Source organism: Azospirillum sp. 11R-A, assembly GCF_049472615.1.
Taxonomy (GTDB): domain Bacteria; phylum Pseudomonadota; class Alphaproteobacteria; order Azospirillales; family Azospirillaceae; genus Azospirillum; species Azospirillum palustre.
In genome coordinates this window covers 1-92,575 of sequence record NZ_JBCEBL010000029.1, presented here as the reverse complement: position 1 = coordinate 92,575, position 92,575 = coordinate 1, and the positions used below count along the sequence as shown (strand labels likewise).

General features: G+C 67.4%; 79 protein-coding genes, 2 pseudogenes and 1 riboswitch. Of the genes and pseudogenes, 40 read left to right on the top strand and 41 right to left on the bottom strand.

Translation table 11 applies throughout. The features are described from left to right. A pseudogene (locus tag VH569_RS28825) lies at positions 1-149 on the top strand (IS5/IS1182 family transposase); the annotation flags it as partial. 5 nt (positions 150-154) lie between these two features. Here VH569_RS28825 and VH569_RS28820 read toward each other — a convergent pair. The 4 genes from VH569_RS28820 to VH569_RS28805 all read right to left on the bottom strand — a co-directional run bounded on the left by VH569_RS28820 (position 155) and on the right by VH569_RS28805 (position 9,106). Beyond that, on the bottom strand, positions 155-1,726 hold the full coding sequence (locus tag VH569_RS28820) for an ATP-binding protein (RefSeq protein WP_423319945.1): 1,572 nt from the start codon (positions 1,724-1,726) through the stop codon (positions 155-157). Between the two features lie 363 nt (positions 1,727-2,089). Next, positions 2,090-3,781: a methyl-accepting chemotaxis protein gene (locus VH569_RS28815; RefSeq protein WP_423319943.1), complete on the bottom strand. Its 1,692-nt coding sequence runs from the start codon at positions 3,779-3,781 to the stop codon at positions 2,090-2,092. 470 nt (positions 3,782-4,251) lie between these two features. Then, positions 4,252-7,767, bottom strand: a complete 3,516-nt coding sequence (locus tag VH569_RS28810) for an indolepyruvate ferredoxin oxidoreductase family protein (protein WP_423319941.1) — start codon at positions 7,765-7,767, stop codon at positions 4,252-4,254. Between the two features lie 259 nt (positions 7,768-8,026). Further along, positions 8,027-9,106: a response regulator gene (locus VH569_RS28805; RefSeq protein WP_423319939.1), complete on the bottom strand. Its 1,080-nt coding sequence runs from the start codon at positions 9,104-9,106 to the stop codon at positions 8,027-8,029. Between the two features lie 375 nt (positions 9,107-9,481). Here VH569_RS28805 and VH569_RS28800 point away from each other — a divergent pair, with 375 nt between their 5' ends. Next, on the top strand, positions 9,482-10,048 hold the full coding sequence (locus VH569_RS28800; RefSeq protein ID WP_423319937.1) for a hypothetical protein: 567 nt from the start codon (positions 9,482-9,484) through the stop codon (positions 10,046-10,048). A 27-nt stretch (positions 10,049-10,075) separates the two neighbouring features. Here the strand turns inward: VH569_RS28800 and VH569_RS28795 are convergent, their stop codons facing one another. Further along, on the bottom strand, positions 10,076-11,350 hold the full coding sequence (locus tag VH569_RS28795; protein WP_423319935.1) for a lytic murein transglycosylase: 1,275 nt from the start codon (positions 11,348-11,350) through the stop codon (positions 10,076-10,078). A 359-nt stretch (positions 11,351-11,709) separates the two neighbouring features. On the opposite strand from VH569_RS28795, the gene VH569_RS28790 reads away from it, so the two are divergent. Both VH569_RS28790 and VH569_RS28785 read left to right on the top strand, forming a co-directional pair. Then, positions 11,710-12,792: a glycosyltransferase family protein gene (locus VH569_RS28790; protein ID WP_423319933.1), complete on the top strand. Its 1,083-nt coding sequence runs from the start codon at positions 11,710-11,712 to the stop codon at positions 12,790-12,792. Between the two features lie 214 nt (positions 12,793-13,006). Next, entirely contained in the window at positions 13,007-13,504 is a 498-nt protein-coding gene (locus tag VH569_RS28785) for a GNAT family N-acetyltransferase (protein ID WP_098739626.1), read from the top strand. A gap of 10 nt (positions 13,505-13,514) precedes the next feature. Here the strand turns inward: VH569_RS28785 and VH569_RS28780 are convergent, their stop codons facing one another. Both VH569_RS28780 and VH569_RS28775 read right to left on the bottom strand, forming a co-directional pair. Further along, positions 13,515-13,730 carry a hypothetical protein gene (locus tag VH569_RS28780; RefSeq protein ID WP_423319931.1) on the bottom strand — a complete coding sequence of 72 codons (216 nt, stop codon included), beginning with the start codon at positions 13,728-13,730 and terminating at the stop codon, positions 13,515-13,517. A 365-nt stretch (positions 13,731-14,095) separates the two neighbouring features. Then, positions 14,096-14,344: a hypothetical protein gene (locus tag VH569_RS28775; RefSeq protein WP_423319929.1), complete on the bottom strand. Its 249-nt coding sequence runs from the start codon at positions 14,342-14,344 to the stop codon at positions 14,096-14,098. 283 nt (positions 14,345-14,627) lie between these two features. Between VH569_RS28775 and fumC the strand changes: the two genes are divergently transcribed. From fumC to VH569_RS28755, 4 genes are all read left to right on the top strand, one after another. Beyond that, positions 14,628-16,019 (top strand): class II fumarate hydratase, encoded by a 1,392-nt coding sequence (gene fumC / locus VH569_RS28770; protein WP_423319927.1) that lies wholly within the window; start codon positions 14,628-14,630, stop codon positions 16,017-16,019. 88 nt (positions 16,020-16,107) lie between these two features. Beyond that, positions 16,108-16,314 carry a ribbon-helix-helix domain-containing protein gene (locus VH569_RS28765; RefSeq protein ID WP_098739630.1) on the top strand — a complete coding sequence of 69 codons (207 nt, stop codon included), beginning with the start codon at positions 16,108-16,110 and terminating at the stop codon, positions 16,312-16,314. A gap of 91 nt (positions 16,315-16,405) precedes the next feature. After that, a complete protein-coding gene (locus VH569_RS28760) occupies positions 16,406-17,128 on the top strand; it encodes a DUF599 domain-containing protein (RefSeq protein ID WP_098739631.1) in 723 nt (240 codons plus the stop codon). Between the two features lie 137 nt (positions 17,129-17,265). After that, a complete protein-coding gene (locus VH569_RS28755; RefSeq protein WP_423319925.1) occupies positions 17,266-17,481 on the top strand; it encodes a hypothetical protein in 216 nt (71 codons plus the stop codon). 32 nt (positions 17,482-17,513) lie between these two features. On the opposite strand, the gene VH569_RS28750 is transcribed toward VH569_RS28755, so the two are convergent. From VH569_RS28750 to purE, 4 genes are all read right to left on the bottom strand, one after another. Then, entirely contained in the window at positions 17,514-19,265 is a 1,752-nt protein-coding gene (locus VH569_RS28750) for an EAL domain-containing protein (RefSeq protein WP_423319923.1), read from the bottom strand. Positions 19,266-19,599: 334 nt separating this feature from the next. After that, complete coding sequence (locus VH569_RS28745) at positions 19,600-20,775, bottom strand: acyltransferase family protein (protein WP_423319922.1); 1,176 nt, start codon at positions 20,773-20,775, stop codon at positions 19,600-19,602. A gap of 555 nt (positions 20,776-21,330) precedes the next feature. Continuing rightward, entirely contained in the window at positions 21,331-22,455 is a 1,125-nt protein-coding gene (locus tag VH569_RS28740) for a 5-(carboxyamino)imidazole ribonucleotide synthase (RefSeq protein ID WP_423319921.1), read from the bottom strand. 46 nt (positions 22,456-22,501) lie between these two features. Then, positions 22,502-23,038 carry a 5-(carboxyamino)imidazole ribonucleotide mutase gene (purE, locus tag VH569_RS28735; RefSeq protein ID WP_423319920.1) on the bottom strand — a complete coding sequence of 179 codons (537 nt, stop codon included), beginning with the start codon at positions 23,036-23,038 and terminating at the stop codon, positions 22,502-22,504. A 215-nt stretch (positions 23,039-23,253) separates the two neighbouring features. Between purE and VH569_RS28730 the strand changes: the two genes are divergently transcribed. Beyond that, on the top strand, positions 23,254-23,718 hold the full coding sequence (locus tag VH569_RS28730) for a group III truncated hemoglobin (protein ID WP_423319918.1): 465 nt from the start codon (positions 23,254-23,256) through the stop codon (positions 23,716-23,718). 37 nt (positions 23,719-23,755) lie between these two features. On the opposite strand, the gene VH569_RS28725 is transcribed toward VH569_RS28730, so the two are convergent. After that, complete coding sequence (locus VH569_RS28725) at positions 23,756-23,956, bottom strand: YdcH family protein (RefSeq protein ID WP_085089646.1); 201 nt, start codon at positions 23,954-23,956, stop codon at positions 23,756-23,758. 273 nt (positions 23,957-24,229) lie between these two features. Between VH569_RS28725 and VH569_RS28720 the strand changes: the two genes are divergently transcribed. Beyond that, on the top strand, positions 24,230-25,324 hold the full coding sequence (locus VH569_RS28720) for an ATP-dependent 6-phosphofructokinase (RefSeq protein WP_109048382.1): 1,095 nt from the start codon (positions 24,230-24,232) through the stop codon (positions 25,322-25,324). Positions 25,325-25,344: 20 nt separating this feature from the next. Further along, positions 25,345-25,803 (top strand): TIGR02444 family protein, encoded by a 459-nt coding sequence (locus tag VH569_RS28715; RefSeq protein ID WP_423319916.1) that lies wholly within the window; start codon positions 25,345-25,347, stop codon positions 25,801-25,803. A 1-nt stretch (position 25,804) separates the two neighbouring features. Here the strand turns inward: VH569_RS28715 and VH569_RS28710 are convergent, their stop codons facing one another. After that, positions 25,805-26,236, bottom strand: coding sequence for a hypothetical protein (locus VH569_RS28710; protein ID WP_423319915.1), 432 nt, complete (start codon positions 26,234-26,236; stop codon positions 25,805-25,807). Between the two features lie 195 nt (positions 26,237-26,431). On the opposite strand from VH569_RS28710, the gene VH569_RS28705 reads away from it, so the two are divergent. Further along, on the top strand, positions 26,432-28,219 hold the full coding sequence (locus VH569_RS28705) for a tetratricopeptide repeat protein (protein WP_423319913.1): 1,788 nt from the start codon (positions 26,432-26,434) through the stop codon (positions 28,217-28,219). Here VH569_RS28705 and VH569_RS28700 read toward each other — a convergent pair. From VH569_RS28700 to VH569_RS28680, 5 genes are all read right to left on the bottom strand, one after another. Beyond that, on the bottom strand, positions 28,195-28,455 hold the full coding sequence (locus VH569_RS28700; RefSeq protein WP_423319912.1) for a hypothetical protein: 261 nt from the start codon (positions 28,453-28,455) through the stop codon (positions 28,195-28,197). The genes VH569_RS28705 and VH569_RS28700 overlap by 25 nt on opposite strands. A 131-nt stretch (positions 28,456-28,586) precedes the next feature. Next, positions 28,587-29,267 (bottom strand): carbonic anhydrase, encoded by a 681-nt coding sequence (locus tag VH569_RS28695; RefSeq protein ID WP_109452532.1) that lies wholly within the window; start codon positions 29,265-29,267, stop codon positions 28,587-28,589. 122 nt (positions 29,268-29,389) lie between these two features. Beyond that, entirely contained in the window at positions 29,390-29,983 is a 594-nt protein-coding gene (locus VH569_RS28690; protein ID WP_423319911.1) for a UbiX family flavin prenyltransferase, read from the bottom strand. A gap of 65 nt (positions 29,984-30,048) precedes the next feature. Continuing rightward, positions 30,049-30,663: a DUF1013 domain-containing protein gene (locus VH569_RS28685; protein WP_109442700.1), complete on the bottom strand. Its 615-nt coding sequence runs from the start codon at positions 30,661-30,663 to the stop codon at positions 30,049-30,051. A 285-nt stretch (positions 30,664-30,948) separates the two neighbouring features. Then, positions 30,949-31,965, bottom strand: a complete 1,017-nt coding sequence (locus VH569_RS28680; protein WP_423319910.1) for an NAD(P)H-quinone oxidoreductase — start codon at positions 31,963-31,965, stop codon at positions 30,949-30,951. A gap of 120 nt (positions 31,966-32,085) precedes the next feature. Here VH569_RS28680 and VH569_RS28675 point away from each other — a divergent pair, with 120 nt between their 5' ends. Continuing rightward, the gene (locus VH569_RS28675; protein ID WP_174471935.1) at positions 32,086-32,283 is read left to right on the top strand and encodes a DUF1192 family protein; all 198 of its coding nucleotides are present in this window, start codon (positions 32,086-32,088) and stop codon (positions 32,281-32,283) included. Between the two features lie 63 nt (positions 32,284-32,346). Here VH569_RS28675 and VH569_RS28670 read toward each other — a convergent pair whose 3' ends face one another. Together VH569_RS28670 and VH569_RS28665 are read right to left on the bottom strand one after the other, a co-directional pair. Beyond that, entirely contained in the window at positions 32,347-33,159 is an 813-nt protein-coding gene (locus tag VH569_RS28670) for a DUF2189 domain-containing protein (protein WP_423319909.1), read from the bottom strand. Between the two features lie 177 nt (positions 33,160-33,336). Next, entirely contained in the window at positions 33,337-33,519 is a 183-nt protein-coding gene (locus VH569_RS28665) for a DUF4169 family protein (RefSeq protein WP_109048374.1), read from the bottom strand. Positions 33,520-33,795: 276 nt separating this feature from the next. Here VH569_RS28665 and VH569_RS28660 point away from each other — a divergent pair, with 276 nt between their 5' ends. The 11 genes from VH569_RS28660 to VH569_RS28610 all read left to right on the top strand — a co-directional run bounded on the left by VH569_RS28660 (position 33,796) and on the right by VH569_RS28610 (position 45,617). After that, the gene (locus VH569_RS28660) at positions 33,796-37,062 is read left to right on the top strand and encodes an AsmA family protein (RefSeq protein WP_423319908.1); all 3,267 of its coding nucleotides are present in this window, start codon (positions 33,796-33,798) and stop codon (positions 37,060-37,062) included. A gap of 115 nt (positions 37,063-37,177) precedes the next feature. Next, on the top strand, positions 37,178-37,552 hold the full coding sequence (locus VH569_RS28655; RefSeq protein ID WP_423319907.1) for an accessory factor UbiK family protein: 375 nt from the start codon (positions 37,178-37,180) through the stop codon (positions 37,550-37,552). Positions 37,553-37,775: 223 nt separating this feature from the next. Then, positions 37,776-38,279, top strand: coding sequence for a YbjN domain-containing protein (locus tag VH569_RS28650; protein WP_109048371.1), 504 nt, complete (start codon positions 37,776-37,778; stop codon positions 38,277-38,279). Positions 38,280-38,334: 55 nt separating this feature from the next. Then, on the top strand, positions 38,335-39,159 hold the full coding sequence (gene proC, locus VH569_RS28645) for a pyrroline-5-carboxylate reductase (RefSeq protein ID WP_423319906.1): 825 nt from the start codon (positions 38,335-38,337) through the stop codon (positions 39,157-39,159). Positions 39,160-39,332: 173 nt separating this feature from the next. Beyond that, entirely contained in the window at positions 39,333-40,193 is an 861-nt protein-coding gene (locus tag VH569_RS28640; RefSeq protein WP_423319905.1) for a hypothetical protein, read from the top strand. 103 nt (positions 40,194-40,296) lie between these two features. Further along, positions 40,297-40,986, top strand: coding sequence for a calcium-binding protein (locus VH569_RS28635; protein ID WP_423319903.1), 690 nt, complete (start codon positions 40,297-40,299; stop codon positions 40,984-40,986). 33 nt (positions 40,987-41,019) lie between these two features. Next, entirely contained in the window at positions 41,020-41,502 is a 483-nt protein-coding gene (locus VH569_RS28630; protein ID WP_423319902.1) for a YbaK/EbsC family protein, read from the top strand. Positions 41,503-41,580: 78 nt separating this feature from the next. Next, complete coding sequence (locus VH569_RS28625; protein ID WP_423319901.1) at positions 41,581-42,279, top strand: TetR/AcrR family transcriptional regulator; 699 nt, start codon at positions 41,581-41,583, stop codon at positions 42,277-42,279. 173 nt (positions 42,280-42,452) lie between these two features. Beyond that, the gene (locus tag VH569_RS28620; protein ID WP_098739651.1) at positions 42,453-42,887 is read left to right on the top strand and encodes a phasin family protein; all 435 of its coding nucleotides are present in this window, start codon (positions 42,453-42,455) and stop codon (positions 42,885-42,887) included. Positions 42,888-43,071: 184 nt separating this feature from the next. Then, on the top strand, positions 43,072-43,407 hold the full coding sequence (locus tag VH569_RS28615; protein ID WP_423319900.1) for a tRNA-binding protein: 336 nt from the start codon (positions 43,072-43,074) through the stop codon (positions 43,405-43,407). Between the two features lie 209 nt (positions 43,408-43,616). After that, positions 43,617-45,617 (top strand): methyl-accepting chemotaxis protein, encoded by a 2,001-nt coding sequence (locus VH569_RS28610; protein WP_423319899.1) that lies wholly within the window; start codon positions 43,617-43,619, stop codon positions 45,615-45,617. Positions 45,618-45,714: 97 nt separating this feature from the next. On the opposite strand, the gene VH569_RS28605 is transcribed toward VH569_RS28610, so the two are convergent. Next, positions 45,715-46,452, bottom strand: coding sequence for a response regulator transcription factor (locus VH569_RS28605; RefSeq protein ID WP_244592786.1), 738 nt, complete (start codon positions 46,450-46,452; stop codon positions 45,715-45,717). A gap of 951 nt (positions 46,453-47,403) precedes the next feature. Between VH569_RS28605 and VH569_RS28600 the strand changes: the two genes are divergently transcribed. From VH569_RS28600 to VH569_RS28575, 6 genes are all read left to right on the top strand, one after another. Then, entirely contained in the window at positions 47,404-48,045 is a 642-nt protein-coding gene (locus VH569_RS28600) for a response regulator transcription factor (RefSeq protein ID WP_098739653.1), read from the top strand. Between the two features lie 308 nt (positions 48,046-48,353). Beyond that, the gene (locus VH569_RS28595; RefSeq protein WP_423319897.1) at positions 48,354-48,998 is read left to right on the top strand and encodes a tetratricopeptide repeat protein; all 645 of its coding nucleotides are present in this window, start codon (positions 48,354-48,356) and stop codon (positions 48,996-48,998) included. Between the two features lie 8 nt (positions 48,999-49,006). Further along, positions 49,007-50,374 carry a PQQ-binding-like beta-propeller repeat protein gene (locus tag VH569_RS28590; protein WP_423319896.1) on the top strand — a complete coding sequence of 456 codons (1,368 nt, stop codon included), beginning with the start codon at positions 49,007-49,009 and terminating at the stop codon, positions 50,372-50,374. A 41-nt stretch (positions 50,375-50,415) separates the two neighbouring features. Beyond that, entirely contained in the window at positions 50,416-51,810 is a 1,395-nt protein-coding gene (gene der / locus VH569_RS28585; protein WP_423319895.1) for a ribosome biogenesis GTPase Der, read from the top strand. 472 nt (positions 51,811-52,282) lie between these two features. Then, a complete protein-coding gene (locus tag VH569_RS28580; RefSeq protein ID WP_423319893.1) occupies positions 52,283-53,305 on the top strand; it encodes a Fe(3+) ABC transporter substrate-binding protein in 1,023 nt (340 codons plus the stop codon). A gap of 1 nt (position 53,306) precedes the next feature. Next, complete coding sequence (locus tag VH569_RS28575) at positions 53,307-54,389, top strand: ABC transporter ATP-binding protein (protein WP_423319891.1); 1,083 nt, start codon at positions 53,307-53,309, stop codon at positions 54,387-54,389. 17 nt (positions 54,390-54,406) lie between these two features. Here the strand turns inward: VH569_RS28575 and VH569_RS28570 are convergent, their stop codons facing one another. Then, a complete protein-coding gene (locus VH569_RS28570) occupies positions 54,407-56,194 on the bottom strand; it encodes an ABC transporter ATP-binding protein (protein ID WP_423319890.1) in 1,788 nt (595 codons plus the stop codon). 177 nt (positions 56,195-56,371) lie between these two features. Here VH569_RS28570 and VH569_RS28565 point away from each other — a divergent pair, with 177 nt between their 5' ends. Continuing rightward, entirely contained in the window at positions 56,372-57,403 is a 1,032-nt protein-coding gene (locus tag VH569_RS28565) for a patatin-like phospholipase family protein (RefSeq protein WP_423319888.1), read from the top strand. Positions 57,404-57,422: 19 nt separating this feature from the next. Here the strand turns inward: VH569_RS28565 and VH569_RS28560 are convergent, their stop codons facing one another. Beyond that, complete coding sequence (locus VH569_RS28560; RefSeq protein ID WP_085089555.1) at positions 57,423-57,605, bottom strand: hypothetical protein; 183 nt, start codon at positions 57,603-57,605, stop codon at positions 57,423-57,425. A gap of 170 nt (positions 57,606-57,775) precedes the next feature. Here VH569_RS28560 and VH569_RS28555 point away from each other — a divergent pair, with 170 nt between their 5' ends. Both VH569_RS28555 and VH569_RS28550 read left to right on the top strand, forming a co-directional pair. Beyond that, positions 57,776-58,273 (top strand): RT0821/Lpp0805 family surface protein, encoded by a 498-nt coding sequence (locus VH569_RS28555; RefSeq protein ID WP_423319887.1) that lies wholly within the window; start codon positions 57,776-57,778, stop codon positions 58,271-58,273. A 108-nt stretch (positions 58,274-58,381) separates the two neighbouring features. After that, complete coding sequence (locus VH569_RS28550) at positions 58,382-60,283, top strand: potassium/proton antiporter (RefSeq protein ID WP_423319885.1); 1,902 nt, start codon at positions 58,382-58,384, stop codon at positions 60,281-60,283. Positions 60,284-60,286: 3 nt separating this feature from the next. Here VH569_RS28550 and VH569_RS28545 read toward each other — a convergent pair whose 3' ends face one another. Together VH569_RS28545 and typA are read right to left on the bottom strand one after the other, a co-directional pair. Continuing rightward, complete coding sequence (locus VH569_RS28545) at positions 60,287-61,960, bottom strand: ABC transporter permease (RefSeq protein WP_423319883.1); 1,674 nt, start codon at positions 61,958-61,960, stop codon at positions 60,287-60,289. A 96-nt stretch (positions 61,961-62,056) separates the two neighbouring features. Further along, positions 62,057-63,883 carry a translational GTPase TypA gene (gene typA, locus VH569_RS28540; protein ID WP_423319881.1) on the bottom strand — a complete coding sequence of 609 codons (1,827 nt, stop codon included), beginning with the start codon at positions 63,881-63,883 and terminating at the stop codon, positions 62,057-62,059. Positions 63,884-64,076: 193 nt separating this feature from the next. On the opposite strand from typA, the gene VH569_RS28535 reads away from it, so the two are divergent. Both VH569_RS28535 and VH569_RS28530 read left to right on the top strand, forming a co-directional pair. Further along, positions 64,077-66,128, top strand: coding sequence for an autotransporter assembly complex protein TamA (locus VH569_RS28535; protein WP_423319879.1), 2,052 nt, complete (start codon positions 64,077-64,079; stop codon positions 66,126-66,128). 59 nt (positions 66,129-66,187) lie between these two features. After that, on the top strand, positions 66,188-70,552 hold the full coding sequence (locus VH569_RS28530) for a translocation/assembly module TamB domain-containing protein (RefSeq protein ID WP_423319878.1): 4,365 nt from the start codon (positions 66,188-66,190) through the stop codon (positions 70,550-70,552). A 15-nt stretch (positions 70,553-70,567) separates the two neighbouring features. Here the strand turns inward: VH569_RS28530 and VH569_RS28525 are convergent, their stop codons facing one another. The 4 genes from VH569_RS28525 to VH569_RS28510 all read right to left on the bottom strand — a co-directional run bounded on the left by VH569_RS28525 (position 70,568) and on the right by VH569_RS28510 (position 73,365). Beyond that, positions 70,568-71,464: a class I SAM-dependent methyltransferase gene (locus VH569_RS28525; RefSeq protein ID WP_423319875.1), complete on the bottom strand. Its 897-nt coding sequence runs from the start codon at positions 71,462-71,464 to the stop codon at positions 70,568-70,570. Continuing rightward, positions 71,461-71,772, bottom strand: a complete 312-nt coding sequence (locus VH569_RS28520; RefSeq protein WP_423319873.1) for a hypothetical protein — start codon at positions 71,770-71,772, stop codon at positions 71,461-71,463. Before VH569_RS28520 ends, VH569_RS28525 begins: the two co-directional genes overlap by 4 nt. A gap of 129 nt (positions 71,773-71,901) precedes the next feature. Then, positions 71,902-72,237 (bottom strand): hypothetical protein, encoded by a 336-nt coding sequence (locus tag VH569_RS28515; RefSeq protein WP_423319871.1) that lies wholly within the window; start codon positions 72,235-72,237, stop codon positions 71,902-71,904. A gap of 201 nt (positions 72,238-72,438) precedes the next feature. Next, the gene (locus VH569_RS28510) at positions 72,439-73,365 is read right to left on the bottom strand and encodes a lytic transglycosylase domain-containing protein (RefSeq protein ID WP_246307235.1); all 927 of its coding nucleotides are present in this window, start codon (positions 73,363-73,365) and stop codon (positions 72,439-72,441) included. Positions 73,366-74,031: 666 nt separating this feature from the next. Here VH569_RS28510 and VH569_RS28505 point away from each other — a divergent pair. Beyond that, positions 74,032-74,847 carry an RNA polymerase sigma factor gene (locus VH569_RS28505; protein WP_423319869.1) on the top strand — a complete coding sequence of 272 codons (816 nt, stop codon included), beginning with the start codon at positions 74,032-74,034 and terminating at the stop codon, positions 74,845-74,847. A gap of 331 nt (positions 74,848-75,178) precedes the next feature. Here VH569_RS28505 and VH569_RS28500 read toward each other — a convergent pair whose 3' ends face one another. Beyond that, positions 75,179-75,343: a DUF1328 domain-containing protein gene (locus VH569_RS28500; RefSeq protein WP_042689062.1), complete on the bottom strand. Its 165-nt coding sequence runs from the start codon at positions 75,341-75,343 to the stop codon at positions 75,179-75,181. A 344-nt stretch (positions 75,344-75,687) separates the two neighbouring features. Here VH569_RS28500 and VH569_RS28495 point away from each other — a divergent pair, with 344 nt between their 5' ends. Beyond that, positions 75,688-76,119, top strand: a complete 432-nt coding sequence (locus VH569_RS28495; RefSeq protein WP_423319868.1) for a hypothetical protein — start codon at positions 75,688-75,690, stop codon at positions 76,117-76,119. 1 nt (position 76,120) lies between these two features. Here VH569_RS28495 and VH569_RS28490 read toward each other — a convergent pair whose 3' ends face one another. The 3 genes from VH569_RS28490 to VH569_RS28480 form a co-directional block, all read right to left on the bottom strand. Then, the gene (locus VH569_RS28490) at positions 76,121-77,164 is read right to left on the bottom strand and encodes a YjbH domain-containing protein (protein WP_423319949.1); all 1,044 of its coding nucleotides are present in this window, start codon (positions 77,162-77,164) and stop codon (positions 76,121-76,123) included. Continuing rightward, a complete protein-coding gene (locus VH569_RS28485) occupies positions 77,083-78,069 on the bottom strand; it encodes a YjbH domain-containing protein (protein WP_423319947.1) in 987 nt (328 codons plus the stop codon). Before VH569_RS28485 ends, VH569_RS28490 begins: the two co-directional genes overlap by 82 nt. Positions 78,070-78,279: 210 nt before the next feature. Further along, positions 78,280-78,699, bottom strand: a complete 420-nt coding sequence (locus VH569_RS28480; protein WP_098741061.1) for an OsmC family protein — start codon at positions 78,697-78,699, stop codon at positions 78,280-78,282. Between the two features lie 153 nt (positions 78,700-78,852). Between VH569_RS28480 and VH569_RS28475 the strand changes: the two genes are divergently transcribed. Next, positions 78,853-79,863, top strand: a complete 1,011-nt coding sequence (locus tag VH569_RS28475; RefSeq protein ID WP_423319866.1) for a cation diffusion facilitator family transporter — start codon at positions 78,853-78,855, stop codon at positions 79,861-79,863. Between the two features lie 4 nt (positions 79,864-79,867). Here VH569_RS28475 and VH569_RS28470 read toward each other — a convergent pair whose 3' ends face one another. Together VH569_RS28470 and metZ are read right to left on the bottom strand one after the other, a co-directional pair. After that, positions 79,868-80,383, bottom strand: coding sequence for a phasin family protein (locus VH569_RS28470; protein WP_423319864.1), 516 nt, complete (start codon positions 80,381-80,383; stop codon positions 79,868-79,870). A gap of 85 nt (positions 80,384-80,468) precedes the next feature. Continuing rightward, a complete protein-coding gene (metZ, locus tag VH569_RS28465) occupies positions 80,469-81,677 on the bottom strand; it encodes an O-succinylhomoserine sulfhydrylase (protein WP_423319862.1) in 1,209 nt (402 codons plus the stop codon). An 80-nt stretch (positions 81,678-81,757) separates the two neighbouring features. Then, a riboswitch (SAM riboswitch) is annotated at positions 81,758-81,837 on the bottom strand. A 173-nt stretch (positions 81,838-82,010) separates the two neighbouring features. On the opposite strand from metZ, the gene VH569_RS28460 reads away from it, so the two are divergent. Then, a complete protein-coding gene (locus VH569_RS28460) occupies positions 82,011-82,868 on the top strand; it encodes an AraC family transcriptional regulator (protein ID WP_423319860.1) in 858 nt (285 codons plus the stop codon). A 62-nt stretch (positions 82,869-82,930) separates the two neighbouring features. On the opposite strand, the gene murJ is transcribed toward VH569_RS28460, so the two are convergent. Beyond that, positions 82,931-84,505: a murein biosynthesis integral membrane protein MurJ gene (murJ, locus tag VH569_RS28455; protein ID WP_423319858.1), complete on the bottom strand. Its 1,575-nt coding sequence runs from the start codon at positions 84,503-84,505 to the stop codon at positions 82,931-82,933. A gap of 299 nt (positions 84,506-84,804) precedes the next feature. On the opposite strand from murJ, the gene VH569_RS28450 reads away from it, so the two are divergent. Further along, positions 84,805-87,294 carry an ATP-binding protein gene (locus tag VH569_RS28450; protein WP_423319856.1) on the top strand — a complete coding sequence of 830 codons (2,490 nt, stop codon included), beginning with the start codon at positions 84,805-84,807 and terminating at the stop codon, positions 87,292-87,294. Positions 87,295-87,317: 23 nt separating this feature from the next. On the opposite strand, the gene VH569_RS28445 is transcribed toward VH569_RS28450, so the two are convergent. From VH569_RS28445 to VH569_RS28425, 5 genes and pseudogenes are all read right to left on the bottom strand, one after another. Continuing rightward, on the bottom strand, positions 87,318-89,273 hold the full coding sequence (locus VH569_RS28445; protein ID WP_423319854.1) for a PAS domain-containing sensor histidine kinase: 1,956 nt from the start codon (positions 89,271-89,273) through the stop codon (positions 87,318-87,320). Between the two features lie 107 nt (positions 89,274-89,380). Continuing rightward, positions 89,381-90,271 carry a VOC family protein gene (locus VH569_RS28440; RefSeq protein WP_423319852.1) on the bottom strand — a complete coding sequence of 297 codons (891 nt, stop codon included), beginning with the start codon at positions 90,269-90,271 and terminating at the stop codon, positions 89,381-89,383. 108 nt (positions 90,272-90,379) lie between these two features. Beyond that, positions 90,380-91,315 carry an electron transfer flavoprotein subunit alpha/FixB family protein gene (locus VH569_RS28435; RefSeq protein ID WP_423319850.1) on the bottom strand — a complete coding sequence of 312 codons (936 nt, stop codon included), beginning with the start codon at positions 91,313-91,315 and terminating at the stop codon, positions 90,380-90,382. A 16-nt stretch (positions 91,316-91,331) separates the two neighbouring features. Next, a pseudogene (locus VH569_RS28430) lies at positions 91,332-92,081 on the bottom strand (electron transfer flavoprotein subunit beta/FixA family protein). A 65-nt stretch (positions 92,082-92,146) separates the two neighbouring features. Continuing rightward, the coding region (locus tag VH569_RS28425; RefSeq protein ID WP_423319849.1) for a branched-chain amino acid ABC transporter permease at positions 92,147-92,575 on the bottom strand (429 nt) is incomplete at its 5' end.

Below are 92,575 nucleotides of genomic sequence, written 5' to 3'. Positions count from 1 at the left end.
GATGGGTAGTCGAGCGGACGCTCGCTTGGTTCGCGCGCTTCCGTCGCATCGCCGTCCGATACGAACGGCGCGCTGACATCTTCACCGCATTCCACCAAATAGCCGCCAGCCTCATCTGCTGGCGTTTCGTCCAAAGATGGTTCTGTTAGGCGCTCTAAATCTTCACATGCCCGCCCGACTGCTTGGCGAAGCCATAGATCATCGACAGACCCAGCCCGGTCCCCTGGCCGATGGGCTTGGTGGTGAAGAAGGGGTCGAAGGCCTTCTCGATCACATCCGGCGTCATGCCGGTGCCGTTGTCCGACACGCAGAGCGAGACATACTGGCCGGGCTGCATGTCCTGCTGCCGCGCTCCTTCATGGTCGATCCAGCGGTTGCCGGTCTCGATGGTGATCCGGCCGCCCTTCGGCATGGCGTCGCGCGCGTTGATGCAGAGGTTCAGCAGCGAGTTTTCCAGCTGCGAGGGATCGACACTCGTCGCCCACAGCCCGGACATGCCGACCATCTCCACCTGGATGCCCGGTCCCACCGTGCGCTGGACCAGCTCCAGCATGCCGCCGACCAGCCGGTTCATGTTGACCGCCTTCGGTGCCAGAGTCTGCTGGCGGGAGAAGGCGAGCAGCCGGTGGGTCAACGCCGCCGCACGCCGCACCGCGCCCTGGGCGGCGATGATGAACTTGTCCAGCTCGTTGACGCGGCCCTGATCGATGCGGGCGGCGATGCGTTCCAGGGCGCCCGAGATGCCGGCCAGCAGGTTGTTAAAGTCGTGTGCCAGCCCGCCGGTCAGCTGCCCGACCGCTTCCATCTTCTGCGACTGGCGCAGCTGCTCCTCGGCGCGCATCAGCTCGGCTGTGCGCTCGGCGACGCGCTGTTCCAGCGTTTCGTTCAGCGCGCGCAATGCCGCCGCCGCCCGGTCGCGCTCGGCCTCCACCGCGCGGCGTTCCTGGACATCCATCAGCACGCCGGGGAAGCTCAGCGCCTTGCCATCCGGCCCAAGCTCGACCCGTCCGTTGGCCTCGATCCAATAGTAATTCCCGTCCGCCCGCTTCACCCGGTACTGGTGGGCATAAGCACCGCCGCGGGCGAGGGCGTCCTCCATCGCGATGACCAGGCCCGGCTTGTCGTCGGGATGGACGTTGACGATCACCTGCTCCAGGGTCAGCCCGTCGCGGCCCAGCGACGGATCGAGGCCGAAGGCTTCGGCGAAGGGCTTGTCGACGGTGAAGCGGTTGCCGGGGATTTCCCAAATCCAGGTACCGATGATGGCGCCGGCCGCCAGGGCCAGCTGGACGCGCTGCACATTTTCCCGAGCCAGCGCCTCGCTGACGCGCAGGGCTTCCTCCGCGCGGCGCCGCGGGGTGATGTCGCGGAACAGGACCGAGACCTGGCGCAGGCTGGCCGGTTCCAGCCTTGCCGCCGATACCTCGATGTAACGCTCCACCAGCGCGAAATGGCGCTCGAATCGGATCGGCTCGCCGGTGCGCAGGACATTGCCGTACAGCTCGATCCAGCCATCCGCCTCGGCCGGCGCCAGATCGCGCACCGCCATGCCGACGATGTTGCGGATGCCGGTCTGGCGCTCGTACCCGTCGTTGGCCTCGATGTGGATGTAATCGGTAAGGGTGCCGTCGGCATCCTCGCTGAACTCGATGATGCAGAAGCCGTCGTCGAGAGCGTTAAACAGAGCGCGATACCGGTCTTCGCTCCGGTCCGACTCATCGGACATCAACCGCTGTTCCGCCACCCAACTCTCCCTCGTCCGGCCGGTCCCGCAAGCTCCGGCGCCCTGTTCTATCGGCCGGCAGGCGCTCGAGAGCAACTCGACGTAATAAATATGCGAAAAGGATAATCCCCCGGCAGAGTATGTGTTGGGACAGACGTCCCATGCAATGGCGCAGTCCTGGGGAAAAGCTGCGCAGGGATCTACAACCGCAGAGGTACAGGGCGGCCGCTCCGACTGTTCCACTTATCGAAGCGGAAGGGCAGCCGGAGCTGCCCTTTTTTCAAGGCAGGGGGTTAGCGTTTTTACTCAACCCTACCCATCGGCGGTGGAGGAAGCGGGCCAATTCTCCTGTCCGCTGCACTGTCCTCACGCCGCGCGGATGCCGGCCAGGAAGCGTTCGACCTCAATCTTCATCTGTTCGGACTGCCGCGACAGTTCGCCTGCGGCTCCCAGCACCTGGGTCGCCGCGCTGCCGGTCTGGGTGGCGCCCTGGCTGACTTCGGCGATGTTCGCCGTCACCACTTCGGTTCCCCGCGCCGCCTCCTGGACGTTGCGGGCGATCTCGCCGGTGGCGGCTCCCTGTTCCTCGATAGCCGACGCGATGGAGGTGGCGATCTCGTTGATCGCGGTGATGGTGCCGCCGATCCCGGTGATGGCGTTCGCGGCTTCGCCGGTCGCCTGCTGCATCGCCTGGATCTGGCCGGCGATCTCCTCTGTCGCCTTGGCGGTCTGGGTGGCGAGGTTCTTCACCTCGCTCGCCACCACGGCGAAGCCCTTGCCGGCCTCACCCGCACGGGCCGCTTCGATGGTGGCGTTCAGCGCCAGAAGGTTGGTCTGGCTGGCGATGTCGGTGATCAGCTTCACCACGTCGCCGATGCGCTGGGCGGCTTCGACCAGCCCCTGGACCTGCCGGTTGGTCGCCTGCGCCTCGCCGACCGCCTGGGCGGCGATGGTGGTGGAGCGCGAGACCTGGGCGCTGATTTCCGAGATCGACGCGGTCAACTCGTCGGTCGCCGACGCCACCGTCTGCACGTTGACCGAGGCCTGCTCTGCGGCAGCGGCTGTGCTAGCGGCCTGGCTGTTGGTCTGTTCGGCGGTGTGCGACATGCTCTGCGCGGTGGCGTCGAGTTCGGTGGCGGCGGCACTGACGGTGCGCAGGATGCCCGACATGCTGCTGTCGAAGCCGGCGACCAGCCTTTCCACCGCGGCGGTGCGCCGCTCCTTGTCCAGCCGCTCCGCCTCCTCGGCCGCCGCCATCCGGGCACGGTCCAGCGCGTTCTGGCGGAAGACCTCGACCGCGCGGGCCATGCCGCCGATCTCGTCGCCGCGGTCCTTGCCCGCGACCTCGACCGACAGGTCGCCATCCGCGAGGCGGGACATCGTTCCGGTGATGCCGGTGATCGGTTTCACGATGCCGGAGCGCGATACGGCGACGCTGATCACGACCGCCATGCCGATGCCGCCGATGCCGACCACCAGCATCAGGGTGATCATGTGGGTGCTGAAGGCGTCGAGTTCGTCGTTCGCCTGCTGGATGCTGTCCATGTTCCGCTGTGCCGCCGCCTCCAGGGACTTGCCCAGCGCGGTGCGGCTGGTCCGGCTTTCCGGTGTGTCGCCGTGTTTCTGCGCCGCTTCCGGAGAGGCCTCGACGCCGAGCCGGGCGACTTCGTTGCGGATGACGATGAATTCGTTGGCGGTGGCTATCATCTTCTGGAAGTCGGCCTTGCGGTCGGGCGTCAGCAGGCGTTCCCACTCCGCCATCCGCTTGCCGATCGCCGCCGTCGACTCCCTGATCCCCTTGCTGAACAGCTGTGCGTCGTCCTTCGACTTGGCGGCATAGAGTCCACGGCTGTCCATCACCGTCTTGTAGATCAGGCTGCTGACCTGTTCGGCGAGCAGCGCCCGCTGCGAGCGGACCTGGATGTCGTCGACCCTGCCGCCGAAGGTCTGGATCGCGGCGAAGCCGATGATGCCGATCACCGACGCGATCAACGCCATCAGGATGACGATGGCGGAGATTTTGCTGCTGATGCTGATGCGGGTTAGCAGGGTGCCCATGGGCCGGCTCATCTTTGGCAGGGGGGATATTCCCATCATCATACGACCGTACGCGTATGACCCCGTCAAGCCAAGTTGCAGCGAATTCAGTCTGCATTCGCCTTGCGGCACCGAATTCCGTCCAGAAATTTGGAGACTATTTAACGATTGCGCCACAATTCGTCACTTGTTTGCGGTGTTCGTGACGTTTCTGAAATTGGATTGCGGCGCCGCTCGCGGAGTTAACGTGAACAAAATCCGTCGTCTTCGCTATGAGACTTTGGTGCCTGTTCATGGGGCAATGAAAAAGCCACTGCTCGGATAAGCCGATGCGGTCGGTTTCTCTGAGTGTGTCTTGCTTCCAAGCCGACCGATGGCATGCGATCCATCAGCCCCACCGGCTCCCATGGCCTTGGACAGAGGCGGTGGGCCCTTCCCGCGCTTGGGAAGGGCGCCGTTATCGATGAGTTCGACCGGTCACTCGGCCAGCCTCACTCCGCCGCCAGCGGCTGCGGGGTGGCGACCGGGGCGCGGAAGTCGGCCAGCAGCCTGGCCTCCTTCGCCTTGGCCGCCGTGACGTTGCGGACCTTCACCGGGCCGTAGCCGCGCATCTCCATCGGCAGCTTGGCGATTTCCACCGCCAGATCGAGCTTCTCGCGGGTCAGCCCGTTCAGCAGTTCGCCCACCACCGCCTCATAGTCGGCGATCAGCTGGCGCTCCTGGCGGCGTTCGGCGGTGCGGCCGAACGGGTCGAGCCGGGTGCCGCGCAGGCGCTTGCCCTTGGCCAGCAGGCGCAGGACCGGCAGCATCCACGGGCCGAAGCTCTTCTTCTTTGGCTCAGCCCCATCCTCGGCGGTCTCGCCCATCACCGGCGGGGCCATGTGGAAGGTCAGCTTCCAGTCGCCTTCGAACATGCGCTGGACATTCTCGACGAAGCCGCTGTCGGTGTAGAGCCGCGCCACCTCATACTCGTCCTTGTAGGCCATCAGCTTGAAGTGGGCGCGGGCGACCGCCTCGGTCAGCACGGTGGAGCCGGGCACCTTCTGCTGCTCCGTCCGGCGGGTCCAGTCGATCAGCGCGTGGTAACGGGCGGCATAGGCGGCGTCCTGATAATCGACCAGGAAGCGGTGGCGGCGTTCGATCACCTCGTCCAGGCTGCCGGATTGGCGGCGCTGGTCGAGCAGCAGCGACTGCGCGGTCTGCGCCACCTCCTGCGGCCCAGAGGATTTCGTGACGGCGGCCTCGACGGCGGCCAGATCGACGGCTGCGCGGCGGCCCCACTGGAAGGCGTCGAGGTTCAGCTTCACCGACACGCCGTTCAGCTCGATCGCCTTTACGATCGACTCCTCGCTCAGCGGGATCAGCCCCTTCTGCCACGCATAGCCCATCAGGAACGGGTTGGCGTAGATGCTGTCACCCAGCAGCGCGGTGGCCAGCTTCGTTGCATCGAAGGCGTCGATATTGGTCTCGCCGCCACAGGCCTTGCGGATGTCGCCGACCAGATCGCGGACCGGGATCACCATGTCCGGCTTCTTGATGAAGTCGGCGGTGATGCTGTCATGGGTGTTGATGACGGCCCGCGTGCGGCCGGCGGTCATCTTCGACAGGCCGTCGCCCGCCGCCGCAACGATCAGGTCGCAACCCAGCACCGCGTCGGCCCCGCCGGCGGCGATACGGACGGAGTGGATGTCCTCCGGCGTGTTGGCGATGCGGATGTGGCTGGTGACGGCGCCGCCCTTCTGCGCCAGCCCGGTCATGTCGAGCACGCCGACGCCCTTGCCCTCGATGTGGGCGGCCATGCCCAGCAGCGCGCCGATGGTGACGACGCCGGTGCCGCCGACGCCGGTGACATACAGGCTCCAGGTCTTGTCAATGGTGGGGAGAGCGGGGGCGGGCAGGGCGGTGGCGTCGGCCGACTTCGCCGCCGCCGGCTTCGGTTTGCGCAAGGACCCGCCTTCCACTGTCACGAAGCTGGGGCAGAAGCCCTTGGTGCAGGAATAGTCCTTGTTGCAGCTCGACTGGTCGATCTGACGCTTGCGGCCGAACTCGGTCTCCTGCGGGATCACCGAGACGCAGGACGATTTGGCCGAACAATCGCCGCAGCCTTCGCAGACCAGCTCGTTGATCACCACGCGCTTGGCCGGGTCGACCATCTTGCCGCGCTTGCGGCGACGGCGCTTCTCGGTGGCGCAGGTCTGGTCATAGATCAGGACGCTGACGCCGGGAACCTCGCGCATCTCCTTCTGCACGCGGTCGAGGTCGTCGCGATGCTCGACGGTGGTGAATTGCGGCAGGCCGTTGCCGATGCCGTATTTCTCCGGCTCGTCGCTGACGACGGTGATGCGCTGCACGCCTTCCGCCCGCAGGACATGGGCGATGGACTGCACGGTCAGCGAGCCGTCGAAGGGCTGGCCGCCGGTCATGGCGACCGCGTCGTTGAACAGGATCTTGTAGGTGATGTTCACCTTGGCGGCGATGGCCTGCCGGATCGCCAGCACGCCGGAATGGAAATAGGTGCCGTCGCCCAGGTTGGCGAAGATGTGCTTCTCGTCGGTGAAGGCGGCCTGACCGACCCACGGCACGCCTTCGCCGCCCATCTGGGTGAAGGTGTCGGTCGAGCGGTCGAGCCACGTCGCCATGTAATGGCAGCCGATGCCGCCCAGCGCCCGGCTGCCCTCCGGCACGACGGTGGAGGTGTTGTGCGGGCAGCCCGAGCAGAAGGTCGGCTTGCGCACCACGCGCGCCACATGGGCCTTCTGCTTCTCCTGTGCATCGAGGAAGGCGATGCGGCGGGCGAGGTTCTCGTTCTCGATGAAGCGCTGCAGGCGGCGGCCGATCACCACGGCGATCTGGGCCGGCGTTAGCTCGCCTGCGCTCGGCAGGATCCACTCGCCCTGCTCGTCGAACTTGCCGACCACCTTCGGGCGGACGTCGGGGTTCCAGTTGTACAGCTGTTCCTTCAGCTGGTTCTCGATGACCGCGCGTTTCTCCTCGACCACGACGATCTCTTCCAGACCCTCGGCGAAGTGGCGGACGCCGTCACGCTCCAGCGGCCAGGGCATGCCGACCTTGTAGACGGTGATGCCCCAGTCGGCGGCCATCTCCTCGGTGATGCCAAGCTCGTCGAAGGCCTGACGGACGTCGAGATAGCTCTTGCCGGTGGTGACGATGCCGAAGCGCGGACGCGGGCTCTCCATCACCACCTTGTCCAGCTTGTTGGCACGCGCGAACGCCAGGGCGGCGTACAGCTTGTGCTTCATCAGCCGATATTCCTGCTCCAGCGGCGGATCGGGCCAGCGGATGTTCAGGCCGCCCGGCGGCAGCGCGAAGTCGGCGGGGACGATGGGGGAGACGCGGTGCGGGTCGATGTAGACCGATGCCGAGGTGTCCACCGTCTCGGCGATGGTCTTCATCGCGATCCAGCAGCCGGAAAAGCGGCTCATCTGCCAGCCGATCAGGCCGTAATCCAGGATTTCCTGCACCCCCGACGGGTTCAGCACCGGGATCATCGAGTGCATGTAGGCGTGTTCGGACTGGTGCGGGAAGGTGGAGGACTTGCAGTTGTGGTCGTCGCCGGTCAGCACCAGCACGCCGCCATTCTTGGAGGTGCCGGCGGCGTTGGCATGCTTGAACACGTCGCCCGACCGGTCGACGCCGGGGCCCTTGCCGTACCACATGGCGAAGACGCCGTCATATTTGGCGCCCTTGAACATGCCGACCTGCTGGCTGCCCCAGACCGCGGTGGCGCCCAGTTCCTCGTTCACACCGGGCTGGAACTGGATGTGGTTCTTTTCAAGGAACTTGCGGGCATTCCACAGATTCTGGTCGAAGCCGCCCAGCGGCGAGCCGCGATAGCCGGAAATGAAGCAGCCGGTGTTCAGCCCGGCGGCGAGGTCGCGCTGGCGCTGCATCATCGGCAGGCGGACCAGCGCCTGGGTACCGGTCAGGTAAACACGGCCCTGTTCGAGCGCGTACTTGTCTTCGAGCGAGACAGTTGCGAGCGCCATTCTTCATTCCCTCCCATCGGTCGGCAGCCTGGCAAACTCCTGGACGGAGTGCTGGGGAACCGATTTGTTCGCTGGGCAAAAAGGTAATGAAGGCTGTCTTATATCGCAACGGCTGCGGCCCGCCGTCCTGCAAAAAGCAAGGAACGGCGCGGCAACTGCCGGTCTTCCGTAACGGAGCGTATGGAATGCCCTGATTTGCGGAAATTCCCTCTCCGTCCCTCTCTCGCCCAGATCGTCTCCAGACGATATGGGGAGGGACTCAGCGCCCCGTCAGGGGGGACTTGCCCGGAGGGGTCGGGCTGCCGCCGTCCGGCCAATTGCCGAAATCGCTTTGGCCGCGGGCGGCCAGCGTGCGGACGCTGGCCCGCAGGGTGCGGATCAGGCAAAGCGCCACCGCCATCGACTGGGCGCCGCCGTCCGATCCCGCCAGCCAGCGCAGGGCCGCGGTATGGGCCTGGAGCGCATCGACATAACCTTCGACGTCCGGCTCCACCCAGGTGACGCAGGTGGACAGCGACGCGACGACCGAGGATGCGGCGGAATCGCCGGCGGTGGCGATCTGCACATCCGACAGGGCATGGCGCAGCCGGCTGCCGATCGGGTCGGGCCGCTCGATTGCCGCCTCCAGCTTGTCGAGCGCCAGCAGCATCCGCATCCGCTTGGGATCGTCGCTGCGCATGGCGGCGGCACCGCGGTCGGGCGGCATGGCGGAGGCCGGAAGCGCGGTCGGCGGCACCGGGGTCGGCGGCACCGGGGTCGTCGATGTCGTGGGTGGCGTTGCGGGAGGGGGCAGATGTGCCATGCCGCTCACGGCCGGGCGCGGCGTGGCCGGCCGGGGAGAGGGCAAGCTGGCGGTCGACGGGCTGCGCTGATCGGTCGGGCTGGCGGCCGGGCGGGCGGTGTCGCGTCCCGGCTCGGCAGTTCCCGTCCGGGGGGAACCGTCGCGACGGTTCAGCACCGCGTCGATGCGGCGGGCCAGGGTGGCGGCCGGCACCGGCTTGGCGAGGACGGAATCGGCGCCGGCATCCCAGGCGCTGCGTACGGTGGCGAGGTCGGCGTTGGCAGTCAGAACGATGATCGGCATGCTGGGCCGCAGGCTGCCCGGAGACTGGCGGATCCACTGGACCAGCTGCGCGCCGCCGACCGGTTCCATCACCCAGTCCGTCACCATCAGGTCGTAGACCTCGCGCCGCAGCGCGTCCTTGGCCTCCTGCCCGTTGCCGACGGCAGTGATCTGGCCGACGCCCCACAGCCCCAGCATGTCCTTCAACGCGCGCTGCAACAGCGGATTGTCGTCGACGATGAGGATCTTGATGGGGGAGGCGGGACGCTTCGTCATGGAGTGGTTCCGATGATGCGGCTGTGTCTGTCCCGATATCCGCCTCGACGGCCCGCTTTTCATGGAGGGGGACGGGTAAGCGCCCAATGAGACAGCCCATGTACCGTTGGGTGGGGCGGGTTATCCCCGCCGCCGTTCGAATGGGTAGCCCGCGCGGCCGGGCACCTCTTTCGATACCGGACGGGTGAGATCGATGCATATCAGAAAATTCTGATGGTGATGGACGCACGCGTCCGCTGCCCCTATGATTTCCCTGTCAGGTTTCGAATGGGGCGTGCGATGAGCGGTGGATGCGGTGGCGGATCCTGTGGCGGCGGTTCACGTGGCGGTGGATCATCCCGTCTTTCCGGCGGATCGGGTGATCTGAAGCACACCATGCGGATGGCGATGGTGGTGAACGGGCTGCTCGGCGCCCTGTTGCTCGCCAGCGCCAACGCGACCCAGGCGGTCACCCTGTGGGCTGCGGCCCTGCTGATGCTGAACCACGCCGCCGGCCATGCGGTGACGCTGGTCGGGCTCGGCCGCCGGGCGGACTGGCACGCGCGCCTGTCGATGATTCAGGGGGCGGCGCTGGTTGTTGCGGCGGTGGCGCTGGTGGTGACGGCCGGGCGCAGCATCGCCGGCATGGCGATCCCCGACGTGCCGCTCGCCAGTCTGGCCCTGCTGCTGGCCATCGGCGTGACGGTGGCGGCAGCGACCCTGCTGTTCGCCGGCCGGCGCGGCACGCTGAGCCTGCGGGCGATCTGGCTGTGTTCGCGCAAGGATGTTGTGCCGCTTGGCGCCGGCCTCGTCGGGCTGGCGGCAAGCTGGCTGCTGCTGGACGGAGCGCCCGACGCGCTGGTCGGCGCCGGGATCGCAGCGTTCCTGCTGCCGGCCGCCTGGGGCCTGCTGCGCGGCGGCATGGGGGGCGGCATGGGAGGCGAGGGGGTAGCTGGACGATAGCCTCAGCCACCCGTCAGAGCCTTATCCTCACGACCGCTGGCGCAGCCGCTCCAGCAGGGCCTTGGTGGCGAAGCCGTCCGGGATCTCCCCGACCGACGCCTGGAAGCGGCGTACCGCGTTGCGGGTGTTCGCCCCGACGATGCCGTCGGCGGCGCCCGGCTCCAGCCCCAGCGACGCCAGACGCTGTTGCAGGTCGATGCGCTCGTCGCGGCTCAGCGCCTGTTCCTCGCGCGGCCAGGGGCCACGGACGCCGGGCTTGCCGGTCATGCGGTCGGCGAGCATGGCGACGGCCAGCGAATAGCTGGTCGACGGGTTGTAGCGCATGATTGCGCGGAAATTGTCCCGCACCAGGAAGGCAGGGCCGCGATGCCCGGCCAGGACCAGGATCGCCGCCGATCCCTCGCCGCCCAGATCGCTGCCGTCCACCGGACGGACGCCCAGCCGGCGCCAGTCCGACAGCGGCTTGGTGATGCTCAGCTCCGCCTGATCGTAGGGGAAGCCGTCGGGCAGTTGCACCTCCTGTCCCCAGGACTCTCCCTGCCGCCAGCCATTCGCCAGCACGAACTTGGCGGTGGAGGCCAGCACGTCGGGCATGCTGCCCCAGATGTCGCGATGGCCGTCGCCGTCCTCGTCCACCGCGTTGCGCAGGAAGACGGTCGGCATGAACTGGGTCTGGCCCATGGCGCCGGCCCAGGAGCCGGTCATCCGCTCCGGCGCGATGTCGCCGGAATCGAGGATGCGCAGGGCTGCCAGCAGCTCCGACCGGAAATAGGCGGCGCGGCGGCCTTCGAAGGCCAGCGTCGTCAGCGCGTCGATGACCGAGAAGTTGCCGGTCGACTTGCCGAAGTCCGATTCCACCCCCCAGAAGGCGACCAGGATCTCTCCCGGAACGCCTGTGCGGCGGGTGATGCGGGAAAGCAACGCCGCATGCTCCTGCAACTTCTGACGGCCGTCCTGGACGCGCTTTTCATTCACGGCGCTGTCCAAATACTGCCACACTTGCCGGGTGAACTCGGGCTGGGCGCCGTCCAGTTCGACGACGCGGTCGGACAGCTTCACCCGCTGGAAAGCGCGGTCGAAGGTCTGCGGACGGATGCCCTGGCCCAGCGCCTCGGCACGCAGCGCCGCCAGCCATTCCGGGAAGGAGGCGGGCTGCTGCGCCACGGGCTGGACGGCCGCCGTCGCAGTGCCGGGTGCCGAGGCAGCGGTTGCGACCGGAGCGGTGGCTCCGGTGCTCTGGCAGCCGGCCATCAGCAGGGTGGCGAGAAGGAGGCGGGCGGGATGACGGAACGGAAGTCGCATGCGCTCGACCGTGATCGGAGGGGAAACCGGGCCGTGACCCTAAGGCCCCCGGCCGCAAGGCTCAACCGTCAAATGGGCAGCCCTGTCGGGGAAACGCCTATTGCGAGGGGTATACGCTTGCAGGGCCGCCGGACCGGTCCATATCAAATTTCGATGCAACGCTTTCGCAAATCCCGTCCGGCAAAGCCCTGTCTCCAGGGGCCGAACCCGGCCGGATTTGTCCAGGTTGACTTCGTCTTCGGCAGGGCTGCCGGGACGGGACGGGAAGCCGGAACACCACCTTCTCCAATCGCGTCGATCTGGGAGCGCTTCCATCGGGAAGCGGCTTCCCGCCGCGGAACGCCAAGGGTGCCGACGCCATGAAAATCGTGATCCTCGGCTTGACCAACGGGGGCTTGACCAACGGGTACCGCCAGGATGGCGGGCACAGCATGCGCTGGCGCGCGCTGATCCATGGGTTGGCGATCCGCGGCCATCGCGTCGTCGCGGTCGAGCGGGCCGGCCCCGGCTCATCTGTCCCCTGGACCATTCCCGGCGGCGAGGTGCTGTCCTACGGCGCCTGGGACGAGGTGGCGGTGGCGGCCGCGGCACAGGCGGACGATGCCGGCGTGGCGCTGGTGGTGGCACAGGGGACGGACGCCCGCCTTGCCGCCGACCTCGTCCGCCAGTCCAAGGCACCGCGCCGCGTGCTCTACGATCCCGAGGCCGCGGTCAGCCTGACGGCGCTGGAGGCGGGAGAGGCGGTGGACCATCTGCCGGCCGACGGGCTGTCCGGCTTCGACATGGTGCTCGCCTCCTGCGGCGGGCCGGCGCTGGACCGCTACCGTGCCAAGGCGGGGGCGGAGTCGGTGGCCCCGCTCTATCCCTGGATCGTGCCGGAGGCCGACAAGCCCGGCGACTTCAAGCGGGAGTATCTGGCCGATCTCTGCTGCATCGTCGGCGGACCGGACGGCATCCGCGAGGGGCTGAACAGCTTCTTCATCGACCCGGCCCAGCGGCTGACCCGCCGGCGCTTCGCGCTGGTCGGCGCCGATCTGCCGGACGGCGTGCCGCGCGCCTCCAACATCCTGACCTTCCCCGATCTCGACCCGGCGCGTCATGCCGACGTGCTGGCCTCGGCCAGCCTCGCGCTGACGCTGGCCCGCGACGACGAGCGCCGAATCGGCTGGTGCCCGTCGTCCCGGCTGTTCCTGGCTGCCGCCTGCGGGGCCGCCATTGTCGCCGATCAGTGGGAGGGGCTGGACAGCTTCTTCGAGCCTGGCCGCGAGATCCTGGTGGCCGCCCAGACCGACGACGTGACCACGGCGATGATGCTGCCGCGCAACCACCTGACCGACCTCGGCCGCCGGGCGCGCAAGCGGGTGCTGGCTGAGCACAGCGCCGAGCGCCGCGTGCAGGAGCTGCGCAGCATCCTGGACCTGAAGGGCGGCGGCGACGACTGACGACAATCCGCTTTAGAGTGTGATCGGTTCAAGCGGAATCGCTTGAAGCGTGAATCACACGGAAAACCGAACAATTAGAGTCTGTCTGGTGCTTCAATATGCACCAGACAGACTCTAACGGGGATGCGAAAGTGCGGGGAGCGGGCTATGGTCCGCTCCCCGTTTCGTTTTGCGCCCAATGCCATTTGGCAAATCATCAGGGAGCCCGCCGCCCATGCCGACCGTCACCATCCGCCCCGCCGTCGAGGAGGATTGCACGACCATCCTGCGCTTCGTCCGCGAACTGGCGGAGTTCGAGCGCGAGGCCGATGCGGTCAAGGCGACCGAGGAGGATTTCCGCCGCGACGGCTGGGGGCCGCAGCCGGTGTTCGAGGCGCTGATCGCCGAACTGGACGGCGCGCCGGTCGGCTTCGCGCTGACCTTCCGCAACTTCTCCACCTGGGAGGGACGGCCCGGCCTTTATGTCGAGGATCTCTACGTCACGCCCGACGCCCGACGCTACGGCGTCGGCCGCAAGCTCCTGGCCGCGGTGGCCAAGCGCGCGGTGGAACGCGGTTACCGCCGGGTGGATCTGAGCGTTCTGGATTGGAACCCGGCGCGTGACTTCTACGACCGGGTCGGCTTCCGCCAGATGAAGGAATGGCTTCCCTATCGCCTGACCGGGGAGGCCCTTTCCGACCTTGCTGCGGAAGTCGGTACCGGGGAAGAGTAAAAGGCGGAGATCAGACGGCGCGGTTCAGAGCAGACGCGCCGATGATCTCGGCGTAGTCGGCACGCTCGCTGCGCAGGTTCGACAGAAGATCGACCAGGCTGTCGCGGACGAAGGCATCGTCCTGTTCGACGATGGTGTCTTGCGTCAATCGAATGAATTGGTCGAGGAGCGCGATATGGGCCGCGGAGGAGGCGTTGATCTTCTTCGAGTTGATGGCGCCGATCATGTAAATCTCCCTAGGCCTGAGCGTTCCCGATGGCCTTATCAAGCCATCGGGCGAGTTAAAGACTTCCTAACGGGACTATGCGGCAGGTGGTATCTTCGGGGGTACTTCCGATCTATGGTCGCGTTATATAGGATCGCCCCGAAGAGTTACCTCAAAACGTCTATGAGGACCTTTGAAGTTCTGCTGCAATCGATCCCCGTCGGATGCCCCGGCGGGTAGCATGCATGATGACAACACGCACCGCTATGTCCGGTTGCTCAGACCGCCCCAGGGAATTGGAGGGAGGGACCACCGAAGGGTGCAGTCCTGCCCACCCGGTTGGACAGTCACAACCCCCTGAAAATGCTGACTCCCGAAAAAGTCGATCAGGCAGCGCGGCGGGCGGCGGTGCGGTCGCGGGCATCGGCGCGCTCAAGGGCGCGTGCGATCAGATCGTCGAAAACTCCGCCGATGGGCTCCTCCAGAACTGCGGCCCGGCCGGCAAGCATCGGGCCTTCCATCAGCAGGGAGCCTTCCTCGCCGGGGCCGAGAACCCGCCAGCCGCGGCTCTTCATTTCCGCAACGCGCGTCCGGGCAATGAAGGCGCGGACATGGTCGTAAGCCAGATCGTCCATCCTGTTCCCCCAATCGCTGTCCCAATCACGGTCGATAGCCGCCGGCCTTGCGGCGGATCGTTGAGGAAAGCGTACGGAAGAATAGCGAACGCAACAAGAACAAATTCGAGTGAATAGCGAGGATTTCCGCCGAGTCGCTCAAGCTCCCGCTTGGAGCGTGGCCCTGGCCTGCGCATTCCCGGCCCTTGCCGTTCCGGGCTTCACCGCAAAGATCAGGCGGGGCGGGAGAATTTGCAACCCGTCCCACCCGTGACCAAAAGCGGCGATCAGGAAAGGTCCGACCATGAGCGGTGTCCGCACCGAAACCGACAGCTTCGGCCCCATAGACGTTCCGGCCGACCGTTACTGGGGCGCGCAGACCCAGCGCTCGCTTCAGAATTTCCGCATCGGCGGGGAGCGCATGCCGGTGCCGCTGGTGCGTGCGCTGGGCATCCAGAAGCGCGCCGCCGCCGCCGCCAACATGACGCTGGGCGTGCTCGATCCGAAACTCGGCGCCGCCATCATGGAGGCAGCGGACGAGGTGATCGACGGCCGGCTGGCCGATCACTTCCCGCTGGTGGTCTGGCAGACCGGCTCCGGCACCCAGACCAACATGAACGCCAACGAGGTGATCGCCAACCGCGCCATCGAGCGGCTGGGCGGCACCATGGGGTCTAAGACGCCGATCCACCCCAACGACCATGTGAACATGGGGCAGTCATCGAACGACAGCTTCCCCACCGCCATGCACATCGCGGCGGCTGACGAGATCATGCACAGCCTGATCCCGGCGCTGGAGCATCTGCGCACGGCGCTCGACGCCAAGGCCGACGCCTTCCAGGACATCGTCAAGATCGGCCGCACCCATCTCCAGGATGCCACGCCGCTGACGCTGGGGCAGGAGTTCTCCGGCTATGCCGCCCAGGTCTCCTATGGGATCGGCCGGGTGAAGGGCGCGCTGCCGCAGCTCTACCGGCTGGCCCAGGGCGGCACCGCGGTCGGCACCGGCCTGAATGCCAAGCCGGGCTTCGCCGAAGCCTTCGCCGAGGAGGTGGCAGCCTTCACCGGTCTTCCCTTCGTCACCGCGGAGAACAAGTTCGAGGCGCTGGCAACCCACGATTCGCTGGTCGACGTGCACGGCCATCTGAACACGCTGGCGGTGTCGCTGATGAAGATCGCCAACGACATCCGCCTGCTCGGCTCCGGTCCGCGCTCGGGCATCGGCGAGCTGTCGCTGCCGGAGAACGAGCCGGGATCCTCCATCATGCCGGGCAAGGTCAACCCGACCCAATCGGAGGCGATGACGATGGTCTGCGCCCAGGTGATGGGCAATCACACCACCGTGACCGTCGCCGGCGCCACCGGCCATTTCGAACTGAACGTGTTCAAGCCGGTGATTGTTTTCAACGTCCTGCAATCGATCCGCCTGCTGGCCGACGCCGCGAACAGCTTCACCGACAATTGCGTGGTGGGAATCGAGGCCAACCGCGAGCGCATCGCCAAGCTGGTGTCGGACAGCCTGATGCTGGTGACGGCGCTGAACCCCCACATCGGCTATGACAATGCGGCGAAGATCGCCAAGAAAGCCCACAAGGAAGGGACAAGTCTAAAGGAGGCCGGGCGGGAACTCGGACTCCTGACGGATGAGCAATTCGATCAATGGGTTCGCCCCGAACGGATGGTTGGTCCAGGCTAAGCTTGGGGTTAGGGTGGGGGTGAGTTATCCCGGCCGCACCGGCCTTCCTCTGACCACCCCCATCTCCCACTGCGATGCGTGCGTGACCATGAAGAAGCGTTCGGTCCTGATCGCCGGCCATCCCACCAGCGTCTCCCTCGAGGAAGAGTTCTGGGACGCCCTGAAATCGGTGGCGCAATCCCGTGGCCTGTCGGTCAATGCCCTGATCGAGGAGATCGACCAGACCCGGACCGGCAACCTGTCCAGTGCCATCCGCGTCCACGTGCTGAAGGCGGTGCAGGGGCGCGGGGAGTAGGGGGGCTCTCGGATACCCGCAGGTGGACACCCGCCCATTGCCGGCGTACACGGGTGCCTGCCCCCCTCATCACCGTGCCAAGACCGCCGCCATGCCGCCAGACGTCACCACGCTCGACATCATCGCCTTCGTCTGGTTCATCGGTTCCTGGGTCGGCTTTACCGTCACCCAGGACCATCTGATGGCCGGGCGCAATGTGGTGAACCGGCATCTGCGGATCGTGCGCCGCCACTGGATCGAGCGGATGCTGGAGCGCGACAACCGCATCATGGACGCGCAGCTGTTCGGCCACACCATGCATAGCTGCACCTTCTTCGCCTCCACCAACATGCTGGTGCTGGCCGGGCTGATCGGGTCCTTCGGTGCGGCGGAGCGGGCGCAGCAGCTGATATCGGATCTGTCCTTCGCCGTCCCGACCTCGCACCAGATGTTCGAGATCAAGATGCTGCTGATGGTGGTGATCTTCACCTTCGGCTTCTTCAAGTTCACCTGGGCGCTGCGTCAGTACAATTACTGCTGCGCCCTGATCGGCTCTGCGCCGATGCCGCCGGTGCCGCCGCAGGACCGCCGGGAGATCGCCCAGACCATCAGCGAGGCGCTGACCCTGGCCATCGTCGCGCTGAACGGGGGCATCCGCGCCTATTACTTCGCACTGGCGGCCCTGGTCTGGATCATCGGCCCCATTCCGCTGATCGCGGCGTCCAGCGGCGTCGTTTTCGTTCTCACCCGCCGTCAGGCATTTTCCGCCACTGAGAAGGTCATCCGCGTGCAGACCCAGTGGTTGGAGAGAAACGATTCAAGCAAAGCGAAATAACAAATAAAACCCTACACGTTTTCTTGCGCATGCGACCAAATACCCTCTACCTGATGGCGAGTTGCGGCGGCTAAGGTCCGTTCATCAAGGATCGCACGACAGTTTGTCGGCGCGGCTCAGAGAACAAGAGGGCGAAAATGAACGCCGACACTGCACTAACCATCATGGAAGCCCTCGATCAGGCAGAGGCTCTGCTGAACCGCGTTCACCTGCGCGACGGCTATGCCGGACGTGACACGCTGGCCCGCAACCGGGAACTTCTGAACGCGGCCCGCAATCGGCTCGATCAGGTCCACAGCATCGAGGAAATGAGCGTGTTCGAGGGCTTCGGCCGGTCCCCGGCCCTGGCCTGAGACGGCACCGGCACTCCGGCGATCACAGCGCGTCAACCCTTCAGCAGCACCTTGCCGCCGCTGCGCACCTTCGACCAGTCCTTGGCGAAATAAGCGAAGTCGCTCGACGGCCGGCTGAACAGGAAGCCCTGGGCAAACGACACGCCCAAGCCGTTCAGCAGCTCGGCGTGCACCGTCTCCTCCACCTGCTCCCCAATCAGTTCCAGCCCCAGCTGACGGCAGACATCGACCATGCTGCGCAGCATCGCCATGTCGCGCGGGCTGTTCACGGCGCCGCGGACGAACTTGCCGTCGATCTTGGCATAGTCGGCCTGGATGCCGTACAGCGACTGGAAGCTGGTGGATCCGGCGCCGACATCGTCCAGGCAGATGCGGAAGCCGCTTTCGCGCAGCTTCTGCAACACCTCGTTCAGCTTGGCGATGTCGGTGACGATGACGGTTTCCGTCACTTCGATGAGCAGCTTCGAGGCCAGATCGCCGTAGGGGGCGACGACCGACTGGAACTGCTTGAAGAAGATCGGGCTCATCAGCGTCTTGGCCGACAGGTTGATCGCCACGTCGGGCAGCTTCGGTTCCTTGCGGAACTGCTGCAGCGTGTCCAGCACCGTGCGGGTCAGCAGCAGGTCGAAGTCGTAGATCAGTCCGACATCCTCGGCGAAGGTGATGAAGTCGGCCGGCGAACTCATCCCCTCGACCCGGGTCAGCGCCTCCAGATGGTGGACGGCGCCGGTGCCGATGTCGACGATCGGCTGGTAAACGACGATGAAGTCGTGGTTGTCGATGGTGGCGCGCAATTGCCCGATCCGCTCCACCGCCCCGGCCATCAGGCGGTTGGCACCATCCTCCAGGCTGGAGATGGTGAACTCGCCGCCTTGCGCGGAGGCGAAAGCCTGCACGGTGTAGACCAGCGCGCGGGCGGCATCCGCGGCGTCCAGCCGGTCGTCGGCCATGTCCAGCGTCCAGGATCGGATGCCGCCGGGCAGGGCGCCGCCCGCCGCCTCGATGATCTGGGCGATGTGGCCCTGCACCTCGCGCCCGTCGATGTCGGCGGCATGCACGATGCCATAGCGGTCGCCGGTCAGCTGCCCGGCGCTGTCGCCGTCGGCGGAGATGCCGCGCAGATAGGCGTCGATGCCCTCGCGCACCTCCGCCGCCGCTCCCTCCGGCATCGAGTCAACCATCGCCTGCAACCCCTCGACCAGCAGCAGGGTCAGCCCCTGCTCCAGTCCCCGTTCGCGCGCGGCGTGGATGCGCTCCTCCAGGATGCCGGCGAAGCCGCACTGGTCGAGCAGTTCACCCTGGGCCGCTGTGATCGCCCCACTGACGCCGTTGCCACGGGCCGGAGCGGTCAGCAGCACGGTGAGGAACAGGGAACCGGGACAGGAGTCGAGCCGGCAGCCGCCGAGCAGTGCCGGGAACTGCTGGCCGTCGAAGGCCTGGAACATTACGCGCGACGGCTTGATACGCGCCTTTTCCCGGATGCGGTCGAACAGGACATGGACGTATTTGCGGTCGCCGGGGGCCACCACCTCCATCAGGTTGCTGCCGACCAGCCCGCCGACCTCGCCCTTGGTCAGCCGGCAGCGCGCGCCGGCGGAAAACAGGATGTTGCCCTGGGGATCCGATTCGATCAGCAGATCGGCGGCGGCGAAGGCAAAGCCGACGAAGCGGTCGCGGTCGCGGCTGGACTGTGGACGGCGATGACCGGCCGCGCCGGAGGCCGGGGTGACGGCCGGTCCGATCGGGGGAGGGGAGCGACCTGCGCTTTCCTGCGACAAGGGCATCGTCATCCGGCTACAAATTACATCAAAGTTTAGAGAGTTTCTTCCTGAATGCAACAGAGAGTAACCAATATCGATACGAGATAAAAGCCGCATCGATGGGAAATGACCTTCGTCCGACTTGAACGCAACAATTTGAGACATCTATCTCGCAAATGCGAACTGCCGGACGTGACTTTGCCGGGTGCTCATGGTTGCGATAAATAACGTTACCAGGAGATTGACGAAATCGTTCCGATGTCGGAATGACCGTTGTCGATGGTGTCCGGCATGAGCAGGCGGCCCTATCGGGTCTTTTACGCCGGGGGCGCCTCGTCATGCATCATGGTTAAGAAGGTCAGGTGACCTCCATCGCCGTCGGCCGGACCGCGAGCTTCCGCCGCTTCAGCAGCAGTGCGTTGAAACTGGATTGTCCTGGTATCTCCACGAAGCGATAGGTCAGGCTGGCGACCGCGACCACCGTCCCCAGATAGGCGAGCGCCAGAAGATCCATCATCCAGGTGGCACCGAAGGAGATCAGCCGGTCTTCGGTGCCGTCGGCCGCTTGCTCGACGAACATCGGCTGGCCCGACAGCCTTTGCATCGCAACCGCCGCCTTCTCGTACAGCGCGATGACCAGCGCATGCACCATGTAGACGGAGTAAGAGCGGGCACCCAGCCATTGGAAAGGCCGCATCGCCAGCCGCCGCGAAAACACCCCGCCTTCGAAGGCGAACACCCAGACGATCAAGCCGAACAGCAGCGGTGAGGCATAGGACAGAGCATTCCCGCGGGCTGTGGCGACGAAGACGACCACCGTGGCAAGGCTGAGACCTTCGAGTAAACTGGCTATTGGCAACCGCATCGGCAGCCTGGGCAGTCCGGCACCGCGGGCCGCCTGGAACAGCCGATACGTCACATGGCCGGTGAAGAAGCCATAGAGGCAGCGGAAATATCCAAAGTCGAAACTGGTGTCTATGTATTGGTCAGACCATCCCATGACCACGAAGGCGCCGGCAGCCGACAGCGCCACCGCCGATGCCGTTACCAGCCATGTGCGGCGGGCCAGCAGGCAAAGCGCTGCGAAGGTGACGTAAGCAAGGAACTCGGCGCTGATCGACCAGCTCGGAATGTTCCAGGTCAACCCGTCCTCGATGCCCAGGGAATGCACAAGGAACAGGTTGCTGAGAATGGAGGACGGCGCGAAGCGGGCGGTGAAGGCCGCCGTCTCGCCGCTGACCGCCAATGCCTTCACGATCTCCAGCGGAATGAAGGCGATCAGGGTGGCGGCATGCAGCGGCCAGACCCGGCCAAGGCGTCTGACCAAAAAACTCCTGCCGTCCGCGGTCGAGTTCAGGCGGTGGATATAGGCGTGGGTGATGACGAAGCCGCTGAGAACAAAAAAGAAATCCACAAACAAATAGCTGCCGCGAACGAACGGAACGAGGTAGAAATGCCCTGAAGCGTTGAAGTGAAATAATGCGACGAACAAAGCGCATAAGCCGCGCCAGCCGTCGAGAACTGGAAAGCGCATTTCGGATCTCCAGATTGGCTTGTTGTCTCAGCCATCTCACGCCGGCTGTCGATATTTTTGCTGTAAAAGGTGATATTTGCTCGGCAATGAGGGCTATGCGCCCGATTACCGTTGGCTGAACGTAAATGTCGGAACCGCAACCAAAAAGCGGAAATCAGGCTTATTCCGAACGCCGGCCGGTGATTACCTCCGAAAGGTTGTGGCGATGGAATGCCCGCTTCCTGAGGATCGCGGATTTGCCCGACTGTGGGGTGTCATACCCGTTGTGAGCGGCGCCATATCTGGCTGGAGCCCGAAACACCGTTTGGTTGTCTTCGAAGCGGTACGCTGCTTGCGCCTTCAGGTTGCGCTCTTTCGGCCTTGAGCCGGGCAGACTCAACCGCCATTCTCAAGCCGTCCCGTCGCGGCCGAGAAACCGGTGATGTCCATCCACCGGCGCAGCGCGTGCAGTGGCTGCACGTCGGTGGCGACGGGACCGACCCCCCATCCAAATGGAAAAGGCCCCGCCGACCGTACCGGTCGCGGGGCCTTTCGGCTTTTGCCGTGGTGCCGGCGTCAGCGCCGCGGGAACAGCCGGTTGACGTGGCCCATCTTGCGGCCGGGCCGGGCTTCCGCCTTGCCGTACAGGTGCAGGCGGGCGCCGGGTTCGGCCAACAGCTCCGGCCAGCTCAGCACGTCGTCGCCGATCAGGTTGGTCATCTCGGCATCGGCCACCCGCTCCACTGAGCCCAGCGGCAGGCCGCAGACCGCGCGGACCAGCTGTTCGAACTGGCAGGTGGCGCAGGCGTCCATCGTCCAGTGGCCGGAATTATGCGGGCGCGGCGCCATCTCGTTGACCAGCACGGCGCCGTCGGCGGTGACGAACATCTCCACCGCCAGCACGCCGACCAGATCCAGGGCCTCGGCGATGCGCCGAGCGATGTGGTCGGCCTCCGCCGCGGTTGCCGCCGACACCTTGTCCGGCGCGGCGGGTGCGACGGTGACGTCGAGGATGCCGTCCTTGTGCCGGTTCTCCACCGCCGGATAGGCGACCATCGCGCCGTCGGCGCCGCGGGCGACGATCACCGACACTTCGCAGGCGAAGGTGACGAAGCCTTCGACGATGCCCTCCACGCCGGGCTTGCCGCCGCCGATGCCGGCCCAGGCTGCCGCCGGATCGCTGCCGCTGTCCAGCCGGGCCTGGCCCTTGCCGTCATAGCCGAGCCGTGTCGATTTCAGGACGCAGCGCGGACCGACCTCGGCCACCGCGCGGGCGACCTCCTCGGCGCTGCTGGCGGCGCGCCAGGGGGCGGTGGCGATGCCCAGCGCGTTGACGAAGCTCTTTTCGGCGATGCGGTCCTGCGCCACCGACAGCACGTTCGGGCCGGGGTTCAGGTTGGTGAAGCGGCGCAGATGCTCGGCCGTGGCGACCGGCACATTCTCCCACTCCAGCGTCACCGCATCGACCGAGCGGGCGAAGCGCTCCAGCGCCTCCAGATCGTCCCAACCGGCGACGGTCGCCGCGGCGCTGACCTGCGCCGCCGGGCTGTCGGCGGCGTCCGGGGCGTAGACATGGGTCTTGTAGCCCAGACGTGCCGCGGCCAGCGCCGTCATCCGGCCGAGCTGTCCGGCACCCAGCATGCCGATGGTTGAACCGGGGGCGAGGCGGGGCAGGGGAGTGCCGGATGGGGTGCCGGTCATGACGGTGAGGCTTTCAAGTTGTCCGGGCCAGTTATCGGGCCAGTTGTCAGACAGGATCGTCGACGGGGGCTTCGGCCACCGCGGCGGTCTGGCGGGCGCGCCAGCCGTCCAGCGCGTCGGCCACCGCCGGGTCCATCAGGGCGATGACCGAGCCGGCCAGCAAGGCGGCGTTGATGGCGCCGGCCTTGCCGATGGCGAGCGTGCCGACTGGCACGCCGCCCGGCATCTGCACGATGGACAGCAGGCTGTCCATGCCCTTCAGCGCGTGGCTTTCGACCGGCACGCCGAAGACCGGCAGCGGCGTCATCGACGCGGCCATGCCCGGCAGATGGGCGGCACCGCCGGCCCCGGCGATCACCACCTTCAGCCCGCGCGCCTTGGCGGTGGTGGCGTACTCCACCAGCCGGTGCGGGGTGCGATGGGCGGAAACGATGCGGACCTCGTGCGGGACGCCCAGCGCCGCCAGGGTGTCGGCAGCGTGTTTCATCGTCGTCCAGTCGGACTGGCTGCCCATGATGATGCCGACCAGCGGCTGGGTGCCGGTAGCCGAAGCGGTGCTGTTGGGGGAGTGGTCGGCGGTCACGGCCTGGCGCTTTCCTCAAGGTCCGGAAAGCGGGGCATTATAGGAAGAGTCAGGCTTCTGTCCAGAGGCGGCGCCGTTCCTTGGCGTCGGCGTTCCGCGAATCCCACCCTGCGGCTGCGACATTCCGGCCCTTCCGACGGAACATGGTTCCACTTATGGTGCCGCCTTATATGGACTGGATAGACCTTGCTCAATTCACTCGGCGGACCCATCGCATGACCGACTCCGTTTCCGGCGAAGACCTCGGCGACACCCAGCGCAAGGAACACCGCGACATCCGCGCCGCCATGGCGGAGGAACGGATGGCCGCCGTCGGCATCGACGAGGCGTCCATCGAGACGCTGGTGCGGACCTTCTACGGCAAGATCATGAAGGACGAGGAGCTTGGCCCGATCTTCGGCCGGGCCATCACGGATTGGGAACCGCATCTGCGCAAGATGATCGATTTCTGGTCGTCCATCGCCCTGCTGACCCAGCGCTACGACGGGCGTCCGATGCCGGTCCACATCTCGCTGGGGCTGGAGCCGCCGCATTTCGAACGCTGGCTCGGCCTGTTCCGCCAGACCGCCCACGAAGTCCTGCCGGCCGAAGGCGCCAACTTCCTGATCGGCAAGGCCGAGAACATCGCCCGCAGCTTCCAGATGGGCATCCAGTTCTTCACGGTGCCGAAGAAGGGATGACGAGCTTTTCCCTCTCCCGTCCCGGGAGAGAGAATGATCAAGCGATGATGTCTGGCAGCAGCCGGCTCTCCAGGACCATGATCTGGTCCTTCAGCATCAGCTTGCGCTTCTTCAGCCGCTGCATCTGCAACTGGTCATAAGGCGCGCGTTCGACCAGCCGGGCGATCACGTCGTCCAGGTCGCGGTGCTCGCTGCGCAAGCTCGCCAGCTTTTCCTTCAAAATCTCTTGCTCGTTCATCGCGCCCGTTAGGAATGGCCGTTGCCCCGGGTGGGACGGGGGTGCTCTTGCGGGTGACCCTTGGCTGGGCGGACCGGACTATACCAGATTTCCGGCGATACGGCACCGCCAAACCGCCGGCTCGGCCCTTTGGCATGCCCGGCGTCGCGCCGGAGGGAATGCGGCCGGCGCAATGCCCCCTTTGCGGATGCGGGCAACGATTGCGGGAAAGTTCTGTTCCGGTAACATGGTGGTCCATTTCAACGAACAGGCGAACGGGACGGGAAACCCTCAATGACTGCCCCTAATAAAGCCGGCAAGCGCATCGGCATCCTGACCAGCGGCGGCGATTGCGCCGGGCTGAACGCGGTCATCCGTGCGGTGGTCCACCGCGCCACCGGCTATGGCTGGCAGGTGCTGGGCATCAAGGAAGGCACCCAGGGCCTTCTCCAGCGCCCGGTGCAGTACCAGACGCTCGATCTCGGCTCCGTCGACGGCCACATGATGCGCCAGGGCGGCACCATCCTGGGCACGACCAACCGCGGCGACCCCTTCGCCTATCCGATGCCCGACGGCACGCTGAAGGACCGCTCCGACGAGATCGTCGGCGGCTACCGCGAACTCGGGCTGGACGCGCTGATCGGCATCGGCGGCGACGGCAGTTTCGCCATTCTGCACAAGCTGGCGCAGAAGGGCGGCTTCCCGATGGTGGGCGTGCCCAAGACCATCGACAACGATCTGGGCAAGACCGAGGTTTCGGTCGGCTACGACACTGCCGTCGCCGTGGCGGTGGAGGCGCTGGACCGCCTGCAACCGACCGCCGCCAGCCACCACCGCGTGATGGTGCTGGAGGTGATGGGCCGCGACGCCGGCCACATCGCGCTGGCGGCCGGCATCGCCGGCGGGGCCGACGTGATCCTGATCCCGGAGATCCCCTATTCCATCGAAAGCATCGCCGCCAAAATCCAAAGCGTCCGCGACTCCGGCCGCAACTTCGCCCTGGTCGTGGTGTCGGAGGCGGTGAAGACGCTGGAAGGAACCGGGGTCAAGAAGATCCTCCAGGGCGGCGAGAAGCGCTATGGCGGCATCGGCGACTATATCGGCGAGAAGATCGCCGACGCCACCGGGGCCGAAACCCGCGTCACCGTGCTGGGCCATGTCCAGCGCGGCAGCATGCCCAGCCCGCGTGACCGCCTGATCGCCTCGGCCTTCGGCGTCCATGCCGTCGACCTGATCGCGGAGGGCAAGTTCAACCGCATGGTCGCCTGGTCGAACCGCGGCGTCATCGACGTGCCGATCACCGAGGCGATCGAGCATTACTCCTGCGTCGAGCTGGACGGTGCGCTGGTGAAGACGGCCCGCGGCCTGAACATCAGCTTCGGCGACTGACGCCGGCAGAGATGGGCAGCATGTCGGCGAATCCGTTCTGGGATTTCTCCCTGGCCGTCTATGGGCGGCCGGGTGTGCCGGCCTGCTGCTTGTCCCTTCAGGACCGGCGCGGGGTCGACGTGAATGTGCTGCTGTTCGCCGCCTGGGCCGGCCTGGAATGCGGCATCCGCCTGTCGGCCGAGGAACTGGCCCGTATCGACGGGGCGGTCGCCGGCTGGCGGGAGGAGGTTGTGCGTCCACTGCGCGCCCTGCGCCGCCGTGCCAAGGCGGAGGACGACGCCTTCTATCGCCGCATGAAGGCCGCGGAACTGGAGGCCGAGCGGGTCCAGCAGGACCGCCTGTTCGCCGCGGCGGGCTTCACCCCGCAGCCGGGCGGCGGCGTGGAGCTTGCCGCCGCCAACATGGCGCTGCTGGTGCCCGGCGGCGACCCGGCTTTGGAGGAGTTGGTAAGGGTGCTGCCGGGCGTGCTGGGGAACTGACCTAGCGGTTCAGGATCAGCTCGTTCGGATCGCGCACGGTGTTGGACACCAGCACCGGCTTGCCGGCATAGAAGGCGCTGCACCGCTTGCCGCTGACCAGACGGGTCAGCGCCGCCTCCCACTCGCGCCCCTTCGGGCCGATGATGCGCAGCTTCAACTGGTCGATCAGCGGGAACACCTTGAACTGCTCGATCTCCAGCGGTTCGGAGCTGGTGGTGGTGAAGGCGTCCTGTTTCAGGGTCAGCGTCTTGCCGTTGATCTCCAGCGTCACGTCCTGGGCCCATGGGCAGCCGTTCGGCTTGGCACCCTCATTGGCCTGCACAGCGGCGATCCCGAAACCAACTGTTCCGAACCAGGCGGTCAGGGCGGCGGCGAGAGTAAACCGGCGGAGGCCGGAGTGGCAGAAGAGTGCCCGGATTGGGCGGGTGGTCATGATCCGCTCCTCGAAGAACGGCGCGGACAATAACGATGGGTCAGCGTCATGACAATCCAGGGAAAATCCCAATTCTGTGACCGTTTGCGACGATTTCAGGCATAGGCCCGGCTGGACCGGGCGGGTTCCGAAGAGGCATGATCCCGTTCCCGGCAGCAAGCCCGTTACTCCCTCCATCACTTCGCATGTGTGCCGATGGTTACTTTGTCGCAGGCCCTGCTGATCGCGCTGGACCACCATCAGGCGGGTCGTGTGGCGGAGGCGGAGGACATCTACCGCCGAATCCTCGGCGCCGACCCCGAATATGCCGACGCCATGCAGCTTCTGGGGGTGCTCGCCGCCCAGACCGGCCGGCAGGCGGCGGCGCAGCGCTGCCTGCGCCTTGCCGTGGCGTTGCGTCCCGACGGGGCCGGCGGGCTGTCGAACCTTGCCGGCGTCGAGCAGTCCGCCGGCGCCCTCGACGACGCCGTGCAGCACTATGGCCGGGCGCTGCGCCTGATGCCGGACCTCGCCGATGCCCATGCCAGCCGCGCCGGTGCGTTGCGCCGGCTGGGGCAGGTGCCGGCCGCGCTGACGGCCGCCGGCCATGCGCTGGCCCTGGCGCCCGACCATGCCGACGCGCTGGCGAACCGCGCCGCCGCTCTGCTGTCCTGCGGCGATGCAAGGGCGGCCGAACGCTGTGCCCGCCGCTCGCTGAACCTGAACGCCCGGTCTGCCGTCACCCGTTCGGTTGCCCTTGCGACGCTTGCCGCCGCCCTGGCGGCCCAGCGCCGCTGGGCGGAGGCTGAGTCCGCCGCCCGTGAGTCTCTGGCTCTCGACCGCAATGCTGCCGAGCCGTGGGAGGTGCTGGGCGCCGTCCTGGCCAAGCTCGCCCGCTTCCCGGACTCGCTGGACGCCTTCGCCATGGCGGAGCGCCTGCGACCCGACCCGTCGGTCCATGCGGCACGCGGCATCGCCCTGGTCGCCATGGCTCGCCCGGCGGAGGCTGCCGTCGCGTTCGAACACGCACTGGCCGACCGGCCGCAGGATGTCGGCCTGCACTGGAATCTCGGCTTCGCCCGGTTGATGGCCGGCGATTATCGGCGCGGCTGGCCCGAGTTCGACTGGCGCCGCCGTGACGCCCATGCTGATCCGCCCTGGCGGCCATTCCATCAGCCATCGTGGCAGGGCGAGCCGCTGAACGGCCGCACCATCCTGCTTTATGCCGAGCAGGGGCTGGGCGACACGTTGCAGTTCCTGCGTTATGTCCCGTTGGTGGCGGCCCGCGGTGGCCGGGTGGTACTGGAGGTGCAGCGGCCCTTGCTGCCCCTGACGACCGGGCTTGAGGGGGCGGCGCAGGTCATCGCCCGTGGCGATCCGTTGCCGCCCTTCGATCTCGAATGTCCGCTGATGAGCCTGCCGCACGCCTTTGCCACCGGCCTCGACGGCGTGCCCGCCGATATCCCCTATCTGCGCCCCGACCCGGCGCGCGTCGCCCGCTGGCGGGAGCGGCTGGGGCCGCGGGACGCGCTGCGTGTCGGTGTCGTCTGGGCCGGCAACCCGCGCTTCCCCGGCGACGAGGAGCGCTCGCCCAGGCTCGCCGGTCTGCGTGGCCTGTTCGATGTGCCGGGCTGCCAATTTTATGGATTGCAGATGGGGCCGGGACGTGCCGGCCTCGCCGAGAGCGTCATGCCGGAGAGCTTCACCGATCTGGGGAGCGCCATATCGGATTTTGCCGACACCGCGGCGATCATGGCGAACCTGGATCTGGTTGTGTCGTCCTGCACCGGTCCGGCCCATCTCGCCGGCGCGCTGGGCGTGCCGCTGTGGGTGGTGCTGCCCTTCTCGGCGGACTGGCGCTGGCTGACCGGCCGTGACGACAGCCCCTGGTATCCGACCGCCTGCCTGTTCCGGCAGCAGGCGCCCGGCGACTGGCCTGCGGTCGCCGGGCGCATGGCCGCGGAACTGGCGGCGCTGGCTCAGCGCTTCAGGCCGTTGCCGTAGCGGGAGCAGTCGTAATCGTCGGTCCCGGACTCGGCATGGCCGCCGTTGGAGGTGTTGTAGCGCGGATCGTCGCAGCGGCCGTTGCGGACATAGGAATCGGAATTTCCCGACCCGAACAGCCCACCCCCGCCGCTGTTGCCGAACAGCCCGCCACCGCTGTTGCTGCTGGTCTGGTTGCAGGCGGCGAGCGCCAACGGCACGGCGGCGACGATCACGAAGCGGAGCGCGGTCTTCATGGCAGTCCCTTTCCCTTATGAGGATTGCGAAGGAGAGTTCTTCCTTCGCCCTCAACAGGGCAGGGGGCCGGCAAATCCCGTGCCGGCACTCGGGTTAACGCTTCCTGGTCTGAAACGGCTCGCCGAGCCGCTCACTCGACCGGCTGGAACAGTCGGGTGACGGGATGGATCGCCCACATCTCGCCCGACTCGATGTCGAACCACCAGCCATGGATGTTCAGCGTGCCGGCCTCCACCCCTTCGCGGACGAAGGGGAAGGTCATCAGGTTCTCGACCGACGCGCGGACCGCGGCGCGTTCGATCACCGCCGGCGTGTTCTGCAGCTTCTCCGCATCGGCGCGCGCCTGTTCGGAGCCTTCCGGCCCGACATAGGGGTCGAGCGCCGAACCGGCGATGGACACCCAGGGGGAAACGAAATCGTCCTCCGCCTTCTGCCCGGCGCGCAGCCGGATCAGGCCCTGGATGCCGCCGCACTTGGCATGGCCCAGCACGATGATCTCCGACACCTTCAGCGCCTTGACCGCATATTCGATGGCGGCCGAGGTGCCGTGATAGGCGCCGTCGGGCTGGTAGGGCGGGACGAGGTTGGCGACATTGCGCACGACGAACATCTCGCCGGGTTCCGCCATCGTCAGCAGCGCCGGGTCGACGCGGCTGTCGGAGCAGCCGATCAGAAGGACTTCCGGGTGCTGCCCTTCGGTCGCCAGCTGCCGCATGCTGTCGGGGCGCCGCTCGTAATAGCGGGCGCGGAATGCCTTGATGCCGGCCAGAAGCTGGCGGATGGGCTCGGACGGTTTGCTGCTGAAGGGCATGATGGGCTTTTCCCCTTTGGCGCCGGCCGGCGGCGATGCCGGTTCCGCGTCGTGGTGCATCGACAGCGGTATAATGGCATTGCGCCCGCGCTCCAAGCCACCTGTTAGGCGACCGTCGCGGGTCAGGTGTCTCCCTGACGTTCGCCCCAGCGCCGCAGGTTTCCGGCGTCCAGCCCGAACAGGTCCAGCACCCGGCCGACGGAATGGTCGACCAGATCGTCGATGCCCTGCGGTTTGGCGTAGAAGGCCGGGACCGGCGGCGCGATCACCGCCCCCATTTCGGCCAGCGCGGTCATGGTGCGCAGGTGGCCCAGATGCAGCGGGGTCTCCCGCACCATCAGCACCAGCCGGCGCCGTTCCTTCAGCGCCACGTCGGCCGCCCGCGTCAGCAGGGTGGAGGTGACGCCGCTGGCGATCTCGCTCATCGTCCGGACGGAGCAGGGGGCGACCACCATGCCGAGCGTGCGGAAGCTGCCGCTGGACACGGCCGCACCGATGTCGGCGGCGGCATAGCTGACATCGGCCAGCGCCCGCAGCTCGGCCACCTTCATGGCGGTTTCATGCGCCAGCGTGACCTCGGCCGACCGGCTGACCACCAGATGCGATTCGACACCGAGCCGCCGCAGCGTCTGCAGCATGCGGATGCCGTAGATCACTCCCGACGCGCCGCTGATGCCGACGACGAGCCGGGGCGGAGGGGTGGTGGGATCGGTCATGGCCGGATTCTAAGCTCTCTTCAAGCGGTATTCCCTCCCCCCGCTCGGGGAGAGGGACACCCCCCTCAGTGCGCGTCTTCCTGTTCGGAATAGCGGTCGTCCTCGCGGCCTTCCCCGTAGAAGTCCTCGGCGGCATCCTCCGGGGCACGCGGCACGCCGCCGCGGCGGATCGCCAGCGCCAGCGCCTCTTCCAGCTCGCGCTGGGAACAGAGGCCCAGCATCACCGGGCTGCGCGGCTTGATGTTGGCGACGTTCCAGTGGGTGCGGTCGCGCACCGCGGCGATGGTCGGCTTGGTGGTGCCGATCAGGCGGCAGACTTGGGCGTCCGACAGCTCCGGATGGTGCTTCAGCAGCCAGGCGATGGCGTCGGGCTTGTCGCCGCGCTTGGTGATCGGGGTGTAGCGCGGACCCTTGGAGCGGGAGGCGACCTGCGGCAGGTCGGCGACCAGAAGCTTCAGGCGCAGGTCCTGATTCTTCTCGCAGCGCTCGATCTCCTGCTTGGTCAGCTGGCCGTTGGCGATGGGGTCCAGCCCCACCATGCCGACCGCGACCTCGCCGTCGGCGATGGCCTGGACTTCCAGCGAATGCATGCCGCAGAAGGCGGCGATCTGCTCGAAGGACAAGGACGTGTTCTCGACCAGCCAGACGGCTGTCGCTTTCGGCATCAAGGGCAGAGCCATCATCCCTCCTGACAAACTTCTTTACCGGCCGCACCCGCTGGCGGGTGGTGCGGCCGGCCGTTCAAACTGGTTATGCGGCGCGGGGACGGCTTCGCGACCCGGCTTCGCGACTCCGGGGGCAGCCGCCCCATTCTCGTCACCACGATATAGGGCGAATACCGGTCCGCGTAAGCATGCTTGCGCAGGCGCACCGGGAAATCCCGGCCGCCCGCTCGCCTCTGCTAACCTGTCTTGGCAGCGGATGGCAAGCCCGACGGCGCCGCAGCGGCGAAGAAAAGCGCAAAATCAGGCTGCGTCCGGCCCCACCGTCAGCACGATCTTGCCGATATGCGCGCTGCTTTCCATCAGCCGGTGCGCCTCGTCCGCCTGTTCCAGCGGGAAGGTGGCGTGGATCTGCGGCTTGATGCCGCCGGTCTCCAGCAGCGGCCAGACATGCTCGCGCAAGGCCGTGGCGATGCGGCCCTTCTCCGCCACCGGGCGGGCGCGCAGCGTCGATCCGGTCAGCGTCAGCCGCTTGGTCATCACCGGAGCCATGTTCAGCGACACCTTCGCCCCTTGCAGGAAGGCGATGGAGACGTGACGGCCGTCCACCGCCATGATGTCGATGTCGCGGGCGATGTAGTCGCCACCGACCATGTCCAGCACCACATCGACGCCGCGACCGCCGGTCGCCTCGCGGATGACCGCGACGAAATCCTCGGTCCTATAGTTGATGGCGCGGTCGGCACCCAGCTCCTCGCAGGCCCGGCACTTGTCGTCGCTGCCGGCGGTGGTGAACACCGTCGCGCCGAAGGCCTTGGCCAACTGGATGGCGGTGGTGCCGATACCGCTCGATCCGCCATGGATCAGCAGGGTCTCGCCGCGCTTCAGGGCGCCGCGCTCGAACACGTTGGTCCAGACGGTGAAGAAGGTTTCCGGCACCGCCGCCGCCTCGACCATCGACAGCGGGCCCGGCACCGGCAGGGCCTGCACCGCCGGCACCACGCAATATTCGGCATAGCCGCCGCCGGCCACCAGGGCGCAGACCCTGTCGCCGCTGGCCCAGTTCTCCACACCTTCGCCGATGGCGATCACCGTGCCGGACAGCTCAAGCCCCGGCAGGTCGGATGCGCCCGGCGGCGGGTCGTAGCGGCCCTGGCGTTGCAGCGTGTCGGGACGGTTCACGCCGGCGGCGACGACTTCCACCAGGATTTCGCCGGGGCCGGGCACCGGGGCAGGGCGGCGGGCGGGGCGCAGCACCTCCGGCCCGCCGGGCTGGGTGATCTCGACGCAGCGCATGCTGTCGGGCAAGCTTAGACCCATGGCGGTCATCCCTTCCGTTTTTGTCTGTTTGGCAATGTCCGGCCCGAAAGGTAGATTTGCCCAACCGGTCTGACAAGCCGGACAACGGGTTGAAAACACGGCAGGGGGAGGGACCCGATCATGGCCATCGACGAGCGTTTCGAGGATCTGGAGCCGCGCAAGGCCAAGCCGGCGCCCAAGGATCTGACCGTGATGGGCGTGGCCGAGATCGAGGCCTACATCGCCACGCTGGAAGCGGAAATCACCCGCGCCCGCGCCGCCATTGCCGCCAAGCAGGCGCAGAAATCGGCGGCCGAGGCCTTCTTCAAGAAGGGATGAAAAAAGCCCCTCTCCCGCCGGGGGAGAGGGGCTTCGTCTGCTTGCGGAGTGTGTTGCCCTACGTCATCGCCCGATGCCGACCAGATCGCGGTAGCAATGCCAGGAGGCATGCCCGACGACCGGCAGGGCGATGGCCAGCCCGAGGAAGCCGGTGACCATCCCGGCGCTCATGAACAGGGCGATCAGGAAGCCCCAGGCGACCATCGGTTTGACGTTGGCGCGCACCACTGCGATGCTGGTCGCCATGGCGGTGAAGACGTCGGTCTCACGGTCCAGCAGCATCGGCACCGACACCACGGCGATGGAGAACACCGCCGTCGCGATGATCCCGCCGAACACCGTCCCGATCAGCAGGAAGGGAATGGTCTCCGCCGAGAAGAAGATGCGGTCGACCAGCTGGTCCAGCGCCGGCGGTTCGCCGGAGAAGAACAGGGCGAAGATCAGGAAGGCGACGCGGATCCAGGCCAGCAGCGCCAGCATCAGCACCATGCCGATCCCGGCGATCTGCACCCCGTTGCGGCGATAGGCGGCAACCACCTTGGCCAGCGTCGGCCGTTCGCCCAGCTCCAGCAGGCGGCTGGTCTCATAGAGCCCGACGGCGAACAGCGGCCCGACCAGCATGAAGCCGGCCGCCATCGGCAGCAGCAGATATTCCATGTCCAGCGTCGCCAGCCCGACCACCAGCACCAGGCTGGAGATCACCGCCAGCGCGCCGTAGGCAAAGCTGATGCCGGGGGCAGCCATCATGTCCTGCCAGGCCGACGCCAGCCAGACCCATGGCCGGTCCATCTCGACCGAGCGGATTGCCGGCAGCCAGCTGGGGGTTTGCGTCTGAGGCGTCTGCACCGAACCGCGAAAAGACGTCATGTCGACCATGAAGACGGCCCTCCCCATCAGCCTAGGAAAGCGCCCGCCGGCGCCCATGACCGGCACTGTCACACAACCGCCCCGATAGTCGCAATAGGGAACTATTGGCATACCCAATAGTAACAAAAAAGCAGAGGTTATTCCCACCTCACAGCTTGGTCTTTGCCGTGCTTTCGGTTTATGCGGTCAGTCCTCCCCATCCAGCTTATGCCCATCCAAAGTCTGAGTGCGCCGCTCGGCGTCCTTGCGGTCGCGCTCCTTCTCTGCCTTGGTGCGGCCGAATCGGGCCCGATTCGCCTCCGCCTCCCGGGTGCGCTCCGCCTTGTCGCGGGTCTTGCGGAAACGGTTGAGGTTGACCACGTCGCCCATGGCACGGTCTCCGGTGGCTGTTTTCAGGGGGTTCGGCGCCGCGCGGCCGATTCCGGCGGGCGGCGGGACGGAAAAACTTTGCGAAAAATCCGGGCAGATCCCGACTTGGCCGTGGGATTGCCCAAATTGCTTGTTTCTTCTGCGGGCGCTAGCTTACCGAAGGATGGCGCGCACCGGAAGCGGACGGTGCGGTGGGTGGGGGAACTGGTCTTTGTATAGACGTGGCAAAGGGGCGCGGCCGACGACAGGGCCGGTCGCAGGGAAGGCGGAAACCCGGTGAAGAAGATCCTGATCGCTGCACTGGCCGGACTGGCGGTTTCGGCCGGTCTGCTGCTGGCGGCGCCGAGCCTCATCGACTGGAACGCCTACAAGGGCATCATCGCCGAGCGGGTGTCGCAGGCGACCGGCCGGCAGGTGGAGTTGCGGGGCGATGTCGGCTTCACCCTGCTGCCGTCGCCGGCGCTGACGGTGCGCGACGCCCGGCTCGCCAACGCCGCCGGCGCCGCCGAACCCGACATGGTGCGCTTGAAGAAGCTCGACGCCCGGGTGGCGCTCGGCCCGCTGCTGGGCGGCCGCATCCAGGTCGAAAGCATTGCGCTGGTTGAACCCACCTTCGTGGTCGAGGTGCTGAAGGACGGCCGCATCAACTGGGACCTGTCCACTGCCGGTACCCGCGGCGGCGACGGGCTGGGGGCGGCCGAGGGGCTGGTTTCCGCCGTCAGCTTCGATCAGGTGCTGATCGACAACGGCACGATTATCTACCGCGACGACCGCAACGGCCGGACCGAGACGGTGGCGGGCCTCAGCGCCCGCATCGCCGCCGGCAGCCTGAACGGCCCCTTCCAGATCCAGGGCGACTTCCGCCTGCGCGGCCTGTCCCTGCATGGCGAGGCGACCGCCGGCCGCTTCACCGAAGGGGCGGCGGTGCCGGTGCGCGCCACCCTGTCGATGCCGCACACCGACGCCACCCTGCGCTTCGCCGGCATCCTGACCGGCGGCGGCAACAGCGGGAACGGCTCGAAGGTCCAGGGCGATCTGCGCGCCGAGGGCAGCGACTTCGCCAAGCTGATCGACTCTCCCAAATCCTCCTGGGCCCCGGCGGCGCTGGCCCAGCCCTTCAGCCTGCGCTCGACGGTCGAGGCGGGGACCAGCCTCGCCACCTTCTCCGGACTGGAAGCGCAACTGGGCGACACGCGCGCCACCGGCAACGCCACGCTCCGCGCCGGCGATCCCGCCAAGCGCGAGGAACCGCGCACCGAACTGACCCTCGCCGTCAACCGTCTCGACCTCGATGCCTGGCTGGCGCAGGGCGCGCGCAGCGCCGGCAACACCGCGTCCGCCCCATCCGCCGCGTCCGGCACCGTGGACGCTTCCGGCGGCGGCAAGGCGCAGTCCCTGTCCGTCGTGCTGCCGGCCGGGGTGGAGGCCAAGCTGGATGTCGCCGTCGACGCCATCGCCTATAACCGCGGCGTGGTGCGGCAGGGCCGGATCGAAGCCAGCCTCTCCGGCGGCCGGCTGAACATCGACCGGATCAGCGCGCTTCTGCCCGGCGGCTCCGACTTCGTCGCGGCGGGGGAGGTGACGACGCCGGGCGGCCAGCCGACGCTGGATGTGCGGATGGAGGCGAACGCCGACAACCTGCGCGCCCTGCTGGACTGGGCGAAGCTCGACCTGCACGGCGTCCCGGCCGACCGGCTGCGCCGCGCCTCGCTGTCGGGCCGTCTCCAGGGCCATGCCGACCGCTTCGAGCTGTCGGGCCTCGATTTTCGCTTCGACAGCAGCCGCCTCAGCGGCGCCATCGCCTATGTCGACCGCGGCCGTCCCGCCTTCGGCGCCCGGCTGGAGCTCGACCGCCTCAATCTGGACGGCTACCTGCCGGCCGACCCCACGACCGCCCAGGCGCCCTCCCAGGGGTCCTCCCAGACCGCTGCGCAGCCGGCCAACCGCGCCGTCGGCCCGCGCAATGGGACCGCCAACGGCTCCACCGGTTCCGCCCAGACACCGCAGCGCATGATCGGCATTGCCGACGCCAACCTCGATCTGCGGGTCGGGCAGCTGACGGTGGGCGGGCTGCCGGTGCAGGGGCTGCGCCTCGACGCCACGGTCGCCTCCGGCGCGCTGACGGTGCGCGAGGCCAAGGTGGACGACATCGCCGGCCTCCAGGCCCGCATCGACGGTCAGGTCGCCAGCCTGATCCCGCTGCGCGGCGTGAATCTCGCCCTGACGGCCGATGCCAAGTCGCTGGGTGGCCTGCCCAGTGCGGTGTCCTGGCCGCGCGGCCTGCCGGTGCCGGAGCGGCTGGGTGCCGTCAGCGCCAAGGCGCGGCTGGCCGGCGACGGCGAGCGGCTGGCGGTGGAGGCCTCGGCCGGCATGCTCGGCGGCACGCTGGAGGCCGGCGGCGTTCTACTTGGGCTGGACCGCACGCCCAGCGCCGACCTCAAGCTTCGTCTCACCCATCCGGAGATGGGGCGGATCGCCGCCCTGTTCACCGACACCGGCCTGGCCCGCGCCTATGGCCCGCTCGATCTCTATGGCGAGATGTCGGGTTCGGCGGCGTCTCCTGCCCTGAACAACCTCCAGGGGCTGGTCGCCGGCGTGCCCCTGCGCGGCAAGCTGGTGCTGGACCGCAAGGCTGAACGCCCCGCCTTCCAGGCCGACATCCAGACCGGCGACCTCGATCTCGACCGGCTGCGCAACGCCCCGCTGGTCGGCGACGGCGCCGGTCGCCCTGCCTCCGCCGCTGGCGATCCCGCCGCAACACCGGCCGACCCGCTGTCCGACCTCGCCTGGATGCAGTCGCTGGACGGTCGCCTCGGCCTGACCTCCACCTCCCTGACAGTGGGCGGGCAGCGCATCGCCCAGCCGGCGCTGCGGGCGACCCTGTCCAAGGGCGTCGCAACCCTGGAGCAGCTGGACGGTGAGTGGCAGGGCGGCCAGATCGGCCTCAGCGGCCGTCTCGCCACCGCGGCCGGGCAGGCGCCGAAGCTCGACGCCGATCTCACCGTCATCAAGGCCGACACGGGCAATGCGCTGTCCGGCCTCACCGGGCTCAGCCTCAGCGGCGGCACAGTCGATCTCGACGTGACCCTGTCGGGCAGCGGCCATGGCGACGCGCTGCTCCGCAGCCTGACCGGCCGCGGCCGGGCGGTGGCGTCGGGCGGCGTGCTGCGCGGCGTCGACCTCGCGGCATTGCGCAGCCGCCTTGCCGGGGTGGAGCGCACACAGGAGGTGCTGACCGCGGTCGCCGGCGCGCTCCGGGGCGGAGAGACGAAGCTCGACCGGCTCGACGCCCGCTTCGCCATCGACAACGGGGTGATCCGCACCGAGGATGCCCGCCTGACCACCGCGCCGGCCGACGGCACGCTGGCCGGCACCGTCTCGCTGGCCGAGGAGGAGGTGGATTTGGGTTTGACCCTGAAGGTGAAGACGGACGGCGACCTGCCGCCGCTGACCCTGCGCATGACCGGTCCCTGGGCCGGCCCGACCCAGACCCTGGACCTGAAGGCGCTGCGCGACCGCTTCAACGCGGCGCCCGCGAAATGACGGCCGGCCCAAATAATGCCCCGGCGAAATTGACGGCCTGCCCACACGGCCAAGGGCGTTGAAGTCGCCGCGCGCGGCGTCCATAATGAACGAACGGTAACCGGAAGTCAGAGCGATGCAGGTGGACAACAGGATTTTGGACGATCTCGCCCGTGTGGCGGGTGGCGCTCTCGGCGCCTTCTCGTCCTTGCGCGAAGAGGCCGAAGGCCAGCTTCGTGCCCAGCTCGAACGTGTTCTGTCGCGGATGGACGTGGTCAGCCGCGAGGAATACGAGGCTGTCCGCGCCATGGCCGCCAAGGCCCGCGAGGAGCAGGAGGCGATGGCCGAGCGGCTGGCCGCCCTTGAGGCGACCGTCGCATCGCTGAGCGCCGCGAAGGCGCCGCTGCCGGTCCCGGTCGAGGCCGCCGGTGTCCCCGCCGTGGTCGAGGCCGATCCGGCGGGCGCCAAGCCGGAAGAGGGCAAGCCCGGCAAGGCCACCCCGGCCGCCTGAGCGTCGGCGCCGCCGCCCACACACCCGACGCCCCCTCCCGTCGTCCCTGTCCGCGCCGCTTCCCGCGGCCGGATGGGTGTGCGCCGGCGCCAGTCTCGCCCTCGATTCAGCCCGTTTTTTCATCATCTTGGGGTATTGGCCCGGACCGCGCGCTGTCGCCGGCGCGTCTCTTCGGTCCTGGTGAACGGTACCGCCCATAGCGCCTTCACAGGAGGACGCGGACATGTCGGCAGTCGCCGTCGAAACCACCACTTCCGCCCACAATCCGCTCGACGTGGTCGAGGAGATCGTCACCGCCAACGAATGGCCCTTCGACCGCGCCACCGAGGACGAACTGGTCGTCGAGATCGGCGGGCGCTGGTGCGATTACCGGCTCTATTTCGTCTGGCAGCCGGACGTTGCCGCGATGCAGTTCTCCTGCCAGTTCGACATGAAGGTCCAGGCCGCCCGCCGCACCGCCGTCGCCGAGCTGCTGGCCGAGGTCAACGGCCGCATGTGGCTGGGCCATTTCGACGTCTGCTCGGAAGAGCATACGCCGATGTTCCGCCAGACCATGCTGCTGCGTGGGGCGCGTGGCGCCGCGGTGGAGCAGCTTGAGGATCTGGTGGAGATCGCCTTGTCGGAATGCGAGCGCTTCTATCCCGCCTTCCAGTTCGTGATCTGGGGCGGGAAGTCGGCGTCCGAGGCGGTGTCCGCTGCTATTCTCGACACCATGGGCGAAGCGTAACAAGACAAGATGCCTGGGCGTGAAAGCCCCGGTGAACCGGAGAGGGGCAGGGGTCATGACGGCGGAATCGGGTGCGTCGCTGCTGTTGGTCGGCTGCGGGAAGATGGGCGGGGCGATGCTGGACGGCTGGCTTGCAGCGGGGACGGCGTCGCGCGTCGTGGTGGTCGACCGCGCCGGCCTGCCGCAATCGGTGGCGGGCGACGCCCGTGTCACCCTGGCATCCGGCGCCGACGCCCTGCCGGACGGCTTAGTTCCCGACGTGGTCGTCCTGGCGGTGAAGCCGCAGGTGATGGAGGAGGCGCTGCCGTCCTACCGTGCCCTGGTCGGCCCCGACACCGTCTTCCTGTCGATCGCCGCCGGCAAGACCATCGCCTATTTCGAACGGCTGCTGGGAGAGGGGACGGTCGTGGTCCGCTCCATGCCCAACACGCCGGCCGCCATCGGCCGGGGCATGACCGTCGCCGTCGCCAATTCCCGTGTCAGCGCTGACCAGCGCGACCTGTCCGACCGCCTGCTGCGCGCCGTCGGCGATGTCGCCTGGGTGGAGGACGAAGGGCTGCTGGATCCCGTCACCGCCGTGTCGGGCAGCGGCCCGGCCTATGTCTTCTTCCTGGTCGAGGCGATGGCGAAGGCCGGCGAGGCCGCCGGACTGCCGGCCGATCTGGCGATGCGGCTGGCCCGCGCCACCGTGTCGGGGGCCGGTGCGCTGCTCGACGCCTCGCCTCAGCAGGAGGCCGCCGATCTGCGCAAGGCGGTGACCAGCCCGAACGGCACAACCCAGGCCGCGCTCGAGGTGCTGATGGCGCCGGAGGGCGTGCAGCCGGTGATGACCACCGCCATCGCCGCCGCCACCCGGCGGTCGCGCGAATTGGCCGGTTGAATGGATAGATCGAAGCCGCGAAAGAATTTGCATCTTTGAAGAGAGTTTCTGATTGCCGGAAGTGACGAAACGATGCATCCTGAACACGCTTTAGGGGCATTTAGGGCTGGGGACTGACGTGCCAGGTTGCGGGGGGGCCGGACCGGGCGGCTCACCCCGCGAAGGAGCGCGTCATGAAGGTGACATCAGATCCGGCGATGGCCGGAAACATCCGGCTGTCAAGCACAGTTCAGGCAAATCCTCAAAAACCCGCTGTGGCGCCGGCGAATGCCGGGCCTGCGGGGGGAGCCTCAGGGGTGGTCGTCGATCTCAGATCCGCCATCCAGAATCTCAAGCCGGGAATGTCCTATTCCATCGGCGAGGGGTACACCCCATCGGATATCTCCATGCCCGGCAACGACAAGATAAGGAATGTCGGCGTTGCGAACTTCATGAACGCATTTTCCGACTGGTCCAATAAGTTGTCGGACTATTGGGGAAAGGTTTCGGACTTCACCAAGAACGCCCTCAACACGTCGGACCACGAGGTGGCCGTTCTTGGGGGGGCTGCCAACGACATCATTCGTAAATCGCTGGCTGCGGCCGGGGTGGTGCGTCCCGATATGTCAGCGATTATGAAAGAGGGCGGCGCTGAAGATCCCTACGATCCGTCGTCACTGGCCAATGCGAGACTTGGCGAGGTCTCCGTGAGCCGGCAGGATGTTGGAAGCGGCTCTTCCACCTTGTTGTCATCCGTCAGTTTCGATCGCACGGCCGATATTCCGGATGACCAGATGAGCATTGTTGATCTTGATTCCGGCGATGCGACGGCCAACGGCTTGCTTGCATCCATTTTGTCGGGATCCTTGAGTTCGGCGTTGTCGTCGCCCGACCAGTCCGGGAAGTCGGGGATGCACCGGTATGCCGTTACCAATGGCAAATCCGGAGCCGACGCGGTTGTTGGCGCAGTTCTTTTCACGCGCGGCAACGATGACGCCGATGTTCAAAAGGCCGCGGGCCTCTACACGGCACTCAAATCCCTTCAGCGCGACTAGATCTAAACTCGGTTGAGGGATGCGGATCGCATCGCTCGCAACATGCGAGTCGATGATTGCTATCCCATGGTCAAATTTCCAATAAAATCCATAAGATGAGGACATGATGCCGACCTATAATGGAAATCAGAACTCGGAAACCTTTGGGCCATTCAATGTCGCCGTTACTGTCAATGCGGGTGGTGGAGACGATATTGTTTTCGGATCGCCGTACAATGACGTTCTCAATGGCGATGACGGTAACGACAGTATGAAGGGAGGGCAGGGGAACGACTCGCTTGCTGGAGGGGCAGGCAACGACCTTCTTTTCGGTGAAGACCAGGACGACCTCATCATCGGACATGATGGAAGCGATACGCTCATCGGCGGAAACAACAATGATACGCTTTATGGCGGTACCGGAAACGATCTTCTCATAGGGGATCAGCCCACCGAATCGGGCATAGATTGGTTGATCGGAAATCAGGGCGACGACACCTTGATTGGGGGCAACTACAGCGACAATTACGTATATGATTTTAGTCAGAACGATGGGTTCGACACCATTTTCGATTTCTCAGGATCTGACGATACTCTTTATCTCAATGGAATAAACATTTCGGATGTCAGGTTTTCACACGGTTCCGGTACCTATTCGAACGACCTGATCATTTATTCCTCGAGCGACTATCAGGCGGACGGTATCCTTAGCGGAGCAGTTACCGTTGCCAACTTCTACGGAGCGGCAAATGGAGATCCCCAGGGAGTTGTCGAATATCTCGGCGTCGGCGGCAGCCTGTACCGCATCGGTTGATCCTTCGCGCCAGGGCGGCAAGGGGTGGTACCGGTGACGGCGCTCAGCCCTTCCGCCGCCCGCGTCCAGGCCCTGCTCGACGGCATCGGCCTCGGCCATCGCGTGGTCGAGCATGAAGGCAGCACCCGCACCTCTGAGGATGCCGCCAATGCCGTCGGCTGCGAGGTGGCTCAGATCGCCAAATCGCTGATTTTCCGTACGAAGGAGACTGGCCGCCCGGTTCTGGTCGTCGCCAGCGGCGCCAACCGGGTGGACGAGAAGGCGGTCGGCCGGCTGATCGGCGAGAAGATCGAACGGGCCGATCCGGAGTTCGTCCGCGAGTCGACCGGCTTCGCCATCGGCGGCGTTCCGCCCATCGGCCATGCCGTGCCGCCGCTGGTGATGATCGATGACGACTTGCTTCGGCTGGAAACCATCTGGGCAGCGGCCGGTACGCCCAATGCCGTTTTCCGCCTGACCCCCGCCGATCTGGTCAGTATGACCGGCGGCCGGGTGGAAGCTGTCCGCAAGGCATGATTGAACGGTTGGACGGGTGACGTTCGCCCGTCCACGCACCACCTTATAAGGCAATCCCTGTCGCCTGGAGGTGGTGCCATGTCCGACATGTCGTCCGACAAGCCTGAAGACAACAGCTTCCGCTCCGATCCAACAGTCGATCTGGCGGACTCCGATGCGCTCGACCGCTCTGTTGCGGCGGCGGCAATGGGGCTGGCGGCCGAGAAGGGCTGGCGGCGCGTCGGCCTGCTGGAGATCGCGCATACCGCCGGCATCCCGCTGTCTCGCTTCCATCATCGCTATCGCGGGCGCGCCGACGTGCTGGCGGCGGTATCGCGCGTCGCCGACGCCACCGTTCTGGCCGGTGATGCTCCCGTCGATCCGACCGAATCGGTACGCGACCGCCTGTTCGACGTGATGATGCGCCGCTTCGACGCGCTGCGTCCCTACCGTGAGGGCTTGCGGTCGGTCGTGCGCGACCTGCCGGCCGATCCGGCGGCGGCGCTTGCCTTCACCTGCACCTTCGGCCGTTCCATGGCCTGGATGCTGCGCGCGGCGGGGATCGATCCTGACCGGCGCGGCGGGGCGGCACTCGTGGCCGGCCTCGGCACCGTCCATGCCCGTGTCATGCGGGTGTTCCTCGATGACGACACCGCCGACCTGTCGCGCACCATGGCGGCGCTGGACAACGCCCTGCGCGGGGCGGAACGCTGGGGCGCGACCTTCTGCCGCTGGACCCGGCCGCGCGGGCCGCTTGGCAAGCAATCGGGAACAGAGTCCATGGCATCAGGCATTTAGCAACGGCGCGGCGTGCCGGGGTGGGGAGTTTTTCCCGCCAAGGTTATGCTGCGGCGCAAAAAAGCGGATTGACTAACTTTTCGGCAATCTGCATAGTCGGCCTCTGTAATGTTGCGACGCAACATGCCCGTATTCAGATGCGGGCAGCAAACACCGATGCTGGGATGAGAAACATGGCCAAGATCAGCGGTAACCCCTTCCTCGAATTCGATCCGTCCAAGCTGATGGGTGACCTGAAGGTTCCGGGTGTGGACGTCGAGTCCATCATCGCCAGCCAGCGTCGCAACATCGAGGCGGTTACCGCCGCCAACCAGCTTGCCTTCGAAGGCTTCCAGGCCATCGTCCGCCGTCAGGCCGAAGTGCTGCGCACCGTCGCCGAAGACGTGAACCGCGCCGTCGGCGAGCTGACGGCTGCAGGTACCCCGGAAGAGAAGGCCGCCAAGCAGGCCGATCTGGTCAAGACCGCCTTCGAGAAGTCACTGTCGAACATCCGCGAGTTGAGCGAGATGATCGCCAAGTCGAACACCGAAGCCGCCGAGATCCTGACCAAGCGCGTCTCGGACAGCCTGGACGAGGTCAAGGCCGCCATCGCCAAGGCGAAGGCTTGATCCTTTCCGGTCAGCCGGATTTCCACGAAGAGGGGTCGCCATCGGCGGCCCCTTTTTCGCTTGCGGCGTCTGTCTCGTTCGGCCCCCACTCTGGTTCGATGGAGGTGGCGTGCGCTTGCCCATTCCGATGCCGACCCTGGCGCGCTACCCTGGCGCGGATCGCCAGAACCGCATCGGATCCGTCATGACCATCAGCTACGACGATTTTGCCAAGGTCGATATCCGCGTCGGCACCGTCCGTGCCGTCGAGGCCTTTCCCGAGGCGCGCAAGCCGGCCTACAAGCTGACCATCGATTTCGGGGGCGAGATCGGCACCAAGCGCAGTTCGGCCCAGATCACCAACCACTACCGAGCCGATGCCCTGGTCGGCCGGCAGGTGCTGGCGGTGGTGAATTTCCCGCCCAAGCGCATCGGCCCCTTCACCAGCGAGGTCCTGTGCCTTGGCCTGCCCGATGCCGAGGGTGCCGTGGTGCTGGTCGGTCCGGATCACTCGGTGCCGGACGGTTCCCAGCTGTTCTGAGGTCGTTCCGACAAGTCGTCGTGAAAGATTCAAACATGCTTCATGTTCTGAAATATCGCCTCAGGGTTGAAATGATGCAGACGCCATAAGGCGACAAGTTGCCGCAGGGGTAATGTGTATTTTAAATGAATGCAGTTTAAACAGGATGGCATAGTACGGAGCGACTACGACTTCGCATCTGCAATATGTTTTTCTGGTGGATGGCACCCATGGACGCCCTGCGCTCCTTCGTCGGCCGGCTTTCGATTTCCACGAAAGTCACCGTGTTGAATCTTGTCGGCATGCTGGTCCTCAGCACTGCGATCCTGTTCGCCATCGGACAGGTGATCGTCCGCGATCTGGAACGGCAGGCGATCGAGATGCAGCGTCTCAGCATGGACATCGCCTGGTCGTCGTTGCAGGAGCGCGGCGGTCGATTCTCCGTCGCCGACGGGAAGCTGCTGCTGGACGGTGTCGTGATGAACGACAACAATCTGGTGGTCGACAAGATCAAGCGCATCACCGGCGGTACCGCCACCCTGTTCCTGGGCGACCGCCGGATCGCCACCAACGTCACCGCCGCCGACGGCAGCCGTGCCGTCGSCACGACGCTGGCGCAGGGGCCGGCCTATGATTCGGTGCTGCGCCGGGGGGCGCCCTTCCGCGGCATGGTCGAGATCCTGGGCGAGCCCTACTATGCCGCCTATGACCCGATCAAGGATGCATCCGGCAACCCGGTCGGCATCCTCTATGTCGGCATCAAGAAGGCGGAGGTGTTCAAGACCTTCGACGACAGCATGCGCTTCGCCACCATGCTGGTGGTGCTGTGCGCCGTCGTGCTGGCGGTTCCGGGCTATCTGGTGTCGCGCCGGCTGCTGCGCCCGCTGGGCCAGCTCAGCCATGTGATGACCGCTCTGTCGTCGGGCGACCTGACCGCCAGGGTGGCGGGCGCCGAGCGTCTGGACGAGATCGGTGCCATGTCGCGCTCCGTCCTGGTCTTCCGTGACGGCATGGCCGAGGCCGAACGCCTGCGTGCCGAACAGGAGCGCCAGCGCATCGAAGGGGAGGCGCAGAAGCGCAGGGCCCTGCAATCGATGGCCGACACGGTGGAGTTGGAAAGCCGCCATGCGGTCGAGCGGGTCGCCGCCCGGACGCAGGAGATGGACCACAATGCCGGCGCCATGGCGAAGTCGGCCGGGCTGGTCGGCGCCAACGCCCAGAACGTCGCGGCGGCGGCGGCCCAGGCGCTGAGCAACGCCCAGGCGGTGTCGTCGGCCGCCGAGCAGCTTTCCGCTTCCATCGAGGAGATCGGCACCCAGGTCGGCCATGCGGCCGGCGTCACCCGCGCCGCCGTCGCCGCCAGCAACCGGACCGAGACCACCATCGAATCGCTGTCCTCGGCCGTCGGCCGCATCGGCGACGTGGCGGAACTGATCCAGGGCATCGCGGCCCAGACCAATCTGCTGGCGCTGAACGCCACCATCGAGGCGGCGCGGGCAGGGGAGGCGGGCAAGGGCTTCGCCGTCGTGGCGGGAGAGGTGAAGAACCTTGCCAACCAGACCTCGCGGTCGACCGAGGAGATTTCGCGCCTGATCGCCGAGATCCAGTCGGTCACCGCCCGCAGCGTGGAGGAGGTGCGCGACATCAGCCGCACCATCGGCGAGATCGACGCCATTTCCGGTACGGTCGCCGCCGCGGTGGAGCAGCAGGCGTCGGCGACCCAGGAGATTTCGCGCAACGTCGCCCAGACCGCCGGTGCCGCAACCGATGTGTCGACCCGTATCGACGAGGTATCGCGCGAGGCCAAGGTGACGGAGGAGCGGGCCGACGTGCTGCGCGCCGGCGCGTCGGAGGTGACCCACAGCATCGACGAACTGATGCATGTGCTGGTCCGCGCCGTGCGCACGGCGACCGACGATGTCGACCGCCGCAGCCTGCCGCGTTACCGCGTCGAGGCGCCCTGCACCGTGGAGGGGCCGGAGGGCCGTTCGACCGTCCGGCTTCTGGACATCTCCCGCCACGGCGCGGCGCTTGCCGAGGCCGACGCGGTCGGCGCCCGCGGCACCCTGCTGTTCGACAACCTGGGCGTGGCCATGCCCTTCGAGGCTTTAAACCGGGAGGAGGGGGTGGTGCGCATCCGCTTCCGGCTGTCGGAGATCGACCGGCAGGCCTTCGACGCTCGCTTCGACCGATTCGAAGAGGCGATGGCCGGACGCCGCCTGACGGCCTGATCCCTGCTGTCCGGATGGGTCCCGGCCGGGGAGGGGTGACGGACCGCGCGGATTCCTGACGGTTCCGGCGCGGTTCCGATCTCAGTTTCGGGGTTCGTCAGACCCCGGCCCGGCGAACGGCGGCGTGGACGTGCGGCGGGGTCATCCCGGTCCGCGCCTGTTCCAGGGCGCCTTGCTGGCGGGCGGCGAAGACGCCCGCTTCCGTGCGGTTGCGGAAATGCAGCTTGGACAGCACGCTGCGCACCATCGACTTGATGACCGCTTCCGACAGGTCCAGCGCGTTGGCGATGGTCCGGTTGTTCATGCCCTCGCCCAGCAGGCGCAGCGTCTCGAACTCCGGATCGGACAGGCGCGGCAGCAGCGTCAGCCTGATCTCGTCCACGCCCAGGCGCGACAGGAACTGCTTGGGCATCAGGCAATGGCCTTCCAGCCCGAGGTCGAGCAGCTCGTTGATGCGGTCGACGTTCAGATCTTCGAACACCCAGGCGTCGGCGAAGGCCAGGATATGGGCGGCGTCCAGCAACTCGCGGGAAGACAGCACGACGACGATCCGCGAGCGACGCGACAGCCGCAGATAGACCATCGGTTCGTTTTCGCGCAATGCGGTGAACTGCTGCAACCCGATCAGGATCGCATCCGGCGTCAGTGCGCTTTGGGTCAGCTCCCCGATGTCGTGCAGGACCGTGACGCGATGGCGGCCGCCCCGGTCGAGCTGCTGGACCACGTTCTCGGTCAGCGCGTTGTTGTCGAGGATCAGGCAGACATGCATGGGAGTCACCGCGTTGCGGGTCTGGTGAGATGCTTTCTCATGGGCGTACTCATGGTGTGTGTGCATGGGTCAGCTCTGTCTGGAGGAGGCATCCACGGCCGGCCCGGCTCAGGGCATTGCCGCCTGCATCTAAGGGTTGAGGAGGAACCGGCCGGTTGGCCCAGGCACGTCATGGATTGGGTCACGTCGTCGGGGAGTATTGCGGAGATGAAAGTATTTCCGTGCGGACCGCAGACTCCCTCCTTGTCGGGGTTCGGGAAGTCCTGTTCGCACCGCGTGATTTAGAAATGATTGGTGCTCTTCGTAAATCAGGCGATGGATGATCAGCCAAGATCGCTTCCCGTCTCCTTGTTGGTCGCCTCAGGTTTCGAAACGGTAACACCTATGGAATGATGTGTGCTGGCCGGGTCACACGGGAATGCGCGTTGGTACAGGCATCCTTCAGGGCTATCCTTTCGGTTTTGCAACGGCTTTTCCCTCCTCTATTGCGTGCTCGAATCGGGATTAGCCGCATCCCTGCCACACGAACGCCGCAAAGATGGCAAGGTTCCAGAAAAATTCCCGTCGATAATGGAGACAGCAGGTCTCTGTTTGAATGAACCCGTCCGGATCGAATGAATCCAATGGATGTGCGCGATAACTCTATTCGCGGACGCAATAGACTCTATGACCTTAGGCAGAGCCGTTTCTTGCCGGTCGCATGACGAACGGTGCCTCGAAGGAGGGTGGCGGCTTCGAATGACCTATGGCCCTTGTCGGGATACAGAGCCCCTTCCGATCGTGGTATCAGATACTCAACACAGAGAAGAACAGCCCCACAACGGCAGACAGCCTTCCGGCCGATGCCCGAACGGGGTCGCAGCAAAAATCGGCCACCAAGCCGTGCAAGCGGCATGAAATCGGTGACCCGGGTGCCGCGGGGGCGCACCGGGCAAGATCGACAACAAGCCCTGACGGGCGGTCGTCCGCAAAGCGGGCGGCACCGGCAAGGGCCGGCGAGCGAGGATGACGGGGACCATGAAGATTCTGATCGGGGACGACCATCTGCTGTTCCGCGAAGGCCTGCGGCGTCTGCTGGAACAATTGCAGGGCGATGCCAGCTTCGTGGAGGCCGGCACTTTCGACGAGGTTCTGGAGCAATGCCGCACCAGCGGCACCTTCGACATCATCCTGATGGATCTGCATATGCCGAACTGGCCGGGCTTCGACGGCCTGCGCGAGATCCAGGCTCTGCAGCCGGGTGTGCCGGTGGTTGTGATCTCCGCGTCGGAAGCGCTGGGCGACATCCGCGGCGCGCTCGACCATGGCGCGACCGGCTACATCCCGAAGTCGAGCAGCGTGAAGGTGATGATGGGTGCCCTGAACCTCGTGTTCTCGGGCGGCATCTACCTGCCGCCGGGCGCCCTGACCGCCAGCATGGACGCCGCCCCGCGCCGCCGGACCGTCGACATGTCCGACCGCAACGCCGGCTACGGCCTGACCCAGCGCCAGCGCGAAGTGCTGGAATGCCTGCGTCTCGGCAAGTCGAACAAGCAGATCGCCTATGAGCTGGGCCTGTCGGAAGGCACGGTGAAGATCCACGTCACCGCCATCTTCAAGTCGCTGGGCGTCAAGAACCGCACCCAGGCCGTCATCGCCGCCGCCGCCATGTCGGCGTAAGCCGCCAAGATTGCGTCGGGGTGAGCCGCGAAGGTTCTCGACTGGAATCGACCGATTCGGGGCACGTCCGGGTCGTGGACTGGGCTGCGGGGCATCGCCTCCGCGGCCCATTTTCTTTTGCCTGCGACCACATCCCCTCACCGCGAAACAGCCTGCCTCTTGACCGGGTGGGTTGCCCGATGCTATCCGCCCCTCTTGATCTTGTGGAATCATCCGTCCGGATTGCCGGCCGGCTGGGTTCCGCCTGACCCGCGCCGCCATCCGGGCCGTGCGCGAAGCCGCCACCGCAAGGACGCCACCGCAGCGCCATGAGCGATATTTTCCGCGAAGTCGACGAGGATCTGCGCCGGGACCGCGCGGAGCACCTGTTCAAGAAGTATGGCGGCGCCATGATCGCCGCGGCCGTCCTGGTCGTCGCCGGCACCGGCGGCTACAGCTTCTGGCGCCATTGGCAGGCACAGAAGAAGCAGGAGCAGACCGCCGCCCTCGTCACCGCCATCTCGCAGAGCGGTCAGGGGCCGGAGAAGGGTGTCGACGCGCTTGCCGCGTTCGCCGGCTCTGCCGATCCCAGCCTCGCCGCCATCGCCCAGTTCAACGCCGCGGCGCTGATGATCCGCCAGGGCAAGGGCAGCGACGCCGCGACCGTCTATGACGGCATCGCCGGCAACGCCTCCGTGCCTGCGCAGTACCGCGACCTCGCCACCCTGATGGGGGTGATGCAGCGTGCCGACAGTGGCGACCCGGCGCAGCTGACCGCGAAGCTGCAGCCGCTGACCGCCGACACCAGCCCCTGGCGCTTCTCGGCGCGCGAGCTGACGGCGATGCTGGCCGCCCGTGCCGGCGACACCGAGAAGGCGCGCACGCTCTACAAGCAACTGGCGGATGACCAGCAGGCCCCGTCGGGCGTGCGCGGCCGCGCCGCCGATCTCGCTTCCCTCTACGGCAAGGGCTGAGCCGGGCCATGAAGACCAAGACCGAGAAGACCGCAATGGTCGGTTCGATCCGCCGCGCCGCGCTGCTGTCGGCATCGCTGCTGACCGTCCTGCTCGCCGGCTGCGACACCATCGACAGCTGGATGGGGAAGACGCCCGATCCGCCCCTGCCGGGCAAGCGGGTCGCAGTGCTACAGCGCGAGCGCAAGGTGGAGCCGGACGCCCAGCTCGCCGCCACCGCCGTCACCGTGCCGCCGCCGGTCGCCAACGCGGCCTGGGCGCAGCCGGGCGGCACGCCGGACCATGTGCTGGGCAACCTCGCCTTGTCGGCAAGCCCGTCCGACGCCTGGCGCGCCGACATCGGCGCCGGGTCCAGCAGCTCGCGCGCGCTGCTCGGCACGCCGGTGATCGCCGATGGCCGCATCTTCGCGATGGATGCCGATTCGCACGTCACCGCGCTGAACGAGCGCAGCGGCCAGTCGCTGTGGCGGTTCGATACCCGTCCGGAGAACGAGCGCGGCGGCGCCACCGGCGGCGGCGTCGCCTATGCCGACGGCCGCGTCTACGCCGCCACCGGCTTCGCCGAGGTGCTGGCGTTCGACGCCGGCAGCGGCAAGGTGCTGTGGCGCAAGCGCATCGCCGGTCCGGTCCGCGGCGCGCCGACGGTTGCCGGCGGCCGTGTGCTGGTCATCACGCTGGACAACCAGACCATCGCGCTGTCCACCGACGACGGTGCGGTGCAGTGGTCGCAGCAGGGCATCCTGGAGACCGCCGGCCTGCTCGGCGCCGCCAGCCCGGCCGCGACCGGCACGCTGGTCGTCTCCCCCTATTCCTCGGGCGAGCTGTTCGGCCTGCGTCCGGAAAACGGCCGTGTGGCCTGGCAGGACAGCCTCGCCAACATCCGCCGCAGCGGTGCGCTGAGCAATCTGGCCGACATCCGCGGCCTGCCGGTGGTCGACCGCGGCGCCGTCTATGCCATCGGCCATTCCGGCCGCATGGTCGCCATCGACGAGCGCATCGGCGCCCGTATCTGGGAAACGGAGATCGGCGGCGTCCAGACCCCCTGGCTGGCCGGCGATTACCTGTTCACCGTCACCAACGACCAGGAAGTGGTCGCGGTGGCCCGCCAGAACGGCAAGGTCCGTTGGGTGGCACCGCTCGCCCGCTTCACGGATCCGGAGGACCGGTCCGGCCCGATCGTCTGGTCCGGCCCGGTGATGGCGGGCAGCCGCCTGTGGGTCGCCGGCTCCAACGGCCAGCTGCTCGGCCTGTCGCCGTCCGACGGCAAGGTCGAGGTGACCCGTTCGCTGCCAACCGGTTCCTACTTGTCTCCGGTCGTTGCCAACAACACTCTCTATGTGCTGTGCGACAACGGAACGCTCGTCGCGTTCCGCTGATCGCGGATTTCCTCCGTCTGTTGTGAAAGGCCTTTGGCCCCATGTCGTTCACCGTGGTCCTCGTCGGTCGGCCGAATGTCGGCAAATCGACCCTCTTCAACCGTCTGGCCGGCAAGAAGCTGGCCCTGGTGGACGATACGCCGGGCGTCACCCGTGACTGGCGCTCGGCCCCGGCCCATGTCGGCGGTCTGTCCTTCACGGTGGTCGATACCGCCGGTCTGGAGGATGTGACCGACGACAGCCTGGAGGCGCGCATGCGCCGCCAGACCGAGCAGGCCCTGACCCGTGCCGACGTCGCGCTGTTCATCATCGACGCCCGTGCCGGCATCACGCCGCTGGACCGTCATTTCGCCAAGCTGCTGCGCCGGAGTAAGACCCCGGTGCTGCTGGTCGCCAACAAGACCGAGGGCAAGGCCAGCCAGCCCGGCATGTTCGAATCCTACGAACTCGGCCTGGGCGATCCGATCCCGCTGTCCGCCGAGCATGGCGAGGGCATGGCCGATCTGGTCGAGGCCCTGCTGCCCTACGCTCCGCCCGAGGAGTCCGACAAGGCCGAGGACGCCGACGACGGCTTCGATCCCTCCATCCCCATCGGCGACCAGCCGGAGCCGGAAGAGGATCGCACCAAGCCGATCCAGATCGCCATCGTCGGCCGTCCGAACGTCGGCAAGTCGACGCTGCTGAACAGCCTGCTCGGCGAGGAGCGCGTGCTGACCGGGCCTGAGGCCGGCATGACCCGCGACGCCATCGCCGTCGACTGGGAGTGGCGCGACCGCCGCTTCAAGCTGGTCGACACCGCCGGCATGCGCCGCCGCGCCCGCGTCGACGAGAAGGTTGAAAAGCTGGCGGTCGCCGACAGCCTGCGCGTCATCCGCATGGCGAATGTCGTGGTGCTGGTGGTCGATGCCGCCGCCATCCTCGACAAGCAGGATCTGACCATCGCCCGGCTGGTGATTTCCGAGGGTCGCGCCCTGGTGATCGCCGTCAACAAGTGGGATGCGGTCGAGGACCGCGCCATGGCGCTGCGTCAGGTCGAGGACAAGCTTGAGGCCGCGCTCGGCTACATCAAGGGCGTGAAGGTCGTCACCATCTCGGCGCTGAAGGGCCACAAGCTCGACACGCTGCTGGACGGCGTGCTGGAGACCTACACGGTCTGGAACCGCCGCATCCCGACCGCTCAGCTGAATCGCTGGATCGAAGGCGTTCTGGACCACCATCCGCCGCCCCTGGTGGAGGGCCGCCGGGTGAAGATCCGCTACGTTACCCAGGTGAAGACCCGTCCGCCGACCTTCGCGCTCTTCGTCAACAAGCCGCTGGATCTGCCGGAAAGCTACCAGCGTTACCTGACGACGCATCTGCGCGAGAGCTTCGACATGCCCGGCGTGCCGGTGCGCCTGCTTCTGCGCAAGGGCAAGAATCCGTACGCGGACGATTGATCCCGATGTCCCTCTTCCCGATGGGAAGGGGGCCACGACGAGCACCGGTAATGTTGTGGAGCGCGATCTGAAACGATCACGCTCCACATAATACTTTGCGCCGACCTGCGTCCACCTGTCGGGCGGCTTACCATGTTGTCGATGGGAAGTGTCGCCCGCTGATTGGGCAGGCGCTGTTATCCGCCCAGTCCCGGCTTCCCAAGGGCAATTGTCCGTCGGTCCGCTCCTGAAATTTGGACGCCACCGCCTCAGTTGCCCGATCCAGACCCTTCCTTGAGGTCCCTGGGATTGTCCAGTGCCTTACCACAGATCATCGGAGCGACCGATTTGAACGCGGCCCTCTGTGGCGGGCAGGCTTGCACCGCGCCGTGCGATTGACTCTCCCCAGGATAAATCCCGTCTCGACAGCGAAGCCTGCAACTGATATCCATTCTCATGAAATTGAGAGCCATTCGCAGTCCGGGAGTGATGGATGTTCATCGATAAGATCGCTGGGGTCGCTTTTGCAGTCGGTGCCTTGACCGCCTTTTCCGTCCAGGCGCAGGAAGTCAATGTCTACAATTCCCGGCATTACAATACTGACCGCGCGATCTATGAAACCTTCACCAAGTCGACCGGGATCAAGGTCAACATTATTGAAGGCAACCATGATGAGCTGATCCAGCGCATGAAGTCGGAAGGCGCCAGCAGCCCGGCCGATCTGTTCATCACCGTCGATGCCGGCCGTCTGGCCGCTGCCGCCCAGGAAGGGCTGCTCGCCTCCGTCACCTCGCCGCAGCTCGATGCGGTCAAGGTCCCGGCCAACCTGCGCGACCCGAACGGCGCCTGGTGGGGCCTGTCCAGCCGCGCCCGCATCGTCGTCTATGCCCGTGACCGGGTGAAGCCGGAGCAGATCAAGGATTACGAGGACCTCGCCAAGCCGGAGTGGAAGCATCGCGTGCTGACCCGCAGCGGCACCCATCCTTACAGCCTCGCCCTGACCGCCTCGATGATCGAAGCGCTGGGCGAGGAGAAGACGGAGGAGTGGGTCAAGGGCCTCGTCGCCAACCTCGCCCGCCCGCCGCAGGGCGGCGACATCGATCAGATCAAGGCGGTCGCAGTCGGCGAAGGCGATCTGGCCATTGCCAACACCTATTATGTCGGCAAGATGATCACCTCGGCCAAGCAGGAGGACCGTGAGGTCGCGTCCAGGATCGGCGTGATCTTCCCCAACCAGGGCAACCGCGGCACCCATGTGAACCTGAGCGGCGCCGGCGTGGTGAAGACCTCCAAGAACCAGGATAACGCCCGCAAGCTGCTGGAATATCTGCTGAGCCCGGAGGCGCAGCGCCAGTTCGCCGACGGCAACATGGAATATCCGGTCAACCCGGCGGTCCAGCCGCATCCGGAACTGGTGAAGCTCGGCAGCTTCAAGGCGGCCGAGGTGAACGCCGCCTCCTTCGCCGCCCACACGCCGCAGGCGCTGCGCATCATGGACCGTGCCGGCTGGAAGTAAGATGACAGAAGCCCTTTCCCCGTCCGCCCTTTCCCCGTCGGTCGTCCTCTCCGGCATCACCCACCGCTACGGTCGCGCCGACAGCGGCGTGACGGCGGTCGACGGCGTCTCGCTGTCGGTTGCCCCGCGCGAGGTGGTGTGCATCGTCGGCCCGTCCGGTTGCGGCAAGTCGACCTTGCTGCGCCTGATCAGCGGACTTGAGGCGGTTCAGAAGGGCGAGATCGCGGTGGACGGGCAGGTGCTCGCCACCGCGGGCCGGTCGCTGCCACCGGAAAAGCGGCCGGTCGGCATGATGTTCCAGGACTTCGCGCTGTTCCCGCACCTGACGGTGGCGGGCAACATCGCCTTCGGCCAGATCGACCGTCCGCGCGCCGAACGCCGGCGCCGGGTGGACGAGTTGCTGGAGACCATGGCGTTGACCCGCTATGCTGACGCCTATCCGCATACCCTGTCGGGCGGCCAGCAGCAGCGGGTGGCGCTGGCCCGCGCCATGGCGCGCGACCCCAAGGTCCTGCTGCTGGACGAGCCGTTCTCCGCACTGGACGAGCAGCTTCGCCGTTCGGTGCGGGAGGAGGTGGTGCGGATCATCCGCGCCAGCGGCATCGCCACCGTCGTCGTCACCCACGACCCGGAAGAGGCGATGGAGATGGGCAACCGCGTTGTGGTGATGGAGGCCGGGCGCATCGTCCAGGCCGACACGCCGGTGACCCTCTACCGGCGCCCGGCCAACAGCTTCGTCGCCCGCCTGTTCGGCGAGGTGAACCGGTTCGAAGCGACGGTACGCGACGGGCAGATCGTCACGCCGCTCGGCCGGATCATGGCCCCCGGCCTGCCCGGCGGAACGAAGGTCGAAGTCGCCTGCCGGGTCGAGGATCTCGAACTGCTTCCGCCGGGCACCCGGCCCGATGCAGTCCCCGTGCGGGTGCGCCACTCCAGCTTCCTTGGGCCGGCAACGCGGGTGTGCCTGGATTTGGCCGGCTCGGAGGTCCATGCGCGCCTGCCCGGCCATGTGGACGTTCGTGCCGGCGAAGAGCTGTTCGCCGCGATGGCGGCCGAACGCGCGATGGTGTTCCCGGCAGAGTGAGCGGTGGGCGGGAGGCCTCAGGCCCCCGCCCGCACCTCGTCCTCGCCGAATTGCAGCCGGCAGAGCCGGGCATAGGCCCCGTCGGCCGCCAGAAGCGCCTCGTGCGGGCCCTGTTCGATGATACGCCCTCCTTCCATCACCACGATCCGGTCGGCATTGCGCACCGTCGCCAGACGATGGGCGATCACCAGCGTGGTGCGACCCTCCGTCAGCCGTTCCAGGGCAGCCTGCACCAGACGTTCCGATTCGCTGTCCAGCGCGCTGGTCGCCTCGTCCAGCAGCAGGATCGGCGCATCCTTCAGAAAGGCACGGGCCAGCGCCAGACGCTGGCGCTCGCCGCCCGACAGCTTCACGCCGCGGTCGCCGATCACTGTGTCGTAGCCCTCGGGCAGCTTCGACACGAAATCGTGCGCGGCGGCTGCCTTGGCGGCGGCGATCACGTCGTCCATCCCGGCATCGAGACGGCCGAAGCAGATGTTCGCCCGCACGGTGTCGTTGAACAGCACGGTGTCCTGGCTGACGATGGACACGGCACCGCGCAGGCTGCGCAGGGTGGCGCCGCGGACATCCTGGCCGTCGATCAGCACCTCGCCCCCCGTCACGTCGTAGAGGCGGGGGATCAGGTTGAAGACCGTCGATTTGCCGGCGCCGCTGCGCCCGACCAGCGCCACCGTGCTGCCGGCCGGCACGTCGAGGTCGATGCCCTTCAGCGTGTCGGCCCCGGCCTCGTAGGAGAAGCGGACGCCGCGCAGCGCGACGGCACCCGTCGAGACGGAGAGCGGCTTGGCGCCCGGCTGCTCTACGATGGTCGGCTGCTGGTCCAGCAGTTCGAAGATGCGCTGGGCGGCGGCAAGCCCTTCCTGCAGGGCGGCGTTCAGCGTGCCGATGGCGCGCACCGGCTGGGCCGCCATCAGCAGCGCGCCGACGAAGCCGGAGAAGGCGCCGACCGAGCCTTCGCCCATCGTCATGCGATAGCCGGCGAAGGCGATCACGCCGGCAACCGCGACGCCGCCCAGCACTTCCATCATCGGGTCGATGCGCGAGCGGGCGCGCACCGCCTTCATCGTCAGCAGGTAGTTCTCGTGAAAGGCGCGGCCGGCGCGGGCGCGCTCATAGTCTTCGAGGTTGTAGGTCTTGACCATGCGCGCGCCCGACAGGCTTTCGGTCAGCAGCGAGGTCATGTCGCCCATCTGCGCCTGGGTGTCGCGGGAGACGCGGCGCAGGCGCTTGCCGATCCGCACGATGGGAACGGCGGCGATGGGATAGATGATGAAGACGATCAGCGACAGCAGCCAGTCGAGATAGAACATCGACCCGACCAGCGCGATCACCGTCAGGATGTCGCGCACCAGTCCGGTCAGCGTCCGGGTCAGCGCGTTGCGGATCAGATCGACGTCGTTGATGAAGCGCGAGGTCAGCGACCCGGTGGGCGTCGCATGCAACTGCGCCATGTCGGCGGTTTGCAGGTGCGTGAACATCGCCAGCCGGACGTCGGCGATGATGCGCTGGACGATGTCGCTGGTCACCACCGTCTGGGAATAGAGCGACACGCCCTTGATGATCGTCACCGCGACGATGGCGAGCGGGATCGCCAGCAGCATGCCGCGGTCCTGGGCGGAGAACATGGCATAGGACCGGTCGATCAGCAGCGGATAGGCGCCGGTGGTCGCCGCCACCACCGCCATCAGCACGAAGGACATTAGCAGCTTGCCGCGATAGGGACGCACCCATTCGCGCCACATCCGGGCCGCCAGCCGTTCGGTCGCCGCATCCAGGCGCAGGGGCTTGCCGCTCTTGTTCGTCACGGTCGCATCCGATCATCTTGTCCGATGGGGATGGCTTAGCCCATGGGCTTCGGCTTTGTCCACCGGTCGACGCGGCGACGCCGGTGCTGGTTACAGGCTTCCTTTACCGATTCCGTACGAGGATGCTGACGATCGGGGCGGCGAACATTGGTGCCGCCGGGGACGGGGGGAAGGCCAATGCCGAACGGAACCAGCCTGAATGGCGGAAATGGCGGCACCGCTGCTGCCAGCAATGGCAGGAGCGCGCGGCGCCCGCGCATCGGTCTTGCGCTGGGCGGCGGCGTTGCGCGCGGCTGGGCGCATATCGGGGTGCTGCGGGCGCTGAAGCGCTATGGCATCGAGGCCGACATCGTTTGCGGCTCTTCGGTCGGAGCGCTCGTGGGCGGCGTCCATCTCGCGGGAAAGCTCGACACGCTGGAAGAATGGGTGCGCACGCTGACCCGGATGAAGATCGTCGGCTATCTGGATCTGCGGCTGCGCCAGGGCGGCGGACTGATCAGCGGCGACCGGCTGCTGGCTGAACTGCGCCTGCATCTGGGAGACGTGCGGATCGAGGAACTGCCGTGCCCCTATGCCGCCGTCACCACCGATCTGGTGACCGGCCACGAGGTGTGGCTGCAACGCGGCGAACTGGTCGACGCCATGCGGGCGTCCTTTTCGCTGCCGGGGGTGTTCCCACCGGCGTCCATCGACGGGCGCTGGATGATCGACGGCGCGCTGGTCAACCCGGTGCCGGTGTCGGCCTGCCGGGCGCTGGGCGCGCAGATGGTGATCGCCGTCAATCTGGCCGGCGATATCCTGGGGAAGGCGCGCAAGCCCGGGTCGAGCGTGCCGACCGCCGCAGGATTCGACCTGTTGCGGCTGGTCGAGGACGAGACGCCGGGCCATCGCGCGCCGAGCGGCATCGGCGCCCTGACGCGTCGGATCTTCCGCCGCGACTATGAGGGGCCGAGCCTGTTCGGCGTGATGGTCTCGTCGCTCAGCATCGTCACCGACCGCATCACCCGGTCACGGCTTGCCGGCGATCCGCCGGACGTGCACATCGTGCCGCGGCTGGGTCACATCGGGCTGACCGAGTTCGACCGGGCCGACGATTGCATCCGCGAGGGAGAGCTGGCGGTGGAGCGCGTCCTGCCGGAACTGCACGACGCGCTCGCCGTCTTCGCCACCGGTCCGCGCGAATCGACGCGCGCACCGGTGCGGGACTGAGGCCTTCGGGCGGCCGGTCTTAATGATCGATGGCGGTGCCCAGCGCCGCACCGCCCAGACCGCCGATCACGGCGCCGCGGGTACCGTCCACGGCGTATCCGCCGGCCGCACCGGCCGCACCGCCGACCACGCCGCCAGTCGAGCAGGCGGTGACGGAAAGGAGCGCGAACACCGCACCGATCAGACGCAAACGGGACATCATACTACCCTCCACGTGTTGACTGTTCGGTCTCTAAACACGCGAAAACGCATTTTGCTTCCGTCGCCCCCTGATCTTTTGGTCCTGCTTCTTTGGGGGAACTTCTTCTCTCCATAAGCGTTGACCGGACTTTAACCGTGAAACGTTGATACGGGGGAACCACCATGCGGACCATGACCAACAGGTTGCGCGTCACGGCCATCGCCGCGGTCGCGGCTCTGTCGCTCGGCGCCTGCCAGACCGGAAACAGCAGCAGCGGCGGCATCGGCGGGATGAACACGTCGGAGACCGTCGGCACGTTGGGCGGCGCCGTCGCCGGCGGCCTGCTCGGCTCGCGCTTCGGTGGAGGCGCGGGCAAGCTGGCGACGACGGCCATCGGCACGCTGGTCGGCGCCTATGCCGGCCAGCAGCTGGCCCGGCACTTCAGTCCCGCCGACCAAAACCGCGCGTCGGACGCGGAGGAGCGCGCGGTCGCCAACAACCAGACCATCACCTGGAACAACCCGCAGTCCGGCAACAGCGGCACCATCCAGCCGGTGAGGACCTATCAGGGCACCGACGGCCAGACCTGCCGCGACTACAACCACACGGTCGTGATCGACGGCAGGACCGAGGTGGCGCGCGGCACCGCCTGCCGTCAGGCTGACGGAAGCTGGAAGCTGGTATCGTAAGCGTACAGCCTATCCGAATGACCGCCTCCGGGTCCTACTCCTTGCGGATGTGGGGAGTTGCCGTCAAAATCAAGGAGTTCCGCCGGATGGCGGCCCGATAAGAACGGCGTGCGGGGCTTAATGGAGGCGGTCAGCTACATCATCCTCATCGGATCGACCCTGCTGATCGTCAGCGTGCTGACCAGCTACCTCGCTTTGCGGGTCGGTGCGCCGCTGCTGCTGATCTTCCTCGGCATCGGCCTGCTGGCCGGCGAGGACGGGATCGGCCACATCTCCTTCAACGATGCCGGCTCCGCCTTCCTGATCGGATCGATGGCGCTGGCGGTGATCCTGTTCGAAAGCGGGTTCGACACCAAGCTCGCCAGCTACAAGGCCGCAGCCTGGCCGGCGATGACGCTGGCGACGGTCGGGGTGGCGGTCACCACCGGCGTGGTGGGAATCGCCGCCCATTACCTGATGGGGCTGGCCTGGGGGGAGGCGCTACTGGTCGGGGCGGCGTGCAGTTCCACCGACGCGGCGGCGGTCTTCTTCCTGCTGCGCGTCGGCGGCATCACGCTCCGCGACCGCGTCCGCTCCACCCTGGAAATCGAATCGGGCAGCAACGACCCGGTCGCCATCATGGTGACCATCCTGCTGGTGGAGACGGCGACCCATGGTCTGGCGTCCCCCATCGCCATCGTCGGCGAGCTGGTGCTGGCTTTTTCGCTGGGCGGGGTGATGGGGCTGGCCGGCGGCTGGCTGCTGGTGACCTTCATCAACAAGGCGAATTTCGAAGCCGGCTTGAACCCGGTGGTGACGCTGACCTTCGCCCTGTTTATCTTCGCCGTCACCAACGTCATGGGCGGCAGCGGCTATCTCGCCGTCTATGCCGCCGGGCTCTATGCCGGCAACGTCAAGCTGCGCGGGGCGCTGGAACTGCGGCGCTTCCATGCCGGGCTGACCTGGCTCAGCCAGATCGTCATGTTTGTGATGCTGGGGCTGCTCGCCACGCCGCGGGAATTCGCCGGGATGATCCTGCCGGCGCTGGGTGTGGCCTTCGTCCTGATCGTCGTTGCCCGCCCCGCCGCGGTGTGGATGTGCCTGCTGCCCTTCCGCTTCTCAGTGCGGGAGACCAGCTTCATCGCCTGGGTGGGCTTGCGCGGGGCGGTGTCGCTTCTGCTGGCGCTGGTGCCGGTGCTGGGCGGGCTGGAGAACGGACAGCTGATCTTCAACACCGCCTTCATCGTCGTGGTGGTGTCGCTTCTGGTGCAGGGCTCGACCATCGGCACGATGGCGCGGGCGCTGGAACTGATCGTGCCGCCGCGCCGCGGCCCGGTGGAGCGCGTGGAGCTGGAGCTTCCCGGCAACGCCGACCAGGAGCTGGTCGCCTACACCGTCCACGCCAAGAGCCCGGCGGCCAGGGGGCAGCGCATGCCGCGCTGGGCCAAGCCGTCGCTGGTCATCCGCTCGGGCGCGGTGGTGCCGCTGCACAAGGCGAAGCCGTTGCAGCCCGGCGACCATGTCTATCTGTTCACGCCGCAGCACCGGCTGACCCTGATCGACAGGCTCTATGGCGGCAGCCGGGCGCTCGACCAGAACGACCGGGAGTTCTACGGCGATCTGGTGCTGAGCCCCGACGCGACGGTGGAGCAGATCGCCGAGATGTACGGGCTGCCGCTGTCGATGTCGAACGCCCGGCTGACGCTGAGCGACCTGCTGCGCAACGAGTTCGGCGGCTCCTGCGAGCTGGGCGACCGGGTGCGCATGGGCGGTGTCGAGCTGATCGTGCGCGATATGGAGGACAGCATCATCACTTCCGTTGGACTGGCGCTGGAGCCGGCCCGCGTGACCAGCCGGCGCCGGCCGCTCTATCAGCGCCTCATCGATATCGGCGGGCGGCTGGGCGGCTGGTGGAACGAGCAGTCCTTCCGCCGCTGGAAGGAACGCGAAAAGCAGCGGGCGTGCCGGGCGGGCATGCCGGCGGCGGAGCCCCGGCACGACGAGCGGGTGGAAAGCCGCACCGAAGTCTGACGGTCAGTCGCGGTGCCCCGGCCGCGACGCCGCGATGGTGCGGCTGAGATAGATGACCGGGGCGAGGCCGACCAGAACGATCACCAGGGCGGGCAGGGCGGCGTCGTCCAGCCGCTCGGTGGAGGCCATGCGGAAGGCCTCGATCGCCAGCGTGTCGAAGTTGAAGGGCCGCAGGATCATCGTCGCCGGCAGCTCCTTCGTGATGTCGACGAAGACCAGCATGGCGGCGCTGAGCAGGCTGGGGCGCAGCAGCGGCAGATGGACCCGGCGCAGCACCTGCAACGGCGTGTGGCCGAGGGAGCGTGCCGCTCCTTCCAGATTAGGGCCGATCTTGGCGAAGCCCGACTCCAGCGGCCCATAGGCAACGACGAAGAAGCGGATCAAATAGCCGTAGAGGATGCCGGCGATGGTGGTGCCGAGGATCGCGCCCATCGGCCAGCCGGTCCAGTCGCGCGTCAGCCCGACGGTAATGAGGATGCCGACGGCGATCACCGTCCCCGGCGTGGCATAGCCGAGCGAGGCGAGCCGTGCTGCCCCGGTGGCGAAGCCGCTGCGGTCATGGCGCACGCCGTGGATCACCATCAGCGCCACCGCGACGACCAGAACCGCGCCGCTGGCGCCCAGGATGAAGGTGTTCACCGTCAGGTCGGTGAATCGGGCGAGCGTCAGCTCGGTGCCGCCGCGCAGGATCATGCGGATCAGCACGGCACCCGGCAGCAGGAAGCCGAACAGCACCGGCGTCAGGCAGACGATCCAGGCAATCACGGTGCCGCGGGCCGACAGGCGCGGGGCGGGCAGGGCGCGGTAGCGGCCGGTGGTCTGGTGGAAGCGCATCTTTCCGCGCGACAGCCGCTCCAGCCCGACCAGCGCCAGCACCACCAGCAGCAACACGGCGGCAAGCTGTGCCGCCGCCGCCGGATCGCCCAACGCGAACCATGTCCGGTAGATGCCGACGGTGAAGGTGTCGATGCCGAAATAGCGGACCGCGCCGAAGTCGGCCAGCGTCTCCATCAGCGCATAGCCGACGCCGGCCACCAGCGCCGGCCGGGCGAGCGGCAGTGCCACGCGGCGGAAGGCGCCGAAGGCGGAGCATCCCAGCGTCCGGCTGGCCTCCAGCACGCAGACCGACTGTTCGAGGAAGGCGGCGCGGGTCAGCACATAGACATAGGGGTACAGCACCGACGACAGCACCAGCCCGGCGCCCCAGGCGGTGTGGATGTCCGGGAACCAATAGTCGCCGCGCCGCCAGCCGAAGGTGGTGCGCAGGAAGGATTGCAGGGGGCCGGCGAATTGCAGGAAGTCGGTGTAGGTGTAGGCCAGCACATAGGCCGGCATGGCCAGTGGCAGCAGCAGCAGCCATTGCAGGACGCCGCGACCGCGGAAGTCGTGCATGGTGACGGTCCAGGCGCAGGCGACGCCGGTCACCAGCGTGACGACGCCGACGATGCCGAGCAGGATCACCGTGTTGAGGATATAGCCGGGAAGCACCGTCCGTGCCATGTGCCCCCACAGATCGGTGGAGACCCCGGCGGACTGGACGAAGACGGCAAGGATCGGCAGGGCGATCAGCAGCGCGAGGATCAGGGCGAACAGCCCGGTCGGGCCGATTCGTGCCCACAGCTGGCGGGGAGAGAAGGACGGGGAGCCGGGGGACTTCGCGTCGGTCGCCATCGCCATGCGGAAACATCCTAGCAGTATGCAAAAAGAAGGCGGCGCCTGCTCCCTGTCAGGGGGCAAGCGCCGCCGGTACTCTACCCTATATGCGAACGGTTATCAGCTGGCTTCGGCGGCCCGCGAGTGACGCTTGCGCTCGTTCGGATCGAGGTAGCGCTTGCGCAGGCGGATCGACTTCGGCGTCACTTCCACCAGCTCGTCGTCGGAGATGTAGGACAGCGCCTTTTCCAGGGTCATCTGGATCGGCGGGGTCAGGCGGACAGCCTCGTCCTTGCTGGTGGTGCGGATGTTCGTCAGCTGCTTGCCCTTGATGACATTGACCTCAAGGTCGTTGCCGCGGGTGTGCTCGCCGATGATCATGCCCTGATAGACCAGCACGCCCGGATCGATCAGCATCGGACCGCGATCTTCCAGGTTCCACAGGGCGTAAGCCACCGCGGTGCCGTCGCTGTTGGAGATCAGGACGCCCGTGCGGCGGGCGGCAATGGCGCCCTTGAACGGGGCGTAGCCGTGGAACAGGCGGTTCATGATGCCGGTGCCGCGGGTGTCGGTCAGGAACTCGCCCTGATAGCCGATCAGGCCGCGCGACGGCGCATGGAAGACGATGCGGGTCTTGTTGCCGCCGGACGGACGCATCTCGATCAGGTCGGCCTTGCGCTCCGACATCTTCTGAACGACGGTGCCCGAGAACTCCTCGTCGACGTCGACGACGACTTCCTCGATCGGCTCCAGGCGCTGGCCGTTCAGCGGATCGGTCTTGAACAGCACGCGCGGACGGCTGATCGCCAGCTCGTAGCCCTCGCGGCGCATCGTCTCGATCAGGATGCCCAGTTGCAATTCGCCGCGGCCGGCCACCTCGAAGGCATCGCCGCCCTCGGTGTCGGAGATGCGCAGCGCCACGTTGCCTTCGGCTTCGCGGAACAGGCGGTCGCGGATCATGCGGCTGGTGACCTTGTCACCCTCGCGGCCGGCCAGCGGGCTGTCGTTGACCGAGAAGGTCATCGCCAGGGTCGGCGGGTCGATCGGCTGGGCGTGGATCGCTTCGGCCACTTCGGGCGCGCAGATGGTGTCGGCAACCGTGGTGTTGGTCAGGCCGGCCAGAGCGATGATGTCGCCGGCATGCGCCTCGTCCACCGGAACGCGCTCCAGGCCGCGGAAGGCCAGCACCTTGCTGATGCGGGCGTTCTCGATCAGCTTGCCGTCGCGGCTCATCGACTTGACGGCCATGTTGACCTTGACCGAACCGGTCAGGATGCGGCCGGTCAGGATGCGGCCCAGATACGGGTTCGCTTCCAGCGTGGTCGCCAGCATGCTGAAGGGCAGGTCTTCCTCGACCTTGGGGGCCGGGACATGGTCGCGGATCAGTTCGAACAGCGGGGTCAGCGTCTCGCGGGCGCCATTCTCCAGGTCCGTGGTCGCCCAGCCGTTGCGGCCCGAGGCGAACAGGGTCGGGAAGTCCAGCTGCTCGTTCGAGGCGTCGAGCGAGGCGAACAGGTCGAACACCTCGTCATGCACCTCGTGCGGACGGCCGTCGGGGCGGTCCACCTTGTTGATGACGACGATGGGGCGCAGGCCAAGCTTCAGGGCCTTGCCCAGCACGAACTTGGTCTGCGGCAGCGGGCCTTCGGCCGCGTCGCAGAGCAGGACGACGCCGTCGACCATGGAGAGGATGCGCTCCACCTCGCCGCCGAAATCGGCGTGGCCCGGGGTGTCGACGATGTTGATGCGCAGGTCGTTCCACAGAACGGACGTGCACTTGGCCAGAATGGTGATGCCGCGCTCGCGCTCCAGGTCGTTGGAGTCCATGGCGCGTTCGGCGACCTGCTGGTTCTCGCGGAACGAGCCGGCCTGCTTGAGGAGCTGGTCGACCAGCGTGGTCTTGCCGTGGTCGACGTGGGCGATGATAGCGACGTTACGGAGATTCATGGAGCCTTCGGTCTCGCAAGGGCACCCCCGACACGCAGCAGCGTCATGCCACAAACAACAAAAAGGCCCGCCGAAAGAAATCGGTGGGCGATGTCGGGGAAACTGTTGCGGCGCAATATATGGATCCCGGGCAAAAACGCAAGCGCCGTGCCCTTTGGGCTAGAGCGAATTTCCGGGATGGAGCCATGCGTCAATGGGCCCTACATTGGGGACGATGATCCGCTTCGCTTCCGCTTCCCGCCGCCGCGCCGCCGTTGCAACGAGGATTGCAGCCGCTCCGCTCAAGGCTCCGATCGCCGTACCGATGGTCGCCGCCCTGCTGATGCTGGGGCCGGCCGACGCTGGCTATGCCCAGGATTCGCCGCCCGACAGCATCCCCGGCGCCGTGCCCGCGGCGCCGTCGGAGGGTGCCCCGCCGGACGCCGCACCACCGGACGAGGAGGTCAGGCCGGCCGGCATCTCCTATGAGGTGGAGATCACCGGCGTCGAGGATGAGGGGCTGCGCGGCACGCTGCGCGACGCCTCGACCCTGGTGGAGCTGAAGGACGACCATCCACCCTCGCTGATCGGGCTGGAACGGCGGGCCGACAGCGACCGCGACCGTTTGCAGACGGCGCTGCGCTCCGCCGGCTATTACGACGCGAAGCTGGACATCCGCATCGACGATCCGGCGGCGGCAGGCACCCTTCCTGCGGGCGGGCAGGCTCCCCCGGTCAAGGTGACGGTCGCGGTGACGCCGGGGCCGCTCTATCACATAAAGACGGTGACGGTGCGCGGTGTTTCCAGTTCCGCTAGCAGCTCTATCCTGCCGAAGGAGGTCGCCACCGACGATCTCGGCCTCGTCGCCGGTGCCCCCGCAATCGCCCAGAAGGTGCTGGACGCCGAATCGGAACTGGTCGGCCGGCTGAGCAAGCGCGGCTACGCCTTCGCCAAGGTGCCCGGCCGCGAGGTGGTGGTCGATCATTCCGACCGCACGATGGATGTCACCTACACTGTCGATCCCGGCCCGCTCACCCGCTATGGCGCCACCCGCATCGAAGGGCTGGAGCAGGTCGACGAGAATCTGGTGCGCGGGCGTCTCGCCTGGAAGGAGGGGCAGGTCTACGACCCGGGCGCCACCGACCGGGCGCGCCAGGACATCGCCGCCCTTCAGGTCTTCGATACCGTCCGCGTGCGGATGGCGGACGAGCCGGGGCCGGACGGCGTGACGCCGGTCATCGTTTCGGTCGGCGAGCGCAAGCGCCGCTTCATCGGCGGCGGCGTCACCTATTCGACCCAGGACGGGGTGGGCGCCAACGCCTATTGGGGCCACCGCAACCTGTTCGGCGGCGCCGAGCAACTGCGCGTCGGCGTCGATGTCGGACGCGTCGCCGGCTCAAGCGGCGGTACATCGAGCAAAGGCAACGACCTGCCGGACCTGCGCTTCAGCGTCAATTTCCGCAAGCCCGACTTCCTGGCGGTGAAGCAGTCGCTGCTGGTCAATTTCGCCGTGGTGAACGACCAGCCGCCGGCCTACAGCCGCGTCGCGTCCGAACTGACGGTGAAGCTGGAGCGGCCTTTGACCGACCAGCTGACCGTCAGCTATGGCGTGACCGGCGAGCGCGGCCGGGTGCGGACGGAGGACACCACCTATCAGACCTCCTTCATCGGCGTGCCGCTGGGGGCGGCCTGGAACGGCACCGACAATCTGCTGAACCCGACCTCCGGCCAGCGGGCGTCGTTGCAGGTGACGCCCTGGTTCCCGGTGGGTGGCGACACCAAGTCGCCCTTCACCTCGATACTGCTGAACGGCTCCACCTATTACGATCTCGGCAAGGACGGGCGCTATGTCGCCGCGGGTCGGATCGGCTTGGGCAGCATCCTCGGCACGTCGCTGAGCGACATTCCGCCAGATCACCGCTTCTATGCCGGCGGCGGCGGGTCGGTGCGCGGCTACGGTTTCCAGAAGGCGGGGCCGCGCGACCGCTACGACGATCCGGTCGGCGGCCGGTCGCTGTTCGAGATCGGGGCGGAGCTGCGCATCAAGGTGACGGAGAGCATCGGCGTGGTGCCCTTCGTCGATGCCGGCACCGTCTATGACAAGGCCTATCCGGACTTCAGCGAGCCGTTGCGCGTCGGTGCCGGGCTGGGGCTGCGTTACTACACCGACTTCGGCCCGCTGCGCGTCGATGTCGGCGTTCCGCTCAATCCCGCCAGCGGCGATTCGCGCTGGCAGCTGTATCTCAGCCTGGGTCAGGCGTTCTGATGGCGCATTTTCGTCCCAATCCTTTGGGACGATGACCGTTTATTGCGGTTGAGACAAAGATGGTGCTGGTGAAAGGGCATGGTGTGACGGCGGTTCGCTTATTCCTGGTCGGTCTGACGATCCTTGCCGGCCTGCTGGCCGGTCCGCAGCCCGCTCGGGCCTTCTCGCTGTTCGCCGGCGATACCGCCCGCGACTGGCTGGTCGAGAAGATCGAGGGTGCCGTCGAGTCGCCGGACATGCACCTGAAGCTGGGCGCCATCGAAGGCAGCATCCCCACCGACTTCACCATTGCGACCGTCACGCTGGCCGACAGCCAGGGCGTCTGGCTGACCATCGACCGGCTGCATGTGGTGATGTCGCCGTCCGCCCTGTTCCTGCGCAGCGCCAGGATCGACGCGCTGGAGGCGGCGTCCGTCGTGGTGACCCGCGCACCGGTCAGCACCCAGCCGGCCGCCCCCTCCGATCCCAACGCTCCGCTGCTGCCCAGCCTGCCGGTCGACATCGATCTGAAGAAGCTGGTGGTGGAGCGGCTGGAGCTGGCACCGGCTCTGCTCGGTGAGCCGGCTGTGCTGCGCATTGCCGGCGCCCTGGCGCTGGAGCATAGCGGTGGGGCGCTGAACACCAACCTGTCGGTGGCGCGCATCGACGACAAGCCGGGCAAGGCCGATCTGCTCGCCATCTTCGATCCCGGCAAGAACACGCTGAACCTGTCGGTCGATGCATCCGAACCCGCGGGCGGCGTCATGGCCCGCGCGCTGTCGATTCCCGGCCTGCCGCCGATCGAACTGGCGCTGAAGGGCGACGGCACGCTGGACGACTGGACCGGCAAGCTGACCGCCATGGCCGGCGAGGCGGCATCGCCCTCCGGCACGCTGAACGCCGACGCCACCATCAAGAAGGGGCCGGAGGGGCATGCGCTGACGCTGGCGGCCGGCGGCAACTTCGCGCCGCTGATCGCCGGTCTGGCCGGCGATACGGTGGTGCCGCTGATCGGCCCCAACCCGACGCTGAACGCGACTGTCCTGCGGGCGCCGTCGGGGGCCATCAGCCTGCGTCCGCTGGCGCTGACCGTTGCCGCGGCGAACGCGACGGTGAACGGCGATGTCGCCGCCGATTACAAGAGCCTGACCCTGCGCTGGACCTTGCAGGCCGGGCCGGATTCCACGCTCCATCCGCTGGTGCCGCTGTCCTGGCGCGAGGGCGTGGTGGAAGGGTCCGCCGAAGGGACAATGAGCGCGCTGAACGTCGCGGTGAACGCCACCTTGCGCGACCTCGCTGCCGACGATCCGGCGCTGTCCCACCTGACCGGACCGGAGACGAATCTCGCCGCCAAGGCGCAGATCGACACCGGCAGCGGCCGGATCGGCCTGGAGACACTGGCGCTGACCGCCGCCGCGGCACGGGCCGAGGCGAAGGGCACCGTCGGCGGCTGGGGCCAGACGGTCGACCTGACGCTGAGCGCGAACGCCGACGACCTCGCCCCGCTGTCGGGCCTCGCCGGCCGGCCGCTGGCCGGTGCCGTGGCACTGGCGGGGCCGGTGAAACGCGGTGCCGACGGCACGCTGACCGCCGATCTGACCGGCAGCCTCGACCGGCTGTCCACCGGCACACCTGCCGATGCGGTACTGGGCGACAAGGCGACGCTGAAGCTGGCCGCCAGGATGGAGCCGGACGGCGCCATGCGCTTGACCGACCTGACGGTCGATGGCCGCAACGGCAAGCTGACCGGCAACGCGGCGCTGGCCGACAACAAGGTCGATGCCCGCACCACTCTGACCGTGGCGAAGCTGGAGCCGCTGGGCGGCGCGCTCGGCACACCGATGGAGGGGGCGGCGACGCTGGAGGCGACCGCCCGCGGCCCGCTCGACGCCATTGAGGCACAGGCGACGCTGAATGCCCGCGACCTCGTGGTGCAGGGCCGACGGCTGGGCGCCACGGAGGTCAAGGCGACCGCCGCCGGCCTGCCGGCGACGCCGAACGGCACGGTCTCGGCGCGGACCAACCTGGACAAGACGCCGCTGTCGGTGGACGGGCGCTATGCGCTGCGAGAACAGACGCTGCGGCTTGACGGGCTGACCGTCGCCAACGGGGCCAACCGCATCACCGGACAGGCCCAGGTGGCGCTCGACACGCTGCTCGCCACCGGGCGGCTGGAGGGCAAGCTGCCCAACCTGAACGGCCTGTCGGCGTTGGCGGGGATGCCGCTGGGCGGCGGGGCGAGCTTCACCCTGGCGCTCGACGGCAAGGGCGGCAAGCAGGCGGCCAACCTGACCGCCGACGCCAGCGACCTGCGGGTCGAGGGGCAAGGGGAGGGGGGAGGCGGACCGCTGCTCACCGCCCGCCGTCTGACGGCCAAGGCCGATGTTGCCGATGCTCTCGGCACTCCCAGCGGCAAGACGCGGGTGGAGATGACCGACGGCAACGCTGCCGGCACCGAGTTGCGCAGCGTCACGGCCTCGGTCGATGGGTCGCTGGCGAAGGCCGGCTTCCAGGCCACTGCCGCCGGAGCGGGCGCCCAGCCGGTCGCGCTGGACCTTGCCGGCAATTTGACGCAGGAAGGGCAGGTGACGCGCATCCGGCTCGACCGCCTGCAGGCGCGCTATGCCGGGGAGGATCTGCGGACCACCGCCCCGGCGACCATCCTGCTGGCCGACCGCCGGTATGAGGTGAAGGAACTGCGGCTGTCGTCCGGCAATGCCCGGCTGGCCGCCGACCTCGGCCTGAACGGCGACCGGCTGAGCGGCGAGCTGACCATCGACCGCCTGCCGCTGGCCCTGGCGAAGCTGGCCAGCCCGACGCTGGCGCTGGACGGTGTCGCCAACGCGCGGGCGTCGTTGGGCGGTACGCTGCGCAACCCGCGCGCCGACGCCACCCTGCGGGTCAGCGGCTTGAAGGTGCAGCAGACGACGCAGGCCGGGCTTCCGGGCATCGACGCGACGCTGGACGCGCAATGGCGCGACCGCCGGCTGTCGCTGAACGGCCGGATCGCCATGCCGAAGAATGCCGGTACGCTGACCGCCAGCGCTGCGCTTCCGCTGGTGATGAACCCCGACAGCTATGCCGTCAGCGTGCCGCCCAACGGCGCGCTTGAGGCGGCGGTGAACGGCACGGTGGATCTGTCGCTGGCGAACGACCTGCTCGCCGCCTCCGGCGACCGGGCTCGTGGATCGCTGCGGCTCGACGTGCGCGCCGGCGGGACGGTGGGCAAGCCGGCGCTCGGCGGGTCTGTGGTGTTGGCGAACGGGCGCTATGAGAACCGGGCGTCGGGTGCGGTGATCACCAACATCGAGGCACGGCTGGCCGGCGACGGCGATGTCTTCACCATCCAGAGCTTCCGCGGCCGGACGCGCAACGGCGGTGCGATCAGCGCCAGCGGCGTCATCCGTCCGGGCGCCCCTGCCGACCGGCAGCTGGATATCGCCCTCCAGGCCGACAACGCGCGGCTGGTCGAGATCGATCTGGTGACGGCGGAGATCGGGGCGAACCTGACCCTGACCGGCGGCTTCGCCAACGCCCGGCTGGCTGGGCCGGTGGATATCCGCCGCGCCGAGATCCAGGTGCCCGACCGCATGCCGGCAAACGTCGTCGATCTGAAGGTGACGGAGGTCGGCAAGGGCCGTCGCGCCCGCGGGACGACGCAGGTGTCCACCGCCGGCGGCACCCGCCGCGTGCCGCAGCCGGCCGAGACCCCGCCGGCCGCGACAACCTTCGTCCTGGCACTGGACATGACGGTGAACGCGCCGAACCAGATCTTCGTCCGCGGCCGTGGGCTGGATGCGGAGCTTGCCGGCAATTTGCGCGTCAAGGGAACGGCTGCGGCGCCGGAGGTGACCGGCCGTTTCAACATCCTGAAAGGCAGCCTGAACCTGCTGGCCAAGAATTTCGAGTTCAAGCGCGGCATCTTCGACTTCGACGGCACCCAGCCCATCGACCCGCGGCTTGACCTGCTGGCCGAGGCGACCGCCAACGGCATCACCGCCGACGTGGTGGTCAGCGGCACCGCCCGCCAGCCGAAGATCGAGCTGACCTCACCCCAGGGACTACCGCAGGACGAGGTGCTGGCCGGCGTCCTGTTCGGTAAGTCGGTGGGCGACCTGAGCGCGGCGGAGGCGGTGCAGCTTGCCCAGTCCGCGGCGGCGCTGGCCGGTGTCGGCGGAGGCGGCGGCGGCATCCTGGACACGGTGCGCCGCAGCCTGGGTGTCGACCGGCTGGACTTCACCCAGGGCGAGAACGGCAAGGGCGGGGCGGTGCAGGCCGGCCGCTATGTCAGCGACCGCGTCTATGTCGGCGTCGAGCAGGGAATCGGCGCCAACCAGAGCCGGGCGAAGGTCGAGGTCGACATCACCAAGAACCTCAAGGGCACGGCATCCGTCGGCGCCAATTCCGAGACGAAGTTCGGTGTGGTGTACGAGAAGGATTACTGACGGGAGGGGGTGGCGCTAACCCGCCACCCCGACCACGATCCGGGCATGCGACGGCACCGGCACGATGCCGTCCACCGCCCTGGCGTCGAACCGCCGGGCGATGTCGGCCTCCAGCGCCTTTCGCTGTTCCGCAGTCAATCTACCGAGCCGGTGGCCGAAACTCATGTCGAGGGCGGCATGCCAGAAGGGCTGGCCGGCCGGCGCCTTGCGGACCGGGGTCAGGTCGGCTTCCGATGTCTCCGCAAAGCCGGCGATGCGCATCAGGTCGGACAGCAGCCCCGGTGCCGCGAAGCGGAACAGCGGATCCAGGCTGCCATCCTCGCCGAGATGGTCGGCCACCGCGTCGCCGATCTCCGCGAACAAGCCGTTCCCGGCGCGCGATCCCCACACCATGAAGGCGGCTCTCCCGCCGGGACGCAGGACACGCCGCACCTCGCGCAGGGCGGTTTCCACCGCCGGCACGAACATGATGCCGAAGCGGCAGGTTATCCCGTCGAAAGCGGCGTCGGCGAAGGGCAGGGCGGTCATGTCGGCGGCGGTGAAGGCGGGGGCCGGCCCCTCCACGCTCCGGGCGCGGCGGACGGCGCCGGCCATCATGCCGGGGACCAGATCGCTTCCGACCACCAGCCCGTCCGCACCGGCCCGGCGCGCGGCACTCAAGGCGGGCTCCCCCGCGCCTGATGCAAGGTCGAGCAGGCGGTGACCCTCGACCAGCCCCGCCGCGTCGAGCAGCGGGCGGTTCAGCTTGTCGGCCAGATCGGCCATCGGATCGGCCCAGCGGTCCCAGGCGTCGGCGCTGGCGGACCAGCGGTCGCGTTCGCGATCGGCATCAGGAATGGCGCCATCGGGCGGGGCAGCATCGGTTGGGTCGGCATCCGCATGTGCGGTGTCGGGACGGGTGGTTGCGGTCAATGGAGAAGCCTCGCCGTGCCGGCCACGCGCTGGACCGTGTCGGCATCGCTCAGCCGCTCGCCCAGCGCCGACAGCTCGTCGGACAGCTTGCGGTTGGCGTCGGTCAATTGTTGGATGCGGGTCTGCGCCGCCTCCTGCTGCTGGGACAGCGTCGCCACCGTCTCCGTCAGCTTGCGGATTTGCTGGGACTGACGGGCCGCCGCCTCGTTCTGGCTGCGGCGGATCGATCCGACGGCCACCAGCACGACGAGGCTGATGGTCACGCCGGCCGCGATGGCGACGATGCTGATCCCAGTGAACCAGTCCATGGGCGCGAAGCTTCCGCCCATTTCACCCGATGGTCAAGCAGCCTGACAATCCATGAACGCAACGGACCCGGCGCCGAGTTGGGCGCCGGGTCCACGCTGTCGAAGAAACAACCGGGGAGTTTGCCGCGGTCAGCCGACGGTGCCGGTGACCGGGCGTTCCACCTTCATGCGCAGTTCCTTCAGGTGATCGCCGAAGGCGCGCAGGACCGGCATGATCCGCTGGGTCTGGTCGGTGGTGACGTGGGCATCCGTCTTCAGCACGATGGTCGGCGCCTCGGCCATCAGGCGCTTGGCGCGCATCGGGCCAACCTTGTCGTCGAGGAACATGGCCATGCCCATCAGGATGCCCAGCGTGACGTCGTCCGGAGCCTTGGGCAGGGCCAGGACTTCATGAAGCTCGTTCAGCAGCGTGTAGGCGACGATGGAGGTGCGTTCGATGGTGTCGACGTCGGCGGCCATGGGCATCGGGCAGGTCCTCGGGAAACGTTCGGATGAAACGTTGCGGGTGAGACGCTGGCGGGTGACGCGGGAAGGCGTCCCGAAAGGCGCCAACGCTTGCGAAATCCGTCGTTCCCCGAGGGTAATCGTCAGTTTATAACCAAAGTGTTAACCAAGCGCCGCCCGAGTCGCTCGAGTCGCATTTTTCCGAGTCGCAATCTTCCGTTCTCATCGTTTTCCGCCGCTACGCGCCTTGGTCGAAAGCGACAGTTCGGCCACTTCCTCTCGCGCACTGCTGACGAGGCCGGCCGACTGCACGATGTCACGGTTGAACGGATGATAGGTCTGTGCGTAGATCCCGCGGATCTTGGTCACGTAATCCTGGGTCTCGCGGTAGGGCGGAATGCCCTTGTATTGCAGCACGGCGCCTTCGCCGGCGTTGTAGCCCGCCAGCGCATAGGCGACGTTGCCGTTGAAGTAGGCCAGCAGCCAGCGCAGGTACTTCATGCCGCCGCGCATATTCTGTTCCGCGTTGAAGGGGTCGGACACGCCGAAGCGCTCCGCCGTCTCCGGGATCAGCTGCATCAGCCCCTGGGCGTTCTTGTTCGAGACGACATCGACCCGATAGCCGGATTCCACCGCGATGACGGCGAGCACCAGATCGGGATCGAGGCCGTAGGTCGGCGCCATCTTCTGAACCATCGCGCGGATTTCCGCCGGCGGCTTGCGGATGATGCCCCAGCGCAGGTTGGGCGGCTCGCAGCGGTCCGGCGTCTTCACCGTTCCCCCGGCGCTGCCGACCAGACGCTCCGCCTGCTCGTTGCCCAAAGCTGCGGCCTTGCGCAGCCAGGCACGGCCGAGGTCGGCATCCTTCGACACGCCGCCCAGGCCGGCCATGTGCATGCGCCCGGCCATCAGCGCGGCGTCGGAGTAATCCTGGCGGGCAGCCCGGCAATAGAGGGATAAGGCCAGCCGCGGATCGGCCTTCACCCCGTCGGCACGTTCGTAATGCTGTGCCAGTTCATACTGGGCGCGGGCGCTGCCCTTGTTGGCCAACGCCTCCAGAGCGGCGACGGTTTTCTCTGCAATGCCGGCGCTGGCCGGTGCCGATGCCAGCAGGCAGGGCAGGAGTGCCGCCGCGGCAAACGCCGACATGCGCGCACCGCGGGTTCGCCGCTTGGCATTGCCCTGCGAGGTTGATTGGGCGTGAAACGCGGACGGTGTACCGCAAAGGTTCGTGTGGTCTTCCACCGGACCCCCCTGTATGATTTTCTTCGAGCTTTTGGAGACCATCAAAAGGTCGGAAGCAGAGTTTTCAGGGAGGACGCCGCCGCACCCAACTGGCCGGGTGCCAGGCATAGCGGCATAAGCCGAAACGGAAGGCTGGCTGCCGGAGATTACATCACCGTAAGAGGTTGATGCAGCGCCGCCAATAAAAAATACATAGGCCGATCGACTGGTGTCGGTCGGTCTTTTTCTTTTCGCGTTGGTCATGCGTCCTCCAATCGAGTTGGAGAAATAACGAACGACCATGTTTTAAGCCAATGCCCGAACGGTGATTGGTGTGGAATAGCAGGGGTACTCTAGGGGTTAATTGTCTCCATTGTATGACCCCTTAGCCTTTTTCCCAACTGGCAGCTCCTTTGTGCGCTCATTAAGTACGGATCGGGCCAGATAATCGGCTGCGAATTCGACGGCCCCGGACGACGGAGACTCTCCATTGTCCGGGGCCGTCGCGCCGGAGGCCCCGGCAAAGCCATCCGCACCAAGACGCGGAGAGCCGCCGTGGCGAACGGCATTGAAGGAGGCATCGTTTCACCGATGGCGAACCACGTCGCGACCACCTTGAGCCACCGACAGCGCATCCCGGTCGAGCCGGTGCCCTTCGGCGCCGAGGCCGTTGGCCGGACCCGTTCGGACCGCCTGCCGACGTATCTTGACCAAGACACCGCCGATGCCGGGATGGAGACCCATTTGACTGCCCATGCGGAGGCCAAGATGGCCGAAGCCAGCACCGAAATCGACGAAGCCCCGGCCGATGTCGATAGCGATGCCGATCTTGCCGACGCCGCCGACACGGTTGTCCAGGCCGCTGCGGAGGACGACTTCCGCCCCGATCCCAACGCACCGCCCGACCCGGCGGTGATCCGCCAGATCGAAGAGGAAATCCCACGCCTGCGCCGCTTCGCCCGTGCAATGGTGCGGGACGCCACCCTGGCCGACGATCTGGTGCAGGAATGTCTTGAGCGCGCCCTGTCGCGCCTGCATCTGTGGCGCCCCGGCACCAACCTGCGGGCCTGGCTGTTCACCATCCTGCGCAACCTGCACATCAACGGTGTGCGCCGCCGCCAGCCGGTCGTCGATATCGACGCCGAGGCGCAGGCCGCCATCGGTGCCGCTCCCGGATCGCAGTTCGTGCGGATGGAACTGCGCGATCTCCGCCGGGCGCTGGCCCTGCTGCCGAACGAGCAGCGCGAGGTGGTTCTGCTGATCGGGCTGGAAGGGATTTCCTACAACGAGGCGGCCGACATCCTGGGCATTTCCATCGGTACGGTGAAGTCGCGCCTGTCGCGCGGCCGCCGTGCCCTCCGCCTGCTGATGGAAGGGGAAAGCCCGTCGGACGCCACCGACGCCTGATTGCCCGACGCCTGACCGTAGCGGGCGCGTGTTCGCCGAGCACCGACAAGTGTTGATTTCCGCGGGGCGCCCGGTTGCCGGGCGCCCCGTTTCCATGTCTGTCCGTTGCTTTCCGCTGCGGACGGAAGACCGCAGCCAAAAAGAACGGCGGCGCCCGTACGGACGCCGCCGGAGGCGGGGACGATAGAGACGCCGTCAGGGCATACCGGCACCGACGGCATCTCTGGAGGAGAGAGAGCCTTGCAGCCTCAGGAGACACTGCGATCAACCGGCCGGCCCGAAGGAGGTTCCGTCCCGCCGGAACCGTAGGCCGGCCGGTTTGGCGGCCTGCCTAGCGTCGCCGGACCAGACCCATGATCAGGCTGATGGCGAACAGGACCAGGAACAGGAAGAACAGGATCTGCGCGATGCCGGAGCTGGCCGACGCAATTCCACCGAACCCGAGCGCGCCGGCGATCAGCGCGATGACGAAGAAAACGAGAGCCCAATAGAGCATCATACCCTCCCTCGCTCGGCCGAATAGTCACCAAGGACTGCCGGCGTCACGCATGAGACAAGTCGTGGCCGCATCCGCCGTCCCGTCGTCTCCATCTCCTGGCCTCTGCTTGGGCATGCAAGTCGGGGCGGGGTGACGGTAAGCACAGCCGGTGCGGCGGCATTCGAAGATCAGAACAACGCCGTGGGCGCGATGTTCCCTGTTCCCGATCGGCCGGAGTATCGGAGCGCCGCAGGGCTGGTGCGGACTGGCATTTATGCAACAATGGGGCTGTCTGCGCGTTTCCGTTTCCTGAGAGGTCCGGCATCCGCCGGCCATGGGGGACGACAACGAGCGAGGACCCGATGAAGACCGGATTGATCCTGGCGGCGATGGCCGCCTCAGTCGCGATGGTTCCGGCGGCGATGGCGCAGCAGACCTATTCGCAAGGCTATTCCACCTATTCCAGCCAGAACTATTCCGGCAGCACCGGCAGCGATCTGTCCGGTATGACCGGCTCCGCTGGAGGCCCCTCCTCCGATCTAGCCGGGCGCCGCGGCCGGGGGCAGAAGCCGATCGAGCTGCAACAGACGACGCTGCTGAACCAGCTCAGCGCCGCCGGCTATGTCTCGGTGCGCGACTTCCGCAAGGAAGGCGACCGCTATGTCGCCAACGCCATGACCCCGCAGGGGCAGTGGACGACGGTGGTGCTCGACCCGCGCAACTCCTCGACGACGCCGGCCAGGGCGCCGGCCACCGCTCCCGTCGTCACGCCGGGCAGCAAGCCGATCCGTTGATTCAGTCGAGCAGCCGCGACCATGTGCCGGTGAGGCGGCCGACGCCTCCCGGCACACGGAGATCGTAGAGCGGCAGCGGCTGTTGCAGACGCTGTCCGGCATCGCGGCCCAGCGTACGCACCGCCGTCTCCACCGTGCCGCCGACCGGCAGCCAGCCCGATGCGGCGATAGGCACCACCAGAGCCAGTCCCCAGTCCATCCTCCCGCCGAACCGGCTTTGCGCCCCGTCCGGCCCTTCGGTCCAGGTGGCATGGGCGGTCAGGCCGATGCCGCCGTCGAAGCGGCGCATCACCTCCACCGTGCCGCCCCAGTCGCCGCCGAGATAACGGCCGAGCCGAAGCGCGGTCGTGGTGTCGGCCCCCAGCGATTCCCAATAGACGCTGGCATGGCCGGTGCCGCGGGCATCGGTGCGGTCGAAGCCGAGGAGGCTGTCCGGCCGCCGCTTCCACACATGGTTGAGGTCGAGGCCCAGCGCCCAGCGGGCGGCGAGCGGCTGCACCAGCGCCTCGGCACCGATGCCGGCATACATCTCCTCCAGATGGCCGGCGGACAGCCGGGTGGTCAGCCCATCCGCCGGACGGGCGAGCCATGCCCCATAGGCATGGTCGAGCGACAGCTGACGGTCGGCGTAGCGCGGCAGATCGCTGCGCACGGGCTGTGCCGCCGGCAGGGCATTGGTGTCCAGCAGTTCCAGATCGCTTGGCGCGTTGATGCGCAGCCCGCCGCCCAGCACCAGCCCGCGCATCGGCTCCGCCCGCAGCATCACGTCCGTGTGGGTGCGTTGGGCCAATGGGGTTCCCAACTCCGCCAGATCGAAGGTGGCGACGAGCCGAGTCGAGAGATCGAGGGAGGGGCGCCAGTCGGGCGGCGGTTCGGCCGCCGGGGCGAGTTGCGTGGTTTGCCAGATCTCCTCGGCGCTGCCGCGATGGTTTGCGGCCCGTTCCAGGTCGCGGCGGAGCAGGGTCACGGCCGCCGCGTCGAGACCTGCGGCGCCGGTGACGATGCGGAGCCGCTCGACCCCGGGGGGAGCGAGGTCGGCGAGCAGGCGGGCGGCATCGCCGACCNCCGCGCCACCGGCATCCGCCCGGTCCCGGCCGGGTCGAGCCACAGGGTCGCCAGTTCCCCCTCGATCCGGGCAGAGCGGACGGGAAGGCCCCGGCTGCGGGCCACCAGGGCGATGGCATCGGCGGACAAGGCCGATCCGGCCGAGGGACGCGGGCCGATGGTCGGGGGAGGGCGGTCGGGCTTGTCGGCATCCACCGCCGGATCGAAGCGGACCGACAGCCGCAGCATCAGCCGGCGTCCCTGCTCGTAGGCTGCGCCCAGATCGGCCCAGGAGGTCGGGCGCCAGGACAGGCCGAGGCTGTAGCGGCTGCCGGGATCGAAGCCCGGCTCATCCTGCCGCTGGGCGCGGAAGCGGTCGCCGGCGGATTCCAGTTTCAGGCTCAGACCGTCGACCGGCAGGTGCCACTCCGCACCGCCGAACAGCGCCACCCGCTCGCCGCTGAACCATGCCTTGGGGCCGCGGGTGGTCGGCCAAGCGGAAGGATCGCGGTCGCGGCGGAACCGACCGCCCAGGAAACGTAGCGGATTGCGCAACTGGCCGGCTTCCCCCAGGGCCCCCCATCCCATGCCCAGCGTCAGGTCGACATCCCACCAGCGGCGTGACAGGGCGATGTACTCGCCGGCGAAGCGGCCCTTGCCCGGCAGGTCCAGCCCCGAGCCGGTGACGTCGCGTCCGCCGACCACGATTGCCGGCCCATGCTCGTCCTCCCGCCGCAGGCGAAGCTTCAGGTCGAGACCGGGTTCGCTGAGCCCGTAATAGCCGGGATAGGCGCTGTTGCGCCCGGTGACCTCCAGCCAGGGCAGCGGCTGGGCCGAGATCGTGTAATGGCGGTGCAGGTCGCCGAGCGCGGTCAGCCCGCCGCTCATCGACCCGTCGGGCGCCATCCGGGCGTTCGGCATCTGCAACAGCCCGATCCCGCCCCAGTCGGACAGGCTGCCCCTTGCCTCCCCGGCGAAAGCGGGGGAGGTGAGCATCGAGAGAAGGGAAGCGATTACGAAGGATCGCACGCGATGATCGCGAAAGTTCGGAGCGGGTGTCCGATCCTTCGCGAGTCATGCGTATGGATGCAACTGAAAAGCTATGGAGCCACCCTGTTACGGCGCCTCGACCACTTCGAAGTCGTGGGTGATTGTCGCGGTCTGGCCCAGCATGATGGAGGCCGAGCAGTATTTTTCCGCCGACAGGGCGATGGCGCGCTCGACCTTCGCCGGGTCCAGCTTGCGGCCGGTCACGGTGAAGTGGACGTGGATCTTGGTGAAGACCTTCGGATCGGTATCCGCCCGCTCCGCCTCGATGGCGGCGACGCAATCGGTGATCTGCTGGCGGCCCTTCTCCAGGATCATCACCACGTCGAAGCAGGTGCAGCCGCCCATGCCGATCAGCAGCATTTCCATCGGCCGGATGCCGGCGTTGCGGCCACCGGCTTCCACGGCGCCATCCATCACCACGGCATGGCCGCTGCCGGATTCGCCGACGAACATCTTGCCGTCCACCCAGGTGACGCGCGCCTTCATGACCATTTCCTTCGTTCACTGTTGATTGTGAGTGACCGCGCGAAGCTAGGCGCCGCGGCGGATCGGTGCAAGAGGCGCGCTGCGCCCTCAATATCACACTTGTCCAACAACACCGGTGCGCCCAGAGTCCGGTGCGCTGCGACGCACAATCCGATGGCGAGACCCACCACCATGCCGCACGGCCATTCCCACGGCGGTTCCACCCACCTCGACCGAGATCATGCCGGGCATGACCATTCCGATCACGGCCATTCCGAACACGGCCATGCCGGCCACCAACACCATCACGGGCCGGTGCGCTACGACCGCTCTTTCGCTCTGGGGGCGCTGCTGAACATCGGCTTCGTGGTGGTGGAAGCGGTCTATGGGCTGATCGCCAACTCCACCGCCCTGATCGCCGACGCCGGGCACAATCTCAGCGACGTGATGGGACTGCTCCTGGCCTGGGGAGCGGTATGGCTCGGGCGGCGAATTCCGCAGGGACGCTATACTTACGGCTTCGGCAACGCCTCGATCCTGGCGTCGCTGCTGAATGCCATGATCCTGCTGATCGCCGTCGGCGCCATCCTGCTGGAGGCGGTCAACCGCCTTGCCGACCCGGAACCGGTCGGGGAAACGACGGTGATGGTGGTTGCGGCGGTCGGCATCGTCATCAATGGCTGGACCGCCTGGCTGTTCATGGGCGGGCAGAAGCACGACATCAACCTGCGCGGCGCCTATCTGCATATGGCGGCCGACGCGGCGGTGTCGCTGGGCGTGGTGGTGGCGGCGCTGGTAATCCGCTTCACCGGCTGGCTGTGGCTGGATCCGGTGACCAGCATCCTCATCGCCCTGGTGATCGTCGCCGGCACCTGGGGATTGCTTCGTGATTCGGTGCGCTTGGCGATGGGCGCGGTGCCGGACGGCGTTGACCGGACGGGGGTGGAGCGCTATCTGGCCGGACTGCCCGGCGTCACCGCCGTGCATGACCTGCACATATGGCCGATCAGCACGACCGAAACCGCCCTGACCGCCCATCTCGTCCGTCCCGGCATGGATCAGGACGACGCGCTGCTGCTGGAAATCTCGACGGTGCTGAAGGAGCGCTTCGGCATCGGTCACGCCACCATCCAGGTGGAGCATGACGGCAGCTGCTGCCGCCTTGCTCCCGCGGACGTGGTTTGATCGGTCAGGCCTGTTCGCGGGCAAGGCGGCGGGCGTTGGCGCGCACCTTGCGGTAGGCGGGGTTCATGCCGGCGGCGGCGAGGGAGGCCGTCGCCTCGATCAGGCGCAGGTTGGCATGGATGCCGGCATCGACGACATCCGCCAGCAGGCGCTGCTGGACATCGATGATCTCGACCGGGTTCTTGCAGCTGGCAAGCCCGCCGATGGTGGTGGCGGCTGCCTGGGTCTGCTTGGCGATCATGCTGATCCAGGCCTGCCCGAACTCGCCGATGCCGGTGGCGACGGCGTGGAAGGCCTCCACCGCCGCTTCCACCTTCTCCGCACCCATACGGATGAATTCCGGATTGGCGAAGTCGATGGGGTTCGACATCGCCGCGGTCATCATCGCGGTGCGATAGCCGATGGTCTGCGCCGCAGCGACGCCCATTTCACCACCGCGAAGGCCGGTCTTGGTGATCTGGCCCGCCACCGCCATCAGCCTGTCGGTGGGGTGGCCGTTGCCGGCATTCTCTCGTGACATGGGCGTCGCCTCTCTCTCAGAAATCGTTGCCGGAACCTGACTGCAGGGTCAACGCTGCACTGCAACATAAGTTCCGGCACGATCTTTACGCCTCGGCGAGCGCGCGGTCGAGATCTTCCATGATGTCCTGGGGATCCTCTAGACCAACGGACAGGCGCAGCAGGCCGGGTTCGATCCGGGCGGCGGCCTTCTCCTCGTCCGTCAGCTTGCAATGGGTGGTGGTGGCGGGGTGGGTGACCAGGCTCTTCGAATCGCCCAGATTGTTGGAGATCATCACCATGCGCAGGCCGTTCAGCGTGTTGAACGCCTCGGTCTTGCCGCCCTTGAGGAAGACCGACAGCATGTTGCCGCCACCGGTCATCTGCTTGCGCACCAGATCGTATTGCGGATGGCTGGGCAGCAGCGGGTACAGCACCTGGGCGACCTTCGGATGGCTTTCCAGGAACTCCGCGACCTGGAGCCCGGCCGCCGACTGGGCCTGTACGCGCAGCTCCAGCGTCTCCATCCCCTTCAGCAGCAGCCAGGAATTGAAGGGGGAGATGGTCGGTCCGGTGTTGCGCAGGAAGGGATGGATGACCTCCGAGGCATATTTCTTGTCCTTGGCCAGGATCACGCCGCCCAGGCAGCGGCCCTGACCGTCGATGTGCTTGGTCGCCGAATAAATGATGACGTCGGCGCCGAAGTCGAACGGACGCTGGAGCACCGGCGTGGCGAAGGCATTGTCGACCACGACAACCGCGCCCGCCTTGTGGGCGAGATCGCAGACGGCCTGGAGATCGACGACCTCGAGCCCGGGGTTGGACGGGGTTTCCAGGAAGACCGCCTTGGCCGGCTTGGACAGAGCCTCTTCCCACTCGGCCAGATTGGTGCCGTCGACGAACACCGTTTCGATGCCGTAGCGGCTACACAGTTCCTTCAGAATCCAATAGCAGGAGATGAAGAGCGCCCGTGGCGCCACCACCCGGTCGCCGGTGCGCAGGCCGCTCATCAGGGCGCCATGCACCGCGGCCATGCCGCTGGCGGTGGCATAGGCCCATTCCGCACCCTCATATTCGGCCAGCCGGTCCTCGAACATCGCCGAGGTCGGGTTGCGGAAGCGGGAATAGACATGGCGCGTGCCGTCGTTGGCGAAGGCGTTCTCCGCCTCTTCCGCCGAGCCGTAGACGAAGCCGGAGGTCTGGTACAGCGCCTCGCAGGTTTCGTCGAACTGCGAGCGGCGGATGCCGCCATGGACCAGCTTGGAGCGGGGGCGCAGCCCCGCGACGTTCGGATTGCGATGATCGGTGCGCGACATTCCGCGACTCTCCCCTGATGATCGCCGGTGGGGCAAGGCCGGCCGCAAACAAAAAACGCCCCGACCGATCGGGTCGAGGCGCGGACGCGGCTCGGACCTTTTTAGCGGGTTGTTTTACGTGGCCCGCAAGCCGGTCGACCAAATCACCACGTGGATCCGCTTGTACGACTGCCTATGACCGCCGTCAAGAGGGGTAGCGCCGCAATCTTTTCTCCGTAATCCACGCGTCCCGCCGATCCGAAACCGCAGCCGATATTCAGCAAGATGTGCCAGGACGGCCGCCGAACCGCCGGCTTATGGTCTCTCCCATCAACCGTGCAGGCCGGACAGACGATGAGCAGGCAGGAGTACGATGAACGGTTTACCAGGCTGTTCGACTATATCGACCAGAATCTGGAAGGAGACCTGTCGCTCGACAGACTGAGCGATGTCGCCTGTCTCTCGAAGTTCCACTTTCACCGTCTCTTCTCGGCTCATTTTGACATCAGCGTCGGGAAATACATCCAGCTTGCGCGGTTGAAGCGGGCGTCGTTCCGGCTGGCCTTCAATCCGGCCGACAAGGTCATCGACATAGCGCTGGATGCCGGCTTCGAGACACCGGAGTCCTTCTCCCGCGCCTTCCGGAAGACGTTCGGCCAGACCCCGTCCACGTTCAGGAAAACTCCGGAATGGCGGCAATGGCACGACCGCTATCGTCACATCAAAAGGAAAAGGATCAGGACCATGGATGTTTCAATCGTCGACTTCGCGCCTGTGCAGGTGGCGGCCTACTGTCATCGGGGACCGATCGAAGACGTGAATGACTCGGTTCGCATCTTCATCGACTGGCGCAAGACCAGCGGTCTGTCGCCACGCGACCGGTGCCGGACCTTCGGCGTCGCGTTCGACAACCCGGAAACCACCGAGCCGGCCGACTTCCGGTTCGACATCTGCGGAGAGATCGATGGCGAGGTGCCGGAAAACCCGCAAGGGGTTGTGAAGAAACTCATCCCCGGTGGACGGTGCGCCGTGGTCAGGCACCGGGGTTCGCATGAGCAGATCGGCGAGGTGGTGAGGTTTCTGTATGGCCGATGGCTGCCGGAAAGCGGCGAGGAGCTTCGCGATTTTCCGGTTTATTTCCATTATCTGAATTTCATCGGGGAAACGGCGGAACATGATCTTCTGACGGATGTCTATCTGCCCCTAAAATAATACGAGAAAATCCAAGCCGATCAGCAGGCCTCGGAGGTGGCGCCGCTTCCGATGGTCGTGATTCAGCCGATCTGCTCTTTGCCGGGTTGCGCCGACTTCGACAGCATTCCTTTGACGTCTCCCAATCTGGCCCCGCCCAGCAGCGTCGCCAGCGCGCCGAAAGCCGCGGCGCCACCGGCGACAAGCAAGGCCAGCGCCACGAACCGCACTGCGGTGGATGGCGCGTCCAGCCAGGGCGTCAGCACATGCCCACCAGCCAGAATTGCGGCTCCCATGCCGGCCGCAGCCGCCGCGATCCGGGGAGCGCGGCGCTTCAGACGCTCATCCAGATCGAAAAGGCCGCGCTTGCGCATCGCCGCGATCAGCAACGCGACATCCAGCCAGGCCGTCAGCCCGGTGGACAGCGCGATGCCGACATGGCCCAGCCAGGGCATCAGCAGCAGCGCCAGCAGGGCGGTCGCCACCGTCACGATGACGGCGACGCGCACCGGGGTCACCGTGTCGTGGCGGGCAAAGAAAGCGGCGTTCAGCGACTTCACGATCACATAGGCCGGGATGCCGATGGCGTAGGCGGCGAGCGCCATCGCGGTGGCGTGCGCTTCCTCCGGACCGAAGGCGCCGCGCTGGAACAGCACGGCGACGATGGGCGACCCCGCCACGCCGAGCGCGACCGCGGCCGGCAGGCCGAGCAGCAGGCTGAACTCCAGCGCGCGGCTCAGGTAATGGCGGACCATCCGCTCGTCCCCGGCGGCGACATGGCGGGCCAGCACCGGCAGAAGGGCGGTGCCGATGGCGATGCCGATCACGCCCAGCGGCATCTGGTTCAGCCGGTCGGCATAATAGAGGAAGGATACCGCGCCCGACGGCAGCAGCGAGGCGAGCACGATGTTCAGGAACAGGTTGATCTGCATGACCCCGGCACCGATGGCGCCCGGTCCGATCAGCCGGAACAGCCGCCGCATCCCCTCCGTCATCCGCGGCGGTCGCAGCGTCAGCACCACCCCCGCCTTGGCACAGGCCCAAGCCATCCAGGCGACCTGCACCACCCCCGACAGGGTCACCGCCGCCGCCATGGCGGTGCCGGGTTCCAGCCCCAGCCGCGGAGCGATCAGCAGGGCGGCGACCAGCGTCAGGTTGAAGGCGATGGGCGCCGCGGCGAACGGCCCGAAACGGTCGAGCGCGTTCAGCACGCCGCCCAGCAGCGCCACCAGCGAGATCAGCGCCAGATAGGGAAAGGTCAGCCGCGCCATATCCACCGCCAGGGCGAACTTGGCCGGTTCGTCGACGAAGCCGGGGGCGAGCCCGTGCATCAGCCAGGGCATGGCGACGATGGCTGCCAGCGTGAAAGGCAGCAGCATCGCCAGCAGCATCGCCAGCGCCTCCTCCGCGAAACGGATGGCGGCGCTGCGTCCGCGGGTCTGAAGCTCGGCGGCGAACAGTGGAACGAAGGCGACGCCGAAGGCGCCCTCCGCGAACAGCCGTCGGAACAGGTTCGGCAGTTTCAGCGCGACGAAGAAGGCGTCGGCCACCGGGCCGGCGCCCAGCACCGCCGCGGTCAAAATGTCGCGTGCGAAGCCGGCCAGCCGGCTCAGCAGGGTCAGTCCGCCGACTGTGGCGATGGCGCGTGCGAAGCTCATCGCGGCGGTATAGCCGGCTGCGGCAGCGCAGCAAAGCCGGCTTTTCGGCGCGGTCGATGCCGCCGCCCTCCCTTCGCTCCTGCGGTCCCGTGCGCCGGAGGGTGTCTTGGAACGCTGTGGACGAAAGGAATGGGCGGGCGGTCTGCATGGGTGGAGCAACTGTCCGCCGGTGCCACCTTGCCGGTTACGGCGTTGCGTCAGCATCTGCGTTGCGGCATGCTTGCGTCCGCCTGCCGCGGGCGTCCGCTTTCCTGGCGATGGACACGGTCGGCGGACGATCCACTGCGTTCGGGGTATACGTGAAGCGGGCGCTCTGGCTTTTTTCCGGTTTCGGCGGGCGTCTGGTCCTGCCCGCCCTGGCGGTCGCGCTGGCCATCGCCGCCCTGTGGTGGATTCTGCTCGACCGCCTCCATCGGGAAGAGCGTCTGCTCGACCTGACCGCCCATGAGAAGACCGCCGTCGTCGCCCGTCTGGTGGAGGAGCATGCGGTTTCCACCTTCCGCCGCGTCGACGATCTGCTGCTGGACCTGATCGCCAACACCGAGCGCAACCGCTCCATGCGCCTGGATTCCCGTCGGGCCTTCGAAGAAGGTCTGGTGGTCGGGGTTCGCGTCTATGATTCCTTGGGCCTGCTGACCATGGGCGGGGGGCGGGCCACCTTCCAGGGTGCCGTCACCGACCGCGACGAGTTCCGCATCGCCCGCGACGCCGCACCGCGCGGGCTGGTGATCGGCATGCCCTATGCGTCGTCCGAAACGCAGGATCTGCTGATCCCGGTGTCGCGCCGGCTGGAGAATGCCGACGGCACCTTCGCGGGGATCGCGGTCGCCGACATTCCGGTCGAATCCTTCGCCCGCTATTACCGCGTGCTCGGTTTGCCGGCCGACGGGGCGGCGACGCTGCTGCGGACAGACGGCGTCATCATCGCCCGCAACGCGGGGACCAGCAGCGTTACGGGGCGTGGAACCACCAACAACGAACTGTGGCAGGCGATCAGGCAGCATCCTGTCGGCCACATCCGCATGATCAGTCCGGTCGACGGGGTGGAGCGGATCACCGCCTTCCGGTCGGCGCCCGACTATCCGGTGGTCGCCATCGTCGGCGAATCGGTGGAGACGGTGTTCGGTCCCTGGCGGGACAACGCCCGCCTCTATATCGGCTGGGCGGTCGCCACCACGGTGGTGATCCTGCTGTTCGTCATCGCCTTCATCGTCGAGCTGCAATGGCGCCGGCACACCGACCGGGCGCTGCGGGTGCGCAACAGGGCGCTGGCCTGGAGCAACGACGGCATCATGATCGCCGACGCTACCCAGCCGGGCATGCCCATCGTCTATGTCAATCCGGCGCTCGAACAGCTGCTGGGTGCGCCGATTTCCGCCCTGATGGGCAGCGGCGCCCTGACCGCGCTGGAGCGGGCGACCAGGGACCGTGCGGCCTTGCAGCCCCTGCGCGACGCCATCGTCGTCGGACGCGATGCGCGCGTGGAGCTGACCCGCTCCGGCCCCGACGAGGAGGGGGCGGACCCGAAAGGGTCGCGCTGCCTGGAACTGAGCGCGTCGCCCGTCCGCGATCACGACAACCGGCTGGTCAGCCTGATCGCCACCGTCCGCGACATCTCCGAACACAAACGTGCCCAGGCGGCGCTGACCGATGCGAGGCGGGAGGCCGACCGGGCGAATGTCGCCAAGTCCAAGTTCCTGGCCGCCGCCAGCCACGATTTGCGCCAGCCGGTGCAGTCACTGATGCTGCTGATGGAGGTGCTGTCGAGCCGCGTCAGCGACCCCATGACCCGCAATGTCCTGGGCACGATGGAGCGGGCGCTTGGCGCCTTGAAGATGCTGCTCGACGGGCTGCTGGATGTCTCCCGGCTGGAAGCGGGTGCGGTGGTGCCAGAGGTCGAGGTCTTTGCGCTGGCGGAGGTGATGGATCGCGTCGCGGCCAACAGCCGACCGGTCGCCGTCCAGAAGGGACTGCTCCTGCACATCGTGCCGAGCGGCGTCCATGTGCGCAGCGACCCGATGCTGCTCGGCCGCATCCTGCAGAATCTGGTGGAAAACGCCCTGCGCTATACCGACAAGGGCCGCATCCTGATCGGCTGCCGCCGCCGCGGCCACATGCTGCGCATCGAGGTGTGGGACACCGGCATCGGCATTCCCGCCGACCAGCAGGAGGACATCTTCCAGGAGTTCGTGCAGATCGGCAACGCCAGCCGCAACCGCGACCAGGGACTTGGCCTCGGGTTGGCGGTGGTGCGGCGGCTGTCGGTCATGCTGGGCCATCAGGTGACGGTGCGGTCGACACCCGGCGAAGGGTCGGTCTTCGCGGTAGAGCTTCCCGTTGCCGATCCCCCGGCGGCGAAACCGGCGCTCGCTCCGTGCTCTCCCCGTCCGGCCTTCGCCACCACGGTGCTGGTGATTGAGGACGACATGATCGTCCGTGAAGGGCTGCGGGCCATGCTGGCCGAGTGGGGCTATGGCGTCATGGCCGCCGAATCTTGCGCCGAGGCCCTGGACCTCGCCAATCGCGGGCCGGCGCCCGACCTGATCGTCGCCGATTACCGCCTGCGCGACGGCCGCACCGGAACGGAGGCCATCCGTGAGGTGCGGCTGGCCTTGGGCCGCATCTTGCCGGGCATCCTCGTCACCGGCGACACCGCCCCCGCCCGTGCGCAGGAGGCGGAGGCCGGCAATTTCCGCGTGATGCACAAGCCGGTGATCGCCGCCGACCTGCGCCGCGCGGTGGCCGACGCGCTGGAACCGCTGCGGCACGAACGCCAGACCGTCGCCTGACCGGCGGCGGGTGGCGGCGGGGATCAACCGAGATCCGGTGCCTGCCGCGGCAGCCGCAGGGTGAAGACGGCGCCGTGGCCGGGGCTGTTGCGGACACTCAACTGGCCGCCGAGCGTCTGTGTCGCCAGATTGTAGGCGATGTGCAGACCCAGCCCGACGCAGCCGGCATGCCGCGCGGTGGTGAAGAAGGGGTCGAAGATCCGGGGCAGATCGGCCTCCAGGATTCCTTGCCCATCGTCGCTGTGTACCACCTCGATCCAGTCGTCGCCGTCGGCATGGATGTCTATGGTAATCCGGCCGCTCTGCTCCGGCCGGAAGGCATGGGTCAGTGAATTGCGCACCAGATGGGTCAGCACGCGGGCGAAGGCGCCGGGGAAGCTTTCCAGTTGCAGTGCCTCCGGACAGGCCAGTTCCACCCGGTGGCCGGAGGAGCCGATCTGGGTGTGCAGGCTCAGCAGCACGTCCTCGGTGTATTCGCGCAGGTAGAAGGTGCGGCGCTCGTCGCCGGTCTGGTCGGCAGCCACCTGCTTGAACATGTGGACCAGCGCGGCGATGCGTTCGGTATTGCCGACCAGCAGTTGCCCGGCCTCCTGCGCCACCTCCAGGAAACCGGCGAGGGCCGAGCGGGTCAGGGCGCTGGCGGCGAACTGGCGCTTCACGTCTTCCGCCCGGCTCAGCAGGTGGGAGGCTGTGGTCAGCGCCACGCCGACCGGCCCGTTCACCTCGTGCGCCACGCCGGCGACGAGCTGGCCGAGGGACGCCATCTTTTCGGTCTGGACCAGACTGTCCTGGGCGGCCTGCAACTCGCGATAGGCCTGTTCCACCCGGTCCTTGGCGGCGCGCAGGGCGTCGGCGGCCCGCGCCCGCTCGGTGGTGTCCAGCATGACGCCGAACAGATGGGTCAGCCGTCCATCGAGATCGAAGCGCGGCGCGCAGGAGGAGGAGACGTAGCGGACCTCCCCCACCGGATCGATCACCCGGTATTCGACATAGACGCGGCGGGAGTTGCCGATCACGCTTTCCAGCATGTTGCCGAAGGACATCCGGTCATCGGGGTGCAGGATGCCCAGCAGATTGTCAAAGGTCGGCTCGAAGCGGTCCGGATCCTGGCCGTAGATGTCGAAGGCCTCGCGGTTCCACACCAGCGTCCCGCTGTGGATGCCGTACTCCCAATAGCCGAGATGGCCGGTGCGGTAGGCCTCCTCCAGCCGTTGCTTGGCGGCCTCGAGCTGGGCCGCGGCCTCCGCCCGCTCGGTGCTGTCCATCAGCACGCCGAAGACGTGGCTCAGCCGCTGCTGCCCGTCCAGCCGCGGCGCGCAGGAGGCGGAGACATAGCGGACCCGGCCCTCGCGGTCGTGGACGCGGTATTCGACATAGACGCGCTGGGGATTGCCGACCACGCTTTCCAGCATGTTGCCGAAGCGCGGCCGATCGTCGGGGTGCAGGATGCCCAGCAGTCCGTCAAACCCCCCGGCGAAGTGGTCTCGCTCATGGCCCAGCACCGCCAGCCCGGCGTCGCTCAGCACCAGTTCGCCGGATTGGATGCCATATTCCCAGTAGCCGAGCTTGGCGGTGTGATAGGCCTCTTCAAGATTCTCGGTCGCCAGTTCCAGCCCGCGGGCGGTGCGGCGCTGCTCGGTGACATCCTCCACCGTCGCGATCCAGGGCGGGCCGCCGACGCGGACCAGCAGGTCGCGGGGCTCGCCGGTGACCGACTGGACGCTGACTTCCCGTTCGTCGCCGGGGACGGTATCGGAAAGGTCGGCGGTGAAGGCGTCGGCGCTGCCGTAGCGGTCGAGGAAGCGGCGATTGCCGCGCAGCCGCCCGTCGGGCTCGCGGAGCAGGGCGGCGACGGGCAGGGCATCGAAAAGCGGGGGCATGGAGGATGATGCGGAGGATGGGGCGGGCGCCGCCGGTACGGAACCGGTCTCCTGTCCCGGAGCCCCCGTCACGTCCATCGCCTGGCCCGCTGTCGTCATGTGCATCTCCACAGTCCGCGCCCGATCCACGGGCGCAACTGTCGGCGGACACTACACAAGCAATTCAGCGGGACCTATGCCCAATTCGGCGCAAATCGTCGCGAATTTCAGGGTATCAGGCTGTCGAGGTCGAAGTCCTGGGCGAAGGCGATCATGGCGCCGCAGGAGCTGCCCGATCCGACCCGCATCACGCCCTCTCCGACCACGGTCGGGAACTTGCTTTTCTGCAACGCCTGCTGGGCCTTTACCGGATCGGCGACGCGCACGACGAAGCCGGCGAAGAAGGGCAGGGTGGCGGTGGCGAAGGCGGGATCGGCGGTCCAGGCCCAATGCAGGCGGTCGGGCGGGGCGACCAGCACGGGCACATGACCGTCACCGGACCCGGCCGGCACAACCACGCGGGCGGAGCCGCGGTCGGTGACGGTGCCGCCCAGCAGCGCGGCATAGGTCGCGGCGACCGCATCGGGATCGGCGGCGGCGATCACCAGTGCTTCCAGCCCGGTGGCGCTGTTCGCGTGCTCCAACTGGTCGGGACGCCAGACCAGATCGGGCGTGTGATGCTGGCACAGGAAGACGCGGCCGGCCGGGGTGGATGCCGGGTCGATCTGGGTGATGGTGAAAGTCGCGTCGCGGCTGCCGCCCGGCAACTCCACCGGCCGGCCGAAATCGACGGGCTCCGAAACCGGGAAGCCGGCGGCGGTCAGCGGCCCGACGGCGGCGCGGGCGTCCGGCGTCTTCAGCGCGATGGCGGCGATGCCCTCGCGCTGACGCAGGAAGGCGGAGTAATGGGCGTTGACTGGCCGCTGCTCCTCGATGCCCAGCAGCTCCAGATAGGTGCCGGTCGGGAACAGGATGGTGTGGTTGGCGGACTTCAGCTGGGTGTGGTGGCCGCGCGGCGTCACGGTGAAGCCAAGCCGGGCGTAGGCGTCGCGCGCCGCGTCCAGGTCGCGGGTTGCGATGACCAGATGGTCCAGTCCGGTGATGCCGTCGATGCTCATGGCGTCCTGCCGCTGTCGGGTTTCTTTGCCGCCAGCGATAGAACAGCCGGCCCGCCGCGGCAAGCGTGAAGCGGCCGGGCCTCCCGAGCGGAAGGCCCGGTCCTTCGGTCACAGCGCCTGCTGCAGCTCCGGCACGGCCTTGAACAGGTCCGCGACGAGGCCGTAATCGGCGACCTGGAAGATGGGCGCTTCCTCATCCTTGTTGATCGCGACGATGACCTTGCTGTCCTTCATGCCGGCSAGRTGCTGGATCGCACCCGAGATGCCGACGGCGATGTACAGCTCCGGCGCCACGATCTTGCCGGTTTGCCCGACCTGRTARTCGTTCGGCACGAAMCCCGCGTCCACGGCGGCGCGCGASGCACCGACCGCGGCRCCCAGCTTGTCGGCCAGGGCCTCCAGCAGCGGGAAGTTCTCGCCCGACTGCATGCCGCGCCCGCCCGACACCACCACGCGGGCGGCGGTCAGYTCCGGACGCTCCGACTTGGTCAGCTCGGCCGAGACGAAGCTCGACAGCCCGGCGGCACCGGCGCCCGMCACSSCCTCGACGGCGGCCGAACCRCCKTCKGMKGCKGCSGTCTCGAAGGCGGTGGTGCGGACGGTGATCACCTTSACCGCRTCGGMCGACTGCACGGTGGCAATCGCGTTGCCGGCGTAGATCGGCCGCTCGAACGTGTCGGCGGAGACCACGGCGGTGATGTCGGAGATGGCKGCGACGTCCAGCAGCGCKGCGACGCGCGGCAGSAGGTTCTTGCCGRCCGAGGTGGCGCCGGCCAGCACATGGCCGTAGCCRSYCTTGGYRAYSGACACCACCAGCGGGGCGACGTCTTCCGGCAGCTGATGCTCGTAAGCCGAATCGTCGGCCAGCAGCACCTTGGCKACGCCGGCCACCTTCGAKGCKGCMTCGGCAGCGGCCTGCGCGCCCTTGCCGGCKACCAGGATATGGACATCGCCGCCRATTTTGCCGGCGGCGGTGACGGCGTTCAGCGTGGCGGGCTTCAGCGAGGCGCCGTCRTGGTCGGCGATGACGAGAATGTTGGCCATGGTCAGTTCATTCCCCTCAGATCACGCGGGCTTCGGTCTTGAGCTTGTCCACCAGCGTGGCGACGTCCGGCACCTTGATGCCGGCCTGACGCTTCGGCGGCTCGGCGACCTTCACCGTCTTCAGGCGCGGCGTGACGTCGAYGCCCAGGCTGTCCGGCGTGAYGGTCTCCAGCGGCTTCTTCTTCGCCTTCATGATGTTGGGCAGCGAGGCRTAGCGCGGCTCGTTCAGGCGCAGGTCGGCGGTGACCACCGCCGGCAGCTTCAGCTCCACCGTCTCCAGCCCGCCGTCGATCTCGCGGGTGACCGCGACGGCAYCGYCMSYSGSGGCGAYCTTSGAGGCGAAGGTGCCCTGGCCCCAGCCGAGCAGCGCCGCCAGCATCTGGCCGGTCTGGTTGCAGTCGTCGTCGATGGCCTGCTTGCCGAGGATCACCATCCCCGGCGCTTCCTTCTCGACCAGCGCCTTSAGGACCTTGGCGACGGCCAGCGGTTCGGTCGTCACGTCGGTCTGCACCAGGATGGCGCGGTCGGCGCCCATGGCCAGCGCCGTGCGCAGCGTCTCCTGSGCCTGGGTCGGGCCGACGGACACCACCACGATCTCGGTCGCCTTGCCGGCTTCCTTCAGGCGCACGGCTTCTTCGACGGCGATCTCGTCGAAGGGGTTCATGCTCATCTTCACGTTGGCGGTCTCGACGCCGCTGCCATCCGCCTTGACGCGGATCTTCACGTTGTAGTCGACCACTCGCTTAACGGGGACGAGGACTTTCATGGATCTTATCCTTTATGCGGCTCGGATGTCGGCGAGGAAGCGGTCGATCTCCCGATGGAGGGACATCAGCGCTTCCCCTTTCCGGGCAGACGGTGCAGCAGCTCGCCGACGATGCCGCGGCGGAAGACCAGCACGCAGACGACGAAGATGCAGCCGATCACCACCGGCACCGGCAGGCTGGTCGCGGCGAGGTAGCTTTCCAGCGTCACCACCAGCCCAGCACCGACCACCGGCCCGAACAGCGTTCCCATGCCGCCCAAGAGCGTCATCAGCACCACCTCGCCCGACATCTGCCACGTCACGTCGGTCAGGCTGGCGAGTTGGAACACCAGCGCCTTGGTGCCGCCGGCAAGCCCGGCAAGCGAGGCCGACAGCACGAAGGCCACCAGCTTGTAGCGGTCGGTGCGGTAGCCGAGCGACACCGCGCGCGGCTCGTTCTCGCGGATCGCCTTCAGCACCTGCCCGAAGGGCGAATGCACCGTGCGCCAGATCAG

Excerpts from the sequence above, each read along its gene's own strand:
- VH569_RS28820 (WP_423319945.1), bottom strand. The coding sequence starts at position 1,726 with ATGTCCGATGAGTCGGACCGGAGCGAAGACCGGTATCGCGCTCTGTTT.
- VH569_RS28815 (WP_423319943.1), bottom strand. The coding sequence starts at position 3,781 with ATGGGCACCCTGCTAACCCGCATCAGCATCAGCAGCAAAATCTCCGCC.
- VH569_RS28810 (WP_423319941.1), bottom strand. The coding sequence starts at position 7,767 with ATGGCGCTCGCAACTGTCTCGCTCGAAGACAAGTACGCGCTCGAACAG.
- VH569_RS28805 (WP_423319939.1), bottom strand. The coding sequence starts at position 9,106 with ATGACGAAGCGTCCCGCCTCCCCCATCAAGATCCTCATCGTCGACGAC.
- VH569_RS28800 (WP_423319937.1), top strand. The coding sequence starts at position 9,482 with ATGCGGATGGCGATGGTGGTGAACGGGCTGCTCGGCGCCCTGTTGCTC.
- VH569_RS28795 (WP_423319935.1), bottom strand. The coding sequence starts at position 11,350 with ATGCGACTTCCGTTCCGTCATCCCGCCCGCCTCCTTCTCGCCACCCTG.
- VH569_RS28790 (WP_423319933.1), top strand. The coding sequence starts at position 11,710 with ATGAAAATCGTGATCCTCGGCTTGACCAACGGGGGCTTGACCAACGGG.
- VH569_RS28785 (WP_098739626.1), top strand. The coding sequence starts at position 13,007 with ATGCCGACCGTCACCATCCGCCCCGCCGTCGAGGAGGATTGCACGACC.
- VH569_RS28780 (WP_423319931.1), bottom strand. The coding sequence starts at position 13,730 with ATGATCGGCGCCATCAACTCGAAGAAGATCAACGCCTCCTCCGCGGCC.
- VH569_RS28775 (WP_423319929.1), bottom strand. The coding sequence starts at position 14,344 with ATGGACGATCTGGCTTACGACCATGTCCGCGCCTTCATTGCCCGGACG.
- fumC (WP_423319927.1), top strand. The coding sequence starts at position 14,628 with ATGAGCGGTGTCCGCACCGAAACCGACAGCTTCGGCCCCATAGACGTT.
- VH569_RS28765 (WP_098739630.1), top strand. The coding sequence starts at position 16,108 with ATGAAGAAGCGTTCGGTCCTGATCGCCGGCCATCCCACCAGCGTCTCC.
- VH569_RS28760 (WP_098739631.1), top strand. The coding sequence starts at position 16,406 with ATGCCGCCAGACGTCACCACGCTCGACATCATCGCCTTCGTCTGGTTC.
- VH569_RS28755 (WP_423319925.1), top strand. The coding sequence starts at position 17,266 with ATGAACGCCGACACTGCACTAACCATCATGGAAGCCCTCGATCAGGCA.
- VH569_RS28750 (WP_423319923.1), bottom strand. The coding sequence starts at position 19,265 with ATGCCCTTGTCGCAGGAAAGCGCAGGTCGCTCCCCTCCCCCGATCGGA.
- VH569_RS28745 (WP_423319922.1), bottom strand. The coding sequence starts at position 20,775 with ATGCGCTTTCCAGTTCTCGACGGCTGGCGCGGCTTATGCGCTTTGTTC.
- VH569_RS28740 (WP_423319921.1), bottom strand. The coding sequence starts at position 22,455 with ATGACCGGCACCCCATCCGGCACTCCCCTGCCCCGCCTCGCCCCCGGT.
- VH569_RS28730 (WP_423319918.1), top strand. The coding sequence starts at position 23,254 with ATGACCGACTCCGTTTCCGGCGAAGACCTCGGCGACACCCAGCGCAAG.
- VH569_RS28725 (WP_085089646.1), bottom strand. The coding sequence starts at position 23,956 with ATGAACGAGCAAGAGATTTTGAAGGAAAAGCTGGCGAGCTTGCGCAGC.
- VH569_RS28720 (WP_109048382.1), top strand. The coding sequence starts at position 24,230 with ATGACTGCCCCTAATAAAGCCGGCAAGCGCATCGGCATCCTGACCAGC.
- VH569_RS28715 (WP_423319916.1), top strand. The coding sequence starts at position 25,345 with ATGTCGGCGAATCCGTTCTGGGATTTCTCCCTGGCCGTCTATGGGCGG.
- VH569_RS28710 (WP_423319915.1), bottom strand. The coding sequence starts at position 26,236 with ATGACCACCCGCCCAATCCGGGCACTCTTCTGCCACTCCGGCCTCCGC.
- VH569_RS28705 (WP_423319913.1), top strand. The coding sequence starts at position 26,432 with ATGGTTACTTTGTCGCAGGCCCTGCTGATCGCGCTGGACCACCATCAG.
- VH569_RS28700 (WP_423319912.1), bottom strand. The coding sequence starts at position 28,455 with ATGAAGACCGCGCTCCGCTTCGTGATCGTCGCCGCCGTGCCGTTGGCG.
- VH569_RS28695 (WP_109452532.1), bottom strand. The coding sequence starts at position 29,267 with ATGCCCTTCAGCAGCAAACCGTCCGAGCCCATCCGCCAGCTTCTGGCC.
- VH569_RS28690 (WP_423319911.1), bottom strand. The coding sequence starts at position 29,983 with ATGACCGATCCCACCACCCCTCCGCCCCGGCTCGTCGTCGGCATCAGC.
- VH569_RS28685 (WP_109442700.1), bottom strand. The coding sequence starts at position 30,663 with ATGGCTCTGCCCTTGATGCCGAAAGCGACAGCCGTCTGGCTGGTCGAG.
- VH569_RS28680 (WP_423319910.1), bottom strand. The coding sequence starts at position 31,965 with ATGGGTCTAAGCTTGCCCGACAGCATGCGCTGCGTCGAGATCACCCAG.
- VH569_RS28675 (WP_174471935.1), top strand. The coding sequence starts at position 32,086 with ATGGCCATCGACGAGCGTTTCGAGGATCTGGAGCCGCGCAAGGCCAAG.
- VH569_RS28670 (WP_423319909.1), bottom strand. The coding sequence starts at position 33,159 with ATGGTCGACATGACGTCTTTTCGCGGTTCGGTGCAGACGCCTCAGACG.
- VH569_RS28665 (WP_109048374.1), bottom strand. The coding sequence starts at position 33,519 with ATGGGCGACGTGGTCAACCTCAACCGTTTCCGCAAGACCCGCGACAAG.
- VH569_RS28655 (WP_423319907.1), top strand. The coding sequence starts at position 37,178 with ATGCAGGTGGACAACAGGATTTTGGACGATCTCGCCCGTGTGGCGGGT.
- VH569_RS28650 (WP_109048371.1), top strand. The coding sequence starts at position 37,776 with ATGTCGGCAGTCGCCGTCGAAACCACCACTTCCGCCCACAATCCGCTC.
- proC (WP_423319906.1), top strand. The coding sequence starts at position 38,335 with ATGACGGCGGAATCGGGTGCGTCGCTGCTGTTGGTCGGCTGCGGGAAG.
- VH569_RS28640 (WP_423319905.1), top strand. The coding sequence starts at position 39,333 with ATGAAGGTGACATCAGATCCGGCGATGGCCGGAAACATCCGGCTGTCA.
- VH569_RS28635 (WP_423319903.1), top strand. The coding sequence starts at position 40,297 with ATGATGCCGACCTATAATGGAAATCAGAACTCGGAAACCTTTGGGCCA.
- VH569_RS28625 (WP_423319901.1), top strand. The coding sequence starts at position 41,581 with ATGTCCGACATGTCGTCCGACAAGCCTGAAGACAACAGCTTCCGCTCC.
- VH569_RS28620 (WP_098739651.1), top strand. The coding sequence starts at position 42,453 with ATGGCCAAGATCAGCGGTAACCCCTTCCTCGAATTCGATCCGTCCAAG.
- VH569_RS28615 (WP_423319900.1), top strand. The coding sequence starts at position 43,072 with ATGACCATCAGCTACGACGATTTTGCCAAGGTCGATATCCGCGTCGGC.
- VH569_RS28605 (WP_244592786.1), bottom strand. The coding sequence starts at position 46,452 with ATGCACACACACCATGAGTACGCCCATGAGAAAGCATCTCACCAGACC.
- VH569_RS28600 (WP_098739653.1), top strand. The coding sequence starts at position 47,404 with ATGAAGATTCTGATCGGGGACGACCATCTGCTGTTCCGCGAAGGCCTG.
- VH569_RS28595 (WP_423319897.1), top strand. The coding sequence starts at position 48,354 with ATGAGCGATATTTTCCGCGAAGTCGACGAGGATCTGCGCCGGGACCGC.
- VH569_RS28590 (WP_423319896.1), top strand. The coding sequence starts at position 49,007 with ATGAAGACCAAGACCGAGAAGACCGCAATGGTCGGTTCGATCCGCCGC.
- der (WP_423319895.1), top strand. The coding sequence starts at position 50,416 with ATGTCGTTCACCGTGGTCCTCGTCGGTCGGCCGAATGTCGGCAAATCG.
- VH569_RS28580 (WP_423319893.1), top strand. The coding sequence starts at position 52,283 with ATGTTCATCGATAAGATCGCTGGGGTCGCTTTTGCAGTCGGTGCCTTG.
- VH569_RS28575 (WP_423319891.1), top strand. The coding sequence starts at position 53,307 with ATGACAGAAGCCCTTTCCCCGTCCGCCCTTTCCCCGTCGGTCGTCCTC.
- VH569_RS28565 (WP_423319888.1), top strand. The coding sequence starts at position 56,372 with ATGCCGAACGGAACCAGCCTGAATGGCGGAAATGGCGGCACCGCTGCT.
- VH569_RS28560 (WP_085089555.1), bottom strand. The coding sequence starts at position 57,605 with ATGATGTCCCGTTTGCGTCTGATCGGTGCGGTGTTCGCGCTCCTTTCC.
- VH569_RS28555 (WP_423319887.1), top strand. The coding sequence starts at position 57,776 with ATGACCAACAGGTTGCGCGTCACGGCCATCGCCGCGGTCGCGGCTCTG.
- VH569_RS28545 (WP_423319883.1), bottom strand. The coding sequence starts at position 61,960 with ATGGCGATGGCGACCGACGCGAAGTCCCCCGGCTCCCCGTCCTTCTCT.
- typA (WP_423319881.1), bottom strand. The coding sequence starts at position 63,883 with ATGAATCTCCGTAACGTCGCTATCATCGCCCACGTCGACCACGGCAAG.
- VH569_RS28535 (WP_423319879.1), top strand. The coding sequence starts at position 64,077 with ATGGGCCCTACATTGGGGACGATGATCCGCTTCGCTTCCGCTTCCCGC.
- VH569_RS28530 (WP_423319878.1), top strand. The coding sequence starts at position 66,188 with ATGGTGCTGGTGAAAGGGCATGGTGTGACGGCGGTTCGCTTATTCCTG.
- VH569_RS28520 (WP_423319873.1), bottom strand. The coding sequence starts at position 71,772 with ATGGACTGGTTCACTGGGATCAGCATCGTCGCCATCGCGGCCGGCGTG.
- VH569_RS28515 (WP_423319871.1), bottom strand. The coding sequence starts at position 72,237 with ATGCCCATGGCCGCCGACGTCGACACCATCGAACGCACCTCCATCGTC.
- VH569_RS28510 (WP_246307235.1), bottom strand. The coding sequence starts at position 73,365 with ATGTCGGCGTTTGCCGCGGCGGCACTCCTGCCCTGCCTGCTGGCATCG.
- VH569_RS28505 (WP_423319869.1), top strand. The coding sequence starts at position 74,032 with ATGGCGAACCACGTCGCGACCACCTTGAGCCACCGACAGCGCATCCCG.
- VH569_RS28500 (WP_042689062.1), bottom strand. The coding sequence starts at position 75,343 with ATGCTCTATTGGGCTCTCGTTTTCTTCGTCATCGCGCTGATCGCCGGC.
- VH569_RS28495 (WP_423319868.1), top strand. The coding sequence starts at position 75,688 with ATGAAGACCGGATTGATCCTGGCGGCGATGGCCGCCTCAGTCGCGATG.
- VH569_RS28480 (WP_098741061.1), bottom strand. The coding sequence starts at position 78,699 with ATGAAGGCGCGCGTCACCTGGGTGGACGGCAAGATGTTCGTCGGCGAA.
- VH569_RS28475 (WP_423319866.1), top strand. The coding sequence starts at position 78,853 with ATGGCGAGACCCACCACCATGCCGCACGGCCATTCCCACGGCGGTTCC.
- VH569_RS28470 (WP_423319864.1), bottom strand. The coding sequence starts at position 80,383 with ATGTCACGAGAGAATGCCGGCAACGGCCACCCCACCGACAGGCTGATG.
- metZ (WP_423319862.1), bottom strand. The coding sequence starts at position 81,677 with ATGTCGCGCACCGATCATCGCAATCCGAACGTCGCGGGGCTGCGCCCC.
- VH569_RS28460 (WP_423319860.1), top strand. The coding sequence starts at position 82,011 with ATGAGCAGGCAGGAGTACGATGAACGGTTTACCAGGCTGTTCGACTAT.
- murJ (WP_423319858.1), bottom strand. The coding sequence starts at position 84,505 with ATGAGCTTCGCACGCGCCATCGCCACAGTCGGCGGACTGACCCTGCTG.
- VH569_RS28445 (WP_423319854.1), bottom strand. The coding sequence starts at position 89,273 with ATGACGACAGCGGGCCAGGCGATGGACGTGACGGGGGCTCCGGGACAG.
- VH569_RS28440 (WP_423319852.1), bottom strand. The coding sequence starts at position 90,271 with ATGAGCATCGACGGCATCACCGGACTGGACCATCTGGTCATCGCAACC.